A 115343-nucleotide genomic window follows, 5' to 3' on the forward strand; every position below is an offset into this window, starting at 1 on the left:
TTGTGTTTCTCCATTATACAAAAATGTACCCTATAGGGAGACTTTTTTAAAGTGTCTACTCTATAGGGTACATTTTATCTATACCATCTGGTTTTTTATTTTGGCTGTTTTTGCATTGATTGTAGTTTTTCATATTAAGAAGAAAACACGTACACAACTAGAGTTCGTGGCATCTTTTCTTTTGTACAACAATGACTAACAATATAAAACAACTTATTATAGTACTTATTTAGATAACAATAGCAACAATGATTACGAGAAAAGCTTTATTTTTCTATGTGCATACATGAATAAATAATTAATGAAACTTAGGGATTATGATAAATCTTCGTCAGTGATGAAATAGGTTTTTAAATAAGAAGGTCGAGGGAAAAACGATTTGTAGTGATCAACGCCTTCCGGAGTTCCTCTTTTTTCATGAGTTTTTTCGTATGCGTTGGACTTTTGCCAATTTTGGTAGCTTTGTTCATTATGCCATACTGTAATAATGATATATGTATCGCTGTTCATTGGCCTTAAAATACGCATCGCAATAAACCCAGGTTCTTTGTCAATAAGACCGGGGCGCTTGCTAAATCTATACTCAAAGACAGGTCTTCCTTCCTCTGATACTGGAACGTGATTCATAACAACATAGCCTTTTAGTGGGAAGCTACCTTCTGAATCTAGCACATCATATTTTCGAGGTTCGTTAAAGACACAATTTCGGTTGGTTTCATGTAATAATAAAGTTTGATCTTCGTTTTGCATGAGAACGATTAGCTCGTTAGAAAACTCATCTTTTTTGGTTTTTAAATAATGATACGTACCATGTGTCAGATAAATTTTCATCATTCATCACCTCACTATCATTATAACAATTTCTCCCATTGTCCCAATCCATAAAATTGAAAAAATTGTTAACTTTTTTAGAAAAGCGAAGTCGATTTTAATATAAATTCTTTCAACACCCTGTGAGCAACGGTGAATATCGTCATCAGTGACTCCCCTCGACAAGTTTGGAGCATCAAGTCATGAAGGACTTTTTGTCTTTATAGATTGAAGCGAAACGATTCGAGAGGCTTGGAGAACGAGGTATATCAGTAACAATATCCTAGGACGAGTGGGTAAGTATTAATTGTGTCATGCTGGACAAAGCGCTTATTCTTAGGCTCTTTCCCCATTCATTGTTGTTTTGCGTATTAAGTTTCATACTTAACAACTAGATTTCCAGGTATCTTTTCTTGTTAAACGACATCTTGAGCACAACAAAATTTACGAAAAGAGCTTTTAAGAATAACAACAAACTTTACAAAAAGAGCTTAATCTTTTTACATATTGTGAAACATTTACATGAATAATAATTAATAGTTGCATGAATGAATAATTCAATATAGTATAGCTGTACTGTCGAGGTCGCTATCAAGTTGTCAGTTTTATCATGCGTCATTTGGAGGTGATGTTACGTGCTTAAAGTGATTGGTAAAGCAAGTGTAATTATATTTTTTACTTTTTTTGTCGGATTAGTTGCATATTTATTTATAATATATGCTGGAGATTATGTAGTTGATGAAAAAAAGCTTGTGATGAACTCTGCTTCAACATTAGTAAGTGATGAGGATGAGTTAATTGCAAAGCTTTTTATAGAGAACAGAGAATTGGTCTCTATCCAAGACATTCCTAAACATGTACAGCAGGCATTTATATCAGTGGAGGATGAACGTTTCTATAATCATCATGGAGTTGATTTAAGAGCCATTATGAGGGCATTATATAGAGATATTACTGAAGGAAAGAAGGTGGAGGGAGGAAGTACGATAACACAACAGCTCGCTAAAAACATCTTCCTTTCCAATGAAAAAACGTGGCTACGAAAAACAAAAGAAGTAATTATCGCCCTTAATTTAGAAAAAAAATATAGTAAACAAGAACTGCTAGAAATGTATTTGAACCAAATATATTTTGGGCACGGTGCTTATGGGATTGAAGCTGCTTCCCAATTATATTTTAACAAACATGTGTCTGAACTAACTGTAGAACAAGGAGCGTTATTAGCTGCGATACCAAAAGCTCCAACTAATTATTCCCCTATACTACAGCCAGAGAAAAGCTTTGATCGGAGAAATCTTGTTTTAAGTTTGATGGAAAGAAAAGGGTATATTACACCCGAGGATGCAGTTCGTTATCAAGGTAGAACGTTAGCGTTAGATATTAATCAAATGAATGAAAATATGTATTTATTATCTTATATAGATTTAGTAGTCAAGGAAGCAGAAGAAAGATATGGACTGACGAATAACGAATTATTAAAGGGTGGATACAAAATTACTGTGCCCTTAGATGCGACTGTACAACAAAAGGCTTATGAGTTCTTCCAAGACTCAAATAATTTTGCTGGTACAGATGAAAATGTGGAAGGCGCTTTTGTCTTAATGGATAATAAAACAGGGGGGATCATTGCTTGTATTGGTGGTCGTAACTATGTACAAAAGGGCTTGAATCGTGCAATCGTAAAAAGGCAGCCTGGTTCTACATTTAAGCCCATAGTCGTATACGGTCCTGCACTTGAGAAAGAAGAATTTGATCCTTACTCATTATTAGTTGATCAACTGCTACAATATGGTGATTATGAACCGCATAATTACAACGATGTTTATAAAGATAAAATAACGATGTATGATGCTATTATTGAATCTGCAAATGCTCCTGCAGTATGGGCGTTAAATAACTTAGGTATCGATTATGGAAAAGAATATTTAGAAAAATCTGGAATTCCTATAAAAGATAAAGGTCTTGCAATGGCACTTGGAGGATTAGAGGAAGGAGTTTCTCCTATTGATTTAACAAAAGTTTACCGCGCATTTGCTGAAGGTGGTAAAGTCATTGAACCTCACTTTATAACAAAAATAGAAGACCGTAATAATCGGGTGATTGGTAAATTTAATAAAGAAGAAAAACGTGTATTTTCTAAGCAAACAGCTTGGTATATGACTCGCATGCTAGAGGGGGTCGTTCGCGAAGGAACAGCACAAATGGGAAAATACTCAGGGGCTTTAGCTGGAAAAACTGGTTCGACATCGTACGAGCCAGTTGAAGATGCGACAAAAGATGCGTGGTTTGTAGGGTATACACCTACAGTTGTTGGCGCATTGTGGATGGGGTATGACAAGACAGATAAATCTCATTATTTAACAAAAGGTAGTAGTCAGCCAACCCTATTATTTAAAAAAATTATAGAAGAGACATCTGAAAGTAAACATTTAGCTTTTCAAATTCCTGAGCAAGTAAAGGATCTAGAACAACCAATCCGATTAAAAGAGATAAATGATTTATTTGCACAACTCTCTTTCAAACCATATGGTTTTTTTTCTGTAAATCTAGAATGGACACCTGCCGAGGATAAAAGAATCAAGTATCGAATTTATGAAAAGAAAAATAATAAAGCAACACTTATAGGTACGGTTACAGGAAAAGGAAACTTTGCTATTTCATCTGTCAATATTTTTTCGATACCTAATTATCAGGTCGTTCCTTATAATCCGATTACAGGTGAAGAGGGGAGTCCCTCTAATAATGTTAAGCCACAATTCTTTACATTTGATGAGTAATCATGTTATTTATGGTCGATTTATTGACATTTTCAAATGTTATATATACAAGTATAGTATAAACAGTTATAGTTAATAGTGTTTTTGTACAACGATATTTTCGCATTCTTTGTTATATTTTGCGTAGTAAGAAATCCAATCAATAAGATTTTGAGGATCTTTCCTTCTAAAAAAAGGAGAGAAATTACATTCATACTACGCCTAGGTGTCCTTTTTAAGTTAATATGATAACAAAATTTATGATGAGGGCTTGTATAAATAAAACGATAGACTTGGCTACAGCCAAGTCTTCATATTGAATAAAAGAAAACGTTCACAAGATATACATACTACTATCAGTGTATTGTTTTGTATAATAATATGTATCATTTGATTGGAAATAAGAGTTCTTATATGATATTTAGGTGGAATAATGAAAGGATGGGCTTTATGGCAAACAACACAATTATAAATGATACGTTTTTGAAGGCATGTAGAGGTGAAAAGACAGATTACGTGCCTGTTTGGTACATGCGTCAAGCAGGGCGCTCACAACCAGAATACAGAAAGATAAAAGAAAAATACTCGCTTTTTGACATTACTCATCAACCAGAACTTTGTGCTTATGTGACGAGACTTCCAGTTGAGCAATATAATGTTGATGCAGCAATTTTATATAAAGATATTATGACCCCTCTTCCGGCAATGGGGGTTGACGTAGAAATTAAATCAGGTATTGGACCAGTTATATCGAATCCGATACGTTCATTAAACGATGTTGAAAATCTAGGGAAAATAAATCCGGAAGCTGATGTACCATATGTTCTTGATACAATTAAATTATTGACTACAGAACAATTAAATGTACCACTAATTAGTTTTTCGGGAGCACCATTTACACTTGCTAGCTATATGATTGAGGGAGGTCCGTCGAAAAATTACAATAAGACGAAAGCCTTTATGTATGCAGAACCAACTGCTTGGTTTGCTTTAATGGACAAGTTAGGAGACATGGTTATTACATATGTAAAATCACAAATTAATGCAGGTGCTAGTGCGATACAAATATTTGATTCATGGGTTGGAGCATTAAATGTTGCAGATTATCGTTATTTTATTAAACCAATAATGAATCGAATTTTTTCAGAACTAAGTGAAGAGCAAGTTCCATTAATTATGTTTGGTGTTGGTGCAAGCCATTTAGCTAAAGAATGGCATGATTTACCGTTAAATGTTGTAGGTTTAGATTGGCGACTTCCGATAAAAGAAGCTAGGTCTATAGGTATTCATAAACCAGTACAAGGAAACCTTGACCCAGCAATTTTACTCGCACCGTGGGATGTCATTGAAGAACGAACTAAAGCAATATTAGATCAAGGTATGGAGTTACCTGGTTATATTTTTAATCTCGGTCATGGGGTATTTCCGGAAGTTCAACCCGAAACTTTAAAACGTCTTACTGCATTTATCCATGATTATTCATTAAACAAGTAACAAAGATGTAGAAGGGGTATATTGGCTTAGAGATTAAAAGGGGGCAATAAAATTATGAAGAAACAAATGGGTTTGCTCGTTATGGCCTATGGGACACCATACAATGAGGAAGATATAGAAAGATATTATACTCATATCCGACGTGGAAGAAAACCAACTATAGATATGCTTGAGGATCTTAGAGAACGATATCAAGCAATTGGTGGAATTTCTCCACTCGCTAAAATTACCCAAGAACAAGCAGCTAAGCTTGCTTCACATTTAAATGATATTCAGCAGGAGATTGAATTTAAACCTTATCTTGGCTTAAAGCATATTGAGCCATTTGTTGAAGATGCTGTGAAACAAATGAAAGACGACGGAATTGAAGAAGCAGTTAGCATTGTTTTAGCGCCGCACTTTTCAACTTTCAGTGTTAAATCTTATAATGGTAGGGCTAAGGAAGCTGCTGATAAACTAGGTGGACCAAACATTCATGCAATTGAAAGTTGGTATGATGAGCCTAAATTTATCAATTATTGGGTGGAAAAGGTGACAGAAACTTATCATAAAATGTCTGATGAGCAACGGAATAATGCTGTACTTATAGTATCAGCTCATAGTTTACCTGAAAAAATCCTTGCTAATGGTGACCCTTACTTGCAGCAATTACAGCACACAGCTGATTTAATTTCAACGAATGCGGAGATTTCTGACTATGTAATCGGCTGGCAGAGTGCTGGTAATACGCCTGAACCGTGGTTAGGACCAGACGTACAAGATTTAACTAGACAGCTGTATAAAGAACAAGGGTATAAGACATTCGTATATATACCTGTTGGGTTTGTCTCCGATCATTTGGAAGTATTATATGATAATGACATTGAATGTAAAATGGTTACTGATGAATTGAATGCAACATACTACCGTCCTGAAATGCCAAATACGAACTCAGATTTCATAGATGCAATGGCTTCAGTTGTGTTAAAAGAATTAGATAATAAAAAACTATAATAAAGAAGGCGATGTGCAAGTGAGTAATGTGAAGAGAAGGACTGTCGTAATTGGTGGTGGTATCACTGGAGTAACAACAGCATATTACTTGCAAAAGGAAGCAAGAGAGAAAGGGATTTCTTTAGCATGTACGTTAATAGAATCCTCCAATCATCTGGGAGGAAAGATTCAAACAGCCGAACGAGATGGCTTTGTTATTGAGAAGGGACCAGATTCTTTTTTAGAAAGAAAGAGAAGTGCATCAAGACTTGCAACAGAGGTGGGACTAGGGGATAAACTAGTAAATAATTCTACCGGACAATCTTTTGTACAAGTAAAAGGGAACTTACACCCGATGCCAGGCGGCTCCATTATGGGAATTCCTACACAAATTGCTCCATTTGTTACAACAGGGCTGTTTTCGCCATTCGGTAAAATTAGAGCAGCAGCTGATTTTGTATTACCTAAATCAAAAGTAGTTGGTGATCAATCATTAGGACAGTTTTTCCGCAGACGTTTAGGTGATGAAGTTGTAGAAAATTTAATAGAGCCATTACTGTCAGGTATATATGCAGGTGATATCGACAAACTGAGCTTATTATCAACTTTTCCGCAATTTTATCAAGTTGAACAAAAGCATGGTAGTTTAATAGTCGGAATGAAGAGTATGACACCGCGAAAAGCGAAAAATGCTGAAAAGGGTAAAGCAAAAGGAATGTTCTTAACTGTTTCAACTGGTTTACAATCATTAGTTGAAGCAGTTGAGGAGAAGTTAGATACTGGTTCAGTATTAAAGAACACAAGTGTGATCAAGTTAGAAAAGGTAAATGATGAATATATCGTTCATTTAAGTAATGGTGAGCAAATAATAGCTGATACGGTTGTTATTACAACACCACATGAAATTACCCAAAACATTCTTGCTGATTATTCGTTTTTTGACCAATTTAAGAATATGCCATCAACTTCAGTTGCTACAGTTGCACTTGCATTTCCGCAGTCGGCAATCAACAAAGACATAGATGGTACAGGGTTTGTTGTTTCAAGAAATAGTGATTATACCATCACTGCATGTACTTGGACACATAAGAAATGGCCACATACAACACCAAAAGGAAAAATCCTGTTACGGTGCTATGTAGGTAGAGCTGGAGATGAAGCAATTGTTGATCAAACGGATGACGAGATCATAAAGGTTGTTTTGGCAGACTTAAATAAAACAATGAATATTACTAGCGATCCAGAGTTTTCTATTATAACTCGATGGAAAAAATCAATGCCTCAATACACTGTTGGGCATAAAGAACGAGTGGAGAATGTGAAGGAAGTAATGGAGAAGGAATTACCCGGCGTATTTTTAGCAGGAAGCTCGTTCGAAGGCTTAGGTATCCCAGATTGTATAGATCAAGGAGAAGAGGCAGTTAAGAAAGTTTTAGAATATATCCAAACGCATTCAAAAGAACTAGTAGAGGTTAACTAATTATAGTTAGCCTCTTTTTTTATATACCTCCTCGATTCTATAGGTGTTAAACAAAGGCTGTTTTCGCATTGATTGTTGCTTTTCGTTCTAAGGTTAAGCACGTATATATCTAGCGTTCGTGGCATCTTTTCTACTTTTATAATTATTGAATTCTCCTAAAACTCATCAAACTGTCCATTTTAGAAATAATAGCAACAAAGTTTATGAAAAGAGCCTAAACAGACGAAGTAGCTACATACTCGATTCACCGATGTTCAAGTTGCTTATTACCGATTAGGTATTGAGCTTTTCACTTTTCTTTTGTCTTTTTTTTATTTTTAAAAAACCTTTTGAGATTAACTCTTTGTAGATGAACACCAACAACCCCTAAGATTATCAACATTGAACCTATCAGGTGATAGCTGTAAAATGGCTCATTCAAAATAAATACGCCTGCAATAATACTTACAATAGTAGCTAGATTCATAAATACACCTGCTTGAGAGGCTTTCATTCGAGCATAAGCGTAGTTTTTTAACATAGCTCCAAGTAGAGAAGATATTATAGCTAGATACAAAATTGAAAACAAAAAGCTTGTATTTAATAACATGGAGTAATCTACCCTTTCAGGTGACAAAAATAGGAGGATATTAAAAATAACCATACCAATACCCATCATCGCAAAGGTGATTTCCATAGCTGTGAATTGTTTAGCAATTTCTCTGATTAATACTGTGTATAGTGCCATTGAAAGGGCGGATAAAACAATGAGTGTGATACCAACAAGATTTCCATCAGTTTCAAGTCCTTTCATTAAAGTAATGTATGTTACTCCACCGACAGATAGCAAAATAGAAGTTTTTTGCGTAATGTTAGTTCGTTCCTTCAATAACACAGAAGCCAATATCATGACGATAATAGGAACAAGTGCTGTTATAACTCCCGCTTCACTTGAAGTTGTATACTTCATGCCATACGTTTGCAACAAAAATGCGAGTACTGGATGGATGGTTGAAAATAAAATAAGAGGAAGTATTGGTTTATTGTAATATTGAATTTTTACAGCATTGCTTAAAACAAGGAGTGCGATTACTAGAAAAGCAATCGTAAATCTTATCGATAAAATATTTAATGGAGTAGTCATGCTTACGACATTTTTTAAAAATAAAAAACTAAGGCCACCCAACACAGCACCTATTACTCCAGCTAAAATAGGTAAAGCAGGTTTATCGTTCATAATCAAATCCCCCTAAGGTCGATAATAAAGATCAAAGGTGTCCTATCAATTAATATCAAAATAGTAATTTAAGATCGTGTTAAATTCGCTTGTTGAGTAAGCTTGTTTTGACTTCTGATCATCATTAGTTATAATGATGTGCTCATCAGTTACCGTTACTCGGCCATTAGGGGTTGCAATTGTAACGATTGTCTGCTGTGTGAATTTAGATTGTGGATTAGTTTGATTCCAATGACATATCTCATTAAAGAAGTCATATTCTCTTGGTGTTTTGCTAAAGCGGAATTGTGTATTCCATTCATTATTCATGTGCTTTTGTAAATCAAAAAATATATCGTCAACAGCTTGTATGCGGTACTTTCCACTAATATCCTCAACAATTTCTCCGGTTAATAGTATTGGTGAACGGACTGTATCCCCGCAGCCCACATCTACCAAATAATCGCGTTGATTAATAGTTACTAAATTCGTTAAATGGCTATTTGCTTTATACCACTGATCTTTCCCAGTCGATATTGTTGCTGAAATCATCGTTACTTTGTAGCCGAGCTTCTCTAGTAGCCAATTAAATAAGCCATTTAATTCATAACAAAAGCCACCTCGTTCATTATTCACGATTTTATGATAGATATTAGTTAAATTAAGCTTTATGGGTACGCTGTTTATGACATCTAAATTTTCAAATGGAACTGTGTATAGGTGTTGTCGTTGTAAGCTTCTCAAGTCTTGTTCTTTTTCACCGGTGAGGGAGTGTATACCTATTCTTTGTAAATAATGATTCATGTTCATCTGTATTCCTCCTTTATTTACATTAGGCTGTTTTTCGTACAAATGGTGGTTTCCCTACGAATCATACTACATGTAGTTAACAATGGTTTGTTACATCTATCTCGACTTTTTAAAATCGAATGAGAACTGGATATAATAAACAACTTGCCTAATGCATTAAATTGTAACGAAAAGATCCATGTCTAAAGCGTAACGTATATACAATTGGAATAAATCGGTATTTGTATTGAATGATTGCTACGAATTTAAGCCGATACGAAAAGGAACTTTCATACATCTACAGACTGAAGGTGTGAATACGTTTGCATTTTTTAGAAAAAACTGTTTTTATAAAATTGATACCAAAAGTATTGATCAAAGTTTTGGCCTTGTGTTATAGTATTTTCATACTAAATGACTAAAATGTTCATTTGGTCAGTTGTGGAATGAGGTGTAGTAGTGGTTAAAGATCGAAAACAACTAATAATAGACGCAGCGACAAAATCTTTTTCTCTGTTTGGGTACAAAGCAACAACAATGGATCAAGTCGCAAAGCTAGCTAACGTTGGGAAAGGTACGATATATACATTCTTTAAAAATAAAGAAGAGTTATTTGACGAAATAACATCTTCATTAATTGCCGAAATGAAAGAGGCTGCAGAAGAAGCAATTGATCCAACATTACGTTTCTACGAGAATGCGCACAGAGCTTTATACAAAATATTGGAATTTAGAAAGAGACATCAACTGATGATCAAGTTAATTGAAGAGGAAAATCAGATTGGTACACCTGCAGTTCAAGAAGCTATGGTTAAACTCGAAGATGCTATTATTGGATTTATTAAACAGAAAATTATCGTTGCAATAGATAAAAAAGAAATGAGAAATTGTGATCCAGAAATGACTGCATTTATTTTTTTGAAATTGTATATTGCATTAATTTTTGATTGGGAAAAAAATCACGAACCTTTAGGTAAGGAACAAATATTACACTTATTCGAGCTCTATTTCTTAGAGGGATTATCAATTAGATGATCCTTAAATTTTTCAGCATTATTGACCAAATGAACAAAACAGTCAAATGTTACTAGGGGGATACTATGAGAGGAATATCATTGTTAATTCAAGAACTAAAAGCGATGGTAACGAACAAGAAACTCATTGTTCCAATCATTGTGTTAATGTTTATTCCGCTGTTATATAGTGGGATGTTTTTATGGGCTTTCTGGGATCCATACGATCAAATGGATCGCTTACCTGTAGCAGTTGTAAATCAAGATACTGGAACAGAGTATAATGATGAAGAACTGCACATAGGAGATGATCTAGTAGACCAATTAAAAGATAATGAAGGTTTTGGATGGGATTTTGTCGATAAAAATGTAGCTCAAGAAGGGTTAGACAATCTAGATTATTATATGATGGTTGAAATTCCAGCAGATTTTTCTGAGCGTGCTACAACATTGTTAGAAGATAACCCTACCAAACTAGAGCTTAAATATATACCGAATGAAAGTTATAACTTTCTTGCTGGACAAATTGGAGAATCTGCAATTGAAAAAATTAAAGCTGAGCTAGCGAATGAAATTAGTGCAACATTCGCAGAAAGCTTATTTGACAATGTTGATGAATTAGCAGATGGTTTAACAGAGGCTAGTGATGGTGCAAGTAAGATTGATGATGGAGTTACCGAACTTAACGATGGTGCAATTACGTTGCAAGAAAATTTAGCAAGGCTAGCAAGCAATACAATTACATTTAAGGAAGGGTTACAAGCATCAAATAATGGTTCAAAAGAATTAGTTGATGGCGTAACAGCTTTAAAAGATGGATTTGAGGAAATGAAGACAGGCCAGGAAGAATTGTTAGCTGGAGCTCTTGAAGCTCAAACTGGTACAGAACAATTGTCAAATGGTTTGCAACAATCACTACAGGGAGTGGAAACAGCTCAGTCTTCTATTCCTCAATTAACAGATGGATCCTTACAGTTAAATGAAGGGACCCAACAGTTAATTGGATCAATAGAACAATGGAAGCAAGCAGCAGAACAAACTGCAGCTGGGTCAACCGAGTTGTCAAACGGTATTGAACAACTAAATGAAGTTATTCAACCAATGTTGGATTCGTTACCTGAAGAACAAAAGGAACAACTTAAAGTAACAATGGCGAGCTTAATAGATGGAAGTAAAGAAGTAAATGGTGGATTAGAACAGTTAACGGTTGCTGCTGACGAAATCAATGGTGGTGCAACAGTACTTTCAACAGAAATGAATAAGCTTCATCAAGGACAACTTGCGTTACAAACTGGAATAATCGAGTTGGCTGAAGGGCAACAGCTGCTAGTTGATGGTGCTACTAAACTGTTAGATGGTCAAGATCAACTTGTAGGAGGGCTTCAATTATTCGGAGAAAAGATTACAGAGGTACAAGTAGGTACTGGCAATTTACTAGACGGTAGTAATAAATTATCAGCTGGTATAGATGAATTAGCAACTGGCTCTTTGGCGCTAGAAGATGGAGCTAGTCAATTAGCAGATGGATCTATAGAATTAATTGATGGGTTTGGAGAGCTTTCTGACGGAACGAATGAACTTTCTACGAAATTAACTGATGCCTCCACAGAGACATCGGAAATATCAGGTAACGATGATATGTATAATATGTTCGCAGACCCAGTAACAGTCGAAGAAAAGAAAATGAATGAAGTACCAAACTATGGAACAGGGTTTGCGCCATACTTCTTAAGTTTAGGGTTGTTTGTGGGGGCATTGCTCTTGTCGATTGTATTTCCTTTACGTGAAACGGTCGCAGCCCCAAAAAATCCGTTTAGTTGGTTTATTAGTAAATTTGGAGTACTGGTTATAGTTGGTATAATTCAAGCGCTAATAGCCGATGCAGTGCTATTATATGGCTTAGGTCTTGAAGTGAAAAGTGTCCCATTATTTATCTTGTTTAGCATTCTAACTAGTGTCACCTTTATCACATTGATTCAGTTTTTAGTGACTTGCTTTAATGATCCAGGACGCTTCTTAGCAATAGTTATTTTAATTTTGCAATTAACAACTAGTGCCGGAACGTTCCCGTTAGAAGTAATTCCAGATGTATTACAACCGTTTAATACATTATTACCAATGACCTATACAGTTTCAGGGTTGAAGGCAGTAATATCAAGCGGTGATTATGGATTTATGTGGCAAAATGCAACAATCCTCTTAATGTTCATTGTATTGATGTCATTAGGAACGCTATTATATTTTGTAATGCAGTTTAAGCGTAAATATGGAGCAAATGCTGCACAATCATAATGAACAAATCTTGGAATTTCAAGTGGAGAGTCTATTCAACTGATTCCTGAAATAAAGAAAAAATATTAGAGCATAGAACAAAGCCTGCTGATTGGTTATCAGCAGGCTATTATTTATAAATTTTATTATTTAACATGAAGACAATCGTTACAGATGTTACCATAGCATTCATGTTGTTCATCTATTTCTTTATTACAATCAGTACATTTTTTTGGTGGTAAGTTTTTGAAGAAGTCACTACTTTTCTCAATCATTTCGTATCCCCTCCGAATTATGTTATGTATATATTGTATTATAACAGTTTTGTTTAGTCAATAACTGTTTTGTAACAAAGCTTGTAAATAGGCAAAACTGATCGCATACATTCATCATAAATGGCTCTTAGGTGTATCCACGATATTTAACGAAGAACGGTTAGGTTCTAGCAGGTTCAAGTAAGCCAGTGTAATATTTAGGTGTAAAAGGGTACAATGAAATGAAATAGGAGTATTTTGAAAGGAAGAATGAAGATGAAGATGACAGTAATTGGATATTGGGGTGGATATCCTGCCGCAGGAGAAGCAACGTCAGGTTACTTAATTGAGCATGAAGGTTTTTCATTATTAGTTGATTGCGGAAGTGCGGTTCTATCACAACTTCAAAAATTTATTCAAATTGACCAACTAGATGCTGTTTTACTTTCTCACTATCATCATGATCATATTGCAGACATTGGCCCTCTACAATACGCTTTGTTAATTCACCGTTTTATGGGGAAAGAACTGAAGGAACTACCGATTTATGGACATTCACATGATCAAATAGAGTTTGATAGGCTATCGTATAAAAATATTTCAAGAGGAATTGCATATAACCCTGAAAAAAAATTACACATTGGACCTTTTTCCATTACCTTTATTCAAACAGTTCATCCGGTAATGTGTTATGCAATGAGAATACAAGCAGGTGGTCAATCAATAGTTTATACAGCTGACTCTAGTTTTGATAAGAAATTTATTTCATTTGCTCAACAAGCTGATTTATTTATTTGTGAAAGCAATTTATATGCAAATCAAAATGGAACGAACGCTGGACACATGACTAGTGAAGAAGCTGGTTATATCGCAAATAAAGCAAAAGTCAAGGAACTTTTACTAACACATCTTCCTCACTTTGGTGAGCATGAACAATTAATTAGGGAAGCTGAAAAACTATATCAAGGTAATGTAACGCTTGCAAAGACTGGCTATGTTTGGGGTTGAAATAGTTAAAAATAATGAAATGAAATAAATTTCAGAAATTTTTTATTTCGTTCCTTGAGTAAACTAGATTATTTCAATATAATAGAAGTGTATATTAATATGCCGAAAAAATGAATGGTTACTCATTCATTATAATAGGGAGGGAGTATTTTGAATTTAACTTCGCGCTTGTCAGAATCTGCACAGAAATACCCAGCAAAACCAGCTTATATTTTTCAAGATAAAGCTAGCACATATGCTGAGCTAGATAGTGCTGTGAATGCGTTTGCTAGTGGGTTAGACAAACTAGGTATTGGCAAAGGGGATCACATTGCACTTTTATTAGGTAATTCACCTTACTTTGTAATTTCGCTTTACGGTGCATTGAAGGTAGGAGCAACTATTATACCTATTAATCCTATTTATACTGCCGATGAAATTAGTTATATCGTTAATAATGGGGATGTTAAAGCGATTATTACCTTTGATGTTTTACTTCCACAAGTAGAACCTATGCTTCCTATCATGAAAGGTGTCGAGCATATCATTTATTGTGAAACACCACAAGGGAAAGAGGCGGGTGTTGATTCATCTGCAATTGTTGCATCTGAAAAAATGAAATCGTTTTCAAAGATAATCTCATTAGGAAGCTTTACTTATGAAGGTCCAACATTAGCTGAAGATGATGTAGCGGTTATCCTTTATACATCAGGAACAACTGGGAAACCAAAAGGGGCAATGCTGACTCATAAAAATTTGTATAGTAATGCGATAGATGTTGCACAATATTTAAAATTAAGTGATACTGACCGAGTAATTACTACATTACCGATGTTTCATGTGTTTTGCCTAACCGTTGCACTGAATGCGCCACTTATGAATGGTGGAACGTTGATAATATTACCAAAGTTTAGTCCCGAAGAAGTATTTCGTGTTGCAAAGACATATGAAGCGACAGTTTTTGCAGGTGTCCCAACGATGTATAACTTTTTATTACAACATCCAGAGGGAAATAAAGAAGATTTAGCATCTTTACGTCTTTGTATTTCTGGTGGTGCATCAATGCCAGTAGCACTGTTAAAAGGTTTTGAACAAAAGTTTAATGTTATCGTATCAGAGGGTTACGGTTTGTCTGAAGCATCGCCAGTTACTGCCTTTAATCCGCTAGATCGTCCAAGAAAACCAGGCTCTATTGGTACAAGTATTTTTAACATAGAAAATAAGGTAGTTGACGAAATGGGTGAGGAAGTTCCACCTGGACAAGTAGGTGAGCTTATTGTTCGTGGGCCAAATGTGATGAAAGGCTATTATAAAATGCCTGAAGAAACTGCTCATACGATTATGGATGGCTGGTTATACACTGGTGATTTGGCACGTATGGATGAAGAGGGGTATTTTTATATTGTAGATAGAAAAAAAGACATGGTACTAGTAGGTGGATATAATGTATATCCACGAGAAGTAGAAGAGGTTCTATATAATCATCCAGATATTATCGAGGCTGCGGTCATTGGTGTTCCAGACCTGAACTTTGGTGAGGCAGTAAAAAGCTTTGTAGTAACAACAAACAACCAACTTACTGAGAAAGAAGTCCTTGATTATTGTATAGAGCATCTAGCAAAATATAAAATCCCTACCTCAATAGAGTTTATAGAAGAGTTACCAAAAAACACAACAGGAAAAATATTAAGACGTGCTTTAAAACAGCAAGCAACAACAAGCTTATAATTGTAGCAACATAAGATATAGGCTAATTGTAACATATACAAATAGATCAACAGCATGAAGGTCAGAGCCCCAGTTTAGCTAGGGTCTGACCTTTTATTTGTAAAGCGCTTTCAAAAAATTCAAATAGAGATGGGAATTACGCCGCACGCTGACGTCTAAAGCTTTTTTCGGCTTTTCCAGTTTGTAATTGCCACATATGCCAAAAGACATATGGAACGATTAAGATGAAGTTAATCATGCCCCATGTTTTTAATACTTCTGGATTATACCAAGAAGAGGAATCCATCGTCATAGGGAATATATCAAAACTTGCTCTTAAGAGCAGGTGTGCAGCTAGTGTATATACTCGAGCAGTAATATATAATTCTGGACGTCCTTTCATCAATGGGTATAGCTCTGCTGCAAGTAAAATAGTTAATGAACTCGCAAAATAGACAGGACTCTCAGCATAGACGAAGCAAGCGTTCCATGTTGTATAGAGAAAGTTCCAAGAAGCAGTCGTATAAGCTATAAGATCTCCATGTTTTTCAGTAGTAATCTTCCAAAACTTTGGAGCGAATGGTATGGTGACACATAAGAGAAACCCGGTTGCTGCATTAAAGTAATTACCCATAGTAGCATCTTTTATCGTTGCTTCCATAATATTTAAAAACAAGATGGCGTAGAAAAACCATAGAAATTGCTCTGATTTTAGAAAATCCCATATTTTGCCTTTTTTATTTTCGTAAACGGCTATACGCGAAAAGCCAACGATGATGGTTGGTAAGATGACACTTAATATTTTCGCCCAGCGAAACCATCCTTCAACTCCACCTAGAATCCATAATGGGAATGTAAATAGAGATGCAATCCAAAAATAAGCTGCTAGTTTATAGTGCTTTCTGAAAAAAGCGACGATGAATATTAAAACAATAAAGTAAATAGGCATAGTAATTACGTGTGGCCAAATGGTAATATTCATAATCATCTCATCCTCTACGTTATTTAATTTTTAATATAAAATAATGTCATGAAAAAATTTGAATGATAACGTATCGAACGTTCGGTATACCATAATTATACTGCTAAAATTCTTTGCTATCAATGTGAAAAGTATCACAATTTCATGACATTTATACATATAAATAGTTTGTCAAAGCTCTTTTCTTAAACTCTGTTGCTATTGTTATCAAATTAGTACGATAACAAGTGGTTTTATATGTTGGGCATCGTCGTATGAAAGAAAAGGTACCACGAATGCTAGTTGACTACTTGTTTATTTCTTAATACGAAAAAACAACATGAAAACAGCATTACTAATAATGGACACTACGATGAGTTGTATAAGAACTTAATCATTTTAAATGTAGAAAGGATGCCACCAATGCTAGATGTATACGTGTTTATATTTTGTCAAACAGCGCATAAATCTATAAAAAACAAAATTTTCTGAATGATTTTTCTTTAAAAAAAGGAATTTATTCATTTCACTTAGAATTAGAACAATAACTATGAAAAAAAATGAAGTAGGTGATCTTATTAGTGTCGTAAAATTGCATGTTGAAAATCATATTGCAACTGTTACATTAAATCGTCCTGAGGCTCTTAATTGTTTTAATTACGATTTGCTATGTAGTCTAGAGAAAAAGATTGAAGAAATACATGCTAGTAGCGATATTAGAGTTGTTATTTTTACTGGGACAGGAGATAAGGCATTTTCAGTAGGGGCAGACTTAAAAGAGAGAAGAACATTATCTGACATAGAAGTAAAAAGAAATTTAACTAAAATCGGTCAATTATTCACAAACATTGATAAACTCCCTCAGCCGACAATAGCTGCAATAAATGGTTATGCATTTGGTGGTGGGCTCGAGTTAGCTCTTTCTTGTGATTTTCGTTTCGTTGTTGAAGGTACACAATTAGGCTTAACTGAAACGAGTTTAGCTATTATACCAGGTGCTGGCGGTACACAACGTCTACCTCGAATAATAGGAACAGAAAAAGCTCTAGAATTAATTTTGACAGCTAAGAGATTAAATTCTGCACAGGCTTTAACGTATGGTTTAGTTACTAAAGTTGTACCTAAAGATCATTTAATAGCCGAAAGTGTACAATTTGCTAATGAAATGCTGAAAAATGGCCCTGTTGCTTTACAACAAGCAAAATTTGCTATTAAGCAGGGGATGAATACTGATATACAAACAGGTCTGGAAATTGAAAGAAAAGCATATGAAGTAACAATTCCGACCGAAGATCGATTGGAAGCTCTACATGCATTTTCCGAGAAGCGACCTCCTAAATTTCACGGAAAATAATGAGTAATATTTTTTGATAATTAATAATATTCATATATTAATTAGTGTGACGTTTATAGACACTGTTCTTTGTTCAAATGGAACAGTTATTACGAATTATGAAAAAAAATCTTGATGTTTTATATTATTCATGTATAATTTAATGCATAAAAGCACCGAAGCATAAAAGCATAAAAGCGTAAAAGTGTAAAAGAAACAAATAAAACATAGAATAATAGTTTACAAGGGGGGTTTTAAAAGATGAAAAAAAGTTTGAAAGGTATACTCGGAAGTACTCTTGCTTCAGTATTAATTTTGAGTGGCTGTGGCACTGACGAAAGCGGTGGATCCAATACAGGGGATGCTGGAGAAACATATAAAATAGGTGTGACACAAATTGTAGAGCATGACTCATTAGATGCTGCGTTTGATGGATTTAAGCAAGCATTAGCAGATAAGGGATTAGAGGTTGAATATGACGTTCAAATTGCTCAAGGTGACCCTAATACGAGTAATTTAATAGCAGAGAAGTTAGTAGGAGATAATGTAGACTTAATTTTTGCTAACTCAACTCCAAGTGCTCAAGGTGTGTTAAATGAAACGAGTGAAATTCCAATCGTATTTACGTCTGTGACTGATCCGGTTGGTGCTGAGCTAGTAGAAGCAATGGATAGGCCTGGTACGAATATAACGGGTACAACTGATACACATCCAAATGCAGTACCAAATACAGTTGAATTTATCGACCAATATTTTGAAGGTAAACGTGTAGGGATGGTATACAACTCTGGAGAACAAAATTCCAATGCACAAGTTAAACTAGTGGAAGAAGCAATGAAAGGAACAGATCTTGAAATTGTCTCAGCATCTGTGTCAACATCTGCTGAGGTAAAGCAAGCGACTGAATCTCTCATTGGAAATGTTGATGTGATATACATTATTACAGATAACACTGTTGTTAGTGCGTTAGAATCAGTCATCATGGTATCAGAAGAAAATGATATTCCATTGTTTGTAGGTGAACTTGATTCGGTTGAAAATGGTGGATTTGCTGCTTACGGTTTTGACTACTTTGATATTGGCTATGAAGCCGGTGAGATGGCAGCACAAATATTAACAGGAGAAAAAACAACTTCAGAACTACCAGTACAGTATCCACAAAACTTAAAATTACAGATTAACAAAAAAGCAGCTGAAAATATGGGTATCGATCTAAATAGCGAGTGGGATGATATCGCTGAATATTTAAATGAAGAGTAGTGAATAGATTACTATTGTGTTCCTTTCTTATATATAGAAGAAAGGAACATATTTTTCTGTTTGAAAGGTAAGCAAGTATAATATTTTTGAGAGAACTCATTCTTTGTATAATAATGATCGATGAACAGTTTCAGCGCCTATCACCTCGAGGTCAATTCGGCATTTTATCAAAAGGCAAAAAAGGCCTTCATGCAAAACGCAGGCTCCAGTACTTGTCGGGGATGACCAGGCACTTGCGCTTTTCATAACAACTTATTGAAAAAATATATTTTTTAACTGGAAGGGTGAAAATACTATGCCTACAGCAATATTCGGAGCATTTGAGTCAGGTATTATTTATGCAATCATGGCATTAGGTGTATACTTATCATTTCGAATTTTAGACTTTCCAGACTTAACCGTTGATGGGAGTTTTGTAACTGGAGCAGCCGTAGCCGCAATTCTAATAGTAAATGGTATCAATCCTTTTATAGCTACAATCGCTTCTTTGCTAGCGGGATTTATTGCTGGTTGTATCACTGGTTTGCTTCATACGAAAGGAAAAATAAATCCGCTGTTATCAGGGATTTTAATGATGATTGCATTATATTCTATTAATCTTCGTATAATGGGAAGATCAAATATACCGATGTTAAATGAAACAACAGTGGTTACAATTTTAACGGATTTTTGGAAGAGTTTAGGGTTTGATACAGGTGTAGTCAATGTGTTGAGAGCAATAGGGTATTCAGGGTATATACCAAAAACTTGGGCAATTGTTATTTTCATGATTATAATTACATTTGCCATTAAACTTATTTTAGATCGCTTTCTTCAAACGGAGATTGGACTTGCACTACGCGCCACTGGTGACAATAAAAATATGATTCGTAGCTTTTCAGCAAATACGAATGCTTTAACAGTAGTTGGACTAGGATTATCCAATGCCCTTGTCGCTTTTTCTGGTGCAGTCATTGCACAATATAATGGCTTTAGTGATGTCGGAATGGGAATAGGTATCATTATTATTGGCTTGGCCTCAGTTATTATTGGTGAAGCAATATTTGGTACGAAATCGATTATGCGAACGACATTTGCCGTGATCGGTGGTGCAATTATTTACCGCATTGTTGTAAGTATTGCTTTGCGTGTAGAATTTTTAGAACCAGGTGATTTGAAGTTAATTACTGCAGTCATAGTTGTCTGTGCATTAATTATTCCTAAAATATTTGAATCACGTAAAGACAAAAAACGCAAAAAGCAGCGATTACAAGCATTCGTAAATGATCACAAGCAACTAGCGAATAAAGAGGTGATATAGATGCTTGATTTTAACCATATCTTCAAAGTTTTTAACGAAGGAACGCTTGATGAAAAAATTGCATTAGATCACATAACGTTATCATTAAATAAAGGAGATTTCGTGACGGTCATAGGAAGTAATGGCGCAGGGAAATCAACGCTTATGAATGTTGTGTCAGGTAGGATTTACCCCGACATAGGTGAGGTTATAATTGATGGGCAACAAGTAACGAATCTACCAGAACATAAGCGAGCTCAATATATCGGCAGAGTATTTCAAGATCCAATGGCAGGTACTGCGCCGACGATGACGATTGAAGAGAATTTGGCAATGGCTTTTTCGAGAACAAAAAGAAGAACTTTACACAAGGGTGTAACAAAAAAGCGTAAGGTGTTTTTTAAAGAACAGCTTGAGACACTTCACTTGGGGCTAGAAGATCGCTTAAATGCAAAAGTAGGCTTATTATCAGGTGGTGAACGTCAAGCATTGTCTTTATTAATGGCTTCATTCACGGATCCAAAAATATTGTTATTAGACGAACATACAGCTGCATTAGATCCTGCTAGGGCAGAATTAATCACAAATTTAACTAAAGAAATTGTAGAAAAGAATAAGCTAACGACTTTGATGGTCACCCATAATATGCAACAAGCTCTAGACTTGGGCAACCGCTTAATTATGATGGATAAAGGTCAAATTATTTTTGAAGCTAGCGGAGTAGAGAAAAAGAAATTGACTGTAGAGCAATTATTAGAAGAGTTTCAGCGCATTCGTGGTTCAGGGTTTACAAGTGATCGATCGGTTTTGTTGTAAAATAAGCGTTATATAGCAGACTTGATTAACATAAAAACCGGTGGGGAATTAACTCTCCACCGGTTTTACATATAGTCTGTATTTGCATGGTTTGTTGTATGCGTACAAAGAAACAACTTAGGAGAGATGTTCTGATATCTCCCACAAGCATTGAAAGCATGCCTTAATTAATAGTTCGCATTATCCTTTTGAATACACGCTCTTTGTCAAAGCCTTCTCCCATACCAAAAATCTCAATGATGTTATTTTCATCGTCTAATAAATATGTATAGGCTGAATGAATAAATTGTCCATCACCAGGATCTCTATATAAGAATTCAAACGCTTCTGCAACTTTTTTTGTATCTTCCTCACTTCCACGAAGAAGGTACCATGGGCCACCTTGCTTTAATTCAAATGCTTTGCCATATTCCTGCAACACTTCTTTTGTATCGTAAGCGGGATCAATTGTAATAGTTATGAATTCGACTTTATTCCCAAAGACGCCTTCTTGTTCAAAATCTTCACGCAGTTGCTTCATTTTATAAGTTGTTACCGGACAAATATCTGGGCAATTTGTGTAAATAAATTCTAGTAGACGTACCTTTGGTTCCATTTCAGTAAATACAAATGGCTCTCCGTAAGCTGTTTCCATGGCAACGTCTTCCGGAAATTCCATTCCTGATTGTTTATAAACTGAAAAGTAGAATATTCCTGATGAAATACCGAGTACTAATAAGGTGACAAATGTAATGTAAAGCTTCTTCATGATTTCACTCCAATACGCCATTCGAATTTGACAATATAAATTAAGTCGGTTCTATACATACTAATCATACATGAACATTGCATATTGATGTGTCTATATCCATGAATTTTGTATGACAAAAAAATTATTGCTAATTTTTGTACTAATTTTATCTGATTTTTCTTACAATTAGTAAGGAGGCAAGCTATACTTAGTACAAGGGGGAGAATCTAACATTCATGAGAAAAATTGTAGGTTGGACGTTAATTTCGTATGTGCTATTTGGGCTATTTATAGCTATGTATATTTTTTATTGGGCTGATACATCAATTCCGATACAGTATAGGGGTTCAGGAGCGGATCCTTCTACGTTCTTAAATGAACGTGAGCTTATGTTGAGTGAAGAGTATTCACAAATAAGAAATTTGTTATTTTTTCTCTCCTTACCATTCGAATGGATTATCTATTTATTTGTACTAGTGTTAGGAATATCATACAAATTCAATACTTGGGCGCAAATAACTTCAAAAAGAAAAATTGCACAAATTCCAATTTATGTATTTTGGTTATCTATTTTTGTTGGGGTTTTAACACTACCACTTAGTTGGATTAGCTTCACCTTTTCTAAAATGTACAATATTTCTACTCAATCTACATCAGGGTGGTTAAAAGACCGATTAATCGATTTCTGGCTTGATTTTGGATTTTTAGTCATGATCGCCTATGCTTTATTTTTTCTCATTACTAAAGCAAAGAAGCGATGGTGGTTTTATGCGTGGGTCTTGTCAATTCCATTTTCCTTATTTTTAATGTTTGTTCAACCAGTGATTATTGATCCGCTTTATAACGATTTTTACGAACTAAAAAATAAAGAGCTTGAAGCAGAAATTTTACAAATGGCAAAACAAGCGAATATCCCTGCTGATCACGTATTTGAGGTTAATATGTCCGAAAAAACAAATGCCTTGAATGCTTATGTCACTGGAATTGGGAATAACTCAAGAATTGTGTTATGGGATACTACATTAAATAGGCTTAATGAACAAGAGATTTTATTTATCATGGCTCATGAAATGGGACATTATGTGAAAAAGCATATTTATTTTGGGATAGCGGGTTATTTAATTCTCTCTCTTATTGGCTTATATTTAACTAGTAAAATTTTACATTTTTGTATTCATAGGTGGAAAGATATTCTACATATTCGTGATTTAAGCGAGCTACATTCACTTCCTTTGTTGTTACTTGTATTTTCTATGCTTACATTTTTAGCAAGCCCATTGGAAAACGTTGTTTCTAGATATCAGGAGCATACAGCAGATGTATACGCGATTGATATGACTATGGACAATGAAGCTGCCATTCAAACTTTTCAAGAATTGTCACGTGCGGGACTTAGTCAAGTGAATCCTCCATTTATTGTGAAAATATTTAGGTATGGTCATCCAACTATACTAGAGAGAATTGCTTATATAGAGGAGCGAAAATAACTAAGAAACGTTAGAAAGCATAAATGTTTCAAAATTAAGTGATTTCTTATTAGAGATGGTGAAAAGTGTCAGGTGAAGTACTTACTTCATCTGATATAATATTTTATTATAGAAAAATTGTGGAGCGCTTCTCTACACTATAAAAACTGGGCTAAAGAAGCGTAGCAGGATGAACTTATATGAGGCTGTCATCGTTTTACAGAACAGAAGAAAAGATACCACATCTTTTTATAGTTCGTAAATAGTCAATGACTTTAAGCGCTTACATTTTTTATAAGAATTAACATGATTTTATATAAATATATAATTAAATAATATAAAATTAATATTAACAGTGTAAAATGTAAAATATTCTTATTGTTGTTGTGATTGAGCTATATTTATATAGAAAAACAAGGGGGAAATATGTTTGGAAATTGTAACTGAGAAGAGGAAAACGAGAGGAAGGTTTGTAAGAAATATGTTATTAATTGTACTAGCTTTAATTATTTTGTTCTTTTTGATTGTCCAAATCATTCCTGTTAAGAAAAATGAAAGTAACACTCTTCTGCGTGTAGGTGGAAAGCCAGATGTGATCGCTCACCGTGGAGGAGCTGGAATAGCTCCTGAAAATACATTAGAGGCATTCAAACTGTCTGATTCACTCGGAGTAGATATGTTAGAATTTGATGTGAGACTATCAAAAGATGGACAAGTAGTAGTAATGCATGATGAAACAATTGATCGAACAACTAATGGAGAGGGTAAAGTATCTGAATATTCTGTTGAAGAATTGAAATCATTTGACGCTGGCTATCATTTTGTAGGTCCAGATGGCTCATTTCCTTATAGAGGTAAGGGCGTTACGATTCCAACTCTAACCGAAGTGTTCGAATCGTATAGTCATTTGCCTATGGTCATAGAAATTAAAGAAAATGATACGAAGTTAGCAGATGAATTTGCTGATATTATTTTTCAATATGGAATGGAAGATAAAGTGATTATAGGATCTTTCTTTGACGAAATAGCAAATTATTTTTACGATATTACTAATGGAGAAGTTGCTATAAGTACTGCAAGTGCTACTACGAAAAAATATGTCATTTTTCAAAAGCTATTTTTAGGAAATATTATTCCGTTAAAAGAACAAGCTCTACAATTACCTACTCACTCAAGTATTTTTGATCTTACTACGAAAAAATTAATTGATGCAGCACATGAAAGAAATATTGCTGTCCAATACTGGACAATTAATGATTTAGACATGGTAGAATATTTACTTGAACAAGGTGCTGATGGAATAATGACGGATTACCCGAATAAAGCTATTCATTTATTACGTCAAAAAGGAGTAGATAAATAAATATGGAGATTAATAGACAACCTACAGAGACAGCAAAACGACCTGTCCTTTATCATATTGGATTTATTGCTTTATGTTTGATCTCGGTCGCCATTTTTCTTATTATTGCTGAGGTCATACAACAGTCTGGCAAAGTAGCCTTTGATACAGTGATTAGAGATATCTTTGTTCTAGAGTCACAGTCATTTGTATACCAATTATTTAAGGATATCACTTGGCTTGGAAATAAGCCTGGTGTCATCACGATGCTAGTTATAATGTTAGTATGGTTAATATGGAGATATCGGGATTTCAAAGGTATTATTTTACTCATAACGATGGTTATTTTGCAGAATGAGTTTAATAAAGTGCTTAAAGATTTTTATCAAAGGGAACGACCTTTGATCGATCCTGCGATCGATGCATTAGGCTACAGTTTTCCGAGCGGTCATGCAATGACTGGTTTGTTAGCATATGGACTTGCAACTTATTTAATTGTAGTGAATGTAACATCATTCAAAGCAAAGTTATTCGTTGGCATCTTTGGAAGTATTCTTATATTTTTAATCGGTCTAAGTCGCATTATACTGTCAGCGCATTACCCTACCGATGTTATTGCAGGCCATGCTTTAGGGATAGTTACCCTAATTATTTCGATATATTTGTATCAATGGATGAAGAAAAAAAACTTTAGTAAAAAAAATGATAAAGATACTCTTCAAGTAACGTAATCATCAAGAAAAATGATAGTGAGACGTATTAGAATAAAGGCACCCTCATTAGCGTATGAGGGTGCCTCTATTTCATATCATACATATCCATTTCCATATAAGAGTAGGAAATCTAGTTCATCGATAATTTCAAATCCAAATGTTTGAAAGACCCCTTACTTAAAAAACCTCATTATTACCCTCATTCATACCATTCTTTCATATCGTTGGTGGTTTAATAAAATTTGGCTGTACTGGTTTGTAATACAACAGCCTATAGCAAAAAAGACTTTGGATAAAAGTATTTTAAAACTTTTATCCAAAGTCTTTTTTTTATGGAACGAATAAATGTTCCTTTTTTGCTGCACTCAAATTAAAATGACGGTCCTCTTAATATTCATATTATTAGTATAAATTATTCAGTTTTATAAGTCTGCAATTTTCTGGGATTTTTAGCTATATTTTCTATAAAGTAACTAAAAAAGTGGTGATGGTCATATGGAAAGGAGTAATTATATGAAAATTAGTACATGGAATACAAGCTTAAAAATTCGGTTAATTGGTGAAATGTTATTTAATTTGCTGTATTGGATGTATTTCCCGTTCATTACTTATTACTTCGGAAGTGCATTAGGAAATAATATTGCTGGTATTTTTATGACGATCCCCCCTTTAATAGGGATCATTGGAATTATCATTGGTGGGAATCTAGCTGATAGATTAGGTAGACGTGCTGCTATGTTATTAGGGACATCGATTAGAACAATAATGTTTTGTATTTTTGCTATATCAGATTCGTATTGGTTAAATTATTTAGCGTTTATTGGAATTGGCTTAGGAGGTACAATATACGGCCCAGCTAGTGATGCAATGGTAGCTGACTTAGTACCACAAGAAGCGAGGAAACAAGTGTTTGCAACTTTTATGACATCTAATAATATTGGTGCAGTTATAGGGCCTGTATTAGGATCGTTTTTCTTTTTTAACTATCTTAGCGAATTGTTATGGGCTTGCACAATTGTGATGTTAGTTTACTCAATTATTGTTTATGTAAAGATAGACGAAACCATGCCGAATTACTCAAGAAAACGAATAAATGCAAATTCAATTTCCAGTGGATTTAAAGAAGCATGGAACGGGTATGGGGAGATTTTAAGCGATAAAGTCTTCTTGTTGTACATTCTGGGAGGAGCTTCTGCTGTTATAGCGATTATGCAGTTAGACTTATATTTATCAGTATATATTATTAATTATGTTCCTTCTCAAAAGCTATTTGTTTGGAATAACTTGTCTGTAGCACTGGACAGTAAAGAGATTTTTGCGTGGATGTTAGTGTTAAATGGTGTCCTGTTCGTGTTTTTTGTTTTACCTATAACAAAATTGTTAAAAAGCTGGACTGATAGGAACGTTTTTATTCTTTCAGCAATTTTAGCTGGGGGTGGCTTGTTTTTAGTTGGATTTTCTACAAATATTTGGATGCTATTTTTACTAACAATCATTTTTACTTTCGGAGAAATTGTGAGAGCCCCAGTAATAAATAATTTTGTTAGTGACTATGCTCCAGAGCATGCTAGAGGAAAATATATGGGCGCATCTAGATTACAGTTTACAATCGGTAGATTTTTAGCTCCATTAACTGTATTCCTAGCTGAATGGGTTTCACCTATGGGGATCTTTAGCATAATTCTATTTTTTGCGTTTATGAGTGTAATTCTATATATCAAACTATATAAAAGCTACGAGCGTTATATAACAAGAGTGGGAAGAAATACTTAAGAATTTGATCTGATAAAACAGATTACGAGTAAAATTATCAGATTTTTAAAAAAATACCTTGCAATTCCTCCATTCTGTTATATAATACTATTAGTAAAATAAAACTGTATTATAACAATATAGGTGGAAGGGTGTGTAGCTACGGATGACGATACAGACGTCAGGTATTCAAGTTCACGGTACGAGAAATGAACAGTATGATGAAATTTTGACACCTGAAGCATTAATGTTTATTGAAAAGCTAGAGAAACAGTTTGGCGAGAGAAGAAAAGAACTGCTAATAAAAAGAGGTGAACGGCAGCAGAAAATCGATGCTGGGGAAATGCCAGACTTCTTGGAAGAAACATCTGGTGTTCGACAAGGTGATTGGACTATTGCTCCTATACCTAAAGACCTTCAGGATCGAAGAGTCGAGATAACAGGCCCTGTAGAAAGAAAGATGGTCATTAATGCATTAAATTCTGGTGCAAAAGTGTTCATGGCTGATTTTGAGGATGCTAATTCTCCAACTTGGCAAAATTGTATAGAAGGACAAATAAATCTAAGAGATGCAGTGAACAAAACCATTACATTCGAAAATCCAAATGGTAAAAAATATAGGTTGAATGAAGAAATTGCTACGTTGCTCGTCCGTCCCCGTGGTTGGCATTTAGAAGAAAGACATGTCACAGTCGGCGGCAAGAGTATGTCCGCTAGTTTAATAGACTTTGGATTGTATTTTTTCCATAATGCTAAAACACTTTTAGAACGAAATAGCGGACCATATTTTTATTTACCCAAGCTCGAAAGTCATTTAGAAGCGAGATTGTGGAATGATGTATTCGTGTTTGCTCAAGATGAACTAAATATTCCGCGAGGGACAATTAAAGCTACTGTATTAATCGAAACAATATTAGCAGCTTTTGAAATGGATGAAATATTGTACGAGTTACGCGATCATTCTGCAGGGTTAAATTGTGGGCGTTGGGACTATATTTTTAGCTATATTAAAAAATTAAGAAATTATGAACATGTGATTTTGCCTGACCGATCTCTCGTTACGATGACAGTTCCTTTTATGAGAGCTTATTCACTGCTTGCGATTAAGACATGTCATAGACGTAATGCACCTGCAATTGGTGGTATGGCTGCACAAATTCCAGTGAAAAACGATCCAAAAGCAAATGAAGAAGCCTTTAAAAAGGTTCAAGCTGACAAGGAGAGGGAAGTGCTAGACGGTCATGATGGGACCTGGGTTGCACACCCAGCGTTAGTTCCTGTTGCAATGGAAATCTTTAATAATGAAATGCCTGAACCGAATCAAATATATAGAAAACGGGAGGATGTTTGCGTCACAGCTACAGAGCTACTCGCAGTACCAGATGGAAAAATTACTGAGATTGGCGTACGGACTAATATAAATGTAGGAATTCAATATATTGAATCATGGTTGTCTGGTAGAGGGGCTGCTCCAATTCATAATTTAATGGAAGATGCAGCAACTGCTGAAATATCTCGTGCACAACTTTGGCAATGGATACGTCACCCTCAAGGAATTCTCGAGGATGGAAGAAAAATCACCTCTGAGCTTGTTCAACAGTTGAAAGAAGAAGAGCTTGTAAAAATTAAACAAGAGGTTGGAGAAGAGACATTCTCAAAAGGTAGATATCATGAAGCAAACAAGCTTTTTGAACAATTAATTTCAAATGATGAATTTACTGAGTTTTTAACTTTACCTGGTTATAAAACCTTGTAAGTAGAATGTGGAATAACGGTATGCTGTAAAAGGTTTTGGTATGTCATTTCGTCTTATATAGAAGAAAAATCACTGTTTAAACCTAATTCTTAAAGGAAGACACAACAAATCACCATCAAATGGCTTCATATAAAAGAAGATGAGCTTGTAATGTCATTGCTAAAAGGAAAGCTAAAGTACTTAAAATACAAGGAGGAATATGATTATGACTAATAAAAGAATTCAAAAATTAGAAGAAAGCTGGAGTATGGATAAGCGTTGGAATGGGGTTGAAAGACCTTATAGTGCAGAAGAAGTAATTAAGCTTCGAGGTTCGATTGATATTGAATATACATTAGCAAAAAAAGGCTCAGAAAAGTTATGGGATTTAATTCATACAGAGGATTACGTTAATGCACTAGGTGCGTTAACAGGTAATCAAGCTGTTCAACAAGTGAAAGCAGGATTAAAAGCAATTTATTTAAGTGGTTGGCAAGTAGCTGCTGATGCAAATTTAGCAGGACAAATGTATCCTGATCAAAGCTTATATCCAGCCAATAGTGTACCTTCTGTTGTGAAACGAATTAATCAGGCATTGCAACGTGCAGACCAAATTCATCATTTAGAAGAAAATGACCAGATTGATTGGTTTGCACCAATTGTTGCTGATGCTGAAGCTGGTTTTGGTGGTCAATTAAATGTCTTCGAACTTATGAAAGGAATGATTGAAGCTGGAGCTTCAGGAGTACATTTTGAAGATCAGCTGTCATCTGAAAAGAAATGTGGGCATTTAGGGGGGAAAGTTCTACTTCCAACACAAACTGCTGTACGTAACTTAATCTCTGCTCGTTTAGCCGCTGACGTAATGGGTGTGCCAACACTGTTAATCGCAAGAACAGATGCCGATGCAGCTGATATGATTACTAGTGATATTGATGATTACGATAAAGCGTTTTTAACTGGTGAAAGAACACCTGAAGGCTTCTTCCGTACGAAGCCTGGCATTGAGCAAGCGATTGCTAGAGGTTTAGCATATGCTCCGTATGCAGATTTAATTTGGTGTGAAACATCAACACCTGATCTTGAGCAAGCAAAACAGTTTGCAGATGCAATTCATGAAAAATATCCAAATAAGCTTCTTGCATACAACTGTTCACCTTCGTTTAACTGGAAAGCAAAACTAGATGATGAAACGATTGCAAAATTCCAAAAAGAGTTAGGGAAGATGGGTTATAAGTTCCAATTCGTAACACTTGCAGGCTTCCATGCGTTAAATCATAGTATGTTCGAGTTAGCTCGTGGATACAAAGAACGAGGAATGGCTGCATATTCCGAATTGCAGCAAGCGGAATTTGGAAATGAAAAACATGGTTACACTGCTACAAAGCATCAAAGAGAAGTAGGTACAGGTTATTTTGATCAAGTGTCTCAAGTTGTATCAGGAGGTAAATCATCAACAACAGCTCTAAAAGGTTCAACAGAGGAAGAACAATTTGTTACCAATGCATAACTAACTAGCGTGTCAAGGATTAAATTAAATGGGGGAAATGAAATAAAGAATAAACACTGGCTCACAAAAGGCCAGTGTTTTTCGTTAGCGTTAACTTTGTTGTTATATAAACAAAAAGTCTTATGTGATTATCATCATATTATAGAAGAAAAGATGCCACCAAATTAGCTTTATGCGTGTTTATTAGTAGAAAAAACAAGCTACATAGTAAAAACATATACGGTTGTCACTGTCATAAAGCTCATCCGTCTTTGTTGTTCAGAGCTATGTTTGAATTAGAAAATATTTTAGGCATAAATTAACATGTATGTTAAATGAATTATATGTTTTGCAATGCTTCTATAATATCCGTCTGTCCAGACAAAATTTCGAATGTTTTCCCATAGGTATTCTGAATGTTTAAACATTCTACCAGTACTTTTGCCACGTCTTCTCTAGATATATCACCTGAATAGTCAGCTAGTTTTTTGGATATGCTAATATGTCCTGTTCCTTCATCGTAAGAAAGCCTACCTGGTCGGACAATCGTATATACGAGTGAGCTATTGCTCAAATATTCATCAGCTATCCCTTTTGATTTTAAATAACCTTTCATTGAATCAGTAGGGCCAAGGTCGGGTAGATCAGCCCCTACAGAACTTAACATGATAAAACGGTTAACTCCACGCCTTTCCGCTGTTTTTATTAAGTTAATTGCACCTTGTTCATCAACGAGTTTTGTTTTATCTGCTCCAGTTTTTGAGCCTGACCCAGCTGCGAAAATGATGGCATCACAGCCTTCGATAGCATGGCTCATCTCTTTTTCTAAATCAGCTAAAACTGTTGAGCTTGCCCCAAGACTAATAAGGTCTTCACGTTGTGAGTCATCACGAATCATTGCAACAGCGTCATGTTCACCACTCTGACCGAGTAGTTGTAATATTATTCGTCCTGTACCACCATTAGCACCTACAACAAGTACTTTCATTTCATACCTTCTCTCTTAATATTATTAGCTTTAAAAGGCTGTTCTGTTTAGTAGAACAGCTTGATGAGCTTCTAATCACCTGTGATCATTATGAAATAATAGGCTCTTTACATAAGCTTCGTGGTTATTGTTAAAAAATTGATCAGCAAGATGAGGCAAAGCCAGTCTTTTAGCTTTTATAAGGCTCTATTTGTAAACATTGTTGCTATTGTTGAATTTTTACTATAAAAAGCGGTTTTACACTGTCAGTCATCATTGTATAAAAGAAAAGATGCCACGTACGTTAATTAGAATGAGTTTATTTCTAAGTATGACAAACTACAATCATGTGAAAGCAAGCTTGTCCCTATTAATCAACCTTCTCATCATTAAACATATTTCTCATCATTTCTAAACTTTCCTTCGTGTCATCTAAATATGTAACAAGCTCTTTACTACTCTTTTTTTGAATGTCGACGGATGATGCTATTTGCTGGAAGGTTGCTGACGTTTGTTCAAATGTTGAAGCAAAATCAGCCGTAGATGATTTGATGATAATTGATGTATCGTTTACATTATCCGCAAGTTTTTCAAATTGAATCATTTGGTTGTTTAATTCATTTACTACTTTGTTTAAGGATCGAAAGCTATTTTCTGTCTCCTTCGTTATGTCAACATTTTTACTAAGCTGTTCTGAGCTCTCATTTAGTCTTAGGTTAGCTTCACTTGTCTTTCCATTTACTTCTTGTAAATTATTTGTAATCTCCTCCGTTGACTGTTCAGTTAAATGTGCTAATTGTCGGATTTCATCGGCGACGATTGCAAACCCTTTGCCATAATCTCCTGCTCTTGCAGCTTCAATGGATGCATTTAACGCTAGTAGGTTTGTCTTTGTTGTTATTTCTTTAATTCCTTCAGTCAAAATATTTGTTTCGTTAATCTTTTCGTTCAATTCACGAAATGTAACAGCTAAATCCTTCATGACTACGTCTAATTCTACCGTGTTTTCTAATAAATTGCCCATTTTTCGTTCACCATTAACTGCAAGATCTGATGAAGCACTTGATTTTTCTTTTAATTTAGCTGCATTTGTAGAGATCTGTTCAATATTAGTTGTCGTTTGTTCAATTTGTTCAGCAATTGTTGTAATTGCTTCAGATTGTGTAAAACTACTTGATGATAGTTGTTGTATAGCTGCAGCTACTTCCATATTATTTGTCATTGTTGAGGAGGCATGATTATATTGATTAACCATTTTTTTGTTTATTTTTTCAGCCTCTTTTTCAATCTCGAGTTTTTGAGTCATTTCTTTTTGTGCTGCTTGCTGTATTTGTTGTAAACTATCTTTTACTTGGGAGATATGGTTACGATTTATTTTTTGAACTGTAAATATAATACAAGTTATTAATATGAGTAAAATGGAGATATTTATAATTTCATAAATATTAATATTTAAGTAGTCATCAAGAATAAACATCGTTGGCATCATACCTAACGATAATACAAAACCAAGGAAAAGGGTTCCTCTCCGCCCATGTATCATAGATATCATTAACACATAAAACGGATATGCTAAAGATACAAAAAAAACTTTTTGCGTAATAATAAAATAGAACATAGCAGCTATAACGATTGTGACAACAGGTATATAAAAGTGTGCTCCATTCATTCTATTAAGTTGTGTCACAATGCCATAACTAATCAATAGAATACCTCCAACTAACATCGTTACCGTTATGTACAAGGGCTGTTCCATTGAAATATTTGAGACTGTACCTATGATAATTGAAATGATGACAACTATTAACATTAATTTGTTTTTTTGTTTTAAATCCTTTTGATAAAAATTATGAAGAGAATCCATGAACATACCAACTCCTACACCAAATTTTTGATAGATAGGATAATTATATCAATTTTTCATTAACACTTAACACTTTTCTAAAAATTATATATTTTACAAATAATTATTTCACAATGGTTGTAGTAAATTAACCCGTATTTTTAACTAGATTTCGTGGCATCTATTCTCATATAAAATTGGGTCAATTACTTGTTGCATCCTCAATTAGTTTCAATTGCAAAGAGCGTTATATAAAAAATGATGTTTCGTATTACCGCATCTGGTTTCTCTCATTTAGTAAACAACAGTTATAAAGTATACGACATGAAACCTAATTAAGTAATAGATATAAGTTAGTCCTATTTATAGAAAAAGTTTGAATTTTTATGATTCAGTTGATACAATAAAAACATCTTGAAAAATGATAAGGAGGTGTAGAGATGTTACATTCTGTTATTAATCGCAATGGTTTTTTAGCATATATTTATATTTGCCGTGCGATTTTTCATGGTGTTGTTTTCAACGGGATACGTATGCCCATTTTTAGAAAACATATCATATTGAACAGAATGTAAGGTCTCTTAACCCTAATAGTGTGTGTTCAGAAGGATGCCAAAGCAGTTGGAGAATGTAGCCTCGAAAAATCTGACTAATTTTCTAACATATCTGAACACCATCTAATATAAATTTCTCACAGAAATCTGATCGGCTACTATGGGGAGAGTCATGCTCTCCTTTTTTGTGTTTAAATTCTTATGCCAATTTGTGTACGATTGATGATTTCTTGTTAAGTAAATTTATGTTTCATAAAGTCATGGGTAGTTGAATCTTACCTATGGCTTTTTTTGTGTTTTTTATGGCTCTTTTCCTAAACTTTGTTGGTATTGTTCTTAATTAGAAGATAAAGATGTTGGTTTACACAAAAGTCATCGTTTAATAGAAGAAAGATGCCCCGAACGTTAGTAATAATTGTGATTAGATTTTATTACACAAGTAACAATTAATGTGAAAACAGCCCTTTAAATAATAAAGACCCATTAGCTAGTCTAAAAATTTGTTAAGGAGTGGTTATAAATGATCGTATGTGCAGCAAATGAAATTAGTAAAATGTATGGAGGAAATCAGATATTCGAAAATATTTCCTTTGAAATAAAAACTGGAGAGCGAATTGGAATTGTAGGGCAAAATGGAAGTGGAAAAACAACTATTTTTAAATTGTTGTCAGGTATAGAACAGCCTGATAGTGGAGAAATTCATTTGCAGAAAGGTTGTAAAGTTGGGTACCTTGCACAAATTCCAAGTTTTGAAGCTAGTACAACCGTATTAGATGTTCTCCAACATGCTTTTTCACATGTGAAAAAGCTGGAACAAAAAATGAAAAAATTAGAAAGAGCTATGGCAAATGAGCAAAACCAACAGTCACTTGAGTTGTTATTAGAAGAGTATGGGACAGTCCAACAACAATTTACTAACTTGGGTGGCTATGAAATTGAAGCTGAGATCATGAAGGTAGCTAATGGTTTAGGAATTGAAGCAATGCTTGAACAAAGGTTTAATGAACTTAGTGGTGGTGAAAAGACAAAAGTTGGACTTGGGTTAGTTATTCTACAACAGCCAAGTCTGTTATTACTTGATGAACCGACCAATCATTTAGACATAGACGCTGTGGAATGGCTTGAACAGTATTTAACTCAATATGAAGGCACAGTTTTCGTGATATCTCATGATCGATACTTTTTAGATCAAATTGTTACAAAGATTTATGATTTGGAAGCTGGCGAACTGTCCACGTACCACTGTAATTACTCTGCATTTGTTAAAGAAAAGGAAGAAAGATTACTTGCTGAATTTGCAGCGTATGAGGAGCAACAGAAGAAAATTAAAAAGATGAGAGAAACGATTAAACGGTTGAAAGAATGGGCAAACCGTGCGAATCCACCAAATGAAGGATTGCATAAAAGAGCAAAAAATATGGAGCGTGCAATTGAGAGGATGGAAAAACTAAAACGTCCGATTCTTGAAAGAAAGAAAATGGCACTTTCTTTTAATATGGAGGATAGAAGTGGAAAGGACGTTATCGTCATTGATCAAATATGTAAAAAGTTTGAAGGGAAAAAACTTTTTAACGATGCCTCAATGTATGTTAGATTTCGAGATAGGGTGGCAATTGTAGGACATAATGGAAGCGGTAAAACAACATTATTAAAAATGATATTAGGTAATGAACAAGTAGACGAAGGGGCTGTTAAAGTAGGAAATCAAGTTAAAATAGGTTATCTATCCCAGCAGCTTAAGTATGACAACAAAGAAGAATCGATCCTTCAGCACTTTTGTAATGAAGTACCGATATCACAAGCTGATGCTCGGCACATTCTAGCTAGATTTATGTTTTATGGCCAGGATGTTTTTAAAAAAGTCTCAAGCCTTAGTGGTGGTGAACGAATGCGATTGCGCTTAGCACAACTTATGCAGCAACAACTTAATGTACTCATTTTAGATGAACCAACAAACCACCTTGATATTGACTCTCGTGAGGTACTTGAAGATGCCATTGAAGATTTTGATGGGACGCTGATTTGTGTATCACACGACCGTTATTTGTTAAATAAATGCTTTAAGGTCACTTATTGGATTGAAGACTATGGACTAACAAGATATGAAGGAAGTTACGATGAAGCAAAAGGAAAAAGAAAAGAACTTAGTCTAACTCCAGCTAAAGCCAAAAGTGAGAATCATTATGTCAAAAAAACAATGATATCCGTTAATAAACAAGAAACTGTAACAGTACAGTATATAGAAATAAAAGTTGAAGCATTAGAAGATGAAATTAATAAGATTGAGCAACTAATGGAACAAGAATTTGAACTAACTAATTTATTAGAATTGCAGCAGAAGAGAGAATTATTAAGTACTGAAAGAGACGACCTGTATGAAACTTTAGATGAGATGCTATAAACTACAGCAAAAAAAGCTACGTACTCAGCATTTAAGTACGTAGCTTTTGATCAAGTAAATCGTTATGAGGAAAGCTTTAGTAAGTTGTTATATTCCTGTGAAAGATTCATAAATAACTCATTGTTCCTGCAATCTAAAGCAGCATCAATTTTTTGTAAAAGTAATTCTTTTTTTCTATCATAAATAGCAGAGTCTATTACCATTTGAATGTATACATCAATCATAGTAGCATCGTGTAGCAATTTTTGATCTTTGCCGTGGGATTTCATGATTTCAGTATACGACTTTTTTTCTCTCATTAAAAATCCCTCCTACGTCTTTTTTATATTATATGGATAATTAAGTGAAAAATCAACCAAAAATTTAAAATATTCGGAAAATAGATAAAATTACATGATTGTGAATAAAATTACAATAATGGAACATGTTATTTGTATAGAACTTAGAATGGAGGAATGTATAGTGGATAAACACAACAAAGTGAAGTCGACGGTGGAAGATGAGACGGAATTACCTTTGGGAACGACACTTAATCCCTCAGTTATGGTTACAGCAAATTTTGATTCAAATAACCCATTTAAATCAGAAATTCAGTATTCTGGTGATTCAACAAATGAGCATGTTATACAGCAAGAAGCTAATGAATATATTGCTCAAAAAGAAATAGGACAATCAAAAAATAATTCGTAAAATTATATAAGTGATTTTCTATGCCAGAAATCACTTATATTATGAATATTTTGTGAATTCAAATAAATGCACAAATTTGTGTGCTATTATATAAAGGAAATATTTAGGTTTACATTAATAGTTAGGAGTTGATGAAATGAATGATGGATCACATGGTGTCTTGCAAGGTTATGAGGTAAACAGGCACACAATGTCTATCTTGCCACATATTTATGAAGGAAGGCCAGTTTCAAAAGTTATAGAAGAAACTGAGGAGTTTATTGTATTAATGAAGCCGCTTCAAATTGTTGAAAGAAGTTGTTTTTATTACGGTACAAGCTTCAGAGGAAGGCGTGAGGGTACCTATAAGATTATTGGAATATCTTATAAAGCTCCCATCGCTATTGAGCCATCTAACATGATTTACCTCTTCCCTACACTCTCACCAAAAAAATCGTTGTGTGCTTGGATTTCACACCCTCACGTTCAGGATCATAAGCCAGTCGCTGGAAATAAAACTGATGTAATCTTTGTAAATAAAACAAACATTGAATTGCCTATTTCTCATAGATCATTTAAAAATCAATTACATCGTACTGCCCAGTTGCAAACAAAATTAACAGACCGCATTGATAACAATAATCGGAAAATGGCATTTTTGTTAACTCCAGAGAAAAAGAATGGGCAAAAATCTAGTCATAGTTACATAATGGAAGATAAAAGTAAGCATGACTAAATGAAAGACTCTTTTTATAAACTTTGTTGCAATTATTGGTGAAAAGATGCTACGAACACTAATTCAATACGTGTTTATTTTTTAGTAGGAACAACAATACTTAAGTCGTAAACACCGAAATTAAAAGGAGTAACGACTATAATCTCGAATCATATATACAACGGTAATACAAAGTTGTATATATGATTTTTATTTCCACTTGATTTGCTGAGTAACATACATGATATCAGTAGTAACACATTTAATTACACCCAATTAAGTGCGTGTTTACAAAGGATAAATATTTCTGAGCTATGTCAAAATTATATGTCAATTTGAGGTGACCTTGCTTGTCATAAGCTAATCGACAGTGGATAACGACTTGCAATCATACTATGTCATTTATTGAAATTGATAATGTTCCTACTTACGTATCAATAGGCTTGGCCGAATTAATTTTGTTATCTTGCAAGTATACGATCATTAGGTCCTGTACTTTATTTCTTATACGTGGATTAAAGTAATTGTGTCGCTCCTCATACCCTTTATAAATAAATAGAAAATCTGTGAAAGCTTCATCTCGGTTTACTTCACATACTTTTAAATCATTTTTGTACATTTCTTTCTTTATGCGTCGTAAATCTATTTGTATTTGTTTCATTGATTGCTCAATAATAGTTACGTATGGCTTTTTTAGTTTGAAATTACTTTGTTGAATGGTTGCTAAGTCTTTGTTTAAAACAATTAATAACATAGGCAAATAAATTGCCAACTCCATCATTGCTCGTTCTTCATTTGGAATTCTCGTCATACTATTTCTCCTTTCAGAAAGCTTGTTCAAGTATGAATATAACGAGTGAAGAGTTAATGCTTCCTCGTGGTTTCCTTAAGAAATTGCGTAAACTTTCCTGTTAAATAAGCATAATCAACGAAGTTTTAGCACATGGATATAAATAAGAAGAAAAGTGATTATGAAAAATTATAATGAATGTGAAAATGTTTATTACAGGAGAAAAGAACGTATGTTTGGTTTATATCTTATTATAAATTTTGAAAAAAAACAAGTATCTAAAATTGTGAAAAGGGTATAATTCACAATAGTTGTAGAAATGACATTTGTTTGATATTATATTTCCCAAAATTAACATTATACGTGTACAATATATGAAATAGTGGGTAAAAAATATGTATCTGACGATGAGGAGTAATAGACATGGACCTAGACACGTTAAGAGAACTTATAACGTTAGAAAATATATTATCTGTATTAGAAGAATATCGCTCATTAGGACCACTACCTGGAATTTTTCTGCCCTTAATTGAAGCATTTTTACCGTTTTTTCCTTTATTTGTTTTTGTGATGGCAAATGCGGCTGCGTTTGGACTTTGGCTCGGTTTTATCTTTTCTTGGATTGGTGCATGTGCGGGTTCAATAGCGGTATTTTTTCTAGTCCGAAAATTTGGTCAACAGCGCTTCTTTTCTTTTGTTAGCCGTCATCCTAAAGTGAAAAGCTTAATGAATTGGGTTGATAGACATGGGTTCGGTCCATTGTTTTTACTCCTATGCTTTCCATTTACCCCATCGGCAGCTGTTAACATTGTTGCTGGCTTGTCAAACGTACGTGTACCTCAATTTATTCTTGCCGTATTGTGTGGGAAAATGGTGATGATCTTTACAATGAGTTGGGTTGGGTATGATATTGCGGCCTTAGTTCATCAGCCTGTACGATCAATTATCGTTATAATTATTATTTTCATATTATGGGTCGTAGGGAAAAGGCTAGAAGCAAGGTTTAATATTAAACAAACAGCAAATTGATTGTTGTTCCACGAAACTGATACTGATAAAATAAAATTAAAAAAAGTTATGAAGGAGTTAATAGACAATGCCTCAACAAGAAAACAATATTAAAAAAGAAGGAATTGAATGGCTTAAGTCTATAGGTATTGGAATTATTATTTTTGCATTTTTTAGAACATTCTTCTTTACGAATTATGTAGTAGAAGGTGAATCGATGATGCCTACCCTTCAGGATGGTAATATGTTAATGGTAAATAAAATAGGCTATCGTTTAGGAGATCTAGACCATTTTGATGTCGTTGTCTTTCATTCAGATGGTGAAGATGATTATGTGAAACGAGTGATCGGTTTACCAGGTGATAAAATTGAATACAAGCAAGACGTTTTATATATTAATGATAAACCTGTTCAAGAGCCATACCTCCTTCCATTTAAAGAAAGACTCGTTGAAGGTAAACTGACAGGAGATTTTACACTAAAAGAAATTACCGGTGAAGCTAGTGTTCCAGAAGATTCAGTATTTGTTATAGGGGATAACCGTCGCAAAAGTTGGGATGGAAGGCATTTTGGGTTTATTAAACGAGATCAAATTGTTGGAAAGGTCAATTTACGTTATTGGCCAATGGATGAATTTGATATAACATTTTAGCCTACTATCTTTTCGTAAACTTTGTTTGCATTAGTTCCTAAACTAGAAGGTAAAGATGTCGTAATACTCAACAACATCGTTTTATTGAAGAAAAGATGCCACGAACCTTTCGCAAATCTTGTTGCTAAATATACTAGATAATGATTGTCCCTGTTTTTAACATATATTTCTCTAAGGAAGAACAAAATGACAGTATATTAAAATACATTAGTAAATACATACTACATAAATATGAACGTTGATAAGGATTTGGACTTATTGACGTTTTTTGTTATGTTTTTTTCGTAACGCTCTGTTAACCATTTGTTGTTGAAATTACAAGACCCTTTGTTCTGTGAAGGTGATTACAGATTAGCATGTTTTATATGAATTGTGTTTACGTGTACAAATAGAGGTCTTTTCGTAAACTTCATTGCTATTGTCACTGAAAATGACGGCAAAAATTCTTCAGTTAACATCATTGTTAATTAAGAAAAGATGAAACGAACGCTTAGTTTATATTTACTACCATAGTACGGCAAGCAAAATTAATCTGAAAAACAGTCAAAAAAAGAAAACTATTTTGGAGTTATTGTGCTCTAATATTTTAGAGAGGTTTATGGGGAGGAGACACTTTGGATTTTGAACAACTAGTAAAACGTGCACAAAAGTATGATGATGAGGCATTTTATGAATTAATTACTTTGCATAAAATAAGCTTGTATAAAATAGCATACTCGTATTTTAAAAATGAACACGATGCAACAGAAGCAGTGCAAGAAGTGACCTTTCGAGCTTATAAGGAGATCAGAAAGGTGAGGCAACCACAATTTTTTACTACTTGGATTACTCGTATTATGATTAATTATTGTTCGAGAGAGTATAGTCGAAAGAAAAAGACTTCTTTGCAGGAAGTAGATAAAGGTGTGGAAGATAGTGAGTCATCAACGTTAACGAAAATTGATCTTGAACAGCATATTGCATTATTAGACCCACAACTACAAACAATTGTTAAGTTAAAATACTATCATGACTTAACGATCGATCAAATAGCTGACATTCTTCAATGTCCTGAAGGAACTGTGAAAACAAGGCTGTATAAATCTCTAAAACTATTAAAAGTTAGTTTAGCAAAGGAGTGGTTATGATGAATAAAGATTTTGAAAAAGAAGAAGCTGCTCTTTACGACATAAAAGATAAATATGATCATTTGTCGATCCCAGAAGACCTTGATCAGTCAATAAGGAATGGGATGAATAAAGCGACAAAGAGTCGAAGAATAAATCGTAGAATGAGGTTGACTTCCATTAGTGCTTGTATCTTAATTTTATCCTTCGTTACAACAGTGCGGATATCACCTGCCTTTGCTAATTACATGAGTACGATTCCTGGCTTAGCAAAAATAGTTGAACTCATTCAATTTGACCAAAGTTTGCAAGTAGCGGTAGAAAATGAATTTATTCAACATATTGGTGCTAGTGAAGAACAAAATGGTGTTACGTTCACAATCGATGCTGTTATTGTTGATGAGAGCAAGATGGTCATGTTTTATACACTGGAAAATGTAAAAGACTATAATTATTTGCACCCTTTACCAGATTTATTAACGAGTGAAGGTAAAGATTATCTTGCAAGTTCTGGCTCTGATAATCTGAAAAATAAACAGAACGAAAATTCGATAAGCGGACGATTTGATTTTTATTTCCATGAAGCTGTACCTACAGAAGGTTTTATACTCCAACTAATTGTTGAAGCGGGGGATGATTTATCTAATATGAGTGAATTTCCCCATGAATATAGTATTCCTTTTCAAGTAAATACAGCGCTTTTCGAAAATATGAAGGAACTATACGAAATTAATGAAACAGTAGAAGTCGAAGGGCAGAAAATAACATTTAAGACACTCGAAGTTTATCCAACTCAATTAAAACTACAAGTGACATATGATAAAAACAATACGATGAAAATCTTCGAACTTGAAGATTTACGAATTGTTGATGAAAATGGTGATGAGGTTACTTCAATTGCCAATGGAATAACAGGCTCGAATATTACCGAATATGGGGAGAGTTTTCATCTGGAAAGTAATTATTTCAAGAAACCGAAAGAGCTATACATCGAATTTACAGCTATAAGAGCGTTGGATAAAAACTTATTAGACCTTCAGGTGGATGTAGAAAACAGAAAAATCGTAAAAGCACCTGATGACCGTATCTATATGGAACCCTCCTACAATAATGAGAAGGAACAGCTAGTTATTTCGTTTGATAAAGATGACCTCTATAGTGGTGAATTACGCGTCGATTGGGAATTTGTTGATGGAGATGGAAAAAAATATAAGCCTTTATCGAATGGCTACAGTATGGGTGAAGCTAATGAAAGCTTGGTCCTCGAAATCCCTAATGAAAACTATAACAACCCATTAGTGTTTACAATTAGCGATTATCCAACTAGAAAATATACAAAGGATATCCGTTTAAAGGTAAAATAGTGAACTTGGCTTCCTCATTAAAGAAATATGTGTTTCAGCGAACTTTTGCCCTAGTTTATGTTTGATTAATACTTTTTACTATCTATCGTTATCAATTACAGTTATACTGATGTACTAACAGAGTATATATCACAGCAGTCATATATTATGGGGGAATTAAGATGGAGCCAAAAATATATATTATTCATGAAAACGATGAATGGACAGAACCTTTACACAAAGAACTCGATAAATTAGGACTATCTTATGAAGATTGGTTTCTTAATGAAGGATCACTTAACCTTAACGAGGAACCACCGATTGGGATTTTCTATAACCGAATGAGTGCATCTTCTCATACGAGAGGACACCGTTTTGCTCCTGAATATACAGCAGCTGTATTATCTTGGTTAGAAAAGCATGGACGAAAAGTGTTTAATACGAGTCGGGCACTTCAGCTTGAAGTAAGTAAAGTTGCCCAATATACCGCGTTGCAAGCATTTGACATCGTTACTCCACATACGATTGCTGCAGTTGGTAAGGAACATATTTTACAAGCTGGAAGTACGTTTGCAAAGCCATTTATTACAAAGCACAATCGTGCTGGCAAAGGGTTAGGGGTTCAGCTCTTTGACAATGTTGCCGCACTACAGCAATACGTGAACAGCGATGACTTTGATGAATCGATCGATGGCATCACACTTTTGCAGGAATATATACAGGCACCAGAACCGTGTATTACTCGTTGTGAATTCGTTGGAGGGAAATTTCTTTATGCTGTTCGGGTTGATACGTCTGAAGGCTTTGAGCTATGCCCAGCAGACGCGTGCCAAATAGGAGATGCCTTCTGCCCGACAACAGCCGATCCTACGCCAAAGTTTAAAATTCAAGAAAATTTTAACGATCCGATTATTCACAAATATGAACAATTTCTCGCTAACAATGACATTCATTTTGCAGGAATCGAATTTATTAAAGATGCCAATGGAAATATATACACTTACGATGTAAATACTAACACAAACTATAATGCTGATGCAGAAGCAGTCGCAAATGTTTCAGGGATGGGTGCGATTGCTAAGCATCTCGGTAACGAGCTAGCTATGTTATAGAACAACTAAACCTTTTATCTAAATTGTGATTAAGAATCTTCCAATGGGAGGGTTCTTTTTTTGTTCCTTGTGATGAGTTTTTAGTGTATCCCTCAACGTAGAAAAGGTACTATGCTGTATACAAAATTATTTCTTAGCAAATAAAACAACATCCTATGTAGAAAGCTTTTTAACTGGCTCGTATAGGTGGTAGTATGTTTAAGATTTTCGATAACTGTTTTATAATGAAAGGAAGGATTAGCTACGGTATACATAATAGATGTTTATTATTTATTTGATAGATTCTTTTCGTAAATATTGATTTTTATTAAATGCTTTTTTGTAAACTTTGCTGCTATTATTACTAGAGATGGACAGTATGATATGTTTTATTGAGGGCTAATAGATTTTACAAGTAGAAAAGAGATGCCCGAATTTTAGTGTGAAAAGCAACAACCAATTCTGAAACAGCCATTTGAGAATATAACACTGAGGAAAGGAGCTCACCGTCATGTTTGAAAAGGCGACCCATGTATTAAAACAATATTTTGGTTATAAAGCATTTCGGCAAGGGCAAGATGGGATCATAGAAAATGTATTAAACGGGAATGATACGCTTGCGATTATGCCTACAGGTGGAGGAAAATCAATTTGTTATCAAGTGCCAGCGATGATGTTCGATGGTGTGACAATTGTTATTTCACCGTTAATCTCCTTAATGAAGGATCAAGTTGATGCTTTAATTAATATTGGAATACCAGCAACATATATAAATAGTACGTTAACAAGACAAGATTTAAATGACAGAATAGCGAAAGCACAAGAAGGGGCTTACAAACTCATTTATATAGCGCCTGAGAGATTAGAGTCACCTGATTTCCAACAATTATTACAAAGGTTACATATTTCACTAGTAGCAATTGACGAAGCGCACTGTATTTCACAATGGGGGCATGATTTTCGCCCTAGCTATCGGCATATTTCTACGTTTCTTCAAGCTTTAGATAAGCTACCAGTCGTCATCGCATTAACAGCGACAGCAACGACAGAAGTAAAAGATGATATATGTAATTTACTACATATTGATTATTCAAATACTTTTGTTACAGGGTTTGCTAGAGAAAATCTTTCTTTTACAGTCGTCAAAGGTGAAAACAAACGTGATTACATAACGAAATATATTAACGCAAATAAAGCATCTTCAGGAATTATTTATGCTGGTACGAGAAAAGAGGTTGATCAGCTTTATGCCTATTTTGAACGTAGTGGTGTTTCAATAGGAAAGTATCATGCTGGGATGTCAGAGCAAGAACGAAAGGACACGCAAGAGAAATTTATCTACGATGATATTAGTATCATGGTTGCTACAAATGCCTTTGGCATGGGAATAAATAAATCCAATGTACGTTATGTGTTACATTATAATTTACCAAAAAATATGGAAGCATATTACCAAGAAGCCGGTCGTGCTGGTCGTGATGGTGAGGAAAGCGATTGTGTTGTATTATTTTCTCCTCAGGACATACAGTTGCAAAAGTTTTTAATAGAACAAACGTTGTTAAATCCTGAACGGAAAGCTAATGAATATCAAAAGCTGCAACAAATGATCGATTATTGTCATACTGAGCGTTGTTTACAGCTATACATACTCGAATATTTTGGAGAAACAGATGGTCAAACATGTGGAAAATGCGGGAATTGTACTGATGCCAGAGAAACGATTGATATTACAACAGAGGCACAAATGGTTTTTTCTTGTATTAAACGCATGAATGAGCGGTTTGGTAAAACGATCGTAGCCCAAGTTTTAAAAGGCTCTAGAAACAAACGTGTCGTTGAACAACAATTTCATACGCTACCGACGTATGGTCTTCTGAGTAAATATTCCGAAAAAGAAATTGTTGAAATGATTGACTACTTCGTAGCTGAACAATATTTGGTTGCTACAGAAGGTCAATATCCAGTGCTAATGATCGGGAATAAAGCGTATCAAGTATTAAAAGGAAATGAAAAAGTATATAAAAAACAAAAACACAAAGCAAAACGCTTAACAACACATAATGAGCTGTTTGAGCGCCTGCGTGCACTTCGGAAAGATATTTCAACTGAAGAGCGTGTTCCACCTTATGTCGTTTTCGCGGATAGTGCATTAAGAGAAATGAGTGAGCAAGCACCTCTAAATGAACAAGCTATGCTAAGCATAAAAGGAGTAGGCAAAGTTAAGTTTGAAAGATATGGAGCCCAATTTTTGCAAACAATAAAAGCATATGCAGCTGAACATGATATTGAAGCAACAGAGGATATTCCGACAGAGGTACGAGTGAGTGAATCAGCATTAGGTTCATCTAATGATAACGTTGCAGACAAAGTAACAGAAAACCCTAGTCATATATTGTCCTATCAATTATTTGTTGAAGGGGAAGATATTGAAGATATTGCAAAAAAGCGGTCAATGTCGCCAATAACCATTCAAAATCATATCATTCGAAGTGCAACTGAAGGCAACGTAATTGAATGGGGGCGAATGATTCCAACTGAGTATGAAGAACAAATAGTCTCCAAAATAACAGAGTTAGGTGCAGAGAAGTTAAAACCATTAAAAGAGGCATTACCAGAAGAGGTAGATTACTTTGCAATCAAAGCTGTGATATGTAAAATGCACCTAACAAATTGAGTCGAATAAATAAAATAATGATTAATATATTATTAAACTAGACCAGCAAGCTGAGATTTTTATACAACGGTGACAATTTAATAAGAAGTAAAGGTGCCACGAATATTAGTTGTTAAAGGTGTTATTTCTTTAAATTCAAACATTATGAAAAAGGCTAATTACATAAAATTAGTCTTTTTTATCAATTATTGTTTATTATTGAAACTTATTTAATGGAAACTCATAAATATAATTTAGTCATGAAAAATGGTCAAATAGTCGGGAGGGAATAGAGTATGAAAAATTATATTATTTTTCTAGGAAGCTTCTTCATATTATTTTTGGTGATTCAACTATTGTCAGGGCTATTTCTAACTGCAACATTTAAACCGGATTTATCACAAGCTTTGAATAGCGTTGCAAATGTACCAAAAGAGGTAGAATTCGGCAGTCTTTCAAGCATTTCATTATATATTATTGCTATGCTATCAGCTACAGTCGCATTTTTTGTGCCAAAATTAATTACCAAATTCAATAGAAACATTTAACAGTAGTGCACTAGAGTTAACACAGGTGGATTTGCAAGAATTAAATAAAAAAGAAACTATATAGCAGAGCTATTGTGTTAATTATGTCAAATTTGAATTCTTCTTTCCCTGTATATTTAAGCGTTTTTTAATTGCTGATAAATCTCTTAGGATGGTTCCAAGGTGCGATTGATGCTAAAACAGCTTTGATCATTAAAACAGTCATTAGCAATGCTTTCATTCCAAATCGATATTATTTAATAAATTTCTGAAGCACTTCAATACAAGAATTGTTAATATTTATAAATATATTAGTAATCTTGGAAACTACATTATTCTCTAAGAAAAGCTCTATTCATTCACTAAATATGAACAGTCAAGTAAGTTGTGTTGTAGACAAAGAGAAAAAGATACCACGATTGATAGTGTGTAGTTGAAATAACAACTCTAAAAAATATAACAGCATTAACCAACAAAAGACATGCATACTATAAGTCGAATGTGAACTGGGAGAATAAAATATGAGAATTATAGTGTTAGGTGCAAGTGGTTATTTAGGCTCAGAAATATTTGTACAATTGAAGAAAAATAACATTGCTTCAGCTTTATACGGTACTTCAACTACTAGGCGAGATAATTTCATTCAATTAGATGTAAATGATAACGAAAGTGTACAAAGATTGTATAGTCGTATTCATCCAGATGTAATTATTTGGTCTTTAATGAGTAGAAACAATGAAAAAGACCTTATTCATACAGGGTTGAACAATGTTCTTACATCTATTAATAAAGATGCACTATTTATATATATATCTACTGATGGGCTATTTTCAAGTGGTAAAGGTAGTTATACAGAGGCTGATCAAGCAGTTTATTTAGATGAAAGAAACCCATTATCACATTATACGAATGCAAAAATTGATGGTGAACAAATCATTAGTCGAACACATGAAAATCACCTCATTTTGCGCTCTGGTCCAATTTATGGAACAAATGCACAAGGCCGATTGGATCATGGAGTAGCATACGTATTAAATGAGATTAGTAATGGAAATCAAATAACAAGAGCGTCAAACATTTATAAAACATTTGTACATGTTGAAGATTTAGCAGTAGCTATCACAAAGCTTATGATGAAGGAATATCGTGGGATTCTTCATGTAGGACCAGAACAAAAAGAAAGTTACTATTCTTTTTTTAAAACCTTGACAAATCAACAAAAAGATATGATGATTCCTTATGAAATATCGGAAGAAGAAGCCACACATAGAGCAATCTCACTAGATACTTCGTTTATTACAACAAAGTGTCAAACTTTATTACCAGGTGTCTTTAGAAAAGTGGATAGCAGATGGTTAAATGAGTGAGCAGAAAAGGGACGATCTATATAATAAGGAACGGAAAAATCACCCAACTGGAATGTTAAATGATGGAATCAACCGTAGTCAAGCTGGCTCTCCTTCAGAACTGGTGAGAGGTGGTTGTTTTCAAATTGTTGTAACGATTGTCATCGCCATCATTAGCTTACTTTTGTTTAATCAATGTTCGACGTAATGAAATTAAAACTTGCTATGAGAGGAGTGTGAACTATGATTAGACACGTGAAGGAAGCAGATTATCAAACCATTATACCTGTAGTGAACGATTGGTGGAATGGTCGCAAAATGGATCATATGTTGCCAAAGCTATTCTTTACGCACTTCCAAAATACTAGTTTTGTTATTGAAGAGCAGAATGAGATTGTTGGATTCTTAATTGGATTTCTTTCTCAATCTCAACAAAATGAAGCTTACATACACTTTGTATGTGTACATCCTCAATCTCGAGAACTGGGACTTGCCAAAAAACTATATGAACAGTTTTTTTCCACTGTAAAACAGCATGGATGTAAAATTGTTAGGTGCATTACATCACCAGTGAATACAACATCCATAGCATTCCATCAAAAAATGGGTTTTCAAATTGAAGAAACAGATCTTTTGACGAAAGAAATCTATGTGAAACGTAATTATGACGGTCAAGGTAATGACAGAGTATTGTTTTATAAGAGTCTATAGCAAGATGTAATGAAGCGATTTAAAAGCTTCGTGGCGAAACTCTTTTAAAATACATAGAGTTAAAAAATAGAGTGTTAGACCCCAAGTAGGTCTAACACTCTATCTTATGCAGCGTTGTCTGCATGTAACAATCCTTCTTTTATACCATACTTATAAATCATATATTTATTCAAACCTCTGGCTGAAGAATAGGAAAGTTTTGCATATTTGATTGCTTCTTCTTCATTTCCATGTTTCCTTTCAATTGCTGCGAGAAGTGCATATTTCATCCATTCAATTTTAATTTCATTAGCAAGTTCATTTGCTAAATCTACATGATTATCCTCAACAGAAATCAACCCTTTATAGTAATTTTGATAGTTTAATGGTTTAATATGATCTACATATTTTTTAGCAGCTATAATATCTTTATTGTACAGAGCATATATGACATTAATTAGTGCATACATATGAGGCATTTGATATTTTTTTAGTACTCGCTCGGTAGCTTCTTCGATTTCCTCATCAATTTGATTTGCATAAACATAATAAAAGTGAAATAAAGGATTTCTTTTTTTATTCAAAATGCTCTTTTCTACTGTCAGTACGTTGTTTGACAAATAGAGGGGATACAAATTAGAGAAAATAGCTAATATAAAAATAATGAAGATAGCCAGATATAGGTATATATTTGGTACTTCTAGCTGAACGAGAGTAACTAACACTACTAATGTCAATAAAAAAGAATAAATTGGTTTCATATCGCTGATGTTTCCTTCCTATGTGTGATGATTTTTAACAAAAAGGTTATTTACCCCAATTAAAAGTAGCATTTACAATCATATAATATTTTTGTCAATTTTTATAGGTATACCCCATTCTTCTGCTAACTTTTGTTTGATTCCTTATTCTTAAGGGCACAATTGAGAAACTTATAAACAAGTGATTGTAACTTTCAAAAATCTATAATCAGTTTGTTTAAGAAGAGAACTTTATTTTAGAGATGCAGTATGATTGATCTTTTTATCTTTAGTAGTCATATTGTGAAATAATATATTTTAAAGTGAACAAGAAAGTCTTAATGGATATTGCTATTGATTAACAAATGTAAGACTAAATTTGTTAGTTCAAACAATCATTTTAAATAGTGTCTTTTTACAATCACAAACTTTCCATAACAAAAGTGCAATGGATTGAGTAACGGGTTTTAAACTTCTAAAAAAAGTAAGTATGTGTATTTATTGTTTTCTGAAAGAGATTATTTTTATAGATAATCGACCTAGTCATTAGTAAAAATATAAGGGATAAAAGTTCTAAAAAAGCCTATCGCGTTGATAGGCTTTTTTTATCGTATAGTCTGATGATTAAGTATTGTAAATTTATTGAACGAAATAAAACTTTTAAATTTTTTTCTTACAATAAGGGGGGGAAAGGAATAGGGTTCCACACGGTTTACTGATGTTCAAGTTTTGAACGTGTCACCTTAGTTCTTGCTAGATTAACGACTTTATTATTGAAGAATAGTAATAGTGATTTTAATAGTAATAATATAAATATATTGATTCTATTATTTAAAAACTGTCGATAAATGACGAAGTATACATGTTTTTAGCGATAAATGTTGCTTTATCCTCTATTTTGAGGTTTTTCACTTAGATAAGTAATATCGTAGCATCTATATAAGTGATACAAGTCATTTATTTAACAGATCCAGATAAAATACCAGCTCAATGTGTTCAAAGCTATAACTCATTACTCGTGATTCTTTTGTGACAGTTGCAAGAGAGATCAACTTAGTCGGATAAAAACCGACTGTGTATTTATAATATTCTACTTACTTAACTTGTAGTATTTTCAAACTATTTTAAAGGAGGTGCATTTCAAATGTGAAATGTTGTTCGTAACTCTTTAAGTGGTTGGGATGAAGTAATTATATCAAATCAAAAGTCCAAATGAGAAAGGAGCATTTTAAAATGGGAAATAATAAATCAAAAAAACGTTTTCTCTCAATTATTACAACATTAGCTCTAACGACTCAAGTAGTATCATTTTCTCATCCAGTAACTTATGCTAAAACTGTCGAGTCCCAATCCGAGACTTCTTCAAGGGAAGAAGTAAATGATGAAAACATCATTACGAATGGTATGGAGGGAACCTATTATTCTGACGCTGAGTTTTCTGATCATTTGTTAATACGCCTGGAAGATTCAAATGCAACATTTGATATTAATAGACTTAATATACCTAAGCCACTCCTTAGTAAGATGAAAAATATTCACTCGATAAAATGGGAAGGTATAATCGAACCTAGTTTCTCTGAGGAATATACATTTACTACATCTGATAATGATCATATTAAACTATGGATTGATGATGAACTAATTATTAATGGACAAAATATTGAACCACAAGCAATTAACTTAGCGTCAGATCAACAATATAAGATTACTATAGGTTATAGTAATCCAGATGTGGCACTATCTGAACTTGAAATTAAATGGAGCAGCAAGAATCAAGAAGAAGAGATTATTCCAAAAGAACAAATATTACCACCAACTCAAAGTGAAGAAGGTAATGATTCATTAGACCCTGTTGATTTGATAGTTGATGAGCCAACCATCCAAGAAGAGGCAGGAGAGGAATCAACTGATCTAGCAGAAGAGGCAGGAGAGGAATCAACTGATCCCGCAGAAGAGGCAGGGGAGGGATCAACTGATCCCGCAGAAGAGGCAGGAGAGGAATCAACTGATCCAGCAGAAGAAGAAGGAGAGGAATCAACTGATCCCGCAGAAGAGGCAGGGGAGGAATCAACTGATCCAGTAGAAGAACCAGGGGACGAATCATCTGACCCAGGGGAAGAGGCAGGAGAGGAATCAACTGATCCCGCAGAAGAGGCAGGAGAAGAACCAACTGATCCAGTAGAAGAACCAGGGGACGAATCACCTGACCCAGGGGAAGAGGCAGGAGAGGAATCAACTGATCCAGTAGAAGAACCAGGGGACGAATCACCTGACCCAGGGGAAGAACCAGTAGATAATCTAACCGATTCACTAGGAAAAGCTGCAAAAAGCTTTCGTGATTGGCTATTATCGTCTTATCAGAAAATAAAAGGTCTCATTACTTTTAACCCATCAGTTGTAAGTGCGGAAGTGATAGAAAACGATACAGATGACGATGGAGTAACTGATTTATGGGAAATCAATGGTTATACTCATATTCCTGGCTTTGGATTAGTTGAATGGGATGATGCTTATTATGAGATGGGTGTATTAAAATATACTACATCGCCATATGACTGGAGTACAGACCAAGATCCATACAGTGATAAGGAAGAAGTAACTGGTCAAATTGATGCGGCTATTCTAGCTCCAGCAACTCATCCATTAGTTCCAGCTTTTCCAGATATAAAAGCTGATCTTGAACATATTCAGGTAACACCTAGAGAGACTATTACACTCTCAGATGGAACATCTAAGTCAACAGGGTGGCAAACCCAAACAGATACGACTGAGAGTAAAAAAATCAGTACTGGAGCTAAGTTTGGTACTGAAGTCACACAAGAATTTGAAGTATCAGCATCACTTACCGACCTTGGGGTAAAGCAATCAACGTCTCTTAAACTATATACGGAATTAAATACGAATATTGAGACTACAGATGTTACATCAAATTCGAGCGGTAGAAATGGCACGAATACAGCAAATTGGAGTCAAGCGACTACGAGTGAAAAAGATAAAGCTGCTACAAGTATTTGGAATGTAAAATATAGAAATGTAGGTACTGCGCCAGCATATGACATCGTTCCAAGTCTATCTTTAACAGTTGGTAATTTGGATATTCTGTCATTGAAAACAGCTAACGCTAGTACGATTGGAACGATTGTCCCTAATGGAACATACCCTAGCAGTGGATCTATTGCTTTACAGTACCAAGAGGTAGGGTCGGTAGATAACACACCTATTTATCTTACGATAGATCAACTTAAAATGATTGAAATGGGATTGCCTATTTCTCTTTCTACAGACCAAATAGAGGCAAAGGTGAAACGCATTGAAAATGGATTGCCATCTACAGAGTACAATTGGAGTCTATATGAAGGAGCTATTGATGCTGTTTCGGCAAATATTACTTTTATCAGTAGTACGACTGGAGAGCATAACTATAAAATATATGCGAATGACCCAAATAACTCAAATTCTCAATTTAAACCTGATACGTCGTTAGAGGAAGCACTTGTGTTAGTTCTCGATGCAGAAATTGTGAATGAGAAATTAAGAATTTTTGGAGAAGAAGTTGATGATTCATGGCGTGTTTATTTTTCATCTGATTCATCTGCTGATTACGATGCATTCCAACAAGGTGAAAGCATTTTTGATACGAAATTACGACCTGGTATGAATATTGTTATTGAAAAACCTGATCCGAACGGTACACCGTATGTACAATATGCTCTTTATGCTGATGAAGGAAAGCAGGTTGTTGCAAATGTTCTTGAAAACGGATCATCAATTGAGAGTGTCAAAGCGACAGTTAAAACGATTAATAATGGCGTACAGGAACTCATATTAACAGATGAGGATGAAAACGGTGACTTTGATGGTGTTTGGGAATCTGATAGTTCAGCAGGGCTAATAGATTTAACACATGCAGATGCAAAAATAACTGTTACTGCAGCAAATGGAAATGAAACAGAATCGTATATTTTAAGACCGTATGATTTATCATTGTATGGCTTAGGTTATGTCCCATTACAAGAAACCCAAGATGTTTCAAATATTAATACTCTGTCGTCACAATATCCGACTGCTGAAGCATTCGTCCTTGAAGTGAAAGATACAGAAACGACTTCAAATAAACATAATGTACAAATTGGTGCCCAAGAAACTTATTTAGGTGTCAACGATGACCCAATTGAATATAGAGGGGCAGCTACAACATACCAGTTATATGAGGACGCGGATTATGAAGGGGACCGTATATACGATTTAACTAGTTCAATGTCAGATTTGCGAAGTGGTTTTCATTATATGAGTAATGATAGTGGAAGTAATAAGGTGAGTGGTGTTAAGTTAAGACAGGACGAATCTGGATCAGGGCTTGTTCTATATAACTACTACGGATATGAAAATGGCAATGTTGATAATGTTTTACCAGTAGTGAATGGATATCGAGATCTTTCAAGCACTAATATGGATAATAAAGCATCGTCAGTCCGCATTGTCGGACAGTCAGGAAAGCCGTTCGTTCGACTATATGATCAGAAAGATTTTTCTAACGGTGGAAATGATTATGCTGGTGATTTTATAGATATTTACGGGCAAAAAGATATTTCTGGTTATTTTAATAATAAAGCTTCTTCATTTAAAGTTTTTGCAGGCGAAGATACGAGCTATCAACTTGATACGTACTTTTATAATGATGGTGACTTTTCTGAGTCTGGTGGCTGGTATCATTCGTGGGATACGATTGGACGAGGAAAAAATCTTACAAAATATGATACTAATAATAATGTCTCTTCTATCAAACTAGGGTGTGAGCAGAATTGTCCAACAGTTAAATTTTACAATAATAAAAACTACGATGATCTACACGGTAATAACACATTGACACCTATATTTGACTTACGTCCTTTTGGTATGGGATCTTCATTATCTTCAATAAAGTTTGAAAACAATGAAGATAAGCTTGCCAAAGTAATCATCTATAAAGAAACTGATTTTGAAGGCTCTTACGCAATTATTGATGAGTCGATTCCTGATTTAAGTAGTTTTCAAGATATTATTTACAAAGGTAGAAGCGCAACAGGTTCTCGTGGATTTAATAATACGATTGACTCAGCTCGTTTCTACTATGGGCCAGTATACCGTTTTTATGAGGGAACAAACTATACTGGTGATTATGCTGACTATGTCATAGGGGAGGATGATATTGGTAGTAATTGGTCTAATCAGTTTAGTTCTGTAAAAGTATTCAACCCGCTGCCTGAAATAGGATTAATCGCGTATGATAATACGAACTATGCTGGAGATTTTCTACCTGTTACTAAGGATATCCCTGATTTAAGTAGAGTTGATTTTAATGATAAAATTTCTTCGGTTAAATTAATTACACGTATTCCAGATGAGAGACCGACTCACAATTCTACGGTTGTTGTACCTGCATCTGATTTGACATTAAGCACAACAAATGATTATTTTGGAGAAGGTACTTCAATAAAAGTAGTTGGGTATTTTGATCGCTTATCAAGCTCATCTAAGTTCACGCCATATAATCATGAGCGAACATATACAACGACAGGGACCCAATCATATAGTACGGGTATAAACCATGCAAAAGGTTATCTGGTACAAGTAGATGCAAACAGGGTGACGTCTAATAAAGTCAGAGTTAAAATAAACGGCTCATCTTATTCAGAGCTTGGTACTTCGGCAACACATGCATTAGGATTTGAGCCAGGTGCTGAGAATAATCCGAAGCATAGCAATATCGTATTTGTTCCAGCAGATGAAAATGACCCTGCTAATATAACAGTTGACATTTCTTTAGGTAGTTGGAAAGATACTGACGATAATACTGAATTCTCAATTAAAGTACTTGGGTATTTTGCAGATGAAAATGACTCTAATAACGATTGGTTTTATGATCAGTATACAACACCAATTTCTGTAGCGTCTCCAACAGTAACAGATGAGCAATCTACGCAAGTTATCCTACAAGGAAATGATTTTAAAGAGCAACCAAAAGCATTTCTAGTTAATGTTACAGCAAAAAATATAGGTGCTAGTGTATTAAAATTCTCTATTAATAACGATTATATACAATTAGGGACTGCTGCAACAAAATTTGCGAAAGGTGTGGATCCTGAGTCGGTTCATCATAGCGGATTAATGTATGTAACGGCTGATGAGCTAAATCCATATTTACTGACCATGACTCCAGACTACGGTACATGGACAGTACTTGATAGTAATGCCGAATATGATATTGACATAGTAGGCTACTTTTACTAGAAATTTACCCTCAATGAGTTTGTTACTCATTGAGGGTTTTACATACGTTTATAAATAAAATAAGTTACACTCTTAAATGATGTATGAAGAATATTTGTGCGAACAAAAAAGTAGTTTAGGTAGTAGAAGTTTTAAAGTAATGATGATTGATTCCCGATTATTTCATAAGCTAATAACATTTAGCAGTGTTGATAGTTTGAAAACAATCCTTCTTAACCTCCTTTATATTAGGACAATACATGATTTAAGCACGTTTAACAATCAGGCGTGTAGTTGCTTATTACTACTTCTATCCATATAAAATGAGTTTTTTCTCCTTAGACATAGATTTGGTAATGGTCTAAGCTCTCCTCGTTCATATCATATAATCCAACTGTATTTTGTATATTTTTTACATGTTTTATAGTCAAATTACTCTTACATATTTTCATCTACAAGTAGTCAAGTATAGTAGCCTATTAACGATGTGCGATGAAAAGGACGATTGTGCTGAGATAAATGACAGTTTCCAAGAGGGACCTTTTTACATAGTTTAGTTATATAAAGATTATATAACTACAATGAAGAAAGGGGGGAGCAATATTGTTTATCTATCCTTGTGAAGGACGTGTGTCGTCAGCATATCGTACAAGCCAGAGGCCAGACCATTATGGTGTAGATTTTGCCCAATCTGGAATGGTTTCAATTGTTGCAGCTGCTGAAGGTACTGTTAGTCGATCATATATATCAACGAGCTATGGTGAAGTTATCTTTTTAGTTCATCATATAGAAGGACAAATCTGGGAAACTGTTTACGCACATATGCGTAGTGGATCTCGAAAAGTCAAGCAAGGTGATTACGTGAAGCAAGGAGAACATGTAGGTGATATGGGTAATACTGGTCAATCTACAGGTCAACACTTACACTTCGAGTTGCATAAAGGAAGGTGGGATCTTAATAAGACAAATGCCGTCAATCCATTAGCGTATTTAAGTGAAAAAATAGAAGAGGAGGAAAGCTCAATGAAACTACAAAAATGGCAATACGAGGAACTCGCAAAAACGTATGAGATTTCCTATAAAAAGGGGATTTTGACAAGTAATAAATGGCATCAAAAAGCGAGGAAACAAGATATAACTATCGATGAAATTGCTTTTCTAAATGCAGTAATTATGGGACGTTTGATAAAATAGTTAAATAATCCCACTATTGTATAAAGAACTCCATTATTTAATAGAATTTAAGAAAAGGCTGCTTTCGAATTAACTGTTACTTTTCGTACTATGAGCTAAACTCGTAGCTTACGAGGTATATTTTGTCATTTGTTCATTATCATATTGATTGTAGTTTTCTACGACAAAATAAATGAAGACCAACTAGCGAAGGTAGTACCTTTTCTTCAAAAAAAATCACAGAAATATATAACCCTCATCTTGTCATCTGTTTGTAAGAAATAGCAACAAATTGTTCGATAAGAAGTCATTAAGGAAGCAGGTGAAAAAGGAGCATTTTCAGAAGATCACATGTACCAATAATATATTGTAAGGGGTGGAAGTATGGTGATTGAAATTAAAAAGATGATAGATGTCGATTTTAGAGATTTTGCAAAAATTTCAGTAAATGCGTATCCGGGGTTTTATGATTCTTCTGTAAACAAAATAAAGCAATTAGAAGAAAAATTTATAGAGTTGCAGAGTATTGAATCTTCAAAAGTATTTTATGGTGCATTTAAAGATCAAAAAGTTGTAGGTGGCATGAGATTATATGATTACAAGCTGACGCTATTTACGTCTCAAATAAACGCAGGTGGAATTGGCTCAGTTGCAGTTGATCTATTACATAAAAAAGAAAAAATAGGTAAGGATTTAATATCCTTTTCATTACAGCACTTTAGAGAAAAAGGCTTTCCACTTGCAGTTCTATATCCGTTTCGTCCAGATTTTTATAAAAAAATGGGTTTTGGATATGGTACAAAAACGAATCAATATCGAATTCAACCCCATAGCTTTCATAAAGGAAGGTCGAAGAAGCATCTCCAATTTGTTGATGCCTCGGAAACTACCGAGTTACTAGACTGCTATAATAGAGTCGCGAAAATGACTCACGGCATGATACAGAAAAATTACAATGACGCAGCTAGTATATTTAAAAAAGAAGGAAATAGCATTATTGGGTATAAAGAAGAAGGGTCAATTAGAGGTTATCTTGTTTTTACATTTAACAAAGTAAATAAGAACAACTTTCTACTAAATAATTTAATTATTGAAGAAATTATATATGAAAACACAGAAGTGCTTCAAGAGCTCTTAACCTTTCTAAATAGCCAAATGGATCAAGTCAATGAAGTCATTGTTCATACTCAAGATGAATATTTCCATTACTTACTAAAAGACGTTCGGAACGGTACGAATCATATCATGCCCCATGTGTATCATGAAAGCAATGTCCAAGGTGTAGGCATAATGTATAGAGTAATTAATACGAAGGCTATATTCCAACAGTTAAGTAGCCATAATTTTAATAATGCGAATTGTAAATTGAAGATAACGATTAATGACGACTTCCTTAAAGAAAATGAAGGTAGTGTTATCTTATATTTTGAAGACGGCAAAGTAAAAGTGATGGAAGAAAGCGAGTATGACGTAGAAATATCATTACATGTTTCAGAATTTACATCAATGCTTGTTGGTTCTATTCCTTTTAAGCAACTACTTATCTATGGATTAGTGAGCATATCTGATTCAACTTATGTAGAAACGGTTAATAGAATTTTTGCTACAGATCAAAAACCAATGTGTACAACAAAATTTTAGCTAATATTCATTATATATTGTTACAGGCTAGCCAGTATGAGGTCAGCCTGTTTTTTGTAGGGAAATACTTTCATTGACGTATGTGAAAAAAAGAACGTATAATGTATTCGAAAGCGTTTTCGTTATACATAAACTTCAATAATGACACTGAAAGTAGATTTAAAATATGATACTAAAAGGGCAGGTGAAAGACTGCTATAACAATAAAAGCATTCAATATTTCATGTGAATTAAGTGTCACGAACTAAATGAGCTACTCATTCATTTAATATCAATGGCATTTGTCTTAGCACTTACCCATGAATCGAAAGGCTTGTTTTGTGTAGCAGGATAAGATGAATTATATAGCAAATGAAAACAGATACGATACGATGATTTATCGCAGGTGTGGCAAGACCGGTTTGAAGTTACCTGCTGTTTCGCTAGGGTTATGGCATAATTTTGGTGGAGTTGATGATTATGATAATGCTAAAGCGATGGTTACACGAGCATTTGATTTAGGAATTACTCACTTTGATCTTGCTAACAACTACGGTCCCCCAGCAGGGAGTGCTGAAGAAACACTAGGTAAAATTTTGCAGACGGAATTAAAGGATTATAGAGATGAATTAATTATTTCAACTAAGGCAGGTTACGGTATGTGGCCAGGCCCTTATGGTGATTTTGGATCAAGAAAATATTTAATTGCTAGCCTGGATCAAAGCTTAAAAAGACTAGGGGTAGACTACGTAGATGTCTTTTATTCACATCGTCCAGATCCTGAAACTTCTATTGAAGAGACGATTATGGCTCTTGATTCAATTGTTCGACAAGGAAAAGCATTGTATGTAGGGTTATCCAATTATGATGCCCTCCAAACATCTCAAGCACTTGAGGTACTGAAGGACTTAAAAACACCAATTGTTCTTCATCAACCAGCATATTCAATGTTGAATCGTTGGGTTGAACATGGGTTGTTAGATGTTAATGAAAGAGCTGGCATTGGAACGATCATCTTCCAACCATTGGCACAGGGTGTCTTAACTGACAGGTATTTGCAAGGTATTCCTAGTGATTCTCGTGCTGCTAGTGAAAGTGTATTTTTAAATGAACAAGATATTAATGATAAAAGAGTTAATATGGTGATCCAACTTAATAATATTGCCCAAAATCGTGGGCAAAGTTTAGCGCAACTTGCAATTTCTTGGGCTTTACGTGATGAGCGAGTGACTTCCGCACTGATTGGTGCCAGTCGGGTAGACCAAATCGAAGATAATGTTAAAGCTCTTAACCATCTTTCATTTAGTGAAGAAGAATTAACTGAAATTGAAGCTATTTTACAACAAAATAGTTAAGTTTGGATAGTAAACGAAGTAGTTTGGATAGTAAATGAAGTATCTTGGATAGTAAACAAAGTAGTTTGGATAGTAAATGAAGCAGTTTGGATAGTAAATGAAGCAGTTTGGATAGTAAATGAAGTAGTTTGGATAGTAAACGATGCAGTTTGGATAGTAAATGAAGTAGTTTGGATAGTAAATGAAGTATCTTGGATAGTAAACAAAGCAGTTTGGATAGTAAATGAAGCAGTTTGGATAGTAAATGAAGCAGTTTGGATAGTAAATGAAGCAGTTTGGATAGTAAACAAAGTAGTTTGGATAGTAAACAAAGTAGTTTGGATAGTAAATGAAGCAGTTTGGATAGTAAATGAAGTATTTTGGATAGTAAACAAAGTAGTTTAGATAGTAAAACATGAGATTCAGACAGTAAAACCTGAATTTTGGACAGAAGAGCACTAAAAAAAGGGTTCTACCCATCAATTTGTGGGTTAGAACCCTTTCATGTATGTTTTGGAAAAATACCTAATGGATTATCTGTACATTACCCATTTTCCAATGTCAACAAAGCCAAGCTTTTTATAAATCCGTCCTGCGCCTGGGTTATCGTAAAAAAGACAAAGTGTTTTTCCTTCTTTTAATAAGTCTTTACATAACATTTTCATCACTTCAGTGGCATAGCCTCTATTTCTATAGTCTTGATGAGTACAAACACCAACGATCATTGCTGATATCGAATTTTCTGCCGTAGTTGATGCAGAGGCAATAATTTGTCCATTCTTTTTCATAACATATGTGCGACCTGTACCAGATTTCATTGTTTTTATAAACATTTCTTTTGCATTTGATGGTGTTACAAATTCCTCAATATCACTTCTTAATGCAATAATCCCATCGACATCTTCAATTGTTGCTAGAGATATTTCTGATTGAAAATGTAGTTCTCCTAATTGATCATCTGTTACACATTCACAAAAGAACATGTTTTGTTTTTTTCCTAGCTTTAAGCCCTCAATATTTTCAAACTGACATGCGATTTCAGACTTACCGGAAAGAGATTGTACATTATCATGTTTCTTAATAATTTGAACAAAACCTTCTACATCAAACTCATGTTTGGCATAAGGAATATAGTATTGGTAATAACGAAGTAAAACAGCGATTAGCTGATTGTTTTCATCGAATTCTCCCCAAATATCTTGGAAGTCTTGTTCGTATCCGAATGCTTCAATATCACCAATAAGAAATAAGTTAAATGAAGCTTCCTCTTCTAGGAAAGAAAATACTTGTTTGTGGTCATTAGACTTCAATTTACGAATCATTGTTCTTCTCCTCAATAATAAAAATTTGGTAATTAACGAATAATAATTATGAATATACTAGCACGGTTTTTATGGCAAAACAATGACCACCATAAGAAAATGATGTTTAATTTGCCTTGACATATGATTGACACAAAGACAGCTTATAGTAAACATGTGACAAATAAATTGTCCAACAATTGAAGGAGGAGAGTTAATAATGAAGAAAATTGGTTTGTTAGCCTTAGCTGGAGCAATAACATTGGGAGGAGTGAGTGCTACTAGTGCTTTTGCAAAATATGATAGTAACGTAAAATACTTTAATAAAGATCATTTTCAAGAAAAATGGAATGAGCTTAGTGATGAAGAAAAAATGGCAAAGCTAACAGAGCGAGCAGAGCAGCTAGGGATTGACGTAGAAGGCAAAACATTAGAAGAAATCCAAGACTTGTTGAAGGGACAACGTGAGCAAAAGCTGTTCGAACGAGCAGAAGAATTAGGAATTGATACAGAAGGCAAAACTGTGGATGAAGTCATAGAGTTAGTGAAGGAACAAGCTCCACACCATAAAGGAAAAAGAATAAATAAAGAAAAGTTCCAAGAAAAATGGAATGAGCTTAGTGATGAAGAAAAAATGGCAAAGCTAACAGAGCGAGCAGAGCAGCTAGGAATTGACGTAGAAGGCAAAACATTAGAAGAAATCCAAGACTTGTTGAAGGAACAACGTGAGCAAAAGCTGTTCGAACGAGCAGAAGAATTAGGAATTGATACAGAAGGCAAAACTGTGGATGAAGTAATAGAATTAATGAAGGAACAAACTCCATCCCATAAAGGGAAAAGAATGAACAAAGAAAAGTTCCAAGAAAAATGGAATGAGCTTAGTGATGAAGAAAAAATGACAAAGCTAACAGAGCGAGCAGAGCAGCTAGGAATTGACGTAGAAGGCAAATCATTAGAAGAAATCCAAGACTTGTTGAAGGAACAACGTGAGCAAAAGCTGTTCGAACGAGCAGAAGAATTAGGTATTGATACAGAAGGCAAAACTGTGAATGAAGTAATAGAATTAATGAAGGAACAAGCTCCATCCCATAAAGGGAAAAGAATGAACAAAGAAAAGTTTCAAGAAAGATGGAATGAGCTTAGTGATGAAGAAAAAGAGGCAAAGTTATTAGAAAAAGCTGAGCAGCTAGGAATTGACGTAGAAGGAAAATCACTAGAAGAAATTCAAGAGTTACTAAAAGATCAACGCCAGCAAAGACTAATTCAACGAGCAGAAGAATTAGGAATTGATACAGAAGGTAAAACAGTTGAGGAAATCAAAGAATTACTGAAGGAAGCACGTCAAAGCTCTGGAAATTAAGTGATGAAGAAACCGCCATTGTGTTTTAATGGCGGTTTTTAATGTTGCTCAAATTAACTTAACAGACATCCACTCTAATGAGCCAAAGTCTAATAGCGTGAGGAGTTCAGTCCATTATTAATTGATAAAATAATACATCTTGCCAGCTGTCAAACTTATAACCAACTTCTTTAAAGGAGCCAATAAATTCAAAACCGAATTTTTCATGAAGTTTAATGCTACTATCATTTCCTTTTGTGATACCAGAAATGATAACATGAAAACCTACTTGTTTAGCTCTTAGTAAAATTTCATTTACTAACTTTGTGGCCACTCCATGTCCTCGCGTATTTTCATCTACATATACTGATAATTCAACAGTTTTAGCGTAAGCTGCTTTTTCTCTAAATGCTGATAGGCAACAATAACCTACAACCTTATTTTCAATCGTAGCTACAATTAGAGGATAATCACTTCCATATTTAGAAAACCATTGTTGTCTTTGTTCGAGCGTCTCCTCTGTTAAATCAAAAGTTGCAGTTGTATTTACAATTGCTTGATTATAAATGTTTAATATACTCAAAAGATCGTCTTGGTGTGCATCTCTAATAATAACCATCGTCTACTCCTTATTATAAAATTACAAGAGTGTGTATATAGTACGTGATATATTGCTATATTATGATGATTACAGGATTTTTTCAAGATGATAATGAGTGTACAAAATTAAACAATAAAATTTTATTAGGAAAATAATTCGAAATAATCAAATTTTATTGTAAATGAATGAGTATTCATTTACAATAAAATTACCAGTATTTATATTGGTATTTTAATAAAGGGGTGGAATATATGGCTGTAAAAGAAGAGTTGAAAAATCTTTCTGACAAAATTAATGAAAATCCTGAACACATTGAAGGACTTGATTATGTTTATCAATTTCAAGTATCTGGGGAAGATGAAGGGGCATATCAAGTAGCATTTTCAAATGGAGAGCTAGCATACAATGAAGGTGAAGCTGAAGATCCATCTTGTACAATTCAGTTATCTGGTGAAAATCTAGTAAAGCTGATACACGGTAAATTGAATGCAACATCAGCTTTCATGATGGGACAACTAAAAATCAAGGGAGATTTATCTCTTGCGTTAAAACTACAGTCTATTCTACAAAAATATCAATAATACCAAGAGTAACGCCTTCATTTACTTTGTGATGAGGTGTTACTCTTTTTTTATATTGAGTTACCTGTTCCCACAAGTTGTAACTGATTATATAAATCAGATGTTTTACTATAAAGTAAGATTATCAGTAAATTACGTGCATTTTACTTAATTTGCTTAAATAAGGTATTTATTTCCAAATCTACTTGGAAAAGAATAAAAAAATTAAAAATGACTATTATTATTTAAACAGAGAAGCTCGATATCACCCTTCAAGTAAAAGTTTTATCTACAATGTTAGAAATCTAATTCTGTTTTCTTTAATTCTTATGTTCAGTTTATGCGACATGATGATTGTGCGATTACTGATTATAGGAGAATACAAATTTGTTCTTTAACAATTTTCAAAGCATGTGTCAAAAGGAAATGTACTATATGATTATTTAGGATAATTTATGTATAGTAAATAACCTTACTCATATCTAAGAGTAAGGTTATTAATGATTTAGTTAAATACCCATCTTGTTTCTGTTGCTCCCGGTTGTCCTATCGCTTTATAACCCGTGCTTCTAATCTAATCTTTATTAACTTCATATTTTATTTATCTACTTGCGACATATCTATTATCACCTTTTAGAGTATTCAAGAATCTAATTGACATTACATTAAATTTATCTGGTTGATCAACGTTCACAACATGACCACTATCCTCGATAATTTCAAGCTGCGCATGATTGCTCTTCTTCACTACTTCCTCAACTGGAAGTAAGAACATATAATCTTCTTGCCCCATGACATACAAGGTAGGAATATCCAACTCATTTTCTTCAAACTGCACCAACAATGGAACGACATCCTTCGTTAACTTAAACCACTTGACAAATTCTTTTTGACATAGCTTCTTTGCTTGATTAACAAAAAGCAACCGAGATTCCTTATGTCTTTTTTTAGGCATTAAACACCAAGCAAATAATTTATATAACCACATATACGGAACAACTTTTTTCCCTACATTCCCCAAGAACATTAAGGTTTTTACGCGGGTGTTTAACCGTATAACAGCACCACCCAAAATCATAGTTTTAACTCTATTGGGCTCAATTTCTGCAATATTTCTAATTAATATCGTTCCTAATGATATTCCCACAAAATGTGCATTTTTAATGTTTAAGTCATTTAATACCTCAATAATATCTAAACTTACATCGGAAAAAGAGTAATTTCTCTTCAAAATCCCTCTATCTTTTGACTTTCCGTGTCCCCTTAAATCTATCAGTAGTACATTAAAGTGCTCTTTAAATGCTTTTAATTGTTTATACCATACTGTTGAACTTCCTCCCGCACCATGAATAAAAACCACCCAATCATGAACATCGCTTAATTTAAATCTCTTAGAATAAAGCATTATCCAACAACACCTTTCACAAAATACAGTTTAATGGAAATAAAAAACCACAAGCTACAGTACACCCCAATGTACTGTTTGTTTTGTGGTTCCTCCACTTTCTTACGAAATTTAAGTATTCGAGTCATTATGATTTAACAAAGCAATCCTTATACTTTTTCCATTGTTAGAAAGGAATAATGGATTCCCTGGTTTTCATCATAATGTTTTTCTTCTTCGATAACTATGAACCCTTTAGGGACTTCAAAAAATGTATCGCCTTCTATAATTACATCCACTTTAGTTAAATAAATTTTATCAACATAAGGGCTAAATAATTTATATACTTCACCACCGCCGATAACCATATTTTCTTTATCAACGGGTAAATACTTTATGATCTCATCAATAGAATGATAGACATGACATCCTTCTTGTTGATAATTTCTTTCTCTTGTTAAAATATAGTTCTCCCTGTTTGGAAGAGGTTTCCCAATCGAATCAAATGTTTTCCTACCCATAATCACGTTTTTGCCTGTAGTTTTGCTCTTAAAATATTTTAAGTCATTTGATAGATTCCAAGGGAGTTTGTTATCTACACCAATTACTCCGTTTTTACTTACAGCGACAATAAATGAAAAACTCACTTATGAACACCCTTTCTAAATTCCAAGAATCCAATCGGCTACTTGTCAAATTACTATTATTCTAGCAAAGGATAGACTATTTGACGAATTGAAAAAAATTACAAAATTATTCAGCTTCTACCTAGATCTTCCTTTAGAGAAAAGAGAAACTTTAGCTTAGTTTGTTAACTGAAGCGGGTTGGAATTACAAATCATTCAAATCTAAAAGCACATCGAAATCATTATTTTGTTTTCCAACCACTCACTATCATCTTCATTTTCTAAAAATCTTCCTGTTTATCTTCAATTAATTCGTATCTGTTATTTAACCAAACGATATTTCCAGCAACCATTTCTAGTAATGTAGAAATCACCAATCCATAATAAGCAATTATATAGAAACCGGAGTTATTTTTATCAACATAACATTGGGCAGCAGAAGGATGATAACCTAATATTGATCCTAACCTTTCATTTATGGTGCATATTTGATTTAACGTTAGTGCTAACCAACAGAAAAGACACTACATGTACATGCGTTAATTTTTTTGTAGCTAAACGCTGTTCAACGTAAAAACAGCCGTACTCAATAATATCTTAAGTAGATATTATTGGGTACGGCTCTATATAAGCTACTGTAGATGACTGTCTATTCACATCCATCTATACTACAATTCATCCCAGTTGAAGGAGTTTTAGCAGTTTCTAATTGTTTATTAATAGCACGTTCAATTGAGTCTGATGATTGCACACCTGATAGCTGTTGATTTCCTATTTGGATTGTTGGTACTGCACGAATATTCGCTTCTGTATAAGCGTGTTGAAGTTGCTTTTGATGAACTTGCTCATATTTTCTTGAAACGAGTGATTCTTTGAATTCATTTGCATCAAGACCAACATTTTCAGCAATTGAAGTTAATATCTCAACATCACTTATATCTTGTTCAAGTTGCCAAAAAGCACGGAAGACTGCGTCAGCATACTCATTTCCTTTACCTCTCTCTTTTGCAAACTGCAACCCTTCATGTGTTAAATGAGTTCGAGGGTGTGGAGACATTTCGGGTAAGACCATTTCTACACCAATACGCTCAGAAAGAGGCTTTACTGAATGTTGCCATCCTGTTTGAATATAATTGCTTTCTGGTCTAAGTGGTTCGCTATTTCCTGGACGGAGTTCATATGGCATCCATTCGATTTCAACATCTTTTCCACTCGTTGCTTCTAGAAGTGGTTTCTTTGCTAAGAAACAAAACGGACAAACAAAATCTGAATATACTTTCATCTTTACAGTCATTTTTTCACCTTCATTTATAATTTTTTACATATAATGTCTTAGTAAGTATACAATGAAGGCTTTAAATATGCTAACGATATACATGTTAGCTATTGTTGAGAGTTTTCTTCAATATTAGAATATCCATATACGGGGTAGTGATCAGAAAATTCATTGTACTTATTTATAATTGCTGTCCATGTTGGTGATTTAACATTAAGCACTTCATTTGTCCAAAAATCAGGTTGTTTATGATTTTTTTCTAAGAATATATAATCTAAATACCTTGGATCTCCATCAGGAAATTTATAGGTAACAATTTCATTTGTTTCCGGATCAAATGTTGAGCTATGTCCAGTAAATTGTGTAGGTTCGTTGACATTTAAAGTATCAATCAAAGACTGATACTCATCAACATTATACCTGTTTACATTAAAATCACCGCCAATAAACAGTACCTCATCTAAGGGAACGTCCTTGTCTGTTATAAATTCTGCTATTTCTTGGAATTGTGTTTTTCGAATTCTATTTGCCTCATCAGTGCCACAGCCGGTATCATCAGCTTGGGCATGAGTACCTATAATATGATAATAATCATCTTCCTTTTCAACCTTTACATAAACAAATCCTTTGTTAGCGAAATAATCTACACCACAGCCCTCTTCAAATACATATTGAATTTGCTCAAGAATTGGCCATTTAGAAATAATTGCAACACCCCCATCTTCTGGAACTATATTTGAGTAATGACCTAGCGTTTCATCCCAGCCATCTTTACTTCTTCCTAAAACAGGCGTTTGAAACGGGTACTCTTCCGCTATGTTATTAAGTAATATTTTCGAAGAGTTATTATCATATAGCTCATTAAATATGATTGCATCCTGACCTTTTATGTAGTCTGCCTCACTAATAAAAGTCGCTCGATCTTTTTGCCCCCAGCTGGAAGCATAAGTAGGCATAAGAAAAACATTATGTTGTAACAATTTAAAATCGTTTGGATAATGACTTGAAGCGAATGATTGATGAAAATTGATCGTTATTCCAACTAAAAAAGCGCAAAATAAAAGAGTGATATACTTTTTCAATTGTCAAACCTCCAGTCTTTTAATTATGCTGTTATTAAATAGATAGTTGTTTTGCGTATATTAAATAAACACGAACACAACTAAGTTTCGCCGTGTAAATTCTTTTATAAATCGATGACTGTTGAGAAAAGGACTTCTTTATCTTCTGGTTTAGGAACGATAACAACAAAGTTTAATAAATAGCCTCTTGTATATATAAACTCATTGGAATAGTTAGATGACAGGTTTATGAAATTTGTACTATTATATATGTGGCTAACAGATAGTAGGGAAATAGCCAAAAATAAAGAGACGGCATAACATAACTGTTATCCGTCTATAATTTTTGAAAATAAACTTTGAGTTCAAATAATATTTACTACGATGGTTTATTTACTTTTGACTCTTTTAATGAACTAAACCAACCATCTAGTGACCATTGCTTACTTCCATTAATCGCTAAATATAATGCCATAGCTAGTAATGCAAGATCTAATTCATAGCCAGCCATAGTACCATTACCCGTAAAACCAACATCGAGTTTTACTTTAAATATTGCTACAATCATAATAATGCATAGGAGACTGCCTGTAATTCTTGTTCCTAAGCCTAATATGAGTGCAGCACCTCCGATTACTTCGACTAAAGCTACAACATAAGCAAAGAAACCAGCGATACCCATACCGTCAAACCAAGTTGAAACCTGATCAATTCCTGTTTGAAACTTGTCGAGTCCATGAATAAAAAAAGTAACACCTAAAACGATCCGTAAAATGATTGCACCTAACTCATGTTTGTTTGTCACGGTAATCCTCCATTCCTAAATTTTATAGTCTAATAAGAAGAGATAAGTCTACGCTACATTATATTTTGCTGATAATTGATTATGACAGTTGGACATGCTTAAAAGTCATTTTCATCAAATAGAATAAAGCTACTGAAAAAACGATAATAGATTATTATTCAAGTTTTGGAATAGCAACAAAGTAACAAAAAGTAAGCGAAAAAAATTCGTGAATTTTGTTTCGTAAAGTTAGGATGAATAATAGTGTGAAAAGCCTAAATTAGTAACGAAAAAGCCTTTACAAAATAAAAAAAACTGTTAACCTTAAACTATGGAAACGCTTAATTTTATTATGAATATTATATAATTTACGAAACTATTCGGAGGTGAAGGGTAACTGAAAAAATAAATAAATGTTAAACCTGGTCTAATATCAAATATGCTTTTTATTATTGACTGTTCTCGTATAGACTGTTGTTTTCGTACTAAAAAATAAACACATATACAACTAGATTTCGTGGCATCTCTCTTCTATAAAACGATGACTGATGAGTAAAACGACATCTTTTTACTTCCCATTTTGGGAACTATAGCAATAAATTTTACGAAAAGAGCCTTCTTTATTAGACTAGACTTTTTATTAACATTTTTACGTTTTCTTCAAGATTTTATTTATGTCAGTACTACTGACAATCTTATTAGAAAAGGGAACTGGCTATGAAAGTAACTATTAAAGATATTGCAAAAATGGCGGGTGTCTCACCGGCAACAGTATCGAAAATTATTAATAATTATAAGGATGTAGGTGAAGAGACACGACAAAAAGTGCTCGATATTATGGAACAGACGGGATATCGTCCATCTTATTCGGCTAGATCTCTTGCTATGCAAACGTCTAACATTATCGGAGTCATTTATGCAGGTAACGTTAATGCTGATTTTAATCATCCATTCTTTATTGAGGTCATGAACTCCTTTAAAAAGTCTATTGGATCATTAGGATATGATTTGCTATTTTTTTCTAATGAAAAATTTAATGGCGGTAACGAAAACTATCTAGAAAGATGTCGTCACTACCAAGTAGATGGTTGCATTGTGATTAGTGGAGAAGAAATCCAATCCTCCATATTTGATTTAGTTAAAAGTGAGATACCGTGTATTGGTGTTGATTTGCAATTAGATGGCAAACGTTCTTCTTATATTATGAGCAACAATGTGAAAGTAGGAAAAAAGGTAGTAGAGCACTTTTATTTATCGGGGTACAGAGATATAGGTTTCATAGGTGGAATGAAAAATTCACCTGTCACAGCTTATCGTTTGGAAGGATTTAAGAAAAAAATGGCTGACTTTGGGTTAGTTGAAAATGAAGACTGGGTTACCTACGGAGATTATTTTGAGGAAAGTGGCTACCAATGTATGCTGAAGATATTACAAGCGAAAACATTACCTAGAGCAATATTTGCGGCCTCTGATTTGATGGCATTTGGAGCACTAAGAGCTGTTAAAGAAAGAGGATTGCGTGTGCCAGAAGATATTGCGATTGTTGGGTGCGATGATATCGATGCATGTAAATACACTGAACCTCCATTAACATCTATTAAGCAAGACAAGAGTAAAATAGGTAAATTAGCCGCCTATATGCTAGTAGATTTAATAGAAGATCATGTCCAATCAACTAACTTAATGGTCGAACCAGAACTTGTCATTCGAAAATCTTGTGGCTCTCATTTGGCAGAACATTAATTGATGTTCTGCTTTTCCTTGGTCAGTTTCATGTGAATTCACAGTAATATAAGCTCTATCTAGCCACTTAAAAAAGCTATATGAACGAGAGAAGGACTTTTATGAAAAAAATATCATTCATTGCAATTATTATGTTTATCATTATAAGTTTCGTTTATATAAAAGATTTATTGAGCGGTGGAGGGGAGTTAATGATCTTGGATAATGGATATGCTAAAGGCATGAATATAAATAACTTAGAGATAGCTGTTGAAGCTGGCTCTACACATGGCTCAACGAAAGTGATTGCTAATGCTGAGAAAGGTAACCATTTAGTTGTAATCATTTCACAGGACAAAGTTTTAGAACGAAGTGAAGGTGAGTTCGTTCCTGCCGGGAAAATGTCCATCAATCCATATCAATCGGGTGACGATATTTCAGGTGTGGATGACAGCATTAATAAATACATAGCTGTATATGAAGCAAATAACAGGAATCAAGTTGTGAAAGCCGCATTAGTTCAGCTAAATAAGCACCAAATCACTCCTGAAAAGTGGGATTTAGTATGGGGTGATGAGTTTGATGGCGAAGACATAGATATCAGTAAATGGAACTATATTGAAGCTGGAAATGGCTTTGGTAATAACGAACTTCAGTTTTATACTTCAAGACAAAAAAATGCACGTTTGGATGGGAAGGGTAACTTAATTATTGAAGCACATATGGAAAACTATGAACAAAGGGAGTATACATCGGCCAAATTAACAACCGAAGGTAAAGGTGACTGGACATATGGCAAATTTGAAATTCGTGCTAAATTGCCAGAAGGACAAGGGATTTGGCCTGCCATTTGGATGATGCCAACCGATTATGAAATGTATGGGAAATGGCCTTCATCCGGAGAAATTGATATTATGGAGCTGTTGGGCCATAAACCAGGAACTGTGCACGGAACAATCCATTACGGTGTACCTTGGACGCATACAGGAGGCTTTTTTACATTGCCAAATGAGGAGAAATTTTCAGAAGATTTCCATGTTTTCTCCATTGTATGGGAACCAGGTGAAATACGTTGGTATGTTGATGGCATTTTATACTTAAAACAACAAAAGTGGTTTTCTAAACAGTCAGATGCAAATGAAAAATTTAACTATCCGGCACCATTTAATCGTGATTTTTATATACAGCTTAATTTAGCTGTTGGTGGGAATTGGCCAGGTAGTCCAGATGAAACAACTTTGTTTCCTCAACAATTCCTAATTGATTACGTACGAGTATATCAATTGGATGGAGAGTATAGACAAGTTGATGAAAGTTTACAAAGTGGTTACTGAGTTTAATTAAACTGTAGAGCCTACAAATGTACTATTTGAGATTTCTAAACCGTTTTCGACTTTTTTCTTTATTTTAATATATAAATAGAGTTCTTTTTTAGATAGTAGGTAATTTTACTATAATTTTTTTAAAAAAATGACTTTACAAGTAGGCATTTTTGAGTAATAATGAAATTGTAACGAAACCGCTTTCAGTGATGAAAGCAGAAAACATAGTATTTTATACACAAATTATATTTGAGGGGGAGAAACATGAGTAAGAAAGTGTTTTCGAAATTTGCAATGTTTACATTAGCTATTGCACTTATTTTTAGTGTTGCTGCTTGTTCTGGTAATGATGGCGCTTCAAATGGCTCTAGTGAAGGTACAAGTAATGAAACAGCTTCTAATGATAGCAACCAAGAAGAGCAAAAAGATAAAGTTACACTAAAAATGTTAGGTTGGACAAATAAAGCGGTAAATGATTATATTACAGAACTTAACGAAGCATTCATGGAGGAATACCCTGAGGTAGAGGTTGAATACACAGTCACTGCATCAGACGACGTGTATAAGCAATTAATGCAATCTAGATTAGCTGCTGAAGATGTTGATCTATTCCCTAACTTATCTGGTTTTATCTTATCGCCACAAGAGTGGTCGCCAGGAGCTGAAAAGCCAAACTGGCAACAATGGATTGAAGCAGGACAAATCGCTGATTTAACTGGTGAATCTTTCTTAGATAACTATAACCCTTCTGACATCGAAAATGGTGGAATGTTTGACGGTAAAGTGTACGGTGTACCAGTTGGTACAACTGCATTTTCAGGCTTATACTATAACAAAGACATTTTTGCAGATCACGGTTTAGAAGTTCCGACAACTTGGGATGAGTTCATAAACGTGTTAGACACATTACAAGATAATGAAGTTACTCCACTTGCTTTTGCAGGTAAAGATACGTGGCCATTAGCAATCACTGTTCAAGGCTTACAAGCTTCAATTTTAGGTGATCAATTAGAGTTTATTAAAGGCTTATGGACTGGTGAAAGCAAATTTACTGATGAAAAACCTCTAGAAGTATTAACAAAAGCTCAACAAATGATGGGATACGCAATCAATGGATTTATGGGAATTGATTATGCAACATTACCTTCATTATTTACATCTGGTTCAGTTGCGATGATGGGTGATGGTGCATGGAAAGCACCAGAATTAACAAAAGACTTTCCTGATTTGAATTTTGGATACTTCCCAATCCCTGGTAGTGACAATGCTGAGGATAATAAAAGCTTAGCTGGTAAGTATGATATGACATATTTAGTAGCAGAAAATGCACCAAATAAAGAGTATGCAATTAAATGGTTAGAGTTCTTCTCTCAACCAGAAAATTACACAGATTTTGTTAATGCATCAGGAATGCTGCCAGTTCAACCAAATGTAGTAGCTGACAGTGAATTCGTAAATGAGATCTCTCCATATTTACAAGAGTTCAAGCTTGGTTATGAGCAATTATTCATCAATAGACCAAACGCTGGTGAGCACATTGCGAATGCAGGTGTTCATGCTGAATATATTGCACCAGGTGGACCGATCGAAACAGCTCAAGAATTAGCGGAAATTCAACAACAAGAATGGGAAGACGCTGAAGGCAACTAAGCCCTTCTATTAAAATATTACTGCTAATTAAGGGCCTGAAATCAGGCCCTTAATTTATCCCAAAAACTACTAGCTTTTGAAGCTCGTGAGGTGAGACTTATGTATCCTTTTGGAAAAGGGAGATCTAGACTGTATCCATATCTCTTTTTGTTACTCCCTTTAAGTTTATATGTTGCATTTTTATTTGGTCCCTCAGTTTTCACAGTAATCTTTTCATTTACTGATGTTACTAGTGTACCTGGGCAGGGGTTTTCTTTTGTAGGTTTAGATAATTATAAAGAAATATTTTTCTCTTCGAATACCCCAGAAAGATATGCAGCAATTCAGAGAACTATATATTTCGCAATTGTTGTAACAGTTATTCAAAACTCTGTTGGTTTACTTATGGCCTTAGTATTAAATCAAAAATTAAAAGGTGATAAGTTTTTTAGATCAGTATTTTTTATCCCTGTATTGTTAGGGGTAACAGTTGTTGGTCTTATTTGGCAGCTAATGTTTAACCCTATTAATGGACCTGTTCAAAAAATATACGGTTTATTTGGTTATTCGGACACATTCTTTGGAAATTTTGAACATGCTTTTGAGTATATTATGTTTGTACAAATATGGATGTATATGGGTTATTCAATGCTCATTTTCCTTGCTGGATTACAGACTGTACCAAAAGATTTATACGAAGCAGCCTACATTGATGGTGCAAATAGTTGGCAGTCATTTAAAAATATTACTTTCCCGATGATTGCTCCTGCTTTTACAGTAAATATTTTGCTATCAATTATTGGAGCACTTCAAACTTATGACATCATTATCGTCTTAACACGAGGGAACTTTAATACGAGTACGATAGGATTCGATGTTTACAGCGAAACGTTTAGAAGTAATACGATTGATTTAGGATTACCAGCAGCTTTATCGATGATCCAATTTTTAATCGTTCTCATTTTTGTTGTTGTGTCACAGCATTATTTACGAAAGAGAGAGGTGGGATAAGACATGAAAACATCCAAATCAATAAAATTTTTAAGCTATTTCTCCGTGTTTATCATGCTAGTACTTTATCTTGTGCCACTTCTCTTAGTTGTAAATACAGCTTTTAAGACAAATGCAGAGTTTATTATTAGTCCAAACTCAATTGCAGAAAACTTTAATTTTCAAAACTTTTTAGATGCATGGGAACAAGGAGCTTTCTCGACATACGTATGGAATACCTTACTATATACTGGTGTCTCAACTGTTATCGTTATCATCTTTTCGATATTTGCTGCATTCCCAATTGCTAGAGGTTATGTAAAATGGAGTGGATTGCTATATATCTTTTTTACAATGTCGATGTTTCTACCAAACCCAATTGTTCCTCAATTTAGAATGATGGTTGAGACAGGGCTATATAATACTCAACTTGGTTACATCTTAATTCGTTCAACAGGATTTGGTGTCGTTTTCATTTTGTTTGTTGGTTATATTAAATCGATTAGTAAGGAATTAGATGAAGCAGCAAGTATTGATGGCTGTGGCTACGGTCGATATATGTTTTCCGTCATCATGCCATTAATGAAGCCGATTATTGCTACAGGAATCGTATTAACTGCCATTGGAACATGGAACGATTTGCTAGGGCCAATCCTCTACTTATCAGATAGTAAACTTTGGTCGATTTCAGCAGGTTTATTAAATTTCCAAGGACAATATGGTAATAATTGGCCATTGCTATCATGTGGTATTTTAATTGTGGCAGCCCCACTATTAATCTTATATATCTTCCTTCAAAAATATATTATTGAAGGTACGATGTCTGGAGCTGTAAAATCATAACGTGAGGTAGGAGCGCATCCTACCTTTTTGTTTAGTAAAGGCTATATTCCTATTGATTTGTTGTTTTTCATATTAAGAATTTTAAACAGATGCTCAAATAGAGTTCGTGGCATCTTTTTTAATATATAACGGTGACCATCTTTCGAATTTGGTAACAATTGCTAGAAAGTTAAAGTTAAGAGCCTTAATAAAAACAGGTTTTTAATATCGTTTGTCATCCTACGTAAATGAAAATAATGATTGTGTTGTCCGCGCTAGTTCTTCGACTTAAGTGAGCAACGATACTCTAGTCTTCCAATAATGTTACAACTCTAATTAACACATAACCAAAATAGGTAAGTTTGTTTTGATAAGGGGATAATTATTGTTACGCATCTATTTTAGGATGTTACGAAAATAATTCGTGAGTTTAGTCATGTTAAAAAAGCTGAAATATCAGTATTTTTTATAAAAAATGCCTTTACATTATTATAAAAAACGTCGATAATTATACTATAAACCGAAAGCGGTTTCGTTGCTTTGGTAAAGGGTTAAGATAATTGTAACGGATACTGTAATTATAATAAATTATGTTGAGACTCTTTTTCGAATACTGAAAACTGCATAAGATGGTGAATAGACAATAAGATGACATTTTGCTAAACATTAAAGATTTGTATTTCTATGTCAACAATAGGTCGTTTAATGAAAGAGGAGATGAATATTATGTTAGCACAAAAATCATTCCCTAAAGGCTTTGTGTGGGGTACGGCTACTTCTTCATATCAAATTGAGGGAGCCATTGAAAAAGACGGACGTTCAGAATCGATTTGGGATACCTTTTGTAGAGTACCTGGCAAAGTTGTAAATGGAGATAACGGTGACATCGCATGTGATCATTACCATAAAATTGAAGAAGATGTAAAATTACTCGCAGATTTAGGCATCAAACATTACCGATTTTCAGTTGCATGGCCTAGAATATTCCCGCAAAAATCGGTTGTAAATCAAGCTGGTTTAGATTTTTATAAACGCTTATTAGCAGAGTTGAAAAAATACGATATTAAACCTGCATTAACAATTTATCATTGGGATTTGCCTCAATGGATTCAAGATGAGGGTGGCTGGGTTAATAGAAACATAGTTGATTATTATATGGAGTATGCTACTACTCTATTCAATGAGTTTGGTAATGAAGTACCAATGTGGTTCACGCATAATGAACCTTGGTGTGCAGCATTTTTAGGATATGGTGAAGGTGTCCATGCACCTGGACATCAAAATTGGAGAGAAGCGATTATTGCGTCGCACCATATCTTTTTATCACATGGCTTAGCAGTACAGAAATATAAAGATATGAACCTACCTGGCGATATAGGGATTGTACTAAATCTTCAGCCTGCTTACCCTGCAACTAATTCTGAAGAGGATATTGCAGCAACAAAAAGACAAGACGGCTATAGTAATCGCTGGTTCTTGGATCCAATTTTTTACGGTAAGTACCCTACTGATATGCTTGAATGGTTTAAAAATGAAGTTGGTGAATATGACTTTATTAAAGAAAATGACTTAGCTACAATAAATAACCCAGGTGACTTTCTTGCGGTCAATTTTTATAGTCGATCAGTTGTTGCAGCTGGAGAAGAAAACCAACTATTAAAGCTAAATCACATCCCACAAGAGGGTGAGCATACAGATATGGGATGGGAAGTACACCCTGAATCATTATATGTATTACTTAAACGTCTGCAATCTGAATATACTGAGCTACCAATCTACATCGCTGAAAATGGTGCTGCAATGAAAGATGAGTTAGTGGCAGGAGTAGTTGATGATAAGGACCGTATTGCCTATGTTCAATCTCATCTTGAAGCATGCCACCGCTTCATTGAAGAAGGTGGGAATTTAAAGGGATACTATTTATGGTCATTTATGGACAATTTTGAGTGGGCATTTGGTTATGAAAAACGCTTTGGTATGGTATATGTTGATTATAAAACACAACAGCGTATTCCGAAGGAAAGTGCTAAATGGTTTACAAATGTTATGAAAGAAAATGCCATCGTACAACCGGTATTAAGATAACTTAACATCATATTAATGATAAAAAGCAGGAACGTATTGGATTTAACAATATGTTTCTGCTTTTTTAGTTGGCTATGTTTTTTAGAGAGTCATTTCCATTCAAACCAAGTGGGTGAAAGGTAGGCTTCTTTGATAGACATTTCAGGAGTATTTAGTTAATTTAATAATATTCCTGCTCACTTACATAGTTGATATTGTGACAAAGACATACGCGATCGCAACCATAAAAATAGTCCCAATCAAACCTGCAATAAAAGCTTTTATCCCATACAAACGGAATGACTGTGTATCAATCATAAGACCGATGGCAGCCATTGCTGTTCCTATAAGAATATACGCAATCATTACTAGAAAATCACTTATATGAACAGGAATACTAATAAACGTATTTAACATACTCATAGATAAAAAGCCTATGATAAACCAAGGAAATGGTAGCTTGTTTCCTGCCGAATTATTATTATTCATACGATACATGTGACCTATGATAATTGCAATAGGAACCAATAACAGTACACGAGTAAGCTTAATGATGACCGCGATATCCGTGGCGGATTTACCACGAACATCTGCGGCAGCAACTACATGTGCTAACTCATGAAGTGATAAACCGGACAATATTCCATATTGTATATCTGATAAAGGCAACTTAGCTGAAAAAAGTACAAATATAAGTGTAAATAAAGTTCCTAATAATGCTATTACAGCAATACTAATGGTAATTTGGTCATTTTTTGCTCTCATCTGTGGAGCAATTGCAACAATTGCGGCTGCCCCGCAAATCCCAGTCCCACATGCAGTTAATAATCCAATGTTGTTATTTACATTCATTCTTTTACTAAGTATTACTATTACAATAATCGTTATAATAACAATGATTATTATGCCACTTAGAACATTTGCCCCAATCTCAATAATTGATTTTATGTTAAGACGAATTCCAAGAATAATAATACCTAAGCGAAGTAGTTTTTTGCTAGAAAATTCAATTCCAGCTGAATAATTTTGTTCAACGCCTAAAACTAAACGCCACACGATCCCTAAAATTAGTGCTATGACTAATGCACCAACTATTTCTAAATATGGTAGAGTCGATAGGAATTTAGCAACGGTTGCAAGTAAGAACGTTAAAAATACTCCAATAATAAATGCTCTATTATTTTCCTTTATACGCGATTTTCTGTGAATTTGTGGCTGATTTTCTTGCAGTAATGTCAAAATGACCACCTCATTTCTTAACCCCATCTTACGTTGATAATAAGAAAAGGGGAAATGAGATATTATTATGATAATCATAGGAAATTCTAATAACAGCCTAGTCTTCTTCTACAAGTGTGTACATCGATTTAACTTCATATGATAAAAGCTGAAGTTACATAATTTATTTTAACTGCTTATTTTTACAAAATCTTGTATAGTTGTAATAAGTTAAACGCTGTTACAATTTTCTAGCATGTTAAGTTAGCAGTTCAAAAGGAAAGTGAGGGTAAGAGATGAATATTGATGCGTTAAAAATTTTTGTTACAGTAGCAAAGTACAAAAACTTTTCTCGAGCTGCTGAACATTTAAACTTTTCACAACCGACTATTAGTTTACATATACGCAATTTAGAAGAAGAATTTAACGAACAGCTTCTTTATCGTTCTCCAAAATATGTTGAATTAACAAAGGCTGGTAAAGTGTTGTATAGAAACGCAAACAAAATTTTAACATTGTATAGCAATACGAAAGATGAAATTAACCATTTAAGTAATATTGTAAGTGGGAGCATAAAGATTGGAGCAAGTTATACAATTGGTGAATATTTATTACCAAAGTATTTAGCGCAGTTTACATCTGCGCACCCAGAGGTTGATATTGAAGTTGTGATTAAAAATACAGAAGAAATAACAGAATTAATAAGACAAGCTCGTTTGGATATTGGGCTGATAGAAGGTAAGATCGAAAACAATGATCTTGTTGTAAAGCCCTTTTTAGAGGATGAAATGGTTCTTGTTACATCTCCTTCATCACCAATCGCTTCGAAAGATAATATTTTACCAGCTCAGCTTAATAATCAAACTTGGATATTGCGAGAGATTGGCTCTGGAACTAGAGCATATAGTGATTATTTAATCAAGGAATGGAATTTATCTATTATGCGCTCTTACATATTTAATTCAAGTCAAGGGATTAAGGAAGCGGTTCTGAATAATCTTGGCATTGCCATTTTGTCACATATTATAGTGGAAAAAGAATTAGAACGTGGTGAACTCGTAGCGATTTCAATAAATAAAGCACATTTCACAAGAACGCTATCATTTATTCATCAAACCAATCATTCATTTTCTATGGCTGAACAAGTTTTTGTGAATGAAATGCTAGAAAAATAAGAGCATGATCATTGTTCTTATAAAAGATATATCGGATTATCTAGTAGAAATGATGATATATCTTTATTTTTGTATAGAGTGTATTTATAATGTTTAACAAATACTAAACATTTAGTATTAAATGTTTAGTTAGATGAAGGAGTGATTAAATGACACGAACAATGGTACTTGGGCTTCTTAAATCTAATGGACCAATGTCAGGTTACGAAATTCAACGAATGATGGAATCATCGAATACAGAAATGTGGGCAAACGTGAAACCTGCTTCCATTTACCATGCATTGAAAAAACTACAAAAAGAAGCAAAGGTTGAATTAGAGACAGTTGAACAAACAGGCTTAAGAACGAAGTCTATTTTTAGAATTACAACGAAAGGAGAAGCTGAATTAAATCGTTTACTCATTGAGTCATTGGCAACATCTTCGGTAGTATTTCCGACAGCTTTATATACATCGTTAACGTTTATAGACAATATATCAAATGATGAAATATTATTATCATTAGAAAAACAGAAAAACGAAGTCATTTATATTTATGAAACGATGAAGTCAGGCTATGCAGAGAAAGAAAAAATGTTTGGGTCTATACCTCATCAAGTGAAAATAATATTTGACAATATGTATAGCCAATGTGAATTGCAACTGAAATGTATTAATGACATGATCGAGTTTGCAAGGGGAGGAGAAAAGAGTGATAAAGAACAAGCAAAAAACATCAAATAAAACAGTGCTATTCATCGTGTCAATTGCGATATTTACAGATATGTTAATGTATGGTTTAGTTGTACCATTTCTGCCGATTTATGCTACTGATCTAGGAGCATCTCAATCCTTCGTAGGTATATTGTTTGCTAGTTATGCTATTGCTTTATTTATAGCTACCCCATTTTCTGGAGCCTTCGCAGATCGAATTGGAAGGAAAAAAATGATTACAATAGGGTTACTAGGCTTAGGGGTAACTACAATAGTATTTGCTATGTCTACATCATTGTGGCTCCTTGTTATTGCACGTGCTTTGCAAGGAGTTGCAGCCTCAATTCCTTGGTCTGCAGGGCTTGCGTTTGTTGCGGATGTTTTCCCAAGTGAAGAACGGGGGAAAGCGATGGGAATAGCCATATCAGGCCAATCAGCTGGTGTATTATTTGGCCCTTTATTTGGAGGCTGGCTTTTTGAATTGGGTGGATATAAGTTGCCTTTTTTTGTGGCAGGTGGGATTAGCTTATTGACTGCACTTCTTAGCTTTTTTTGTCTTCGGAGTATAACAGAGACAAAATCTGAGCGGTTCGTCTCATCTTTTGGCATACTTCGTCAAAGACAAATTCTTATTATCGCAGGAATCGCAGCAATAGGTGCAGCAGTTTTTGCGAGTATTGAGCCAACTTTACCGATACACATAACAAATAACTTACATGCCTCGCCAGGAATGATTGGATTACTCTTCGTTATCCCACCACTAGCTTATGGAATAATAGCACCTATTATTGGGATTTTGTCTACTAAAATAGGACATGTGAAATCGGTCATGTTAGGTATTGTACTAGTTGCAGTTGTATTACCGTTAAATGCTCTGCCTCAATCCATCGGGTATCAAGCTGTCACACTTGCCTTGTTAGGTGTTAGCCTTGGAATCGTACTCACACCAGCTCTTCCTAAATTGGCTGATATATCAGAACAAGCCGGTGTTACTTCACAAGGTATCATATTCGCAGTCTTCAATACTGCATATTCGTTTGGTATGATTGTTGGTCCATTAATAGCAAGCTTATTGACTGCATCCTTTGGACTTACGATCGCCTATGCAATGTTAAGTATTCTCTTCATTATATACTTAATTCCTTTATACAAACTTTCAAATACTCATTCTAAAGAGGTTAATACACATGAATAAGAGGGAGAACGGATGAGTTATTCAAAGGTATTAAGCGAGTTTAATATAATAGAAGGTCACGAAAATGAACATCATATTATTATTCAGGTAACCAAAAAGAACCTTCCTTCACATTGTCCGTATTGTCTGTCCTTGGCTAACTTATATAAATATGGAACTAGAAAACAAATGATTGTCGATATCCCTATTCGTTCAAAACAAGTAATTTTAGAGATTAACAGGAAAAGATACAAGTGTAAAGAATGCTTTACAAGCTTTTGGGAACCTTTAGAAAGTGTTGATCAAAAAAGACTGATGACGACAAGGCTTGTGAGATTTATAGAATGGGAGACCATGAAGAATAAATTTATAGACGTCGCTAGAGCAATAGGGGTGAATGAGAAAACGGTGAGGAACGTCCATAAAGATTATGTCAAAAACAAAGAGACTCATTAGCAAAAAGGATGAAAGGTGATCCTGGAGATTATATAGTATCTGACAAAGCAAATTATTATTTTAAGAAGGCTTTTTTCTTTAATGAGACTACTATATACATCAACAATAATATTATGAAATTGACCTCAATATAAATGAACGCTTTGTTTATACGTATTTTTTTCGTAGTACAATGCGAAAACAGCCAATAAATAGATTATAAATACTTACTCCCAATGTGAAAATAACTACGAGGTTTAAGAATAAATAGAGGCATAAATATTGCTTTACAGAACTTGAAATGCTAATGGAAAGGTATAACTACTTAATTATCGTAGATTATACCTTCTTAGTTTAATAGCAAGTATTGATATAGGTAACTAACTTAAATGTACTAAGTTAGTTACCTTCTATAACATCTGAAAAATTTCTAGAAGCAATCCAGGTGATCAAGTAGCTTAATAAACTACCGCTGAAAAAAATGATGAACCCTGGAAAGGCACTTGAAATGAAGTATATGCCAATTACTCCAAGTGCCATCATAATCGTTCTAATCGGATGTAGGATGCCTATAGAAAATGCACGTTGAATATATTGGAATATATTTAATTCATAATGAGCATATATTGGAAATAGATTTAGAATCGTAATGATAAACAATGCAGTAAGTAACAATGTACTTCCAAGTAAGATTATACCTAAAGCACTATTAAGCGACTTCACGTATACAAAATCTACGTATAACCCAAATCCTAAGATAATTAGTAAAAAACCTAACATATTTGCCTTCAAGAAATCACTTCGAAAATAACTCCAAAAAGTCTTGAAAATAGGGATGTCTATATCGCCTTGAATCCACTTTCTGGAAATAGAGAACATCGCGGTTGTCGCAGGGAATACACCCAAAAAAACTAAACCAACTAATGAAAATAAAATCCAATAAAGATTAAGTAGTAAGAACCGTGTAATCCACTCGGTTATCGTATAGATCCTGTCCATGTATGTAACCCTCTTTCTTCAAGGCTGTTTTCGCTTTGATGGTTGTTAAAATACGTATACTACTTTTCTTCCACAAAGTGATGAGAAAAAGCAATCACCAAATAATCGAGAAGAGCCTTCTTTAAAAATCAGTCAAAATCCAATAATTTTTGTACATATTCTTTAGTATAGATTTTCAACCTTTAATCAGTCAATAAACAGAAATTTCAGCATAAAAAAAGAGTTCTCTTACGATAGTCAATAATTAATTGAGAATTCTCTTATAGTAATAAAATAAAGAAAATACTTGTAATAGAGACGTAATTGTAATAACAAATAAAAACTCAGAATAGTATAAAAGTAGCAATTGTAGTTACCTAGAGTAGGAAGGTGAAACTATTAAATGTCAACGTTATTGGAAGTGAAAAATTTAAAGACATACTTCTTTCGTAAAAAGAAAGCTATTCCAGCAGTTGATGGGGTTGATATAAAAATTAATAAAGGAGAAACAGTAGCCTTAGTTGGCGAATCTGGTTCAGGTAAGAGTATAACATCGCTATCGATTATGAGACTAGTTCCGAGTCCTGGCGGAAAAATAGTGGATGGTCAAATTCTTTATGACGGAAAAGATCTGGTGGAAATACCAGAAAAAGAGATGTTGAAAGTGCGAGGGAATGACATTTCAATGATTTTCCAAGAGCCGATGACATCATTAAATCCTGTGTTAAAAATTGGTGAACAAATAACGGAAGTTTTAATCTACCATCAAAAAATGTCAAAGGCTGAAGCAAGAATTAAGGCAATCGAATTATTAGATATGGTTGGTTTTTCTCGAGCAGCTGAAATCATAGATGAATACCCTCATAGATTATCAGGAGGGATGAGACAAAGAGTAATGATTGCAATGGCTATGAGCTGTAATCCTAAGTTATTAATAGCGGACGAACCTACAACTGCATTAGATGTTACTATTCAAGCGCAAATATTAGATTTAATGAGAAATTTAAGCAAAAAATTTAACACTTCAATTCTATTAATTACACATGATTTAGGTGTTGTTTCAGATATAGCAGATAGAGTTGTAGTGATGTATTGCGGCCAAGTTGTTGAGGAAGCAAATGTAGAGGAATTATTTGATAATCCACTTCACCCATATACTGAAGGTCTAATTAATTCTGTACCTTCCATAGATGGGGAAATAACACGCTTACAATCAATTGAAGGGACTGTTCCCTCCCCAGAGCACTTACCGAAAGGCTGTCGTTTTGCACCACGTTGTTCAAAGGCATTTGACCAATGCTTTAACGAGATACCCTTATTAACGAAAAAAGGTTCCAGATCTGTACGCTGTTTTTTACATGAAGAAGAGGAGGAAGGAGTATGAGTGTAACATCAGTTGAAAAAAGCGAAGCGGTTCAAAACGAACAAACATCACCAATACTTCAGTTACACAACTTAAAAAAACACTTTCCTATAAAGAGTGGCATTTTACAAAGAACAGCAGGTCACTTAAAAGCAGTTGATGGGATAAGTTTTTCCATTAACAAGGGAGAAACAATAGGCATAGTAGGCGAATCTGGTTGTGGAAAGTCTACAATTGGTCGTACAGTAATTAGACTGTATGAACCTACAGATGGAAAAATCATATTTAAAGGTCAAGATATTTCACATATGCGTGAAAATGAATTAAGGCAAAGTGTTCGGAAAGATATCCAAATGATATTCCAAGACCCATATGCTTCATTAAATCCAAGAAAAACACTTCGTTCAATATTAAGAGAACCTTTGAAAATCCACAACTTGTATAGTGGAAAAGAACGTGATGAATATATTGGTCAATTATTAGAAAAGGTGGGTTTAAATTCTTCCTATATAAATCGTTATCCGCATGAATTTTCAGGTGGACAGCGTCAACGTATTGGGATTGCTAGAGCCATTGCATTACATCCAGATTTAATAATCGCTGATGAAGCTGTTTCGGCATTAGATGTATCTGTACAAGCCCAAATCATCAACTTATTAGAGGATTTGCAAGAAGAATTTGGCTTAACTTATATCTTTATTTCACATGATCTAAGTGTTGTTAGACATATAAGCGATAGAGTTGGAGTAATGTACTTAGGGAACTTAATGGAGCTAGCACCCAAAAACAACTTATATTCAGAACCACTTCATCCATATACACAAGCCTTACTATCTGCTGTACCCGTAACAAAGAATAAGGGAACTGTTCCAAAGGAAAGAATCGTTCTACAAGGGGATTTGCCAAGCCCGGCTAATCCACCGGCAGGTTGTGTATTTCATACGAGGTGTCCGGCAGCAAAAGATGAATGCAGCAAGATTGTACCTCAAATAAATGAAGTGAAAAAAGATCATTTTGTTGCATGCCACTTATATAAATAAGTTTAGGGACACAAATTCTTGGAAGGGGGGAGATAAGATTTAATAAATAATTCAAGTCATGACTTTAATTAATTCTTAGGGGGGAGTAAAAACGTGAAATTGAGTAAATCAAATTGGCTTTTATTAAGTCTAATGTTAGTATTTGCACTATTTTTAGCAGCGTGTGGAAATGAAGCAGATGAGCCATCTACTGCGCAAAAAGATCCAGTAACAACAAGTGATGGTGAAGGCGAAGAGGAAGAGGAAGAGGAAGTAGAAGAAACTGAAGAACCAGCAACAACTAATGAACCACAATCTGGTGGGACGTTAATTATGGGCTCTATAGGCGGTCCAACTTTATTTAATTCCATCTACTCTCAAGACGCTTCAAGTGGAGATATTCAAAATCTTATTTTCTCTTCACCAGTTATTGCTAACCCTAACCTTGAAGTGGAATATGATTTAGCAACAGATATTCAAAGCTCTGAAGATGGCTTAACAGTTACTGTAACACTTAGAGATGATGTAAAGTTTCATGATGGTGAGCCACTTACCGCAGATGACTTAGTATTCACATACAGTATTCCTATAAGTGATGAATATATTGGTCCGCGAGGTGGAGATTTTGAATCAATAGAAAGCATTACAAAAATCGATGAATATACTGTTGAATTTAAACTAAATGAAGTAAATGTAGGGTTTATTCCAACAACATTAAACTACCAGGTTTTACCTGAACATATATTAAAAGATGTACCGATTGCAGAATTAGGCTCACATGAGTTCAATACGAAAAATCCCATTGGTTCAGGACCTTTTATTTTTGATGAGTGGAGAGACGGAGAGTACGTGAAAGTTGTGCGGAACGATGATTACTTTTTAGGTGCGCCTTATCTTGAAGAGATCATTTACAAAATTGTTCCTGATCAAAATGCGTTACTAGCACAACTTCAAGCGGGAGATGTGGACTATTACCCTTCTGTTCCAGAAAGTGAAATTGACACGGTAAAGGGATGGGCTGATAGTGCTGGCGTTGTCATTGAAGATGGTCTTGGATTACAGTATAACTTTATTGCTTATAACCAACAAAATGAGATGTTTCAAGACAAAAGAGTTCGTCAAGCACTTACGCATGCTGTAGACCGTGAAGGTATTATTGCAGCAGTGTTGAATGGTGGAGGACAAATAGCACACGTACCAGAAAGCCCATTATCATGGGCATATAGTGATGATGTTCCAGTATTTGAGTATGACCCTGAAAAAGCGAAGCAATTATTAGCAGAAGCTGGATGGGAGGATACTGATGGTGATGGATTCTTAGATAAAGATGGTAAAAAGTTTGCATTTGAAGTTAAAACGAACCAAGGTAATAAAATTAGAGAAGATATAACAGTTATTCTAAAACAACAATTAGAAGAAATTGGTATTGAAGTAACACCAAATATTATGGAATTCAGTGCTTTTGTTACATCCATTACCGCTCCTAACTGGGATTATGATGCGCTAATATTAGGTTGGCTTCTAAACACATTCCCAGATCTAAATGAAATTTACCACTCAAGTCAAAGAGAACAAGGGATGAACTTTGTTTGGTATTCAAACCCTGAATTGGATATTTTATTAGAAGAAGCAAAATCACTAACTGATAGAGATGAATATAAGGATGCATATGCTGAAATTTACAAAATTGTTGCGGAAGACCAACCTTACACATTCTTGTATTATCCTACAAGATATCAAGCCATTCCTTCAAACTTACAAGATTATACCTTCCACTCAAGGCTTGATGTATATCATCCATATAAATGGTGGTTAAAACAGGAATAAACAATTATTTCGATTAAAAGAGGGGTGGGCTTCCCTCCCCTTTATTATTATTGAAGGCAAAGTATTATACAAATTGTAAAATTTAATAATACTTTAATGATAGATATAGAGATTATGTATGAAAAGGAGAGGGAGGTGCAACTTGTTAGCATATATCGTCCGTAGGCTCTTCATGACTATTCCCTTGTTGTTAGGTATAACAATTATTTCTTTTGTCATTATCCAAATGGCTCCTGGAGACCCTACTGCCTTGTTAATAGACCCAAGTATTAGCCCGGCTGATAAAGCAAAAATGATAGAAAATTACGGTTTGAACGACCCTATTCATGTCCAATATTTAAAGTGGGTTGGAAATATGTTACAAGGAGACTTCGGAACATCTTTACTAAAAAAAGGAACTCCAGTATCTGAAATGATCATGAACAGACTACCTAATACTCTATTGTTAATGCTTGTAGCTACAGTGTTAGCGTTTTTAATATCAATCCCATTAGGTGTTTACTCAGCTACGAGGCCTTATTCAAAATTAGATTATGGAATTACAGTAACTTCTTTTTTAGGACTTGCTACTCCAAATTTCTGGTTAGGACTTATTTTGATTATGTTTTTTTCGGTAAAACTTGGCTGGTTTCCTACCGGTGGTGTTGCGAATCTCACAGGTCCGTCAGGTTTATGGGACCGCATTCATCATTTAATATTACCTGCATTCGTGTTAGCTTCAGCAGATATGGCTAGTTTAACAAGGTATACACGTTCAAGTATGATTGATGTAACGAAACAAGACTATATGAGAACTGCACGGGCAAAAGGGTTAAAGAGAGGTACGGTTATATATAAACACGGTTTACGGAACGGCTTAACACCAGTTATTACTATTTTTGGAGTTATGCTGCCGACATTTATCGGTGGATCAGTTATAGTTGAACAAGTTTTTGCTTGGCCTGGTCTTGGTCGTTTATTTTTTGAATCAGCATTTAAAAGAGACTATCCAGTTATTATGGCATTAACTGTTTTATCTGCCGTTTTAGTTATTATTGGTAATATGATAGCAGACATATTATATGCGGTCTTTGATCCACGGATTGAGTATAAATAGGGGGGATTATCGTGTCACAAATGAATAGTATGCCTGAACCGACTAGAGAACAGCTATTGAACCCCATTCTTAACGAAAAGCCGGATACGTATACAAAAATTTTCGCTCGAAAATTTTTGAAAAATAAACTCGCAGTATTTGGGGCAGTTGTGCTTACGATCATCATACTTGCAGCAATATTTGCACCACTTTTAACACCATATTCCCCAAATGAACAAAGCTTAATAGATAAGCTTAAACCACCGAGTAGCGAGAATCTATTAGGGACTGATAAATTTGGCAGGGATATATTTACTAGATTATTGTATGGAGGTAGAGTTTCATTACTTGTTGGCTTTTCATCAATTGCAGGGGCAATAACAATTGGAACTTTCATAGGAGCGATTGCTGGCTATTTTGGTAGACGTATTGATTCATTTCTTATGAGGTTTGTCGATATACTTCTTTCAATTCCTACGATTTTCTTATTAATTACTTTGGTTACGATCTTTCAACCAGGTGTAGATAAATTAATCCTCATATTTATTTTTACAGGGTGGATGACCACTGCACGTTTAGTAAGAGGTGAGTTTCTTTCGCTAAGAACTCGTGAATTTGTACTTTCTGCTAAAACGATTGGTGCAAAATCGTGGACTATTATCTTTTCGCATATATTACCTAACGCATTAGGGCCAATTATTGTTGTGGCAACTTTAAACATTGGCCAGGTTATATTAATCGAAGCAGCATTAAGCTACTTGGGCTTGGGGATACAACCTCCGAAGCCGAGCTGGGGTAATATGCTACAAGATGCCCAAAACTATACGATCATGTTAAAAGCATGGTGGTATCCATTATTTCCTGGGTTAATGATTCTAATAACAGTATTATGTTTTAATTTTGTAGGAGATGGATTACGAGATGCCTTCGATCCAAAAAACGAATAAATAAAAGCCAAGGTGATGTACCTGGCTTTTTTTAGTTCTATACAAAGTAATACACTTAAGCTCTGTTGCTTCTATATGATGAAATGGATGAACTATTGACAAAGAGGTGAAGAATTGACGACTAGTTTTACTAGCAAATGAAGATATTCACTAAGTGCACTGTATTTTTTGAAGGTTATTATAGTCGTTGTGTTCTAAGAAACAAACAAAGCATGGACTTAGTACCTTTTCTTATTAAAGGCGATGACAATCGCATAAAAACACCTCAAGTTGTTCACATTAAATTCATTAACAAAGTTTATGAAAGCTGTCTTCGTATTTATTATTGCTAATTAGCTAACTAACTCCCTTGATAGCTTTTCATCTCTCTAAAGGGTGAAAGTTGTAAAGGTGTATCTTACAGTTCTAAAGTATACGAAAGATTGTGTTCGCATTGAATGTTGCTTTGCGTTCTAATATATAAGTATGTATTCTTTTTACGTTCTTGGCATCTTATCTATTTTTACAATTGTTGAGGTGTTATAAAACTCATCTAACTGTCCGCCTTTAATAAAAATAGCAACAAAGTTTACGAAAAGAGCCTTATGAAAATAACTAATTAAAAATAATCTTAATTCTTGAATTGATTAATTTCTTAGAACAGTACTTATATTGTTATAACATTTATACTTCGTAAAATGAGGTGTGTTAATACCGTGCGAACTCATATTATATCAGAACTAGAACAAATAGAGAGGGAGGAACAAGTTAAAATAATTTTTGCTTGTGAAGCAGGCAGCAGGGCGTGGGGGCTTCATTCGAATGATAGTGATTTCGATGTGAGGTTTTTTTATATTCATCATACAGACTGGTATTTGTCCATTGAACATAAGAGGGATGTCATAAGCAAGCCTGTATCCGATTTATTAGATATTAGTGGATGGGATATTCGTAAGGCATTACAGCTTTACAAAAAATCAAATCCTTCCATATTTGAGTGGTTACAATCATCGATTGTTTATGCTGAACATGACCAAGTAATGAAAGGTTTTCGAAAAATGATTTCATATGCATTTTCTGAAAAAAAATGCATGTATCATTATTTACATATGGCTAAAAGAAATTATCATAACATATTGTCCAAAGAAAGTGTCACTGCAAAACAATATCTTCAAATTATACAACCTCTTTTATGCTGTAAGTGGATCGAAATGCATCACTCACCACCACCTGTCCAATTTCAAAAGATGATGTATGCGACAATTTCAAAAGAAGGTTTAATTGAAGAAATAGCTAAATTAATTAATATGAAGCGAAAAGATGTCATTAGTAGAGGGGATTCCAAAACGCTCGTACAATGTATTGAACAACTATTAATTACAATTGAAAGAGTTGTTCATAACCAACCAGCTTCGAAATGTGAAAAGTATGAACCGTTTAACCAGATTTTTCTCAATGCACTTCAAGAATTTTGGGGATATGATAAAAATAACTCTTTTTAACTATGTTGTTATTTTAATTAGGCTGTTTTCGCAATGATTGTTGCTTGTCGTTCTAAGATATAACACGGATACAACAATAGTTTCGTTGCATCTTTTCTTCTACAATATAAAGATAATTATACAAGACTTCTTTTTACTGTCGTAATTTTGTATAAATAACAACAAAGTTTACGAAAAGAGCCTTTAACTAAAAAGGGACAGATAACTAGTGGTTTTATACTTTTTTCATCATTATATAGTGTTGGAAAATATACAGGCATCGTGAAAGCAGCCTTGTTAAAGTGATTAATGACATGCATTGGCTAACAACCTGCTATGGTGGTTATCTTATTGTAAATAAAGTAAAATAATAAATAGTATACAAGATTACTGGGAGGGGAGATTTTATGTCTCTTCGTTTTGTTATTGGAAGAAGTGGTTCTGGAAAGACACAGACATGTATAAATGAGATTCATCAACTGTTGATTAACGATCCAATGGGAGATCCGATCATTTACTTAGTACCGGATCAAATGACGTTTCAATCGGAGTATGAATTAATTAATAGACCAGGGATAAAAGGCATGATTCGTGCTCAAGTGTATAGTTTTTCAAGACTTGCATGGCGTGTACTTCAAGAGACGGGGGGAATTAGTAGATACCATTTATCGACTGTAGGTGTATCAATGCTGCTTAGAAAGATCATTGAGCATAGGAAGAGCGAACTGAAGGTGTTCTCAAAGGCAGCAGAAAAATCAGGCTTTATTACTCATGTTGAAGGAATGCTCACAGAGTTAAAGCGTTATTGTATAGATGCAAATGAACTTAAACAAACTCATGAACAGTTGATTCTAAAGGAAGATCAACCTAATAAACAAGTACTAGCTGACAAATTATACGATTTACAAATGATTTATCAAGATTTAGAAGCGCATCTATTAATGAAATATATTGATTCAGAAGATTATTTGAGGCTATTAGCTGAAAAAATGGCACAATCATCTTACTTACAAAATGCGCATATTTATGTGGATGGTTTTCATAACTATACACCCCAAGAGCTCGATGTCCTAGTGCAAATGATGAAAACAAGTAAGCGGGTTTCTATTACATTGACTACAGATGAACAATATGACGACTACCCACCTCACGATTTACATCTATTTAGAATGACAGGGAGGACATATCAAACCATTACTCGATTAGCAAAAGAGGCTTCCATCGACATTGAGTCACCTGTTCGCTTGGTCGAAAATATGAGACATGCTTTACAACCTTCATTACATCATTTAGAGCAATCGCTTGAGTCTCGGCCTTCTATACCATTTCAACAACGTTCAAATATTACATTATATCAAGCTGTTAATCGTCGAGCAGAGGTGGAAGGCGTCGCTAGAGAAATAACTAGACTCGTAAGAGATGAGGGGTATCGTTATCGTGATATAGCGCTCTTCATTCGTAATTCAAATGATTATTATGATTTACTAGATACGGTATTCACAGATCACCACATCCCATTTTTTATTGATCAAAAACGTTCAATGCTCCATCATCCGTTGATTGAATTAATTCGCTCGAGCTTAGAGGTAGTGACAGCTAATTGGCGCTATGATGCAGTATTTCGGTGTGTAAAAACAGATTTATTATTTCCTCAGGATTCCAATATCAATGCGTTGCGTGAAGAAATGGACTATCTAGAAAACTATGTGTTAGCATACGGAATTCATGGGGATAAATGGACGAATAAGAAGCGTTGGGAGTATCGCCGTTTTCAGGGACTGGATTTAGATTCATATGTGAAGACGGATGAAGATGTATTATTTGAAAATAGAGTAAATGATTTACGTAATTTGATTGTACCATCGTTAAATAGCCTGCAAAAAAGACTTACCAAAGCGAAATGTGGTCGAGAGATGTGTGAAGCAATTTATACCTTTTTAGAAGAGCTTCACATTCCTGCTAAGCTTACAAAGATGAGAGATGAAGCTGAAGCTGACGGTCATTTAGTAGAGGGTAGTGAACATAGTCAGGTTTGGAAGGCTGTAATAGATTTACTTGACCAGTATGTAGAGGTATTAGGGGAAGAGGCATTACCATTACATGTATTTACGAATATTATCGAGACTGGATTAGAAAGTATGCAGTTTGCTCTAGTGCCACCAGCGATAGACCAGGTCCTCATCGCACATTTTGATCGTTCTCGCTATATTAATATTAAAGGGTCATTTATTCTTGGGGTAAATGAAGGTGTCATCCCTTTAAAGCCTACAGATGAGGGTGTTTTATCAGAGGTTGAAAGAGGAATGCTTCATGAAATAGGAGTAGAGCTAGCCCCTGGTGGTCGGGAACAGCTCTTAGACGAATCTTTTCAAATATATATGGCATTGTCATCTCCAAATGAATATTTGTACATCTCCTATCCTTTGGCGAATGATGAAGGGAAATCACTCATCCCTTCCAGTTTAATTAATAGAATAAAGGATTTATATCCAGAGTTAGAAGAAGAAGTGCTTGTGGGTGATACGAGTGAGCTAACAACTGCTGAAGAGCAGCTAGCTTTTGTAACTAGTCCAACAGTCACGCTATCTCATGTTGCTACTCAATTACAAGCATGGAAGAAAGGATATCCTGTAGAACCACTTTGGTGGGATGTATACAACTTTATTGTTAGTGATGCTTACTGGAAAACAAGAGGAAATAGAGTATTTCAAAGTCTTTTTTATGAGAACAAAGAACAGCCATTAAAGATTGAAACTACGAAAAAGCTCTATGGTGACACGATTAAAGCAAGCGTATCTCGAATGGAACGTTTCAAAGGTTGCCCGTTTTCGCACTTTGCCTCACACGGTTTAAAATTGAAGGAGAGGCAGTTATTTCGTTTAGAGGCACCTGATATAGGTCAATTATTTCATTCAGCGTTAAAAATGATTTCTGATAAGCTTCGAAATCAACACGTAGATTGGTCAGAGTTGTCACAAGAGCAATGTCAGCTGTTAGCTATTGAAGCTGTCGAAAAACTAGCTCCTCGATTACAAAATGAAATTTTATTGAGTTCGAATCGACATCATTATGTGAAGCGTAAATTGCAGCATGTACTCATTCGTGCTTCGGTCGTTTTAAGTGAGCACGCAAGAGCAAGTGGATTTACACCAGTTGGCTTAGAACTACCATTTGGAGCAGGTGAAGAATTGCCTGCTATTACGTTTCAGTTACCGAATGAAACAAAAATGGAATTAGTCGGAAGGATTGACCGTGTTGATAAAGCGGTTGGTTCACAAGGAGTATTACTCCGAATAGTCGATTATAAATCCAGTGCAAAGGAGTTAAATTTAGCTGAAGTTTATTATGGTTTAGCTCTACAAATGCTCACATATTTAGATATAGTTATTACCCATTCAACAAAGTGGATAGGACAGCAAGCGAACCCGGCTGGGGTTCTTTACTTTCATGTTCATAATCCAATGCTTCAAACAAAAGGTAAGCTAGCTGCAAATGATATTGAGAAAGAGTTATTGAAACAATTTAAAATGAAGGGCTTGCTTCTTGGGGATGAAGAGTCCATACGTTTAATGGATCAATCGTTAGAAGTTGGTCGTTCCGATATTGTAAGTGCTGGTATTAAAAAGGGTGGTGGCTTCTATGCTGGTTCATCAATAGCTTCAGCAGAGGAGTTCTCAAACTTACGTAAACATGTGAAAAACATATTTACTGATATAGGAACACATATTATGGACGGAGATGTATCAATTTCGCCTTATAAGTTAAAGGAGAAAACCCCTTGTACATTTTGTTCTTATAAACCGTTCTGCCAATTTGATGAGTCATTTAAAGAAAATAAATATCGAATATTATCAGATGAAAAAGATCATCGGATTTTAGAAAAAATTAGTAAGGAGGTTGAAGAGAATGACTAATAATCTCCCTCCAAAACCAACTGAAAGTCAATGGACAGATGAGCAGTGGCAAGCAATTGTTGCGAAAGGACAAAGTACATTGGTTGCTGCTGCGGCGGGATCTGGTAAAACAGCAGTATTAGTTGAAAGGATCATAAAAAAAATCACTGCTATTGAAGACCCGATTGATGTTGATCGATTACTCGTTGTGACATTTACAAATGCATCAGCCGCTGAGATGCGTAGTAGGATCGGTGAAGCTATTGAGCAGGCGATTAAGGAAGATCCTAGTTCACTTCACTTACGAAAACAACTAAGCTTGTTAAATCGTGCATCTATATCAACATTACACTCATTTTGTTTAGAAGTGATTCGTAAATACTATTACTTAATTGATATTGATCCAAGCTTTCGCATTGCTGATGAAGTGGAAGGCGAGCTCATAAGAGAAGAAGTTATTGAGGATATGTTTGAAGAGTATTACGGGATGGAAAACAATGACCAATTTTTTCAATTAGTCGATTGTTATTCAAATGATCGAAATGATGCTGATGTGCAAGTATTAATAAAAAAAATGTATGATTTTTCTCGGTCACACCCATCACCTAATGATTGGCTAAACTCAGTCATTAAAATGTACGAGATTACAGAAAATACCTCTATCGAAGACTTGCCATATTATAACTATTTATTAGCAGATATTAATATACAGCTTGAAGGTGCAAGAGGTTTACTAGAACAAGCGTTAACAATTACAAAACAACCGTCAGGGCCTGCACCTAGAGCAACAAATATTGAAGATGACTTAGAGCAGCTTAATCGCATTGATCGTGCTAAGAATCGTTCGTGGAATGAACTATATGAAGAAATGCAAGGTTTATCGTTTTCTCGAGCAAAAGTTTGTCGTGGTGATCAGTTTGATGAGATACTCATAGAAAAAGTGACAAAGCTTCGAAAGAAAGCTAGAGATATCATTGAAAAACTTCATGATGAATTGTTTAGACGTAAGCAAGAATTGTTATTAAATGATATACGAGAAATGGAGCCTACGGTAAAAACGCTCGTTACTTTAGTTAAAGAATTTGCAATAAGATTTGAGAGTGTCAAACAAGGAAAAGGCCTTGTAGATTTTGCAGATTTAGAACATTATTGTTTGCAAATTTTACGGAAAACAAACAGTGCTGTCGAAGAATTCATACCATCTGAAGCTGCTCTCGACTATCGTGAGCAATTTCAAGAGGTTTTAGTGGATGAATACCAAGATACTAACATGGTCCAAGAATCAATTATTCAATTTGTTACAACGAATCAAGAACATGTCGGTAACTTGTTTATGGTAGGTGATGTGAAGCAATCCATTTATCGCTTCCGCCTTGCGGAACCGTTACTATTTTTAAGTAAATACAAACGGTTCAGTACGGTAGGGAAAGAAAGTGGTCTACGAATCGATTTAGCAAAAAATTTCCGAAGTCGTTCAGAAGTATTAAATGCAACAAATTATATATTTAAGCAATTGATGAATGAATCTGTAGGTGAAATTGATTATAACAGTGATGCAGAATTAAAGCTAGGTGCACTTGACTATCCATCAAATGATAAAATGGATACAGAATTTACGTTAATTGAGAAAGATCAAGACGATGGGGAAGGACCAACACATCTTAGCACCAAAGAAGAAGGTGTTCATTCTTTTGATCCGGTTGAATTAGAGACAGCCCAGTTAGAAGCACGTTTTATGGCTAGTAAAATTAAGGAACTTATTAATGAGCCATTTGAAGTGTTTGATCGCAAGAAAAAAATGAACCGTCGTGTTGCATACAGAGATATCGTTATTTTACTTCGTTCAATGACATGGGCGCCTCAAATTATGGAAGAGTTTAAGCAACAAGGCATTCCAATATACGCGAATTTATCAACAGGTTATTTTGAAGCGACAGAAGTTGCAATTATGCTATCCTTGCTTAAAGTGATCGATAATCCTTTGCAAGATATTCCACTCGCGTCTGTGCTTCGTTCACCAATCGTTCAACTGAATGGGGAGGAACTAGCAAATATTCGCTTGAAAAAGAAAAAAGGTACTTATTATGAAGCATTAACAAGCTTTTTGAAGGGTGCACCTGAAGAATATGAAAAAGAGTTACATGAGAAGATAAGTAATTTTTATGAAAGTCTTCAAACATGGCGCATGAAAGCGAGAAATGGGTCACTCTCTGATCTTATATGGAAAATATACAGAGAAACACAGTATTATGATTATGTAGGTGGTTTACCTGGTGGAAAACAACGTCAAGCAAATTTACGGGCATTGTACGATAGGGCAAGGCAATATGAAGCAACCTCTTTTCGAGGATTGTTCCGATTTTTACGATTTATTGATCGTATGCAAGACCGTGGAGACGATCTCGGTACGGCAAGAGCTATTGGGGAACAAGAGGATGTTGTTCGTTTAATGACCGTTCACAGTAGTAAAGGTTTGGAGTTTCCAATTGTTTTTGTAAGTGGCTTGTCAAGACAATTTAATAGACAAGATTTAAACAAATCGTATTTGTTAGATAAAAATTTGGGGTTTGCTTCAAAATATATTAACCCTTCGCTTAGGATTAGCTATCCGACTCTTCCGCAATTAACATTAAAAATGAAAATGAAAATGGAACTAATTGCTGAAGAAATGAGAGTTTTATATGTCGCGTTAACACGAGCCAAGGAAAAGTTATTCTTGGTCGGCACTGTGAAACAAGCATCAAAGGTGATTAATGAATGGCAAGGTCAACTTTTAAATCACCAATGGTTACTTTCAGATTATGATAGGGTATATGCAAAATCATATTTAGATTGGCTTGGACCTACACTGGTACGTCACCGACATAATGAAGCTTTACGAAATGACGAAAACATTGATAAAGTGCCCGAAGAATTAACTGACTATCCTGCAAAGTTTCGGATAGAGATTAAACAATCAACTGATTTTTTAGAACAAGATTTGAACAATCCTATAGAAGATGAACAAATCTTATCAGCAATTCGCAGCGGCCAATCAATAGATTTAGGAAGTTCATATCAGGACCAAATGGTTAACCGTTTAACATGGGAGTATCCAAACGTAGATGCTACAAAGTATCGATCTAAGCAGGCAGTATCAGAAATAAAGCGTATGCGTGAATCATTAGATGATTTTAGTCATACATCTTTGTTGGCACAAAAACAGCTACCTATTGCTGAACGTCCATTATTTTTACAAGAAAAATCAATTTCTCCTGCTGAGAGAGGAACAGCGATGCATCTGTTCATGCAGCAAATCAAACTACATGAGCCTATAACGATTGAAGGATTGTCAGACCAGCTTGCTAAAATGGTTGTTCATGAGATCATTACAGAAGAGCAATCAACAGCCATTTCTATAGAACATATCCATGACTTTTTTCAAACTGAGTTGGGAGAACGTCTAGTTCATGCTACGATGGTGAAGAGAGAGTTACCATTTAGCCTTGCGTTACCAGCGAAGGAAGCTTATCCAAAATGGCAAATACAAGACGAAGAGACTGTTCTTGTTCAAGGAATGATTGATTGTATATTTGAAGATGATCAAGGAATTGTATTACTAGATTATAAAACTGATACAATTACCGGTCGTTTTACAAATGGGTTTGAAGAAGCTGAACCAATATTAACGAAGCGTTATCGCACTCAAATAGATTTATACCGACATGCGCTTGAACAGATATGGCAACGAAAAATAGATGAATGCTACTTATTTTTCTTTGATGGGTCACATCTATTACGCATGTAAAATACATAGCAACTCTTCGTAGAAATTCCGTAAGAGTTGCTATGCATTTGCTGTTTGCGGCTGATCTACTAAATCTGGATCACCAGTGTTTGTAAAGCTAATTCCATTTGTTACAATGAAGAAGTTACCTGAAACTGAAGAACCTGAACCAGTATAAGATTTTTCCTGTGTTTTCGGCGATATATAAAAGGAATCTCCAAAGTTTATCACTCCGCCAGATACAGTGTTAATATTAACGGGTCCAACGATTGAAGGCATAGACTACACCCTTTATTAGAGTATCCAAATTAGTTCAACATGTTGAATGAGTAGTATATCTTCCTTATTTTATTTATGTGTGAATGTATAACTTGTCATTTCAATATTTATGTTATGCATTTCGCTTATAAATGTTCATTGATTCTCCTCATTACTTTCCAATTGTCGAATGTTCTTCACACGATCAACGGCATCAATTTCATCAATCGAACCTATTTGAGCTAAAGATGAAGCGGCTATCCCGATGATTCTAATGTTACGTACGTGTATCGTTGGATTTTCGTTGTGAAAAGCAACAGAAACAGGCTCTCGGTCTGGCGGTTTAGGGATAACTTGTGAGTAAATTTCGTCTTCGAAATTACCTTCATTTGAAAAAAATAGCGGATATTCTCGTCTAACTGCAAAAACTCTAGCAAGCGGCGTGAAGGACACAGAATCACCAATATGAAACACCGAGCTTAATGATACATCAACAATTCTTATTTTGTTAACAACAGATACTCTACGTAGCATCTTGTTATCCTCAAAGTGCAGTTGAAGGTGGCGCGGTAGGAACAAATGGAACGAATGGTGCAACTGCGCCCACTATTAAAGATTCTGGTGGGGTATCAAATATGGATGATAAAGTTATTGAATGTGTGTCGCCGACTAAAAAAACTGAAGAACTAGATACACCAATCATTCTAATGTCTCCTACACATAAATTCCGGTTTGTTACAGTAAAATTCATTTATCTTCTCCTCCTATGTTTCTTGGGAAATGTTGAATGAAAGCGAGAAATGAGTTTTCAATATCTTTTTTAACATATGAAACGATCCTTTCCATACTTCTTTTTGCTTGGGCTGGATTTTGTATATCAGCAGGTGTAAGTTTATTGATGTAATAATTTATCCGGGGGTTAATTTGTTTCTTTACATCTTCAATCATGAATTGTCGATAGGAGTCGTCAAGAGCAAAATCTTGTTGTTTTTCAATCCTTTTAATTAGGTCAACGCTATTCCGGTCTAAAAATGAATGTACATCGTTAAATACTTGTTGTGAAAAACCTTCAGGAAGTTGTTCGATTGGTGGGACTTGGAATTGATCTTGAGTTACTGCAAAATCTTCAATTGCATTAGAATCTTGTGGGTTTAAGCCAATATTTAATGTTCCTGAAAGAGTTTCAACCTTTAATTGATCAAATTTGTATTCAATCTTATCAATCGTCGTGTGTTTTTCGTTTTTTAGCTCTTCCACTTCATTTTGCAATTGATCTATGGTTGATTCCATTTGTTTAATCTTTTCATTTTGAGATTCCACAAATGAATGAAGTTGGCGCATATACTGGTAGAATTCATCTTGAAAATACATTCAAACCTTCCTTTCTTTAGGGTATTCACATGATTGTGTTAAACTCTGTTGCTATTTTTTTTGTTTTTTCTACTAAGTTTATATGTGTATATTCTTAGTTTGAATAACAACTATCAATGCGTAAATAGCCTATTGTTAAGTACCTTTCAAATATTCGGAACGCACTAAAAATAAGGTGCATGCGCTTTGTTATTTATCATATGTGAAAAAAAAAAATAGGTGATTAGCCCATTTTGAATTAAAGAATTTTTTATGGTCCCTGTAATGGTACAAGTTGTCCCGTGCCTGGAAAACCTGTAGGTTGTTGAGCTTCGGGAGCGGGCTCTGTATATGCTCCTGTATTATACAAATTTGATAATGCATTAATACTACCAGCACTTCCTATTTGTAACACAGAAGAGTTCGAAACACCATCAACTCTTAGTTGGTGAATAATAATACTTTGGTTAATATAAAAGTTCAAAATTCCCACACCTCCTCTCTTTCATAGAACAAATTTAGTAAATGTACTTTTAAAGCTTTACAACAAGCAATCAGGTGAAGACTCAACCCCACCTGATTTGTAAATCCTTCAGATCTAAGCGTCATTTAAAAAACTCGACCTTTTTGAGAATTCATTCAGATTCAATTTCTACAGATTTGCAGCTAGTGGTTGATCAATTACATCAGCATCATACGTATTAGTTACACTTTGAGTGTTGTTAATATATAAATAATCACCTGTATTAAATGAACCTGCTCCAGCAAAGGTTTTAGCTGTGCTTATAGGTGAAATTGAATAAACGTCACCTATATGAAAAACTGCACTTGACCCAATGTCAGTTACATTTACGACACCAACTATAGCAGGCATAACAAACACCCTTTTACAATCTGTTATAGGCATAGTATGAGTGACCCTAATTTATTGTGAGGAAGAATTATAATCTTGTTTATTAAATAAAAAAACTTGGCATATGCCAAGTTAAAAGTCAGCTGAATCTAGTATTTCTTGTTCCACGTTCAATAAATCATCTAATTCCTGACTGCATTTTACTGTTTCATCTGCTGTATAACCGAATGTTGCTGCAAGGTCAATCATTTGTTGTCTTTTTTCTTCAATTATGTGTTGAATCATTTATCCCACACCATCTTATTTTATTGATAGGACTTAAGTATGTGTATATTATACATGATTATACATGAAATGGAATGCGTTCGCTAAAAGAAGATTTGTTTTTACAAAATAATGCAATATTCTACATATGATGAATGAGGAAATGATGTAAAATATTTCTTTTCATAACACTTCATGTAATTTTCTTTATTCATTATTTTAGAATTTTGGTCGAAAATATGCTATGATGTTGAAGGAGTAAGCTTGTTCTAGTATACTTGAACATCGCCGTGTCAGGTAAGAGACTATACGCTACCTGATAGAAAGATTCCATCAATAGCGATGGAGGTCTAAAAACTTTTACAAACTAAGATAAAAAAAGAAAGGAAGGAATTAAAATGATAATACATGCACATCTTACCTCTTGGGTTGTAGCTCTTATTCTATTCTTCATTGCATTTTCTATGTACAAAAAGGGAAGTAATAAAGGGGCAAAAATTTCTCACATGAGTTTGCGCCTATTCTATTTACTTATCATCGCAACTGGAGGTATGCTGTATTCAAGTGGGGCAGAAATTCCAGGACTTTACCACGTGAAGGCTACGTTAGGAATTATTGTTATAGCTGCAATGGAAATGGTGTTAGTCCGTTCTTCAAAAGAAAAATCAACAAACATTGCTTGGGTATTATTTATTATCAGTTTTATAGTTGTATTATATTTAGGGTTTACATTACCACAAGGTACTCAGTTTTAAATTTTTTCTATGAACAGAACAGCAAAAGGAGATTTTACTCGGCTGTCATCATACTAAAAAAGTAAGACTACGATTATATTTTAAGTACAATCAATTACATAATATGTAAGGCATATAATTAACAAAAAGCATCTTTATTTATAATAGATGCTTTTTTCATTTTTTAAATATGCTGTGAAAGTAAACGTTTCCCACTACTAGTTGTATATTCAAAACGATCAGTTGAATGAGACCCTCTAAAGAAATGATGCTGCACGTTACATATTGTCTCTAAATTATCGAAGATGAGGAAGTTTACACCCTCAGCATTTGTATTATTCATCTCAAAAAAACTTAATACATTATGAGAATAAATACAATCATACATAGAAAAAGACAATTGGTTTAAGCAATGGATAAATCTAATAAAGCTTTCTTCATTGAGCGATTGCAATAGTTCTGAGTAGTTAAGCAGCAGCTTCTTGTTTATCCTTACTTTATCTCCATGTTGTAAGAAATATGTGAATTTGGAGAGTTCAACAACTCCAGACTCAATGATGCTTCCTTTGAGCCAACGGTCCATCAACCAAATTTCGAACTCGTCTTGAACAATATCTTCAAAATTTGAAGCAACATCATCTTCATCATCAAAAAAAATCCATTCATCACCAATATATTCAATTGATCCATTTATAAATGCTCTTTGTTGTTCTTTTATTAATTGCAGTCTATGCTGTATATTCATGCGGAAAATCCTCCAACTATGTGTTAACCATACTTTTTATTCAATTTGACTCCACGATTACAGGTGGAGTTGTATTTTTTGATGAGCGACTATACAACAAGCGGTTGTGCATTGAGAATAAATACGTATACAACTATGCTATCGTGGTATCTTAGTTTCTATAAAACGATGAAGATCATAGAAAGTCTATTTGTGAAAATGTCATTTTTAAAAATAAACAAGGTTTATAAACACGCCTTTGAAAAAATTGAGTCATGTATTTCTTTATCTTGTTTAGACAACTTTCGTTCTCTTTAAACTATGAATCATTGGGTTGAATAAAAATATGTATAATGTTGTTATTTATGTAGGACGATTCATCCAATTCACGATAATTGCATACAATGATAGCATGCTTATACGAAGAATGGTTCATGTTAGTAATGAAGAGGAGCTGGTAAGAAATGTGTGGAATTACAGGTTGGATTGACTATAACAGAGACTTAAGAAACGAACATACCACCCTATCAAAAATGACAGAAACACTAAGAAAAAGAGGTCCGGATGATACGAATATTTGGACATCACTTCATGCGGGGTTTGGTCATAAAAGATTGGTTGTTGTTGATCCTGAAGGTGGTATTCAACCAATGTCTCGTTCCAATCATTCAAACACATATACTATTTGTTATAATGGAGAGCTATATAATACTGAGGATATTAGAAAACAGTTAGCTTCTTGTGGCTATACATTTAAAGGGCACTCTGACACTGAGGTGTTGCTAACTGCTTATATTGAATGGGAGGAGCGATGTGTTGATTATTTAAATGGTATCTATGCGTTTGCTGTATGGGATGCAAAGAAAGAACAAGTATTTCTTGCTCGTGATCGTTTAGGAGTAAAGCCCTTATTTTATAGGATGGATGAGTTTAGTATATTATTTGGGTCTGAATTAAAAGCCATTTTAGCACATCCATCTGTAAAAGCAGAGCTAGGAGTCGAAGGGCTAGCAGAGATTTTTGGTCTCGGTCCGTCGCGTTCTCCCGGTCATGGTGTATTTAATAAAATTAATGAGCTACGACCTGGTCATGCGCTTGTATTTTCGAAGCAAGGCATTAAAATGTGGCGTTATTGGAATGTAAAAAGTAAACCACATACCGATTCATTAGATGAAACGACTGAAAAAGTACACTTTCTCCTCAAAGATGCTGTGACAAGGCAGCTTGTGTCAGATGTACCATTATGCACATTTTTATCTGGAGGGGTAGATTCTAGTGCAATCACTGCTTTTGCTTCATTAGCGTATGCAAAAGAGGGAAAAGGAAGCTTGCATACGTATTCAATAGACTATGAAGAGAATGATAAATACTTTCAAGCAAATGATTTCCAACCGAATTCAGATGTGCCTTGGATTGAGAAAATGTCGACTGAATTTAAAACACAACATCATCGATGCGTCATTTCTCAACAGGATTTAGTGAATTATTTAACAGAAGCAGTATATGTAAGAGATTTACCTGGAATGGCAGACATCGATTCGTCATTATTATGGTTCTGTAAACAAATTAAAGAACAATTTGTTGTTGGGTTGTCTGGAGAATGTGCAGATGAAATTTTTGGTGGTTACCCTTGGTTTCACAACACGGATATATTACAAAATGCTGGATTTCCGTGGATGCGTTCCTTAGATGCAAGGATTGAGCTATTGCAAGATTCATGGAATAAAAAGCTAAAATTAAAAGACTACGTTCAAGAAAAGTATGAACAAACTGTAAAAGAAACACCGATGCTTGAAGGTGAAAACCCACTTGAATCGAATCGAAGACAGATGTTTTATTTAAACATGATATGGTTTATGACAACATTATTAGATCGTAAGGATCGCATGAGTATGGGAGCTAGCCTTGAAGTTCGTGTACCATTTGCAGATCATAGGCTCGTTGAATACGTTTGGAATATCCCTTGGGAAATGAAAATGTACGGCAATAGAGAGAAAGGCATCTTACGGCGATCATTAGAAGGGATTTTACCAAGTGAAGTGCTTTATAGGAAGAAGAGTCCTTATCCTAAAACGCACCACCCTCTATATAGTTCACTTGTTAAAAATTGGTTAGAAAATATATTAGAAGATAAATCATCTGTGCTTTATGAGTTTTTTAATAAAGATAAATTAAAAGAAATTGTTGACTCCGAAGGCAAAGCATTTCGAGTTCCATGGTTTGGACAATTAATGACTGGACCACAGTTACTCGCATATTTAGCTCAAATCCACGTTTGGTTTAACGAATACGGTATACAAGTAAAAGAGTAGCTAAACTGGCAAAAAAAATTACAGTGGTTTGATGCGTAAAAAAAAGTGATAGATGGATTAAAACCAGAATTGACCGATAAAATGGTGGATTTGACCCGAAAATCATAGTATTAGACCCATAATGTGCTGGATTTGACCCGTAAAACACCGAAATTGACCCGTAAAGAAAGTTTGAGACTGATAAAACCCAGAATTGACCGATAAAATGCCGTATTTTACAGTATTAGACCCGTAAAACCCAGAATTTGATGCGTATGCAAAGTGTTAGACCACTAAAATACAGAATTGACCGATAAAATGCCATATTTGACTCGAAAATTACAGTATTAGACCCGTAAAACTCAGAATTTGACCCGAATAATGCCGTATTTGACCCGTAAAACCCAGAATTAGACCCAAAAAACAGAATTTGACGCGTGAACAAAGTGTTAGACCACTAAAATACAGAATTGACCGATAAAACACTTGATTAGACCCGTAAAACACCGAAATTGACCCAAAAAACAGAATTTAACATGTAAACAAAGTTAGATCGATAAAGCATAGAAATTGACGCGCATGCAAAGTGTTAGATCTGTGAAACATCAATATTGGCCGATAAAACCTTTATCATTAAATCAATATATGGGTCTTGCACCTATCCTTTTCATATTAATGGTCGGATAGGTGCAAGAGCTATTTGTTATACCACAGAAGGTGATAGTTTATTTTGGCTGTTTTCGCATTAGATGTTGCTATACGTTCTAAGATATAGAAGTACGTATCCATCTAGTGTAACTGGCATCTTTTCTACTTTTACAATTATTAAGCTCTAATAAAACTGATCACATTGTCCATTGTTAATAAAAATAGCAACAAAGTTTACGAAAGGAGCCTTTATTTTTTAAAATAAGTCCAACCATCCTCTTGATACACTTTTTCATCTTTCATTAACTTACCTAATGCTCTTTTAAATGCGCCTTTACTCATGTGAAACCGTTGTTTTATATCTTCAGGTGAACTTTTATCTGAATAAGGCATTGCTCCTCCACGGTCTTCCATATACTTATAAATAGCTAGTGAATCATCATTCATGCTTTCGTGGCTTCTAGATAATAATGATACATTAACTGTTCCATCATCCTTAACTGCAATGACTCTACCTTCGACATGTTCACCTAACCTTGGTTCTGACTTTCGCTCTGAATGATGAATAAAGCCTCGGTACCCTTCATCTGTAAGTAAAAATGAGCCGACTTTTAAGGAACGATAAATAGTGCCTTTTATATTTCTGTTGGAAAGTTCCTTTGGAGCAGTGTTCATTATTTCCTCAATGATTTCTTCCGTAGCGAGTTTAGCAAGTAATCGTCCACGATTATCAGTTTTTAATGAACAATACAATTGATCGCCGATTTCTGGCCAAATATTTTCCAACAGTGGTAAATCGTCACCTGAAACGAGAATATCCTTTTTAATACCAATATCTATAAATGCTCCGAGGTTTTGCTTTACTTCTACAACTTTTACCCATCCGTATGATTCAGATGTAATACTTGGTAATGTTGTAGTTGCTGCTATACGTCCCTGGTGATCAGAATACAAAAATACTTCTACTTCTTGTTGTAACTGAATGTCAGAAGTTATTTCGCTATTATGAAGAAGAATGCTTGTCTCACCATCTGATAAAAAAAATCCAAAATCTGATTCTCTCTCTACAACAAGAGTAACAATGTTGCCTGCTTTTACGTTGTTCATCTTTGCTTCCTTCTTTCTACAAAAATTATCATATAGTTTACATTATAACCTGTTTCTAGCTTTTGTAAGTGGTATATGATATCTGTATGCATTAATATACATTATGTCATAAGTTGTCCCAATTGCTTAATTTTACTATAATGGAGACAAAACTCAATAGATATTTTGGAGGTGTTATCATGGCGAAGGAAAGCTCGTTCGATATTGTGTCTAAAGTGGATTTTTCGGAAGTAACAAATGCAATAAATATAGCTATGAAAGAAATTCAAAACCGTTATGATTTTAAAGGAAGTAAAAGTAACATCTCACTTGAAAAAGAAGATCTTGTGCTACTGTCTGACGATGATTTCAAGCTAGATCAGTTAAAGGATGTTTTAGTGAGTAAAATGGTTAAAAGGGGTATTCCGATAAAAAATTTAGACTATAGTAAAGTTGAAAGTGCTTCAGGTGGGACTGTTAGACAAAGAGCTAAGCTTATTCAGGGAATAGATAAAGAAAATGCTAAAAAAATTAACGCGATTATTAAACAACTAGGTTTGAAAATTAAAACCCAAATTCAAGATGATCAAGTGAGGGTTACTGGGAAGAATAAAGATGATTTGCAAAAGGTAATTACAGCCATTCGAGAGGCTGATTTAACAGTTGATGTACAATTTATAAATTACCGTTAAAGTAAAAAAGCCATTTTAATGGCTCTATAAGCAGGTTTTTAGAACAAAGCGCCTCGTAGAATAGCCCTTCTAATACATTCATTGGGCGTCGAGGCGCTTGTCTAAATCACTCATGTTAATTTCTGATTCTTAGAATATCCTCTTATTTGTTATGGACCTTTTTATTTGCAAATAAAAATAGTAAAAACAAGGCTGGAACAGCAAAGACCATTAGCATAAATGGTAAATTTACACCGGTTTTCTCAGCAAGAACATAAATTTCTGCTTCCTCCCGGTCAATAGTTACCTTGTATCCCTGTTCATCACTTCTAATTAAATCTCCAGCTAATAATCCTCTAAGTTCTTTTTCATCTTCAAGCGTAGTTGTATCTAAGTGTACTGTCTTTGTTTCGGAGGTATTGTTGATGACAGCAATAGCTGTTTCTTCTTTATATGTCCGCTTAAAGACTAGCATGCCATCTTCCTCATATAACATTTCAAAGTCTCCATAGGTTAATGAAGGTAGTGTGCTTCTAAGTTCACTTAATTTAGTTATATAATCAGATAATTCTTTCTCAGTTCGAAAATTCATTAGTAGTTGATTAGGAATTCCATTACCACCATCTAATGCTATTTCAGACCCATATAATACAACAGGCGCCCCAGGTGTTGTATACAAATGAACCAAAGCTTGTTTGATTCTTGTAACGGGATATTGATCCAGTGCGGTGGCTTTCCTTGTAATTCTATCTGTTTGAGGACTATCGATCATTTTCACTGTCGTTTCGGATTGTTCCTGGTTGTTATTTGTTTCGTTAAATACATTATTAATTGTATCAAGTGGTTGATCAATTGTTACAAATTTGCTAGAAGCTTCTTCGTAATAGGAACGACTTACAATTGCGTCAAAACCTATACCGTTATACGTGTGTTCAAGTTGAGATTCTATAGTTAGTTCATCTGCAAGCAAGAATAAATTTTGATTGCTTGATTTGATATCGTTAATAAATTCCTTCCAGAAATCACTAGGGTACAAGCCAATATTTAATATATGATAACCATCAATATCTGTTTCTTCTTGCAAAGATATGTAAGCTTCCGCAATATTATTTGGCATTTCCATTGTTGTTTCAACATCTACAATTATCTTCATATTCCGTTTATGAGCTTCGTCTACTAACGCTATTAAATCCTCTTTCGTTCCAAAGTATTCTTTGATAGTAAGATTTTCATTATCGTTACTAAAGTCATCGTTAAAAATGGATGATAACATTATAGTACTAAAACCCATTTCTTCAATATAATCGAGTTTTTGTATAACGCCCTTTATGTCACCCCCGTAACCGTCATTTGGAACTTTTTGATCATTTGATACATCACCGTTAAAGAATTTCTCCACTATTACATAATAGATCGTTTCATCCTCCAAAGTTGGAGCCTCATTATTTTCAGCTTGGACTAATACGCCTTGTATAAGGATGAATGGTATAAATAGGAAAGCGAGCAACCTTTTTTTCATTAATATTAAACTCCTTTTATTCATTTTAAATGATCATATATAAAATATATCCTTTACTAGATTATCTCCACTAGTAGTAGGTAGTCAATATTTTAGCGATATGCTTCATAGAAGAATGTGCTTTTATTTGTAAAATTTAATTCATGTTATATTTTCTAACATAAAACGCAAAAAAGTTGTTGCTTTTTTCTGAAACTTCACTTAGAATAAGATACATGATATAACATGATGGCGTTAACTTATATAACATGTAGGTTAGAGGGGGATATGAAATTGAAAAAAGTTGAAGCGATTTTTCGTCCTGAACACTTTCAGGATCTACGCAATAAATTAGAAACTATCGGTGTAAATGGGCTTACTGTTTCAGAGGTTGCTGGATGTGGTAAGCAAAAAGGTCAAAAAGGGGTATTTAGGGGAAGTAAATTTGAAATCACATTAGTACCAAAAATTAAAGTAGAAATGGTCGTTGAAAACGAAAAGGTAGACGAAATCATTAACATCATTCAATCGATATGTCGTACGAACAGTGTGGGAGATGGGAAAATTTTCATCATACCTATCGAAGATGCTGTTAGGATTCGTACAGGTGAAACTGGAAAGCAAGCAATACTATAATTCGATAAAACCAATATTGAAAGGGAGAGATTAAGTTGAGAAGAATGAAAAGAACAGCACTTTTAACACTTATTATTAGTTTATTCATGTCGTCTGTTGCTTTCGCTGAGGGTCCAACCACCACTGCATTACAATCATCGATGGATATGATGTGGATCATGGTTGCAGCGTTGCTTGTATTCTTTATGCATGCTGGTTTTGCAATGGTAGAAAGTGGATTTACACGTTCTAAAAATGCATTAAATATATTAATGAAGAACATGTTGACGATTTCAATCGCATCAGTGCTTTATTTTCTAGTTGGATATGGAATTATGTTCGGATCAAGTGCTGGTGGATTTATCGGTACAAGTGGATTTGCCTTAAATGGTCATGAAGCTGACGTTGGATTCTTCTTATTCCAGGCAGTTTTCTCAGCTACATGTGCAACGATTATTTCAGGAGCCGTAGCAGAAAGAATTAAGCTATCTAGCTATTTATTAATTACGATTTTAATGACAGGTTTTATTTATCCTGTAGTTGGACATTGGATTTGGAATGGCGGATGGTTAGCTGAATTAGGTTTCGTCGATTTTGCAGGATCAACAGTTGTTCATTTAACAGGTGCACTTGGTGCAGTAGTTGCAGTATTCTTTCTTGGTGCAAGAATTGGCAAATACTCTGAGGGTAAAGTAAATGTCATTCCTGGTCATAATATCCCATTAGGGGCACTAGGTGTATTCATTTTATGGTTTGGTTGGTTTGGTTTTAACGGAGGAAGTACTTTAGCAGCTGATCCAGAATTAATCCCTCATGTTGTAACAACTACCTTATTGTCAGCATCGTGCGGTGTTCTAGCATCTGCATTTTACACAAACTTACGCTATAAAAGAATTGATGCTTCATTAACTTTAAATGGTGCTTTAGCTGGATTAGTTGGGATTACAGCTGGTACTGCAAACGTTTCTTTAGTTGGTGCAATCATTATCGGCCTAGTGTCAGGTATCATCTTAGTTGAAGCAGTACAATTTATTGATCGTAAGTTAAAGCTTGATGATCCAGTAGGTGCAATCGCAGTTCATGGAGTTGCTGGAATTTGGGGAACATTAGCAGTTGGCTTCTTCGATACTCAAGCAGGATTAGTTTACGGTGGTGGAGTTCAATTGCTTGGTATTCAAGCCTTAGGAATTACAGCAGTAATCGTATGGACCGTTGCCACATTAGGTGTTGCACTATTCATTATGACTCGTCTTGGATCAATTAGAGTATCTCGTGAAGAAGAGATCGGCGGCTTAGATTTTGCTGAGCACGGTTCAACAGCTTATGAATTACGAGAAGGGATTTTATCAGATCAACATAATCCTGTTTCTCCAGAATTTGGTTCTGGATTAATTGAAAGATTAAATCAAGCTGGTTCAGCAAGTAGTAAGGCAACTGGTTGATTAACGAAATACTAACATACAAAACAGCCATTTACTCATAGAGTGATGGCTGTTTTTATATTGTAAACACGGATGTTATTGTTATTTAATTTGCACAGCAAGTTAAGTAATTTGACAAGCAAAGATACTGCGAACCTCTAGCTGTATAGAAGATTATTACGAATAACTACTAGCCTTTATAATTTTATCATTGATTTAGCTTAAACAGAAAACCCTCAGAGGGCAGCCTCCGAGAGTTGGGTAATAACTTTTTATTTGGAATTTGGAAATGTAATGCAGTGTTTGTAATGCTTATTTATGATCTGTATCCTGTGAATATTGGCGTTCACCACGTTTACGATTTTGTTCTTTTTGTAAATTTTGTTTGTGGTGCAGTGCATTATTATCTTTTGCTTTTTTGTCATTATCACTCGTATGCGGCATAAAGAGACACTCCTTTTAAATCGGCTGATTTCAAATTGACTGTTGGTATGCGATATAACTGGATAATTTTTTCTCGTCACAGTCAATAGCAACAACAATGAAAGGAAAAGAGCCTTTAGTTATAATCTTTATTAGCTTGTCCGCGTTAGTGAGAATGTATGTAGCTTATTAACTATACTTATCATTCAAGAAAAATAACGCTAGTGTCCCTGGTCCAGCATGTGCTCCAATCGCACAGCCTATTGTATTTATTAAAAATTGATCGCAGCCAAACTCATCTTTAATTTTTTCTTGTAACAATAGTGCTCCCTCTTCATTATCTCCGTGACTGATACCGATCGTTTGAGTTGATAAATCAACTCCTCGTTCTCTCATAAGATCAATCATACGTTTGATCACTTTTTTGTTACCTCTAATTTTTTCTAATGGAATTAGCTTTCCATCCTCAACATGCAATAAAGGCTTAATATTTAGTAAACCTCCTACAAAAGCAGAGGTTCTACTAACTCTTCCTCCCCGAGCCAAATATTCTAAGTTATCAACTGTAAATATGTGTTCCATATGCTTACAGTGGAACTGGATAGTTTCGATGAGATCTTGATATGCTAGTGTTTTTGATAGCTCTACAGCCTTTTCTACAATTAATCCGTATCCTAAAGAAGCACATTTTGAATCAATAATTGTAAGTTCAAAATTTGGATATTCTTCTAAAACTTGCTCTCTCATTAACATTGCTGTTTGATATGTGCCGGACAGCTCAGAAGAAAAAGCGATATAAATTGATGATTTCTGCTGTTTTGCTAAGTTTAAGAATAGTTTTCTTAGCTCGCTAGGCTTGGCTTGTGATGTTTTTGCTACCTTTCCTTGTCGCATCGCATCATATACTTGCTTAGGTTTGATAGAGAGTAAATCTTCGTATTCTGTTCCATCAACATTAACACATAAAGGAACTAAATCTACATTTGAATTCCGATAAAAATCAAGCGGTAAGTCACTGCCGCTGTCTGCAATAATATTTGTATTCATCCAAGCACCTCTTTAAATAAATTGCTACATTAATAAATTTAAGCCTACTCAATAAGTTTATCATGACAAAAGAAATTATAGTATTGCAAGTTTGGGTAGAATATGTTTAATTTAATACATCACAGCAGTGAAAATAGTAAATAAGGCACTTTATTTAGAATTTGTAGCTACTATACTTATATAGTTAATCGTTTATATTTTACTAAGAATAGCAACAAATAAAACGGACAGCTTCATAAAATGAACCGTTAGAATATTCAAGTTTTGGGAGTAGAAATTTAGCTTATAAAGGGGAATCATAGTAATTATGCATGAAGTAAAAAAGTTTGTAATAGTCATCTTAGGTGCATTATTAAATGCATTAGCACTTAATTTCTTTTTAATTCCTGCCAATATTTATGCTGGAGGCTTTGCAGGTCTTTCGCAGTTACTATCGAGCATTACTGGACAATTCACACCATTTCAAATATCAACAGGTATTTTTCTGTTCTTACTAAATGTGCCAGTTGCGATCCTAGGTTGGAAAAAAGTAGGGAAAAGGTTTACCCTGTATAGTTTTTTAAGTGTCGCATCGATGTCATTCTTTCTTCAAATATTGCCTATCGTTCATGTTTCTGAAGATATTTTATTGAATGCAGTTTTTGGTGGAGTCATTCAAGCAGTAGGGATTGGTTTCACATTGAAATATGGCGCTTCCACAGGTGGTCTTGATATCATCACGCTAGTTTTATCTAAAATCAATGATCGCCCTATTGGTGTATATTTCTTCTCATTAAATGCCGTAATCATTATCACAACCGGTTCTTTATATGGTTGGGAATACGCACTATATACGTTAGTGACTTTATATGTAGCGACAAGAGTGATTGATTCAATACATACTAGACATGAAAAACTAACAGCGATGATCATTACAAAAAAAGCAGATGAGCTAAAAGAGGCAATTCACTCAAAGCTAGTGAGGGGAATTACGACAGTACCTGCAAAGGGTGGCTTTTCAAATGAAAGTCAAGAAATGATGATTATCGTAATCACGAGATATGAATTGTATGATTTAGAAAGAATCATCAAAAAGGTCGACGAGAATGCATTTACTAATATTGTTCAAACAGCAGGTATCTTTGGCTTATTTCGAAAAGAATAATCAATTAGAAAGGGTAGGAAATCAAGAGCTACTTTTTAGCTTATTTCCTACCCTTACACCGGAATAAATATTTTAACAATTAATTAATGTTGTAAATTGTCTAGCCTATTTTGAAGCTCTCTTAACTGCTTTTTTTCAGCAATCGTTGAGTTTGCATATGCTGAGGACAGTGCGTTTTTTGCCGCTGACAAGGCATCTTCAGATTGAGCAGCCTGTTCAGCTAATTGAACTGCTTCTCGAGCTTGTTGAAATAATTGATTTCCCATCGTTATGCCCCACCAATTGATGATTCTTTAACATTTGAAATTTTTTGTCTTTCCTCTGCCTCTGCATATGTCGTGTGATAAGGGATCCGTTCATCATGTTTTTCAACAGCGTCAACACCTTGTTGAACGAAGCGTTTGGATTTATTACGTTTACCCATCAGTAGCCCCCCTTAAATCATCCTGAAGAAACTGACTCAACAAAATCGATTTCTAGGTGTATATTGAAAATGTTACTTGGATTATCTTCAGCTACACTCGATTGATTGAGTCAGTATCATTTATATTTTGGCTAACAATTGTTTATATATACATGAATGATTAGGTTGAGGCTCTTATTATAAACTTTGTTGTTATTTGTAAAAAATATTATTAGACGTGATTTGGTAAAAGACAAGTTACTCGAGTAAGTCTTTATTTAATCGTACATTAGGTAACAAAAAATGGAAAAAAATACCTTTGTTATAGGGTTTTAAATGTTAGTTAGAACATTAAATAACCATTATCATTTAGTTATCAAGTTTTAATATATTAGCTAAAGCCTTACCGACTCCATCTTGTTCGTTTGTAGTGGTAATATCTTTAGCAAGGGACTTTAATTCATCAATCGCATTTCCCATAGCAATTCCAAATCCAGCATAATCAATCATTTCTAAATCATTGTCTTCATCGCCAAAAGCTATTATGCGGCTGCGAGGAATTTGATAATAGTCAGCAATTTTTTTCAAACCAACGGCTTTATTTAATCCAGCTTTTACAATCTCTATAATGTGCCATGGTGCTCCCCATTTGCGATGATCAATCATTTCTGCATGTACATCTGATAAATAGGAACGAATTTCTTGTACGTGGCTCTCTTCTGCATGAATTAAAATACTCGTAGGGTCGTGAGTTAAAATTTGCTTTAAGTCACCTGTTTCAATTTTCGGGTTGCCAAAGTTAAAGATATTTAAATACTTTTCATCATGATAATGAAAATAAACATCATCCATCACTTCAGCTAAAATATTCTTAATATCATATTGCTCACTAGCTTCCACGATATCCTTCGCTGTATTTAAATGAAGTGGGGTATGATATAATCCCCAATTGTGATCGATTGGATGATGAACGAAGGCACCATTAAAATTAACAATGGGTGTTTTTAAATTAAGCTCATTATAATAAATTTCACTAGCTCTATATGGTCTTCCAGTTGCAATAACAACAATATGACCTGCCATTTGAGCCTTCATGATCATTTCTTTCGTATATGAGGAAATCTTTTTATCATCAGTTAATAAAGTACCGTCTAAATCTAATGCAATTAAATGTTGTTGAAAGCTCATAATGTCTCCTTTTTAAAAATAATTTTTCTTACATAATAAAACATTTATTATACTATTTACATAGTAGAAAATAATCATCGATTGTTTTAAGTGTACCTTGAATGGAAAAAATTTGTCCACTATTTTGTAATAAAATGAAAAATAATA

At 34.4% G+C, this 115343-nt stretch carries 97 protein-coding genes and 1 pseudogene; 62 read left to right on the top strand and 36 right to left on the bottom strand.

Going from position 1 to position 115343, the window contains the following annotated elements; all coding sequences use genetic code 11:
* Positions 1-315: 315 nt before the first annotated feature.
* Entirely contained in the window at positions 316-831 is a 516-nt protein-coding gene (locus JM172_RS11315) for an antibiotic biosynthesis monooxygenase family protein (protein WP_214482415.1), read from the bottom strand.
* Positions 832-1445: 614 nt separating this feature from the next.
* On the opposite strand from JM172_RS11315, the gene JM172_RS11320 reads away from it, so the two are divergent.
* The 4 genes from JM172_RS11320 to hemY all read left to right on the top strand — a co-directional run bounded on the left by JM172_RS11320 (position 1446) and on the right by hemY (position 7512).
* Positions 1446-3587: a transglycosylase domain-containing protein gene (locus JM172_RS11320; protein WP_352223340.1), complete on the top strand. Its 2142-nt coding sequence runs from the start codon at positions 1446-1448 to the stop codon at positions 3585-3587.
* Between the two features lie 429 nt (positions 3588-4016).
* Positions 4017-5060 carry a uroporphyrinogen decarboxylase gene (gene hemE / locus JM172_RS11325; protein ID WP_214482416.1) on the top strand — a complete coding sequence of 348 codons (1044 nt, stop codon included), beginning with the start codon at positions 4017-4019 and terminating at the stop codon, positions 5058-5060.
* Positions 5061-5111: 51 nt separating this feature from the next.
* Positions 5112-6053 (top strand): ferrochelatase, encoded by a 942-nt coding sequence (hemH, locus tag JM172_RS11330; protein WP_214482617.1) that lies wholly within the window; start codon positions 5112-5114, stop codon positions 6051-6053.
* 28 nt (positions 6054-6081) lie between these two features.
* Positions 6082-7512 (top strand): protoporphyrinogen oxidase, encoded by a 1431-nt coding sequence (hemY, locus tag JM172_RS11335; protein WP_214482618.1) that lies wholly within the window; start codon positions 6082-6084, stop codon positions 7510-7512.
* A gap of 289 nt (positions 7513-7801) precedes the next feature.
* Here the strand turns inward: hemY and JM172_RS11340 are convergent, their stop codons facing one another.
* Complete coding sequence (locus tag JM172_RS11340) at positions 7802-8728, bottom strand: DMT family transporter (protein WP_214482417.1); 927 nt, start codon at positions 8726-8728, stop codon at positions 7802-7804.
* A 45-nt stretch (positions 8729-8773) separates the two neighbouring features.
* Positions 8774-9517: an arylamine N-acetyltransferase family protein gene (locus JM172_RS11345; protein ID WP_214482418.1), complete on the bottom strand. Its 744-nt coding sequence runs from the start codon at positions 9515-9517 to the stop codon at positions 8774-8776.
* Positions 9518-9955: 438 nt separating this feature from the next.
* Here JM172_RS11345 and JM172_RS11350 point away from each other — a divergent pair, with 438 nt between their 5' ends.
* Together JM172_RS11350 and JM172_RS11355 are read left to right on the top strand one after the other, a co-directional pair.
* Positions 9956-10531: a TetR/AcrR family transcriptional regulator gene (locus JM172_RS11350; RefSeq protein ID WP_214482419.1), complete on the top strand. Its 576-nt coding sequence runs from the start codon at positions 9956-9958 to the stop codon at positions 10529-10531.
* Positions 10532-10596: 65 nt separating this feature from the next.
* Positions 10597-12801, top strand: coding sequence for a YhgE/Pip domain-containing protein (locus JM172_RS11355; RefSeq protein WP_214482420.1), 2205 nt, complete (start codon positions 10597-10599; stop codon positions 12799-12801).
* Positions 12802-12926: 125 nt separating this feature from the next.
* On the opposite strand, the gene yhfH is transcribed toward JM172_RS11355, so the two are convergent.
* Positions 12927-13055 carry a protein YhfH gene (gene yhfH / locus JM172_RS11360; protein ID WP_214482421.1) on the bottom strand — a complete coding sequence of 43 codons (129 nt, stop codon included), beginning with the start codon at positions 13053-13055 and terminating at the stop codon, positions 12927-12929.
* A 255-nt stretch (positions 13056-13310) separates the two neighbouring features.
* On the opposite strand from yhfH, the gene JM172_RS11365 reads away from it, so the two are divergent.
* Together JM172_RS11365 and JM172_RS11370 are read left to right on the top strand one after the other, a co-directional pair.
* Complete coding sequence (locus JM172_RS11365) at positions 13311-14042, top strand: MBL fold metallo-hydrolase (protein WP_214482422.1); 732 nt, start codon at positions 13311-13313, stop codon at positions 14040-14042.
* Positions 14043-14192: 150 nt separating this feature from the next.
* Entirely contained in the window at positions 14193-15749 is a 1557-nt protein-coding gene (locus tag JM172_RS11370; protein ID WP_214482423.1) for a fatty acid--CoA ligase family protein, read from the top strand.
* A 136-nt stretch (positions 15750-15885) separates the two neighbouring features.
* Here JM172_RS11370 and JM172_RS11375 read toward each other — a convergent pair whose 3' ends face one another.
* Positions 15886-16710, bottom strand: a complete 825-nt coding sequence (locus JM172_RS11375) for a hypothetical protein (RefSeq protein ID WP_250886628.1) — start codon at positions 16708-16710, stop codon at positions 15886-15888.
* Positions 16711-17266: 556 nt separating this feature from the next.
* On the opposite strand from JM172_RS11375, the gene JM172_RS11380 reads away from it, so the two are divergent.
* The 4 genes from JM172_RS11380 (at position 17267) to JM172_RS11395 (ending at position 21377) form a co-directional block, all read left to right on the top strand.
* On the top strand, positions 17267-18043 hold the full coding sequence (locus JM172_RS11380) for an enoyl-CoA hydratase-related protein (protein WP_410629380.1): 777 nt from the start codon (positions 17267-17269) through the stop codon (positions 18041-18043).
* A gap of 240 nt (positions 18044-18283) precedes the next feature.
* The gene (locus tag JM172_RS11385) at positions 18284-19282 is read left to right on the top strand and encodes an ABC transporter substrate-binding protein (RefSeq protein ID WP_214482425.1); all 999 of its coding nucleotides are present in this window, start codon (positions 18284-18286) and stop codon (positions 19280-19282) included.
* 295 nt (positions 19283-19577) lie between these two features.
* Positions 19578-20582 (top strand): ABC transporter permease, encoded by a 1005-nt coding sequence (locus JM172_RS11390; RefSeq protein ID WP_214482426.1) that lies wholly within the window; start codon positions 19578-19580, stop codon positions 20580-20582.
* Positions 20583-21377 carry an ABC transporter ATP-binding protein gene (locus tag JM172_RS11395; RefSeq protein ID WP_214482427.1) on the top strand — a complete coding sequence of 265 codons (795 nt, stop codon included), beginning with the start codon at positions 20583-20585 and terminating at the stop codon, positions 21375-21377. It begins immediately after the preceding gene.
* A 163-nt stretch (positions 21378-21540) separates the two neighbouring features.
* Here the strand turns inward: JM172_RS11395 and JM172_RS11400 are convergent, their stop codons facing one another.
* On the bottom strand, positions 21541-22125 hold the full coding sequence (locus tag JM172_RS11400) for an SCO family protein (protein WP_214482428.1): 585 nt from the start codon (positions 22123-22125) through the stop codon (positions 21541-21543).
* A gap of 218 nt (positions 22126-22343) precedes the next feature.
* Between JM172_RS11400 and JM172_RS11405 the strand changes: the two genes are divergently transcribed.
* The 6 genes from JM172_RS11405 (at position 22344) to aceA (ending at position 30625) form a co-directional block, all read left to right on the top strand.
* Positions 22344-23594 (top strand): M48 family metallopeptidase, encoded by a 1251-nt coding sequence (locus JM172_RS11405; RefSeq protein WP_214482429.1) that lies wholly within the window; start codon positions 22344-22346, stop codon positions 23592-23594.
* Positions 23595-24003: 409 nt separating this feature from the next.
* The gene (locus JM172_RS11410; protein WP_214482430.1) at positions 24004-24936 is read left to right on the top strand and encodes a glycerophosphodiester phosphodiesterase family protein; all 933 of its coding nucleotides are present in this window, start codon (positions 24004-24006) and stop codon (positions 24934-24936) included.
* 2 nt (positions 24937-24938) lie between these two features.
* Positions 24939-25646, top strand: coding sequence for a phosphatase PAP2 family protein (locus JM172_RS11415; protein WP_214482431.1), 708 nt, complete (start codon positions 24939-24941; stop codon positions 25644-25646).
* Between the two features lie 495 nt (positions 25647-26141).
* Positions 26142-27401, top strand: a complete 1260-nt coding sequence (locus JM172_RS11420) for an MDR family MFS transporter (protein WP_214482432.1) — start codon at positions 26142-26144, stop codon at positions 27399-27401.
* 145 nt (positions 27402-27546) lie between these two features.
* Positions 27547-29136, top strand: coding sequence for a malate synthase A (gene aceB, locus JM172_RS11425; protein WP_214482433.1), 1590 nt, complete (start codon positions 27547-27549; stop codon positions 29134-29136).
* 205 nt (positions 29137-29341) lie between these two features.
* Positions 29342-30625, top strand: coding sequence for an isocitrate lyase (aceA, locus tag JM172_RS11430; RefSeq protein WP_214482434.1), 1284 nt, complete (start codon positions 29342-29344; stop codon positions 30623-30625).
* 319 nt (positions 30626-30944) lie between these two features.
* Here aceA and JM172_RS11435 read toward each other — a convergent pair whose 3' ends face one another.
* Positions 30945-31592, bottom strand: a complete 648-nt coding sequence (locus tag JM172_RS11435) for an SDR family oxidoreductase (protein WP_214482435.1) — start codon at positions 31590-31592, stop codon at positions 30945-30947.
* 349 nt (positions 31593-31941) lie between these two features.
* Positions 31942-33441, bottom strand: coding sequence for a methyl-accepting chemotaxis protein (locus JM172_RS11440; protein ID WP_483297255.1), 1500 nt, complete (start codon positions 33439-33441; stop codon positions 31942-31944).
* Positions 33442-33854: 413 nt separating this feature from the next.
* Here JM172_RS11440 and JM172_RS25160 point away from each other — a divergent pair, with 413 nt between their 5' ends.
* Together JM172_RS25160 and abc-f are read left to right on the top strand one after the other, a co-directional pair.
* Positions 33855-33989: an RAxF-45 family protein gene (locus tag JM172_RS25160; protein ID WP_284730449.1), complete on the top strand. Its 135-nt coding sequence runs from the start codon at positions 33855-33857 to the stop codon at positions 33987-33989.
* Between the two features lie 499 nt (positions 33990-34488).
* The gene (gene abc-f / locus JM172_RS11445) at positions 34489-36369 is read left to right on the top strand and encodes a ribosomal protection-like ABC-F family protein (protein WP_214482437.1); all 1881 of its coding nucleotides are present in this window, start codon (positions 34489-34491) and stop codon (positions 36367-36369) included.
* 62 nt (positions 36370-36431) lie between these two features.
* Here the strand turns inward: abc-f and JM172_RS11450 are convergent, their stop codons facing one another.
* Positions 36432-36668 carry an IDEAL domain-containing protein gene (locus tag JM172_RS11450; RefSeq protein ID WP_214482438.1) on the bottom strand — a complete coding sequence of 79 codons (237 nt, stop codon included), beginning with the start codon at positions 36666-36668 and terminating at the stop codon, positions 36432-36434.
* 163 nt (positions 36669-36831) lie between these two features.
* Between JM172_RS11450 and JM172_RS11455 the strand changes: the two genes are divergently transcribed.
* Together JM172_RS11455 and JM172_RS11460 are read left to right on the top strand one after the other, a co-directional pair.
* The gene (locus JM172_RS11455; protein WP_214482439.1) at positions 36832-37059 is read left to right on the top strand and encodes a hypothetical protein; all 228 of its coding nucleotides are present in this window, start codon (positions 36832-36834) and stop codon (positions 37057-37059) included.
* 136 nt (positions 37060-37195) lie between these two features.
* Positions 37196-37774 (top strand): competence protein ComK, encoded by a 579-nt coding sequence (locus JM172_RS11460; RefSeq protein ID WP_214482440.1) that lies wholly within the window; start codon positions 37196-37198, stop codon positions 37772-37774.
* Between the two features lie 406 nt (positions 37775-38180).
* Here the strand turns inward: JM172_RS11460 and JM172_RS11465 are convergent, their stop codons facing one another.
* Positions 38181-38564 carry a YhjD family protein gene (locus JM172_RS11465; RefSeq protein WP_214482441.1) on the bottom strand — a complete coding sequence of 128 codons (384 nt, stop codon included), beginning with the start codon at positions 38562-38564 and terminating at the stop codon, positions 38181-38183.
* A 402-nt stretch (positions 38565-38966) separates the two neighbouring features.
* Here JM172_RS11465 and JM172_RS11470 point away from each other — a divergent pair, with 402 nt between their 5' ends.
* From JM172_RS11470 to JM172_RS11515, 10 genes are all read left to right on the top strand, one after another.
* Positions 38967-39572, top strand: a complete 606-nt coding sequence (locus JM172_RS11470) for a TVP38/TMEM64 family protein (protein WP_214482442.1) — start codon at positions 38967-38969, stop codon at positions 39570-39572.
* A 67-nt stretch (positions 39573-39639) separates the two neighbouring features.
* The gene (lepB, locus tag JM172_RS11475; protein WP_214482443.1) at positions 39640-40203 is read left to right on the top strand and encodes a signal peptidase I; all 564 of its coding nucleotides are present in this window, start codon (positions 39640-39642) and stop codon (positions 40201-40203) included.
* Positions 40204-40817: 614 nt separating this feature from the next.
* Entirely contained in the window at positions 40818-41330 is a 513-nt protein-coding gene (locus JM172_RS11480) for a sigma-70 family RNA polymerase sigma factor (RefSeq protein ID WP_214482444.1), read from the top strand.
* Complete coding sequence (locus JM172_RS11485) at positions 41330-42673, top strand: DUF4179 domain-containing protein (protein ID WP_214482445.1); 1344 nt, start codon at positions 41330-41332, stop codon at positions 42671-42673. Before JM172_RS11480 ends, JM172_RS11485 begins: the two co-directional genes overlap by 1 nt.
* A 161-nt stretch (positions 42674-42834) precedes the next feature.
* Positions 42835-43764 (top strand): ATP-grasp domain-containing protein, encoded by a 930-nt coding sequence (locus JM172_RS11490; RefSeq protein ID WP_214482446.1) that lies wholly within the window; start codon positions 42835-42837, stop codon positions 43762-43764.
* A 490-nt stretch (positions 43765-44254) separates the two neighbouring features.
* Positions 44255-46417: a DNA helicase RecQ gene (gene recQ, locus JM172_RS11495; RefSeq protein ID WP_214482447.1), complete on the top strand. Its 2163-nt coding sequence runs from the start codon at positions 44255-44257 to the stop codon at positions 46415-46417.
* 275 nt (positions 46418-46692) lie between these two features.
* Entirely contained in the window at positions 46693-46944 is a 252-nt protein-coding gene (locus JM172_RS11500; RefSeq protein WP_214482448.1) for a hypothetical protein, read from the top strand.
* 500 nt (positions 46945-47444) lie between these two features.
* Positions 47445-48290 (top strand): sugar nucleotide-binding protein, encoded by an 846-nt coding sequence (locus JM172_RS11505; protein ID WP_214482449.1) that lies wholly within the window; start codon positions 47445-47447, stop codon positions 48288-48290.
* Positions 48283-48477: a DUF6366 family protein gene (locus JM172_RS11510; RefSeq protein WP_214482450.1), complete on the top strand. Its 195-nt coding sequence runs from the start codon at positions 48283-48285 to the stop codon at positions 48475-48477. Before JM172_RS11505 ends, JM172_RS11510 begins: the two co-directional genes overlap by 8 nt.
* A 35-nt stretch (positions 48478-48512) precedes the next feature.
* A complete protein-coding gene (locus JM172_RS11515; RefSeq protein ID WP_214482451.1) occupies positions 48513-48980 on the top strand; it encodes a GNAT family N-acetyltransferase in 468 nt (155 codons plus the stop codon).
* A gap of 104 nt (positions 48981-49084) precedes the next feature.
* Here the strand turns inward: JM172_RS11515 and JM172_RS11520 are convergent, their stop codons facing one another.
* A complete protein-coding gene (locus JM172_RS11520; protein WP_214482452.1) occupies positions 49085-49720 on the bottom strand; it encodes a hypothetical protein in 636 nt (211 codons plus the stop codon).
* A gap of 1212 nt (positions 49721-50932) precedes the next feature.
* Between JM172_RS11520 and JM172_RS11525 the strand changes: the two genes are divergently transcribed.
* The 4 genes and pseudogenes from JM172_RS11525 to mgrA all read left to right on the top strand — a co-directional run bounded on the left by JM172_RS11525 (position 50933) and on the right by mgrA (position 60096).
* Positions 50933-55969, top strand: coding sequence for a binary toxin-like calcium binding domain-containing protein (locus JM172_RS11525; RefSeq protein ID WP_214482453.1), 5037 nt, complete (start codon positions 50933-50935; stop codon positions 55967-55969).
* A gap of 579 nt (positions 55970-56548) precedes the next feature.
* Positions 56549-56947: pseudogene (locus JM172_RS24780) on the top strand (M23 family metallopeptidase); the annotation flags it as partial.
* Between the two features lie 558 nt (positions 56948-57505).
* Positions 57506-58762: a GNAT family N-acetyltransferase gene (locus JM172_RS11535; protein WP_214482454.1), complete on the top strand. Its 1257-nt coding sequence runs from the start codon at positions 57506-57508 to the stop codon at positions 58760-58762.
* Positions 58763-59097: 335 nt separating this feature from the next.
* A complete protein-coding gene (gene mgrA, locus JM172_RS11540; RefSeq protein WP_214482455.1) occupies positions 59098-60096 on the top strand; it encodes an L-glyceraldehyde 3-phosphate reductase in 999 nt (332 codons plus the stop codon).
* Here the strand turns inward: mgrA and JM172_RS11545 are convergent.
* Both JM172_RS11545 and JM172_RS11550 read right to left on the bottom strand, forming a co-directional pair.
* Positions 60093-60470, bottom strand: coding sequence for a hypothetical protein (locus JM172_RS11545; protein ID WP_214482456.1), 378 nt, complete (start codon positions 60468-60470; stop codon positions 60093-60095). The two genes, mgrA and JM172_RS11545, sit on opposite strands and share 4 nt — an antisense overlap.
* Before the next feature lie 138 nt (positions 60471-60608).
* Positions 60609-61397, bottom strand: coding sequence for a GNAT family N-acetyltransferase (locus tag JM172_RS11550; RefSeq protein ID WP_214482457.1), 789 nt, complete (start codon positions 61395-61397; stop codon positions 60609-60611).
* 199 nt (positions 61398-61596) lie between these two features.
* Here JM172_RS11550 and JM172_RS11555 point away from each other — a divergent pair, with 199 nt between their 5' ends.
* Positions 61597-62736 carry a coiled-coil domain-containing protein gene (locus JM172_RS11555; RefSeq protein WP_214482458.1) on the top strand — a complete coding sequence of 380 codons (1140 nt, stop codon included), beginning with the start codon at positions 61597-61599 and terminating at the stop codon, positions 62734-62736.
* 106 nt (positions 62737-62842) lie between these two features.
* Here JM172_RS11555 and JM172_RS11560 read toward each other — a convergent pair whose 3' ends face one another.
* Positions 62843-63334, bottom strand: a complete 492-nt coding sequence (locus JM172_RS11560; protein ID WP_214482459.1) for a GNAT family N-acetyltransferase — start codon at positions 63332-63334, stop codon at positions 62843-62845.
* A 233-nt stretch (positions 63335-63567) separates the two neighbouring features.
* Here JM172_RS11560 and JM172_RS11565 point away from each other — a divergent pair, with 233 nt between their 5' ends.
* Entirely contained in the window at positions 63568-63897 is a 330-nt protein-coding gene (locus JM172_RS11565; protein WP_214482460.1) for an SCP2 sterol-binding domain-containing protein, read from the top strand.
* 580 nt (positions 63898-64477) lie between these two features.
* Here the strand turns inward: JM172_RS11565 and JM172_RS11570 are convergent.
* The 5 genes from JM172_RS11570 to JM172_RS11590 form a co-directional block, all read right to left on the bottom strand.
* Positions 64478-65281 (bottom strand): alpha/beta fold hydrolase, encoded by an 804-nt coding sequence (locus JM172_RS11570; RefSeq protein ID WP_214482461.1) that lies wholly within the window; start codon positions 65279-65281, stop codon positions 64478-64480.
* Between the two features lie 149 nt (positions 65282-65430).
* Entirely contained in the window at positions 65431-65907 is a 477-nt protein-coding gene (locus tag JM172_RS11575) for a dihydrofolate reductase (protein ID WP_214482462.1), read from the bottom strand.
* 628 nt (positions 65908-66535) lie between these two features.
* Positions 66536-67180 (bottom strand): DsbA family oxidoreductase, encoded by a 645-nt coding sequence (locus JM172_RS11580; protein ID WP_214482463.1) that lies wholly within the window; start codon positions 67178-67180, stop codon positions 66536-66538.
* A gap of 89 nt (positions 67181-67269) precedes the next feature.
* Entirely contained in the window at positions 67270-68244 is a 975-nt protein-coding gene (sph, locus tag JM172_RS11585; protein ID WP_214482464.1) for a sphingomyelin phosphodiesterase, read from the bottom strand.
* Between the two features lie 358 nt (positions 68245-68602).
* On the bottom strand, positions 68603-69028 hold the full coding sequence (locus tag JM172_RS11590) for a DoxX family protein (protein ID WP_214482465.1): 426 nt from the start codon (positions 69026-69028) through the stop codon (positions 68603-68605).
* Positions 69029-69724: 696 nt separating this feature from the next.
* Between JM172_RS11590 and JM172_RS11595 the strand changes: the two genes are divergently transcribed.
* From JM172_RS11595 to JM172_RS11620, 6 genes are all read left to right on the top strand, one after another.
* The gene (locus JM172_RS11595) at positions 69725-70750 is read left to right on the top strand and encodes a LacI family DNA-binding transcriptional regulator (RefSeq protein WP_214482466.1); all 1026 of its coding nucleotides are present in this window, start codon (positions 69725-69727) and stop codon (positions 70748-70750) included.
* A gap of 101 nt (positions 70751-70851) precedes the next feature.
* Positions 70852-72063 carry a family 16 glycosylhydrolase gene (locus JM172_RS11600; protein WP_214482467.1) on the top strand — a complete coding sequence of 404 codons (1212 nt, stop codon included), beginning with the start codon at positions 70852-70854 and terminating at the stop codon, positions 72061-72063.
* A gap of 252 nt (positions 72064-72315) precedes the next feature.
* The gene (locus JM172_RS11605; protein ID WP_214482468.1) at positions 72316-73701 is read left to right on the top strand and encodes an ABC transporter substrate-binding protein; all 1386 of its coding nucleotides are present in this window, start codon (positions 72316-72318) and stop codon (positions 73699-73701) included.
* 99 nt (positions 73702-73800) lie between these two features.
* Positions 73801-74691, top strand: a complete 891-nt coding sequence (locus JM172_RS11610; RefSeq protein ID WP_214482469.1) for a carbohydrate ABC transporter permease — start codon at positions 73801-73803, stop codon at positions 74689-74691.
* Positions 74692-74694: 3 nt separating this feature from the next.
* Positions 74695-75513 carry a carbohydrate ABC transporter permease gene (locus JM172_RS11615; RefSeq protein ID WP_214482470.1) on the top strand — a complete coding sequence of 273 codons (819 nt, stop codon included), beginning with the start codon at positions 74695-74697 and terminating at the stop codon, positions 75511-75513.
* A 663-nt stretch (positions 75514-76176) separates the two neighbouring features.
* Positions 76177-77577 (top strand): GH1 family beta-glucosidase, encoded by a 1401-nt coding sequence (locus JM172_RS11620; RefSeq protein WP_250886629.1) that lies wholly within the window; start codon positions 76177-76179, stop codon positions 77575-77577.
* Between the two features lie 180 nt (positions 77578-77757).
* Here JM172_RS11620 and JM172_RS11625 read toward each other — a convergent pair whose 3' ends face one another.
* Positions 77758-78795, bottom strand: coding sequence for a YeiH family protein (locus JM172_RS11625; protein WP_214482471.1), 1038 nt, complete (start codon positions 78793-78795; stop codon positions 77758-77760).
* Positions 78796-79070: 275 nt separating this feature from the next.
* Between JM172_RS11625 and JM172_RS11630 the strand changes: the two genes are divergently transcribed.
* The 4 genes from JM172_RS11630 (at position 79071) to JM172_RS11645 (ending at position 82271) form a co-directional block, all read left to right on the top strand.
* On the top strand, positions 79071-79949 hold the full coding sequence (locus tag JM172_RS11630; protein WP_214482472.1) for a LysR family transcriptional regulator: 879 nt from the start codon (positions 79071-79073) through the stop codon (positions 79947-79949).
* A gap of 149 nt (positions 79950-80098) precedes the next feature.
* Positions 80099-80671, top strand: a complete 573-nt coding sequence (locus JM172_RS11635; RefSeq protein ID WP_214482473.1) for a PadR family transcriptional regulator — start codon at positions 80099-80101, stop codon at positions 80669-80671.
* The gene (locus JM172_RS11640; protein WP_214482474.1) at positions 80640-81836 is read left to right on the top strand and encodes an MFS transporter; all 1197 of its coding nucleotides are present in this window, start codon (positions 80640-80642) and stop codon (positions 81834-81836) included. The genes JM172_RS11635 and JM172_RS11640 overlap by 32 nt, the downstream gene beginning before the upstream one ends.
* A 12-nt stretch (positions 81837-81848) precedes the next feature.
* Positions 81849-82271, top strand: a complete 423-nt coding sequence (locus JM172_RS11645; RefSeq protein ID WP_214482475.1) for a transposase family protein — start codon at positions 81849-81851, stop codon at positions 82269-82271.
* Between the two features lie 378 nt (positions 82272-82649).
* Here the strand turns inward: JM172_RS11645 and JM172_RS11650 are convergent, their stop codons facing one another.
* On the bottom strand, positions 82650-83249 hold the full coding sequence (locus JM172_RS11650; RefSeq protein ID WP_214482476.1) for a YesL family protein: 600 nt from the start codon (positions 83247-83249) through the stop codon (positions 82650-82652).
* Positions 83250-83631: 382 nt separating this feature from the next.
* On the opposite strand from JM172_RS11650, the gene JM172_RS11655 reads away from it, so the two are divergent.
* The 8 genes from JM172_RS11655 to addA all read left to right on the top strand — a co-directional run bounded on the left by JM172_RS11655 (position 83632) and on the right by addA (position 98599).
* The gene (locus JM172_RS11655; RefSeq protein ID WP_214482477.1) at positions 83632-84612 is read left to right on the top strand and encodes an ABC transporter ATP-binding protein; all 981 of its coding nucleotides are present in this window, start codon (positions 83632-83634) and stop codon (positions 84610-84612) included.
* Positions 84609-85631: an ABC transporter ATP-binding protein gene (locus tag JM172_RS11660; RefSeq protein ID WP_214482478.1), complete on the top strand. Its 1023-nt coding sequence runs from the start codon at positions 84609-84611 to the stop codon at positions 85629-85631. Before JM172_RS11655 ends, JM172_RS11660 begins: the two co-directional genes overlap by 4 nt.
* Before the next feature lie 93 nt (positions 85632-85724).
* On the top strand, positions 85725-87437 hold the full coding sequence (locus JM172_RS11665; RefSeq protein ID WP_214482479.1) for a peptide-binding protein: 1713 nt from the start codon (positions 85725-85727) through the stop codon (positions 87435-87437).
* 142 nt (positions 87438-87579) lie between these two features.
* Entirely contained in the window at positions 87580-88533 is a 954-nt protein-coding gene (locus JM172_RS11670) for an ABC transporter permease (protein ID WP_214482480.1), read from the top strand.
* A gap of 20 nt (positions 88534-88553) precedes the next feature.
* Positions 88554-89459 carry an oligopeptide ABC transporter permease gene (gene opp4C / locus JM172_RS11675; RefSeq protein WP_214482622.1) on the top strand — a complete coding sequence of 302 codons (906 nt, stop codon included), beginning with the start codon at positions 88554-88556 and terminating at the stop codon, positions 89457-89459.
* Positions 89460-90154: 695 nt separating this feature from the next.
* Positions 90155-90940, top strand: coding sequence for a nucleotidyltransferase domain-containing protein (locus JM172_RS11680; RefSeq protein WP_214482481.1), 786 nt, complete (start codon positions 90155-90157; stop codon positions 90938-90940).
* A gap of 386 nt (positions 90941-91326) precedes the next feature.
* The gene (addB, locus tag JM172_RS11685; RefSeq protein ID WP_214482482.1) at positions 91327-94833 is read left to right on the top strand and encodes a helicase-exonuclease AddAB subunit AddB; all 3507 of its coding nucleotides are present in this window, start codon (positions 91327-91329) and stop codon (positions 94831-94833) included.
* Positions 94826-98599 carry a helicase-exonuclease AddAB subunit AddA gene (addA, locus tag JM172_RS11690; RefSeq protein ID WP_214482483.1) on the top strand — a complete coding sequence of 1258 codons (3774 nt, stop codon included), beginning with the start codon at positions 94826-94828 and terminating at the stop codon, positions 98597-98599. The genes addB and addA overlap by 8 nt, the downstream gene beginning before the upstream one ends.
* Before the next feature lie 39 nt (positions 98600-98638).
* Here addA and JM172_RS11695 read toward each other — a convergent pair whose 3' ends face one another.
* The 7 genes from JM172_RS11695 to JM172_RS11725 form a co-directional block, all read right to left on the bottom strand.
* Positions 98639-98857 (bottom strand): spore germination protein, encoded by a 219-nt coding sequence (locus JM172_RS11695; RefSeq protein ID WP_214482484.1) that lies wholly within the window; start codon positions 98855-98857, stop codon positions 98639-98641.
* Positions 98858-98992: 135 nt separating this feature from the next.
* Complete coding sequence (locus tag JM172_RS11700) at positions 98993-99370, bottom strand: spore germination protein GerPE (protein WP_214482485.1); 378 nt, start codon at positions 99368-99370, stop codon at positions 98993-98995.
* Positions 99371-99380: 10 nt separating this feature from the next.
* The gene (locus tag JM172_RS11705) at positions 99381-99587 is read right to left on the bottom strand and encodes a spore gernimation protein GerPD (RefSeq protein ID WP_214482486.1); all 207 of its coding nucleotides are present in this window, start codon (positions 99585-99587) and stop codon (positions 99381-99383) included.
* Positions 99584-100207: a spore germination protein GerPC gene (gene gerPC, locus JM172_RS11710; protein WP_214482487.1), complete on the bottom strand. Its 624-nt coding sequence runs from the start codon at positions 100205-100207 to the stop codon at positions 99584-99586. The genes JM172_RS11705 and gerPC overlap by 4 nt, the downstream gene beginning before the upstream one ends.
* Positions 100208-100457: 250 nt before the next feature.
* Positions 100458-100670, bottom strand: a complete 213-nt coding sequence (locus JM172_RS11715; protein ID WP_214482488.1) for a spore germination protein GerPB — start codon at positions 100668-100670, stop codon at positions 100458-100460.
* A gap of 168 nt (positions 100671-100838) precedes the next feature.
* Positions 100839-101060: a spore germination protein gene (locus JM172_RS11720; RefSeq protein ID WP_214482489.1), complete on the bottom strand. Its 222-nt coding sequence runs from the start codon at positions 101058-101060 to the stop codon at positions 100839-100841.
* A gap of 111 nt (positions 101061-101171) precedes the next feature.
* Positions 101172-101324 carry an aspartyl-phosphate phosphatase Spo0E family protein gene (locus JM172_RS11725; protein WP_214482490.1) on the bottom strand — a complete coding sequence of 51 codons (153 nt, stop codon included), beginning with the start codon at positions 101322-101324 and terminating at the stop codon, positions 101172-101174.
* A 380-nt stretch (positions 101325-101704) separates the two neighbouring features.
* Here JM172_RS11725 and JM172_RS11730 point away from each other — a divergent pair, with 380 nt between their 5' ends.
* A complete protein-coding gene (locus JM172_RS11730; protein WP_214482623.1) occupies positions 101705-102058 on the top strand; it encodes a YisL family protein in 354 nt (117 codons plus the stop codon).
* A gap of 163 nt (positions 102059-102221) precedes the next feature.
* Here JM172_RS11730 and JM172_RS11735 read toward each other — a convergent pair whose 3' ends face one another.
* Entirely contained in the window at positions 102222-102782 is a 561-nt protein-coding gene (locus JM172_RS11735; RefSeq protein WP_214482492.1) for a DUF2777 family protein, read from the bottom strand.
* A 443-nt stretch (positions 102783-103225) separates the two neighbouring features.
* On the opposite strand from JM172_RS11735, the gene asnB reads away from it, so the two are divergent.
* On the top strand, positions 103226-105073 hold the full coding sequence (gene asnB / locus JM172_RS11740; RefSeq protein WP_214482497.1) for an asparagine synthase (glutamine-hydrolyzing): 1848 nt from the start codon (positions 103226-103228) through the stop codon (positions 105071-105073).
* A gap of 876 nt (positions 105074-105949) precedes the next feature.
* On the opposite strand, the gene JM172_RS11745 is transcribed toward asnB, so the two are convergent.
* A complete protein-coding gene (locus JM172_RS11745; RefSeq protein WP_214482498.1) occupies positions 105950-106807 on the bottom strand; it encodes a CvfB family protein in 858 nt (285 codons plus the stop codon).
* A gap of 179 nt (positions 106808-106986) precedes the next feature.
* On the opposite strand from JM172_RS11745, the gene JM172_RS11750 reads away from it, so the two are divergent.
* A complete protein-coding gene (locus JM172_RS11750) occupies positions 106987-107478 on the top strand; it encodes a YajQ family cyclic di-GMP-binding protein (RefSeq protein WP_214482499.1) in 492 nt (163 codons plus the stop codon).
* Between the two features lie 142 nt (positions 107479-107620).
* Here JM172_RS11750 and JM172_RS11755 read toward each other — a convergent pair whose 3' ends face one another.
* A complete protein-coding gene (locus JM172_RS11755; RefSeq protein ID WP_214482500.1) occupies positions 107621-108976 on the bottom strand; it encodes an alpha-amylase family glycosyl hydrolase in 1356 nt (451 codons plus the stop codon).
* A gap of 273 nt (positions 108977-109249) precedes the next feature.
* Between JM172_RS11755 and JM172_RS11760 the strand changes: the two genes are divergently transcribed.
* Complete coding sequence (locus tag JM172_RS11760) at positions 109250-109591, top strand: P-II family nitrogen regulator (protein WP_214482501.1); 342 nt, start codon at positions 109250-109252, stop codon at positions 109589-109591.
* 44 nt (positions 109592-109635) lie between these two features.
* Positions 109636-111012, top strand: coding sequence for an ammonium transporter (locus JM172_RS11765; RefSeq protein ID WP_214482624.1), 1377 nt, complete (start codon positions 109636-109638; stop codon positions 111010-111012).
* 291 nt (positions 111013-111303) lie between these two features.
* Here the strand turns inward: JM172_RS11765 and JM172_RS11770 are convergent, their stop codons facing one another.
* Both JM172_RS11770 and JM172_RS11775 read right to left on the bottom strand, forming a co-directional pair.
* Positions 111304-111435: a DUF3941 domain-containing protein gene (locus JM172_RS11770; RefSeq protein ID WP_214482502.1), complete on the bottom strand. Its 132-nt coding sequence runs from the start codon at positions 111433-111435 to the stop codon at positions 111304-111306.
* A gap of 168 nt (positions 111436-111603) precedes the next feature.
* The gene (locus tag JM172_RS11775; protein WP_214482504.1) at positions 111604-112461 is read right to left on the bottom strand and encodes a DegV family protein; all 858 of its coding nucleotides are present in this window, start codon (positions 112459-112461) and stop codon (positions 111604-111606) included.
* A 307-nt stretch (positions 112462-112768) separates the two neighbouring features.
* On the opposite strand from JM172_RS11775, the gene JM172_RS11780 reads away from it, so the two are divergent.
* Complete coding sequence (locus JM172_RS11780) at positions 112769-113605, top strand: YitT family protein (RefSeq protein ID WP_214482505.1); 837 nt, start codon at positions 112769-112771, stop codon at positions 113603-113605.
* Positions 113606-113688: 83 nt separating this feature from the next.
* Here the strand turns inward: JM172_RS11780 and JM172_RS11785 are convergent, their stop codons facing one another.
* The 3 genes from JM172_RS11785 to JM172_RS11795 all read right to left on the bottom strand — a co-directional run bounded on the left by JM172_RS11785 (position 113689) and on the right by JM172_RS11795 (position 115196).
* On the bottom strand, positions 113689-113871 hold the full coding sequence (locus JM172_RS11785) for a DUF3813 domain-containing protein (protein WP_214482507.1): 183 nt from the start codon (positions 113869-113871) through the stop codon (positions 113689-113691).
* Positions 113872-113873: 2 nt separating this feature from the next.
* The gene (locus JM172_RS11790; protein WP_214482509.1) at positions 113874-114029 is read right to left on the bottom strand and encodes a hypothetical protein; all 156 of its coding nucleotides are present in this window, start codon (positions 114027-114029) and stop codon (positions 113874-113876) included.
* 348 nt (positions 114030-114377) lie between these two features.
* On the bottom strand, positions 114378-115196 hold the full coding sequence (locus JM172_RS11795; protein ID WP_214482511.1) for a Cof-type HAD-IIB family hydrolase: 819 nt from the start codon (positions 115194-115196) through the stop codon (positions 114378-114380).
* Positions 115197-115343 lie beyond the last annotated feature (147 nt).

The organism is Bacillus sp. SM2101 (genome assembly GCF_018588585.1).
GTDB lineage: Bacteria > Bacillota > Bacilli > Bacillales > SM2101 > Nanhaiella > Nanhaiella sioensis.

What these genes read in the sequence shown, in the direction of transcription:
- JM172_RS11485 (WP_214482445.1), top strand. Translation starts at nt 41,330, where the DNA reads ATGAATAAAGATTTTGAAAAAGAAGAAGCTGCTCTTTACGACATAAAA.
- opp4C (WP_214482622.1), top strand. Translation starts at nt 88,554, where the DNA reads ATGAATAGTATGCCTGAACCGACTAGAGAACAGCTATTGAACCCCATT.
- JM172_RS11635 (WP_214482473.1), top strand. Translation starts at nt 80,099, where the DNA reads ATGACACGAACAATGGTACTTGGGCTTCTTAAATCTAATGGACCAATG.
- JM172_RS11555 (WP_214482458.1), top strand. Translation starts at nt 61,597, where the DNA reads ATGAAGAAAATTGGTTTGTTAGCCTTAGCTGGAGCAATAACATTGGGA.
- mgrA (WP_214482455.1), top strand. Translation starts at nt 59,098, where the DNA reads ATGAATTATATAGCAAATGAAAACAGATACGATACGATGATTTATCGC.
- JM172_RS11470 (WP_214482442.1), top strand. Translation starts at nt 38,967, where the DNA reads ATGGACCTAGACACGTTAAGAGAACTTATAACGTTAGAAAATATATTA.
- JM172_RS11725 (WP_214482490.1), bottom strand. Translation starts at nt 101,324, where the DNA reads ATGATTCAACACATAATTGAAGAAAAAAGACAACAAATGATTGACCTT.
- addA (WP_214482483.1), top strand. Translation starts at nt 94,826, where the DNA reads ATGACTAATAATCTCCCTCCAAAACCAACTGAAAGTCAATGGACAGAT.
- JM172_RS11405 (WP_214482429.1), top strand. Translation starts at nt 22,344, where the DNA reads ATGAGAAAAATTGTAGGTTGGACGTTAATTTCGTATGTGCTATTTGGG.
- JM172_RS11790 (WP_214482509.1), bottom strand. Translation starts at nt 114,029, where the DNA reads ATGGGTAAACGTAATAAATCCAAACGCTTCGTTCAACAAGGTGTTGAC.
- JM172_RS11385 (WP_214482425.1), top strand. Translation starts at nt 18,284, where the DNA reads ATGAAAAAAAGTTTGAAAGGTATACTCGGAAGTACTCTTGCTTCAGTA.
- JM172_RS11600 (WP_214482467.1), top strand. Translation starts at nt 70,852, where the DNA reads ATGAAAAAAATATCATTCATTGCAATTATTATGTTTATCATTATAAGT.
- JM172_RS11450 (WP_214482438.1), bottom strand. Translation starts at nt 36,668, where the DNA reads ATGAGAGAAAAAAAGTCGTATACTGAAATCATGAAATCCCACGGCAAA.
- JM172_RS11435 (WP_214482435.1), bottom strand. Translation starts at nt 31,592, where the DNA reads ATGAAAGTACTTGTTGTAGGTGCTAATGGTGGTACAGGACGAATAATA.
- JM172_RS11340 (WP_214482417.1), bottom strand. Translation starts at nt 8,728, where the DNA reads ATGAACGATAAACCTGCTTTACCTATTTTAGCTGGAGTAATAGGTGCT.
- JM172_RS11655 (WP_214482477.1), top strand. Translation starts at nt 83,632, where the DNA reads ATGTCAACGTTATTGGAAGTGAAAAATTTAAAGACATACTTCTTTCGT.
- JM172_RS11510 (WP_214482450.1), top strand. Translation starts at nt 48,283, where the DNA reads ATGAGTGAGCAGAAAAGGGACGATCTATATAATAAGGAACGGAAAAAT.
- JM172_RS11770 (WP_214482502.1), bottom strand. Translation starts at nt 111,435, where the DNA reads ATGCCGCATACGAGTGATAATGACAAAAAAGCAAAAGATAATAATGCA.
- JM172_RS11775 (WP_214482504.1), bottom strand. Translation starts at nt 112,461, where the DNA reads ATGAATACAAATATTATTGCAGACAGCGGCAGTGACTTACCGCTTGAT.
- JM172_RS11315 (WP_214482415.1), bottom strand. Translation starts at nt 831, where the DNA reads ATGAAAATTTATCTGACACATGGTACGTATCATTATTTAAAAACCAAA.
- JM172_RS11735 (WP_214482492.1), bottom strand. Translation starts at nt 102,782, where the DNA reads ATGAATATACAGCATAGACTGCAATTAATAAAAGAACAACAAAGAGCA.
- hemE (WP_214482416.1), top strand. Translation starts at nt 4,017, where the DNA reads ATGGCAAACAACACAATTATAAATGATACGTTTTTGAAGGCATGTAGA.
- recQ (WP_214482447.1), top strand. Translation starts at nt 44,255, where the DNA reads ATGTTTGAAAAGGCGACCCATGTATTAAAACAATATTTTGGTTATAAA.
- JM172_RS11750 (WP_214482499.1), top strand. Translation starts at nt 106,987, where the DNA reads ATGGCGAAGGAAAGCTCGTTCGATATTGTGTCTAAAGTGGATTTTTCG.
- JM172_RS11580 (WP_214482463.1), bottom strand. Translation starts at nt 67,180, where the DNA reads ATGACTGTAAAGATGAAAGTATATTCAGATTTTGTTTGTCCGTTTTGT.
- JM172_RS11650 (WP_214482476.1), bottom strand. Translation starts at nt 83,249, where the DNA reads ATGGACAGGATCTATACGATAACCGAGTGGATTACACGGTTCTTACTA.
- JM172_RS11515 (WP_214482451.1), top strand. Translation starts at nt 48,513, where the DNA reads ATGATTAGACACGTGAAGGAAGCAGATTATCAAACCATTATACCTGTA.
- JM172_RS11700 (WP_214482485.1), bottom strand. Translation starts at nt 99,370, where the DNA reads ATGCTACGTAGAGTATCTGTTGTTAACAAAATAAGAATTGTTGATGTA.
- JM172_RS11440 (WP_483297255.1), bottom strand. Translation starts at nt 33,441, where the DNA reads ATGTTCATGGATTCTCTTCATAATTTTTATCAAAAGGATTTAAAACAA.
- JM172_RS11355 (WP_214482420.1), top strand. Translation starts at nt 10,597, where the DNA reads ATGAGAGGAATATCATTGTTAATTCAAGAACTAAAAGCGATGGTAACG.
- addB (WP_214482482.1), top strand. Translation starts at nt 91,327, where the DNA reads ATGTCTCTTCGTTTTGTTATTGGAAGAAGTGGTTCTGGAAAGACACAG.
- JM172_RS11395 (WP_214482427.1), top strand. Translation starts at nt 20,583, where the DNA reads ATGCTTGATTTTAACCATATCTTCAAAGTTTTTAACGAAGGAACGCTT.
- abc-f (WP_214482437.1), top strand. Translation starts at nt 34,489, where the DNA reads ATGATCGTATGTGCAGCAAATGAAATTAGTAAAATGTATGGAGGAAAT.
- JM172_RS11415 (WP_214482431.1), top strand. Translation starts at nt 24,939, where the DNA reads ATGGAGATTAATAGACAACCTACAGAGACAGCAAAACGACCTGTCCTT.
- JM172_RS11400 (WP_214482428.1), bottom strand. Translation starts at nt 22,125, where the DNA reads ATGAAGAAGCTTTACATTACATTTGTCACCTTATTAGTACTCGGTATT.
- JM172_RS11605 (WP_214482468.1), top strand. Translation starts at nt 72,316, where the DNA reads ATGAGTAAGAAAGTGTTTTCGAAATTTGCAATGTTTACATTAGCTATT.
- gerPC (WP_214482487.1), bottom strand. Translation starts at nt 100,207, where the DNA reads ATGTATTTTCAAGATGAATTCTACCAGTATATGCGCCAACTTCATTCA.
- JM172_RS11520 (WP_214482452.1), bottom strand. Translation starts at nt 49,720, where the DNA reads ATGAAACCAATTTATTCTTTTTTATTGACATTAGTAGTGTTAGTTACT.
- JM172_RS11375 (WP_250886628.1), bottom strand. Translation starts at nt 16,710, where the DNA reads ATGAATATTACCATTTGGCCACACGTAATTACTATGCCTATTTACTTT.
- JM172_RS11620 (WP_250886629.1), top strand. Translation starts at nt 76,177, where the DNA reads ATGTCAACAATAGGTCGTTTAATGAAAGAGGAGATGAATATTATGTTA.
- asnB (WP_214482497.1), top strand. Translation starts at nt 103,226, where the DNA reads ATGTGTGGAATTACAGGTTGGATTGACTATAACAGAGACTTAAGAAAC.
- JM172_RS11780 (WP_214482505.1), top strand. Translation starts at nt 112,769, where the DNA reads ATGCATGAAGTAAAAAAGTTTGTAATAGTCATCTTAGGTGCATTATTA.
- JM172_RS11465 (WP_214482441.1), bottom strand. Translation starts at nt 38,564, where the DNA reads ATGACGAGAATTCCAAATGAAGAACGAGCAATGATGGAGTTGGCAATT.
- JM172_RS11630 (WP_214482472.1), top strand. Translation starts at nt 79,071, where the DNA reads ATGAATATTGATGCGTTAAAAATTTTTGTTACAGTAGCAAAGTACAAA.
- JM172_RS11595 (WP_214482466.1), top strand. Translation starts at nt 69,725, where the DNA reads ATGAAAGTAACTATTAAAGATATTGCAAAAATGGCGGGTGTCTCACCG.
- aceA (WP_214482434.1), top strand. Translation starts at nt 29,342, where the DNA reads ATGACTAATAAAAGAATTCAAAAATTAGAAGAAAGCTGGAGTATGGAT.
- JM172_RS11390 (WP_214482426.1), top strand. Translation starts at nt 19,578, where the DNA reads ATGCCTACAGCAATATTCGGAGCATTTGAGTCAGGTATTATTTATGCA.
- JM172_RS11695 (WP_214482484.1), bottom strand. Translation starts at nt 98,857, where the DNA reads ATGCCTTCAATCGTTGGACCCGTTAATATTAACACTGTATCTGGCGGA.
- JM172_RS11755 (WP_214482500.1), bottom strand. Translation starts at nt 108,976, where the DNA reads ATGAAAAAAAGGTTGCTCGCTTTCCTATTTATACCATTCATCCTTATA.
- JM172_RS11570 (WP_214482461.1), bottom strand. Translation starts at nt 65,281, where the DNA reads ATGCTTTATTCTAAGAGATTTAAATTAAGCGATGTTCATGATTGGGTG.
- JM172_RS11565 (WP_214482460.1), top strand. Translation starts at nt 63,568, where the DNA reads ATGGCTGTAAAAGAAGAGTTGAAAAATCTTTCTGACAAAATTAATGAA.
- lepB (WP_214482443.1), top strand. Translation starts at nt 39,640, where the DNA reads ATGCCTCAACAAGAAAACAATATTAAAAAAGAAGGAATTGAATGGCTT.
- JM172_RS11525 (WP_214482453.1), top strand. Translation starts at nt 50,933, where the DNA reads ATGGGAAATAATAAATCAAAAAAACGTTTTCTCTCAATTATTACAACA.
- JM172_RS11645 (WP_214482475.1), top strand. Translation starts at nt 81,849, where the DNA reads ATGAGTTATTCAAAGGTATTAAGCGAGTTTAATATAATAGAAGGTCAC.
- JM172_RS11345 (WP_214482418.1), bottom strand. Translation starts at nt 9,517, where the DNA reads ATGAACATGAATCATTATTTACAAAGAATAGGTATACACTCCCTCACC.
- JM172_RS11615 (WP_214482470.1), top strand. Translation starts at nt 74,695, where the DNA reads ATGAAAACATCCAAATCAATAAAATTTTTAAGCTATTTCTCCGTGTTT.
- JM172_RS11550 (WP_214482457.1), bottom strand. Translation starts at nt 61,397, where the DNA reads ATGATTCGTAAATTGAAGTCTAATGACCACAAACAAGTATTTTCTTTC.
- JM172_RS11490 (WP_214482446.1), top strand. Translation starts at nt 42,835, where the DNA reads ATGGAGCCAAAAATATATATTATTCATGAAAACGATGAATGGACAGAA.
- yhfH (WP_214482421.1), bottom strand. Translation starts at nt 13,055, where the DNA reads ATGATTGAGAAAAGTAGTGACTTCTTCAAAAACTTACCACCAAAAAAA.
- JM172_RS11560 (WP_214482459.1), bottom strand. Translation starts at nt 63,334, where the DNA reads ATGGTTATTATTAGAGATGCACACCAAGACGATCTTTTGAGTATATTA.
- JM172_RS11610 (WP_214482469.1), top strand. Translation starts at nt 73,801, where the DNA reads ATGTATCCTTTTGGAAAAGGGAGATCTAGACTGTATCCATATCTCTTT.
- JM172_RS11365 (WP_214482422.1), top strand. Translation starts at nt 13,311, where the DNA reads ATGAAGATGACAGTAATTGGATATTGGGGTGGATATCCTGCCGCAGGA.
- JM172_RS11765 (WP_214482624.1), top strand. Translation starts at nt 109,636, where the DNA reads ATGAAAAGAACAGCACTTTTAACACTTATTATTAGTTTATTCATGTCG.
- aceB (WP_214482433.1), top strand. Translation starts at nt 27,547, where the DNA reads ATGACGATACAGACGTCAGGTATTCAAGTTCACGGTACGAGAAATGAA.
- JM172_RS11745 (WP_214482498.1), bottom strand. Translation starts at nt 106,807, where the DNA reads ATGAACAACGTAAAAGCAGGCAACATTGTTACTCTTGTTGTAGAGAGA.
- JM172_RS11420 (WP_214482432.1), top strand. Translation starts at nt 26,142, where the DNA reads ATGAAAATTAGTACATGGAATACAAGCTTAAAAATTCGGTTAATTGGT.
- JM172_RS11500 (WP_214482448.1), top strand. Translation starts at nt 46,693, where the DNA reads ATGAAAAATTATATTATTTTTCTAGGAAGCTTCTTCATATTATTTTTG.
- JM172_RS11785 (WP_214482507.1), bottom strand. Translation starts at nt 113,871, where the DNA reads ATGGGAAATCAATTATTTCAACAAGCTCGAGAAGCAGTTCAATTAGCT.
- JM172_RS11460 (WP_214482440.1), top strand. Translation starts at nt 37,196, where the DNA reads ATGAATGATGGATCACATGGTGTCTTGCAAGGTTATGAGGTAAACAGG.
- JM172_RS11705 (WP_214482486.1), bottom strand. Translation starts at nt 99,587, where the DNA reads ATGAATTTTACTGTAACAAACCGGAATTTATGTGTAGGAGACATTAGA.
- JM172_RS11535 (WP_214482454.1), top strand. Translation starts at nt 57,506, where the DNA reads ATGGTGATTGAAATTAAAAAGATGATAGATGTCGATTTTAGAGATTTT.
- JM172_RS11505 (WP_214482449.1), top strand. Translation starts at nt 47,445, where the DNA reads ATGAGAATTATAGTGTTAGGTGCAAGTGGTTATTTAGGCTCAGAAATA.
- JM172_RS11720 (WP_214482489.1), bottom strand. Translation starts at nt 101,060, where the DNA reads ATGCCTGCTATAGTTGGTGTCGTAAATGTAACTGACATTGGGTCAAGT.
- JM172_RS11795 (WP_214482511.1), bottom strand. Translation starts at nt 115,196, where the DNA reads ATGAGCTTTCAACAACATTTAATTGCATTAGATTTAGACGGTACTTTA.
- JM172_RS11660 (WP_214482478.1), top strand. Translation starts at nt 84,609, where the DNA reads ATGAGTGTAACATCAGTTGAAAAAAGCGAAGCGGTTCAAAACGAACAA.
- JM172_RS25160 (WP_284730449.1), top strand. Translation starts at nt 33,855, where the DNA reads ATGTTACATTCTGTTATTAATCGCAATGGTTTTTTAGCATATATTTAT.